The sequence below is a fragment of the Pseudorhodobacter wandonensis genome, from assembly GCF_001202035.1.
Classification (GTDB): Bacteria; Pseudomonadota; Alphaproteobacteria; order Rhodobacterales; family Rhodobacteraceae; genus Pseudorhodobacter; species Pseudorhodobacter wandonensis.
In genome coordinates this window covers 1-87,941 of the sequence record NZ_LGHT01000024.1, presented here as the reverse complement: position 1 = coordinate 87,941, position 87,941 = coordinate 1, and the positions used below count along the sequence as shown (strand labels likewise).

81 protein-coding genes, 1 tRNA gene and 3 pseudogenes are annotated in these 87,941 nt (G+C 59.0%); 46 read left to right on the top strand and 39 right to left on the bottom strand.

The features are described from left to right. Nucleotides 1-613: 613 nt before the first annotated feature. The gene (locus AKU79_RS04020; protein WP_408002830.1) at nt 614-826 is read right to left on the bottom strand and encodes a DUF1127 domain-containing protein; all 213 of its coding nucleotides are present in this window, start codon (nt 824-826) and stop codon (nt 614-616) included. Nucleotides 827-1,083: 257 nt separating this feature from the next. On the opposite strand from AKU79_RS04020, the gene AKU79_RS04015 reads away from it, so the two are divergent. From AKU79_RS04015 to mraY, 8 genes are all read left to right on the top strand, one after another. Beyond that, complete coding sequence (locus AKU79_RS04015; RefSeq protein ID WP_050522290.1) at nt 1,084-2,151, top strand: Mrp/NBP35 family ATP-binding protein; 1,068 nt, start codon at nt 1,084-1,086, stop codon at nt 2,149-2,151. A 783-nt stretch (nt 2,152-2,934) separates the two neighbouring features. Beyond that, a complete protein-coding gene (locus tag AKU79_RS04005) occupies nt 2,935-3,444 on the top strand; it encodes a division/cell wall cluster transcriptional repressor MraZ (protein WP_050522288.1) in 510 nt (169 codons plus the stop codon). A gap of 3 nt (nt 3,445-3,447) precedes the next feature. After that, entirely contained in the window at nt 3,448-4,491 is a 1,044-nt protein-coding gene (rsmH, locus tag AKU79_RS04000; RefSeq protein ID WP_050522287.1) for a 16S rRNA (cytosine(1402)-N(4))-methyltransferase RsmH, read from the top strand. After that, nucleotides 4,491-4,919, top strand: coding sequence for a cell division protein FtsL (ftsL, locus tag AKU79_RS03995; RefSeq protein ID WP_050522286.1), 429 nt, complete (start codon nt 4,491-4,493; stop codon nt 4,917-4,919). Before rsmH ends, ftsL begins: the two co-directional genes overlap by 1 nt. After that, nucleotides 4,916-6,703, top strand: coding sequence for a peptidoglycan D,D-transpeptidase FtsI family protein (locus AKU79_RS03990; protein ID WP_050522285.1), 1,788 nt, complete (start codon nt 4,916-4,918; stop codon nt 6,701-6,703). Before ftsL ends, AKU79_RS03990 begins: the two co-directional genes overlap by 4 nt. A 19-nt stretch (nt 6,704-6,722) precedes the next feature. After that, on the top strand, nt 6,723-8,195 hold the full coding sequence (locus AKU79_RS03985) for a UDP-N-acetylmuramoyl-L-alanyl-D-glutamate--2,6-diaminopimelate ligase (RefSeq protein WP_050522284.1): 1,473 nt from the start codon (nt 6,723-6,725) through the stop codon (nt 8,193-8,195). A 141-nt stretch (nt 8,196-8,336) separates the two neighbouring features. After that, nucleotides 8,337-9,779 carry a UDP-N-acetylmuramoyl-tripeptide--D-alanyl-D-alanine ligase gene (locus AKU79_RS03980; protein WP_050522283.1) on the top strand — a complete coding sequence of 481 codons (1,443 nt, stop codon included), beginning with the start codon at nt 8,337-8,339 and terminating at the stop codon, nt 9,777-9,779. Further along, nucleotides 9,780-10,862 (top strand): phospho-N-acetylmuramoyl-pentapeptide-transferase, encoded by a 1,083-nt coding sequence (gene mraY, locus AKU79_RS03975; protein ID WP_050522282.1) that lies wholly within the window; start codon nt 9,780-9,782, stop codon nt 10,860-10,862. On the opposite strand, the gene AKU79_RS19460 is transcribed toward mraY, so the two are convergent. Then, a complete protein-coding gene (locus AKU79_RS19460) occupies nt 10,848-11,009 on the bottom strand; it encodes a hypothetical protein (protein WP_197087226.1) in 162 nt (53 codons plus the stop codon). The genes mraY and AKU79_RS19460 overlap by 15 nt on opposite strands. A 337-nt stretch (nt 11,010-11,346) precedes the next feature. Here AKU79_RS19460 and murD point away from each other — a divergent pair, with 337 nt between their 5' ends. From murD to recN, 13 genes are all read left to right on the top strand, one after another. Further along, nucleotides 11,347-12,750, top strand: a complete 1,404-nt coding sequence (murD, locus tag AKU79_RS03965) for a UDP-N-acetylmuramoyl-L-alanine--D-glutamate ligase (RefSeq protein ID WP_050522304.1) — start codon at nt 11,347-11,349, stop codon at nt 12,748-12,750. A gap of 219 nt (nt 12,751-12,969) precedes the next feature. Next, nucleotides 12,970-14,136: a peptidoglycan glycosyltransferase FtsW gene (locus tag AKU79_RS03960; RefSeq protein WP_050522280.1), complete on the top strand. Its 1,167-nt coding sequence runs from the start codon at nt 12,970-12,972 to the stop codon at nt 14,134-14,136. After that, the gene (locus AKU79_RS03955; RefSeq protein ID WP_050522279.1) at nt 14,136-15,230 is read left to right on the top strand and encodes a UDP-N-acetylglucosamine--N-acetylmuramyl-(pentapeptide) pyrophosphoryl-undecaprenol N-acetylglucosamine transferase; all 1,095 of its coding nucleotides are present in this window, start codon (nt 14,136-14,138) and stop codon (nt 15,228-15,230) included. Before AKU79_RS03960 ends, AKU79_RS03955 begins: the two co-directional genes overlap by 1 nt. Next, nucleotides 15,227-16,654, top strand: a complete 1,428-nt coding sequence (gene murC, locus AKU79_RS03950; protein WP_050522278.1) for a UDP-N-acetylmuramate--L-alanine ligase — start codon at nt 15,227-15,229, stop codon at nt 16,652-16,654. The genes AKU79_RS03955 and murC overlap by 4 nt, the downstream gene beginning before the upstream one ends. Next, nucleotides 16,651-16,908 carry a DUF2484 family protein gene (locus AKU79_RS03945; RefSeq protein ID WP_050522277.1) on the top strand — a complete coding sequence of 86 codons (258 nt, stop codon included), beginning with the start codon at nt 16,651-16,653 and terminating at the stop codon, nt 16,906-16,908. The genes murC and AKU79_RS03945 overlap by 4 nt, the downstream gene beginning before the upstream one ends. 88 nt (nt 16,909-16,996) lie before the next feature. Then, the gene (gene murB / locus AKU79_RS03940) at nt 16,997-17,944 is read left to right on the top strand and encodes a UDP-N-acetylmuramate dehydrogenase (RefSeq protein ID WP_082223916.1); all 948 of its coding nucleotides are present in this window, start codon (nt 16,997-16,999) and stop codon (nt 17,942-17,944) included. 32 nt (nt 17,945-17,976) lie between these two features. Beyond that, nucleotides 17,977-18,900 carry a D-alanine--D-alanine ligase gene (locus AKU79_RS03935; RefSeq protein WP_197087225.1) on the top strand — a complete coding sequence of 308 codons (924 nt, stop codon included), beginning with the start codon at nt 17,977-17,979 and terminating at the stop codon, nt 18,898-18,900. Continuing rightward, the gene (locus tag AKU79_RS03930) at nt 18,888-19,853 is read left to right on the top strand and encodes a cell division protein FtsQ/DivIB (protein ID WP_050522276.1); all 966 of its coding nucleotides are present in this window, start codon (nt 18,888-18,890) and stop codon (nt 19,851-19,853) included. Before AKU79_RS03935 ends, AKU79_RS03930 begins: the two co-directional genes overlap by 13 nt. Beyond that, the gene (gene ftsA, locus AKU79_RS03925; RefSeq protein WP_050522275.1) at nt 19,850-21,184 is read left to right on the top strand and encodes a cell division protein FtsA; all 1,335 of its coding nucleotides are present in this window, start codon (nt 19,850-19,852) and stop codon (nt 21,182-21,184) included. Before AKU79_RS03930 ends, ftsA begins: the two co-directional genes overlap by 4 nt. Nucleotides 21,185-21,364: 180 nt before the next feature. Beyond that, complete coding sequence (gene ftsZ / locus AKU79_RS03920) at nt 21,365-23,011, top strand: cell division protein FtsZ (protein WP_050522274.1); 1,647 nt, start codon at nt 21,365-21,367, stop codon at nt 23,009-23,011. A gap of 255 nt (nt 23,012-23,266) precedes the next feature. After that, nucleotides 23,267-24,187, top strand: coding sequence for a UDP-3-O-acyl-N-acetylglucosamine deacetylase (gene lpxC, locus AKU79_RS03915; protein WP_050522273.1), 921 nt, complete (start codon nt 23,267-23,269; stop codon nt 24,185-24,187). A gap of 113 nt (nt 24,188-24,300) precedes the next feature. Further along, nucleotides 24,301-25,143, top strand: coding sequence for an outer membrane protein assembly factor BamD (locus AKU79_RS03910; RefSeq protein ID WP_050522272.1), 843 nt, complete (start codon nt 24,301-24,303; stop codon nt 25,141-25,143). 30 nt (nt 25,144-25,173) lie between these two features. Beyond that, the gene (gene recN, locus AKU79_RS03905) at nt 25,174-26,814 is read left to right on the top strand and encodes a DNA repair protein RecN (protein WP_050522271.1); all 1,641 of its coding nucleotides are present in this window, start codon (nt 25,174-25,176) and stop codon (nt 26,812-26,814) included. Nucleotides 26,815-26,837: 23 nt separating this feature from the next. On the opposite strand, the gene AKU79_RS03900 is transcribed toward recN, so the two are convergent. Genes AKU79_RS03900 through AKU79_RS19195 form a run of 4 tightly spaced genes read right to left on the bottom strand, consistent with a single transcriptional unit; the run spans nt 26,838 to nt 29,453 of the window. Continuing rightward, nucleotides 26,838-27,230: an SgcJ/EcaC family oxidoreductase gene (locus AKU79_RS03900; protein ID WP_050522270.1), complete on the bottom strand. Its 393-nt coding sequence runs from the start codon at nt 27,228-27,230 to the stop codon at nt 26,838-26,840. Then, the gene (locus AKU79_RS03895; protein WP_050522269.1) at nt 27,227-28,600 is read right to left on the bottom strand and encodes an FAD-binding oxidoreductase; all 1,374 of its coding nucleotides are present in this window, start codon (nt 28,598-28,600) and stop codon (nt 27,227-27,229) included. Before AKU79_RS03895 ends, AKU79_RS03900 begins: the two co-directional genes overlap by 4 nt. Before the next feature lie 53 nt (nt 28,601-28,653). Then, nucleotides 28,654-29,298, bottom strand: a complete 645-nt coding sequence (locus tag AKU79_RS03890) for a DUF1638 domain-containing protein (protein ID WP_050522268.1) — start codon at nt 29,296-29,298, stop codon at nt 28,654-28,656. Further along, nucleotides 29,295-29,453: a hypothetical protein gene (locus AKU79_RS19195; protein WP_156209463.1), complete on the bottom strand. Its 159-nt coding sequence runs from the start codon at nt 29,451-29,453 to the stop codon at nt 29,295-29,297. The genes AKU79_RS03890 and AKU79_RS19195 overlap by 4 nt, the downstream gene beginning before the upstream one ends. 159 nt (nt 29,454-29,612) lie before the next feature. Between AKU79_RS19195 and yghU the strand changes: the two genes are divergently transcribed. Together yghU and AKU79_RS03880 are read left to right on the top strand one after the other, a co-directional pair. Beyond that, nucleotides 29,613-30,470, top strand: a complete 858-nt coding sequence (gene yghU, locus AKU79_RS03885; protein ID WP_050522267.1) for a glutathione-dependent disulfide-bond oxidoreductase — start codon at nt 29,613-29,615, stop codon at nt 30,468-30,470. Between the two features lie 204 nt (nt 30,471-30,674). Further along, entirely contained in the window at nt 30,675-31,118 is a 444-nt protein-coding gene (locus AKU79_RS03880) for a rhodanese-like domain-containing protein (RefSeq protein ID WP_231580096.1), read from the top strand. A gap of 200 nt (nt 31,119-31,318) precedes the next feature. Here AKU79_RS03880 and AKU79_RS03875 read toward each other — a convergent pair whose 3' ends face one another. Then, complete coding sequence (locus tag AKU79_RS03875) at nt 31,319-32,014, bottom strand: corrinoid protein (RefSeq protein ID WP_050522300.1); 696 nt, start codon at nt 32,012-32,014, stop codon at nt 31,319-31,321. 153 nt (nt 32,015-32,167) lie between these two features. Here AKU79_RS03875 and AKU79_RS03870 point away from each other — a divergent pair, with 153 nt between their 5' ends. Further along, nucleotides 32,168-33,265, top strand: a complete 1,098-nt coding sequence (locus AKU79_RS03870; protein ID WP_050522266.1) for a PA0069 family radical SAM protein — start codon at nt 32,168-32,170, stop codon at nt 33,263-33,265. A gap of 319 nt (nt 33,266-33,584) precedes the next feature. Here the strand turns inward: AKU79_RS03870 and bmt are convergent, their stop codons facing one another. The 3 genes from bmt to AKU79_RS03855 form a co-directional block, all read right to left on the bottom strand. After that, complete coding sequence (gene bmt / locus AKU79_RS03865; protein ID WP_050522265.1) at nt 33,585-34,601, bottom strand: betaine--homocysteine S-methyltransferase; 1,017 nt, start codon at nt 34,599-34,601, stop codon at nt 33,585-33,587. 110 nt (nt 34,602-34,711) lie between these two features. Then, a complete protein-coding gene (locus AKU79_RS03860) occupies nt 34,712-36,547 on the bottom strand; it encodes a phosphatidylglycerol lysyltransferase domain-containing protein (RefSeq protein ID WP_082223915.1) in 1,836 nt (611 codons plus the stop codon). Between the two features lie 133 nt (nt 36,548-36,680). Next, nucleotides 36,681-36,995, bottom strand: coding sequence for a DUF1476 domain-containing protein (locus AKU79_RS03855; protein ID WP_050522263.1), 315 nt, complete (start codon nt 36,993-36,995; stop codon nt 36,681-36,683). Between the two features lie 204 nt (nt 36,996-37,199). Here AKU79_RS03855 and AKU79_RS03850 point away from each other — a divergent pair, with 204 nt between their 5' ends. Both AKU79_RS03850 and purS read left to right on the top strand, forming a co-directional pair. Continuing rightward, entirely contained in the window at nt 37,200-37,961 is a 762-nt protein-coding gene (locus AKU79_RS03850) for a phosphoribosylaminoimidazolesuccinocarboxamide synthase (RefSeq protein WP_050522262.1), read from the top strand. A 12-nt stretch (nt 37,962-37,973) separates the two neighbouring features. Continuing rightward, complete coding sequence (purS, locus tag AKU79_RS03845) at nt 37,974-38,213, top strand: phosphoribosylformylglycinamidine synthase subunit PurS (RefSeq protein ID WP_050522261.1); 240 nt, start codon at nt 37,974-37,976, stop codon at nt 38,211-38,213. A gap of 27 nt (nt 38,214-38,240) precedes the next feature. Here the strand turns inward: purS and AKU79_RS03840 are convergent, their stop codons facing one another. Continuing rightward, a complete protein-coding gene (locus AKU79_RS03840; protein WP_050522260.1) occupies nt 38,241-39,092 on the bottom strand; it encodes a LysR family transcriptional regulator in 852 nt (283 codons plus the stop codon). A gap of 165 nt (nt 39,093-39,257) precedes the next feature. On the opposite strand from AKU79_RS03840, the gene AKU79_RS03835 reads away from it, so the two are divergent. The 5 genes from AKU79_RS03835 (at nt 39,258) to AKU79_RS03815 (ending at nt 48,226) form a co-directional block, all read left to right on the top strand. Next, a complete protein-coding gene (locus tag AKU79_RS03835) occupies nt 39,258-41,696 on the top strand; it encodes a GcvT family protein (protein ID WP_050522299.1) in 2,439 nt (812 codons plus the stop codon). A 125-nt stretch (nt 41,697-41,821) separates the two neighbouring features. Further along, nucleotides 41,822-44,260 (top strand): GcvT family protein, encoded by a 2,439-nt coding sequence (locus AKU79_RS03830; RefSeq protein ID WP_050522259.1) that lies wholly within the window; start codon nt 41,822-41,824, stop codon nt 44,258-44,260. 69 nt (nt 44,261-44,329) lie between these two features. Beyond that, the gene (locus AKU79_RS03825) at nt 44,330-45,889 is read left to right on the top strand and encodes a trimethylamine methyltransferase family protein (protein WP_156209461.1); all 1,560 of its coding nucleotides are present in this window, start codon (nt 44,330-44,332) and stop codon (nt 45,887-45,889) included. A 7-nt stretch (nt 45,890-45,896) separates the two neighbouring features. Continuing rightward, nucleotides 45,897-47,327, top strand: coding sequence for an aldehyde dehydrogenase family protein (locus AKU79_RS03820; protein WP_050522258.1), 1,431 nt, complete (start codon nt 45,897-45,899; stop codon nt 47,325-47,327). After that, on the top strand, nt 47,324-48,226 hold the full coding sequence (locus AKU79_RS03815) for an NAD(P)-dependent oxidoreductase (protein WP_050522257.1): 903 nt from the start codon (nt 47,324-47,326) through the stop codon (nt 48,224-48,226). Before AKU79_RS03820 ends, AKU79_RS03815 begins: the two co-directional genes overlap by 4 nt. 38 nt (nt 48,227-48,264) lie before the next feature. Here AKU79_RS03815 and AKU79_RS03810 read toward each other — a convergent pair whose 3' ends face one another. The 12 genes from AKU79_RS03810 to AKU79_RS03750 all read right to left on the bottom strand — a co-directional run bounded on the left by AKU79_RS03810 (nt 48,265) and on the right by AKU79_RS03750 (nt 62,871). Continuing rightward, nucleotides 48,265-48,918, bottom strand: coding sequence for an SDR family NAD(P)-dependent oxidoreductase (locus AKU79_RS03810; protein ID WP_050522256.1), 654 nt, complete (start codon nt 48,916-48,918; stop codon nt 48,265-48,267). 89 nt (nt 48,919-49,007) lie between these two features. Beyond that, nucleotides 49,008-50,471: an amidophosphoribosyltransferase gene (gene purF / locus AKU79_RS03805; RefSeq protein ID WP_050522255.1), complete on the bottom strand. Its 1,464-nt coding sequence runs from the start codon at nt 50,469-50,471 to the stop codon at nt 49,008-49,010. An 85-nt stretch (nt 50,472-50,556) separates the two neighbouring features. Then, nucleotides 50,557-51,159, bottom strand: a complete 603-nt coding sequence (locus AKU79_RS03800; RefSeq protein WP_050522254.1) for a CvpA family protein — start codon at nt 51,157-51,159, stop codon at nt 50,557-50,559. A gap of 21 nt (nt 51,160-51,180) precedes the next feature. After that, nucleotides 51,181-52,539 (bottom strand): DNA repair protein RadA, encoded by a 1,359-nt coding sequence (gene radA, locus AKU79_RS03795; protein ID WP_050522253.1) that lies wholly within the window; start codon nt 52,537-52,539, stop codon nt 51,181-51,183. Between the two features lie 96 nt (nt 52,540-52,635). Then, on the bottom strand, nt 52,636-53,058 hold the full coding sequence (locus AKU79_RS03790) for a paraquat-inducible protein A (RefSeq protein WP_050522252.1): 423 nt from the start codon (nt 53,056-53,058) through the stop codon (nt 52,636-52,638). A gap of 232 nt (nt 53,059-53,290) precedes the next feature. Further along, nucleotides 53,291-54,346, bottom strand: coding sequence for an alanine racemase (gene alr / locus AKU79_RS03785; RefSeq protein ID WP_050522251.1), 1,056 nt, complete (start codon nt 54,344-54,346; stop codon nt 53,291-53,293). Between the two features lie 221 nt (nt 54,347-54,567). After that, a complete protein-coding gene (locus AKU79_RS03775) occupies nt 54,568-56,058 on the bottom strand; it encodes a replicative DNA helicase (RefSeq protein WP_050522249.1) in 1,491 nt (496 codons plus the stop codon). Between the two features lie 242 nt (nt 56,059-56,300). Next, entirely contained in the window at nt 56,301-56,978 is a 678-nt protein-coding gene (locus tag AKU79_RS03770) for an orotate phosphoribosyltransferase (RefSeq protein ID WP_050522248.1), read from the bottom strand. A gap of 102 nt (nt 56,979-57,080) precedes the next feature. Further along, nucleotides 57,081-58,121, bottom strand: a complete 1,041-nt coding sequence (pyrC, locus tag AKU79_RS03765; protein ID WP_050522247.1) for a dihydroorotase — start codon at nt 58,119-58,121, stop codon at nt 57,081-57,083. A 125-nt stretch (nt 58,122-58,246) separates the two neighbouring features. Next, the gene (locus tag AKU79_RS03760; protein WP_050522246.1) at nt 58,247-59,188 is read right to left on the bottom strand and encodes a hypothetical protein; all 942 of its coding nucleotides are present in this window, start codon (nt 59,186-59,188) and stop codon (nt 58,247-58,249) included. Nucleotides 59,189-59,328: 140 nt separating this feature from the next. Then, the gene (locus tag AKU79_RS03755) at nt 59,329-60,510 is read right to left on the bottom strand and encodes a glycosyltransferase family 2 protein (protein WP_331458370.1); all 1,182 of its coding nucleotides are present in this window, start codon (nt 60,508-60,510) and stop codon (nt 59,329-59,331) included. A 30-nt stretch (nt 60,511-60,540) separates the two neighbouring features. Then, complete coding sequence (locus AKU79_RS03750; protein WP_050522245.1) at nt 60,541-62,871, bottom strand: glycosyltransferase family 2 protein; 2,331 nt, start codon at nt 62,869-62,871, stop codon at nt 60,541-60,543. 179 nt (nt 62,872-63,050) lie between these two features. Here AKU79_RS03750 and AKU79_RS03745 point away from each other — a divergent pair, with 179 nt between their 5' ends. Further along, complete coding sequence (locus AKU79_RS03745; RefSeq protein WP_050522244.1) at nt 63,051-63,908, top strand: hypothetical protein; 858 nt, start codon at nt 63,051-63,053, stop codon at nt 63,906-63,908. After that, nucleotides 63,889-65,361 (top strand): alpha/beta hydrolase, encoded by a 1,473-nt coding sequence (locus AKU79_RS03740; protein WP_050522243.1) that lies wholly within the window; start codon nt 63,889-63,891, stop codon nt 65,359-65,361. The genes AKU79_RS03745 and AKU79_RS03740 overlap by 20 nt, the downstream gene beginning before the upstream one ends. A 96-nt stretch (nt 65,362-65,457) precedes the next feature. Here the strand turns inward: AKU79_RS03740 and AKU79_RS03735 are convergent, their stop codons facing one another. Further along, complete coding sequence (locus AKU79_RS03735; protein ID WP_050522242.1) at nt 65,458-66,675, bottom strand: acyl-CoA dehydrogenase; 1,218 nt, start codon at nt 66,673-66,675, stop codon at nt 65,458-65,460. A 78-nt stretch (nt 66,676-66,753) separates the two neighbouring features. On the opposite strand from AKU79_RS03735, the gene AKU79_RS03730 reads away from it, so the two are divergent. Next, nucleotides 66,754-67,692 (top strand): LysR substrate-binding domain-containing protein, encoded by a 939-nt coding sequence (locus AKU79_RS03730; protein ID WP_231580095.1) that lies wholly within the window; start codon nt 66,754-66,756, stop codon nt 67,690-67,692. Continuing rightward, nucleotides 67,689-68,666 carry an XdhC family protein gene (locus tag AKU79_RS03725; protein WP_050522241.1) on the top strand — a complete coding sequence of 326 codons (978 nt, stop codon included), beginning with the start codon at nt 67,689-67,691 and terminating at the stop codon, nt 68,664-68,666. The genes AKU79_RS03730 and AKU79_RS03725 overlap by 4 nt, the downstream gene beginning before the upstream one ends. A gap of 58 nt (nt 68,667-68,724) precedes the next feature. Here the strand turns inward: AKU79_RS03725 and infC are convergent, their stop codons facing one another. Further along, the gene (infC, locus tag AKU79_RS03720; RefSeq protein WP_231580094.1) at nt 68,725-69,219 is read right to left on the bottom strand and encodes a translation initiation factor IF-3; all 495 of its coding nucleotides are present in this window, start codon (nt 69,217-69,219) and stop codon (nt 68,725-68,727) included. Nucleotides 69,220-69,471: 252 nt separating this feature from the next. Between infC and AKU79_RS03715 the strand changes: the two genes are divergently transcribed. Then, a complete protein-coding gene (locus AKU79_RS03715) occupies nt 69,472-70,044 on the top strand; it encodes a hypothetical protein (protein WP_231580093.1) in 573 nt (190 codons plus the stop codon). Between the two features lie 147 nt (nt 70,045-70,191). Here the strand turns inward: AKU79_RS03715 and AKU79_RS03710 are convergent, their stop codons facing one another. The 5 genes from AKU79_RS03710 to AKU79_RS03690 form a co-directional block, all read right to left on the bottom strand. After that, nucleotides 70,192-71,034, bottom strand: a complete 843-nt coding sequence (locus AKU79_RS03710) for a ferredoxin--NADP reductase (protein ID WP_050522239.1) — start codon at nt 71,032-71,034, stop codon at nt 70,192-70,194. Nucleotides 71,035-71,100: 66 nt separating this feature from the next. Beyond that, complete coding sequence (locus AKU79_RS03705; RefSeq protein ID WP_050522238.1) at nt 71,101-71,511, bottom strand: DUF934 domain-containing protein; 411 nt, start codon at nt 71,509-71,511, stop codon at nt 71,101-71,103. Further along, the gene (locus AKU79_RS03700; RefSeq protein ID WP_050522237.1) at nt 71,508-72,257 is read right to left on the bottom strand and encodes a phosphoadenylyl-sulfate reductase; all 750 of its coding nucleotides are present in this window, start codon (nt 72,255-72,257) and stop codon (nt 71,508-71,510) included. The genes AKU79_RS03705 and AKU79_RS03700 overlap by 4 nt, the downstream gene beginning before the upstream one ends. Further along, nucleotides 72,247-73,917, bottom strand: coding sequence for a nitrite/sulfite reductase (locus AKU79_RS03695; protein WP_050522236.1), 1,671 nt, complete (start codon nt 73,915-73,917; stop codon nt 72,247-72,249). The genes AKU79_RS03700 and AKU79_RS03695 overlap by 11 nt, the downstream gene beginning before the upstream one ends. Next, nucleotides 73,910-74,215: a DUF2849 domain-containing protein gene (locus AKU79_RS03690; RefSeq protein WP_050522235.1), complete on the bottom strand. Its 306-nt coding sequence runs from the start codon at nt 74,213-74,215 to the stop codon at nt 73,910-73,912. The genes AKU79_RS03695 and AKU79_RS03690 overlap by 8 nt, the downstream gene beginning before the upstream one ends. Before the next feature lie 239 nt (nt 74,216-74,454). On the opposite strand from AKU79_RS03690, the gene AKU79_RS03685 reads away from it, so the two are divergent. Next, the gene (locus AKU79_RS03685; RefSeq protein WP_050522234.1) at nt 74,455-74,916 is read left to right on the top strand and encodes an Lrp/AsnC family transcriptional regulator; all 462 of its coding nucleotides are present in this window, start codon (nt 74,455-74,457) and stop codon (nt 74,914-74,916) included. Between the two features lie 75 nt (nt 74,917-74,991). Here AKU79_RS03685 and AKU79_RS03680 read toward each other — a convergent pair whose 3' ends face one another. From AKU79_RS03680 to ssb, 5 genes are all read right to left on the bottom strand, one after another. Continuing rightward, nucleotides 74,992-76,167 (bottom strand): cytochrome P450, encoded by a 1,176-nt coding sequence (locus AKU79_RS03680; protein WP_050522233.1) that lies wholly within the window; start codon nt 76,165-76,167, stop codon nt 74,992-74,994. Then, nucleotides 76,167-76,916 carry a triose-phosphate isomerase gene (tpiA, locus tag AKU79_RS03675; protein WP_082223914.1) on the bottom strand — a complete coding sequence of 250 codons (750 nt, stop codon included), beginning with the start codon at nt 76,914-76,916 and terminating at the stop codon, nt 76,167-76,169. Before tpiA ends, AKU79_RS03680 begins: the two co-directional genes overlap by 1 nt. Nucleotides 76,917-77,057: 141 nt before the next feature. Then, the gene (locus AKU79_RS03670) at nt 77,058-77,408 is read right to left on the bottom strand and encodes a HesB/IscA family protein (RefSeq protein ID WP_050522231.1); all 351 of its coding nucleotides are present in this window, start codon (nt 77,406-77,408) and stop codon (nt 77,058-77,060) included. A 121-nt stretch (nt 77,409-77,529) separates the two neighbouring features. Further along, nucleotides 77,530-77,892 carry an SUF system Fe-S cluster assembly protein gene (locus AKU79_RS03665; protein WP_050522294.1) on the bottom strand — a complete coding sequence of 121 codons (363 nt, stop codon included), beginning with the start codon at nt 77,890-77,892 and terminating at the stop codon, nt 77,530-77,532. Between the two features lie 127 nt (nt 77,893-78,019). Further along, nucleotides 78,020-78,532, bottom strand: a complete 513-nt coding sequence (gene ssb / locus AKU79_RS03660) for a single-stranded DNA-binding protein (RefSeq protein WP_050522293.1) — start codon at nt 78,530-78,532, stop codon at nt 78,020-78,022. Between the two features lie 260 nt (nt 78,533-78,792). On the opposite strand from ssb, the gene AKU79_RS03655 reads away from it, so the two are divergent. Continuing rightward, entirely contained in the window at nt 78,793-79,389 is a 597-nt protein-coding gene (locus AKU79_RS03655) for a lytic transglycosylase domain-containing protein (RefSeq protein ID WP_050522230.1), read from the top strand. Between the two features lie 22 nt (nt 79,390-79,411). On the opposite strand, the gene AKU79_RS03650 is transcribed toward AKU79_RS03655, so the two are convergent. Next, the gene (locus AKU79_RS03650; protein WP_050522229.1) at nt 79,412-80,152 is read right to left on the bottom strand and encodes a FadR/GntR family transcriptional regulator; all 741 of its coding nucleotides are present in this window, start codon (nt 80,150-80,152) and stop codon (nt 79,412-79,414) included. 149 nt (nt 80,153-80,301) lie between these two features. On the opposite strand from AKU79_RS03650, the gene AKU79_RS03645 reads away from it, so the two are divergent. The 4 genes from AKU79_RS03645 to acuI are packed head-to-tail and all read left to right on the top strand — an operon-like array spanning nt 80,302 to nt 83,835. Further along, nucleotides 80,302-81,096 (top strand): DUF2182 domain-containing protein, encoded by a 795-nt coding sequence (locus AKU79_RS03645; RefSeq protein ID WP_082223913.1) that lies wholly within the window; start codon nt 80,302-80,304, stop codon nt 81,094-81,096. An 11-nt stretch (nt 81,097-81,107) separates the two neighbouring features. Next, complete coding sequence (locus tag AKU79_RS03640; RefSeq protein ID WP_050522228.1) at nt 81,108-81,731, top strand: DUF1326 domain-containing protein; 624 nt, start codon at nt 81,108-81,110, stop codon at nt 81,729-81,731. A gap of 1 nt (nt 81,732) precedes the next feature. Beyond that, nucleotides 81,733-82,833: a dimethylsulfoniopropionate demethylase gene (locus AKU79_RS03635; RefSeq protein WP_050522227.1), complete on the top strand. Its 1,101-nt coding sequence runs from the start codon at nt 81,733-81,735 to the stop codon at nt 82,831-82,833. A 12-nt stretch (nt 82,834-82,845) separates the two neighbouring features. After that, entirely contained in the window at nt 82,846-83,835 is a 990-nt protein-coding gene (acuI, locus tag AKU79_RS03630) for an acryloyl-CoA reductase (RefSeq protein ID WP_050522226.1), read from the top strand. Nucleotides 83,836-84,034: 199 nt separating this feature from the next. On the opposite strand, the gene AKU79_RS03625 is transcribed toward acuI, so the two are convergent. After that, complete coding sequence (locus AKU79_RS03625) at nt 84,035-85,012, bottom strand: FliM/FliN family flagellar motor switch protein (protein ID WP_050522225.1); 978 nt, start codon at nt 85,010-85,012, stop codon at nt 84,035-84,037. A 137-nt stretch (nt 85,013-85,149) separates the two neighbouring features. On the opposite strand from AKU79_RS03625, the gene AKU79_RS03620 reads away from it, so the two are divergent. The 3 genes and pseudogenes from AKU79_RS03620 (at nt 85,150) to AKU79_RS03615 (ending at nt 86,603) form a co-directional block, all read left to right on the top strand. Next, nucleotides 85,150-85,226 (top strand) — tRNA-Ile (locus AKU79_RS03620). Between the two features lie 315 nt (nt 85,227-85,541). Further along, nucleotides 85,542-85,622, top strand: a pseudogene (locus tag AKU79_RS19905) (hypothetical protein); the annotation flags it as partial. Further along, nucleotides 85,611-86,603: a tyrosine-type recombinase/integrase gene (locus tag AKU79_RS03615; protein ID WP_050522224.1), complete on the top strand. Its 993-nt coding sequence runs from the start codon at nt 85,611-85,613 to the stop codon at nt 86,601-86,603. The pseudogene AKU79_RS19905 and the gene AKU79_RS03615, both read left to right, overlap by 12 nt. A 217-nt stretch (nt 86,604-86,820) precedes the next feature. Here AKU79_RS03615 and AKU79_RS03610 read toward each other — a convergent pair. Further along, a pseudogene (locus tag AKU79_RS03610) lies at nt 86,821-87,294 on the bottom strand (integrase core domain-containing protein); the annotation flags it as partial. Between the two features lie 53 nt (nt 87,295-87,347). Here AKU79_RS03610 and AKU79_RS03605 point away from each other — a divergent pair. Then, nucleotides 87,348-87,581, top strand: a pseudogene (locus tag AKU79_RS03605) (transposase); the annotation flags it as partial. Nucleotides 87,582-87,654: 73 nt separating this feature from the next. On the opposite strand, the gene AKU79_RS03600 reads toward AKU79_RS03605, so the two are convergent. Beyond that, nucleotides 87,655-87,941: ATP-binding protein (locus AKU79_RS03600; RefSeq protein ID WP_197087223.1), on the bottom strand; the 287-nt coding region annotated here is incomplete at its 5' end.

The following is an 87,941-nucleotide window of genomic DNA, read 5'->3' as shown; positions in this document are numbered from 1 at the left end:
GCCACCCGGCGCAGGGAGGAGGAGAGCGCCGTGTGTCCGCTATGGGGTGATCACATAGACCAACACCCGAAACTTTGTGCAGCGGCCCCCGGGAGGAGGATAGGGACCGCTGCGACTGCCACCCGGCGCAGGGAGGAGGAGAGCGCCGTGTGTCCGCTATGGGGTGATCACATAGACCAACACCCGAAACTTTGTGCAGCGGCCCCCGGGAGGAGGATAGGGACCGCTGCGACTGCCACCCGGCGCAGGGAGGAGGAGAGCGCCGTGTGTCCGCTATGGGGTGATCACATAGACCAACACCCGAAACTTTGTGCAGCGGCCCCCGGGAGGAGGATAGGGACCGCTGCGACTGCCACCCGGCGCAGGGAGGAGGAGAGCGCCGTGTGTCCGCTATGGGGTGATCACAAAGACCAGCACCCGAAACTTTGTGCGGTGACCCCCGGGAGGAGGATAGGGGTCACCGCCTGTCTCATGCGGCGCAGGGAGGAGGAGAGCGCCGGATGAAAGTCTGGAAAACCAAGGCTTTCCGTTGAAAATACGGCGACACGAGGGAGGGAGGAATGTGTCGCCGTTTACGCATCAGGCCCAGGGAGGAGGATAGGGCCGTCGCAGATCAGATATTCTTGCCGTAAGCGGCTTCAAGGGCGATCCGGGTGATCATCGAGCGTGAAATGCCCAAATCGTTCAACTCGCGGGTCGACAAAGCGCGCAGCTCGGATACGGTCTGGTTATAGACCTTGCGGCGGTGCAGCGCCTCTTTTGCCGATTTCATCACGCTGGCAACGCGGTCCATCAGGCCAAAGCTCGCAGCTGTGGATGTGTTCATATATGCCATGTTAAGCCTCGCTTTCAGTTTTCAAAGCGCCTTGTGTTGCGCTGTTGAAACCAAGATGGGGCAAATGCTGCACCTGCACAACCGCCCAATGCTGCAATGCAGCTATGCACCAGCGGAATAACACAAACTCGTGATTTACCTAAGGGAAACAGGCGCTTCGCCTTATTTTTTAGCAATTGGTCAACGCGCTCTTGCCCTTTGCCTGCAAACAGTCACCCTATGCGCAACAATTAGACGGAGAGCGAAGAATGGCTTTAACCAAAGATAATGTAATGGCGGTACTGGGCGGGGTTGCCCTGCCTGATGGCGGCACACTCGTCTCGCGCGATTTGATTCGGGCGCTGGTTGTTGAGGGCGACTCCATCCGCTTTGTGATCGAGGCGGCCAGCCCCGATCAGGCGCGCGCCCTTGCCCCCGTGCAGGCGCAAGCCGAGGCGGCCTTGCGCGCCCAACCCGGCGTTTCAACCGTGCAAGTGGTGATGACAGCCCACGGCCCCGCGGCCAAACCGCCCAGCCTGAAAATCGGTCAGCACCCGACACCGCAGCAGGGCGGCCCGGCACCGATAAGCGGTATTGACCGTATTATCGCCATCGGGTCTGGCAAAGGTGGCGTTGGCAAATCAACCGTTTCGTCCAATCTTGCGGTGGCTTTGGCAAAACAGGGCAGGCGGGTTGGCCTGCTGGATGCCGATATATATGGCCCCAGCCAGCCGCGCATGATGGGCGTCAGCAAGCGCCCCGCCTCGCCCGATGGCAAAACCATCATCCCGCTACAGGCGCATGGCGTTACTGTCATGTCTATGGGGTTGATGCTGCATGACGGCGATGCGGTGGTCTGGCGCGGCCCGATGATCATGGGGGCGTTGCAACAACTGCTGACACAAGTTGAATGGGGCAAGCTTGATGTCCTTATAATAGACCTGCCGCCGGGCACCGGTGATATTCAGCTTACTCTGTGCCAGCGCACGCAGCTAACCGGCGCAATCGTCGTGTCGACCCCGCAAGACGTGGCGATGCTCGATGCCCGCCGCGCGCTGGATATGTTTGCCAAGCTGAAAACCCCGGTGCTGGGCCTGATTGAAAACATGTCTACCTATCATTGCCCCAATTGCGGGCATGAGGCGCATCTGTTCGGCCATGGTGGCGTTGCCGCCGAGGCCGCCAAAATCGGTGTGCCGTTCCTCGGTGAATTGCCACTGGAACTGGAAACCCGTGTCGCAGGCGATGCGGGCACCCCGATCGCACTGGGTGACGGGCCGGCCGCAACCGCCTATGCCCAACTTGCCGCGCGTCTGGTGGCGGGCGGCATGGCCTAAAGCGGCCCCCGCGCGCAGCAACCAAGCCAAATCCGGCCAAAAGGCCGCCCCCAACTGCAATTGGGGGCGGCTTTTTGCGTTTGGCGGGGGGGCGCAATGGGAATTCGTGGCACTGCACATGGGATTTCTTGGGATTGGGCAGATTTTCCAGATGATGAGCGAATCACTTTCACGTAATTCACCGCCGTTTCAGCGGGTTTTTGCTGGAAGATCGCACCCGAGGCACGTAGTTTAGGCAGATCAGGGGCTATCTTCGCAGCGCTGTCCAAAAAAAAATGGGCTTTCTTGGGATCGTCTGGGCGCATAATTTTCTGTCTATATATAGTAGTGATTTTTTAAGCAAACAGCACAATTAGATCCAATGAGGCCATTTTCACCACAAGATGCTGTTTTTCACAGCTGTCAAAAACAACATATGCCCCGATTTACCCAAAAAAAACCATTGTGTCCCACGTAATCCCATGTCAAACATGTTCTACGGAAGCGGAAGACGGGCAAGACAAAATAAAAGGGATAATCAAAGATCCCGAATAAGGCGAAAATGGCAGGCTCATACAGGCAACCGCTCTTTTTGCTTCCGGCGATAAAAACGAGAACCCGGCGCGCGAGCGAGCAGACATCTCCCCCAGGTGGCGCGCGCAGTCGGTAGGACCCGGTAAACGGGACAGGGCGGCGGATTGGGCAGTGGCAGCAGCTCAATCCGCCGCAGTCCGTTTCAGGGGTAAAAACAATCAGGCCCGCAAGGGTGGCACCACAAAAAGGCGCAAAAGGGACGATCAAACCGTGTCGGAAGACTTCAGAGGCGAATACTACCAAAAGGTAGATAGCAAGGCGCGGGTATCTATCCCTGCAGCTTTTCGCCGTGTCCTCGATGCCGGTGACCCCTCCAGCTCTGACACATCCCGCACTCGCATTGTCATGGTTTACGGTGGCCGCAGCCGCCAGTATGTCGAATGCTATACCGTGCAGGCCGCCGATGCGCTGGCCGCAAAGGTGCGCGCGCTTCCCATCGGTTCCAAAGCCCGTCAGATAGCCGAGCGTGACTTGATCACCCGCTCTCTGACCATTGAAATTGACGAAAACGGTCGCATCGTCCTGCCGCAAAAAGTGCGGGACAAAATCGAATTTGCTGACGGCGATGAAACCGCTTTTGCAGGCACGCTTGACCGCTTCCAGATCTGGAAGGGTGCCACCTATGACGCCGTCAACGGCAGCCTTGACGACGAAGAAGACGAGCTGCCCGAGGGCATGGATGTTCTGTCGCTTCTCAGCGGCGTTGCGCCGGGGGTATAGGCCTTGGAACAAAGCGATCCCACGTCAGGTCGCCCGCATATCCCGGTTTTGATCGGCCCGATTCTGGCCGCTGTTGGTCCGGTTTCCGGCCATTGGCTTGATGGTACGTTCGGTGCAGGGGGCTATACCCGCGCCTTGCTGGATGCCGGCGCCGAAACGGTGACGGGCGTCGACCGTGATCCGCTTGCACTGGAAATGGCCGCCGCTTGGGCGCATGACTATGGCAACCGCCTGCGCCTTGTGGCGGGTAATTTTTCCGACCTGGATCAATACGTGGATGCGCCGCTTGACGGCATCGTCCTCGATCTTGGTGTCTCGTCCATGCAGCTTGACCAGGCCGCGCGCGGCTTTTCCTTTGCCAAGGATGGCCCGCTGGATATGCGCATGGCGCAAAGCGGCGAAAGCGCTGCCGATCTGGTCAACACCGCGTCTGAACAAACGCTTGCCGATATTCTGTACCATTACGGCGAAGAGCGCGCCTCGCGCCGCATCGCCCGTGCCATCGTCGCCGCGCGCGAATCCGCCCCCATCACTACAACCCTGCAACTGGCCAGCATCGTGTCGGGTTGCTTGCCGCGCCCGAAACCGGGCCAATCGCACGCCGCCACCCGCAGCTTTCAGGCCATCCGCATCGCGGTGAATACCGAGTTTAATGAGCTGATAGAGGGCCTTATGGCCGCCGAGCGCGCGCTAAAGCCCGGTGGTTTGTTGGCCGTTGTCACCTTTCACAGCCTCGAAGATCGTATCGTCAAGCGCTTCTTTCAAAACCGCTCTGGCAAGGATGCGCAAACCAATCGCTACGCCCCCGAGCGCGCTGAAGATGCCGCCCGTTTTACCCTTGTCACCAAGGGCGCCGTCGCCCCCGATGCCGATGAGATTGCGCAAAATCCGCGCGCGCGCTCGTCCAAACTGCGCGTAGGCCGCCGCACCACGGCCCCCGCAGGCCCGGTTGATCCGGCCGCTTTGGGCGTGCCGATGCTGCCGACGACCCCTTCCTACAAGTCCCGCCCCTCTACGCCCAGGGCTGCCAAAAAAGGACATCGATAATGCGCCCATTCTTGTTTATCCTTTCTGCTATCGTGCTGATGTCGCTTGCATTTTGGGCCTACCGCGAAAACTATGCCACGCAGCGGGCGCTGAAAGACGTGTCAAACCTGAACCGCGAAATCGCAGCCCTGCGTGAGGCCCTGTCACAGCAGAATGCCGAATGGGCTTATCTGAACCGCCCGTCACGCCTGCGCGACCTTGCTGCGCTGAACTTCGACAGCCTCGGCCTCTTGCCGATGGAACCGTCCCAGTTCAACCGCGTCGATCAGGTGGCCTTTCCACAGCCCCCATCGACCGAGCCTACTTTGGCCGATCCTGTTGATACCGTCGGCACGCTTGACGGCACAGACAGCAGCACGGGCAGCAGCACCAATGACGGCGAAGGCCATGTCGAACCGCCCACCACCACCTCGGAGGAGCCGCTATGATCCGCACCCCCCTGCGCCCCTTGGCCCGAATCCTTGCGGCCCGCCAGAACGGTGAAAACCCCGATCATATCGAACGCGAAAACATCCGCCTGCGTGCCGAAGATTCCCGCGCCCGCGCCCAGAACCGTGCCGAAGGGCGGCTTTTGCTGCTTGGCGTGGCGTTCTTCGCGGCGTTTCTGGTTGTCGGCACCCGCATGGGCCAGCTTGCCGCCTCGGTCCCCGAAGAGCCGCGCTCGGCCGGCGCAGGTACCGAAATCAGCGGCCGCCGCGCCGATATTACCGACCGCAATGGCCGCATTCTGGCCACCAATTTTTCGACCTTCGCGCTCTATGCCCATCCAAAGCAGATGGTCGACCCCAAACATGTCGCTGTCGAGCTGGCCAAACTTTTCCCCGATATGAATGCCGCCGATATGGAGCGCCGCTTTACCGATGGCCGCTCGTTCATGTGGCTGCGCAAGAAACTGTCGCCCGAACAAATGCAGGCTGTGCATGATATCGGCGATCCCGGCCTGCTCTTTGGTCCGCGTGACATGCGGCTTTATCCCAACGGCAATCTGGCCGCCCATATCCTTGGCGGCGCGTCCTTTGGCGCCGAAGGCGTCCACTCGGCCGAAGTGATCGGCACCGCAGGGATCGAACGCGCAATGGATGCCCGCCTGCGCGATCCGGCACAGGCGGCAACACCAATGGCCCTTTCCATCGACCTGACCATCCAATCCACGATGGCCGAGGTGCTGGATGCGGGCATGACCATGATGAACGCCAAAGGGGCTGCCGGCGTGTTGATGGATGTTCACACCGGCGAAATCATCTCGATGGTCTCGCTGCCCGATTTTGATCCAAACGACCGCCCCGCACCTTTGCTCAAAGGTGATCCCGGCGACAGTCCGCTGTTCAACCGTTCGCTTCAGGGCGTCTATGAACTTGGCTCGACCGCCAAAATCTTTGCGGTTTCGCAGGCTCTTGAACTGGGCCTCGTGAACCCCGACACCATGGTCGATGCCAATGCCCCCATGCGCTGGGGCAAATTCAAAATCGGCGAGTTTGAGGGGCATAACTACGGCCCGTTGCTTTCCGTTACCGAAGTCATCGAAAAATCCTCGAACGTCGGCACCGCCCATATCGCGCTTATGGTCGGCGCTGATCGGCAACAAGAGTTCCTGAAATCGCTCGGCCTGTTCGATCCGGTCCCGATTGAACTGATCGAGGCGCCCGGCGCCGCTCCGCTGATTCCGAAACGTTGGTCCGATATCGTGACCATCACCACATCCTACGGCCACGGCATGTCGGTTAGCCCGATGCATCTGGCCGTCGCCTATTCGGCCATCGCCAACGGGGGCGTGCTTTTGCCGCCAACCTTGCTCAAACGTGATAAAATCCCCGAAGGCACCCGCATCCTTTCTGCCAAAACCGCGAAAACTGCGGCGGCAATGCTGCGCCGCGTCGTCACCAACGGTACGGCGTCCTTGGGCGAGGTCGAAGGCTATGAGGTCGGTGGCAAAACCGGCACCGCCGATAAGGTAAGACCCGGCGGCGGCTATGACAAAGACAGAAACATCAATACTTTCGCGGCAATGTTCCCGGTTTCCGATCCGCAATACGTGCTGGTTGTAACCCTTGACGAGGCCTCGGAAAACACAGGGCCAAAGCCCCGTCGCACCGCCGGCTGGACCACCGTTCCCGTGGCCGCCGAGGTGATCCGCCGCGTGGCACCCTTGCTCGGGCTCAGACCGCAGATTGAATATACCCCCCTAAACGCGGTATCAGCACCAAAGCCATAACCGACAGCCGAGGGCAGACATGACGCAGGCCAGAAAACTCTCCGATCTTGGCCTGACGGCACGTAGCGGCGAAAACCCTGTGATTACAGGTCTTTGCGTCGATAGCCGTGCCGTTGCGCCGGGCAATCTCTTTGCGGCTTTGCCGGGGGCGGTGATTCACGGGGCGGAATATATCCGCGCCGCAGTGGCCCGTGGGGCCGCAGCCATCCTGACCGATGCCGAAGGTGCTGCCATCGCGCGCGACGCAATTGCCCCCGCCGCGCTGATCGTGGCCCAAGACCCGCGTCAGGCATTGGCCTACACAGCCGCGCTTTGGTTTGGCGCCCAGCCCGAAACCATGGTCGCGGTGACAGGCACCAATGGCAAAACATCTGTGGCGACGTTTACCCGCCAAATCTGGATGGCACTGGATCACGCCGCGATCAATATCGGCACCACCGGCGTCGAAGGCGCATGGCACGCCCCGTCGCCCCATACCACCCCCGAACCGATCACCCTGCACCGCATGCTGTCGCAGGCCGCCGCCGCCGGTATCACCCATGCCGCGATGGAGGCCTCCTCCCACGGCCTCGACCAGCGCCGCCTTGATGGTGTGCGCCTCGCCGCTGCTGGCTTCACCAACTTCACCCAGGATCACCTCGACTATCATCACACGTTCGAGGCCTATTTTGATGCCAAGGCCGGCCTCTTTACCCGTATCCTGCCCGAAGACGGCGTGGCCGTGATCAATATCGACGATCCAAAGGGCCAAACCATGGCCAATCTTGCCGAAGATCGCGGTCAGGATGTGCTGCGCGTGGGCCGCTCGGCGCTGGCCGATCTGCGCATCCTTGGCCAACGCTTTGATGCCACAGGTCAGGATTTGCGGCTGGAATGGTTGGGCGAGGCGCATCAAACCCGCCTGTCGCTGATTGGCGGTTTTCAGGCCGATAACGTGATGCTAGCCGCAGGGCTTGCTATCGGGGCAGGCGATGACCCTGCACAAATCTTCAACATTTTGCCGCAGCTGAACGGCGTGCGCGGCCGGATGCAACTCGCCGCGACCCGCCAGAACGGCGCATGCGTCTTTGTCGATTACGCCCATACCCCCGATGCCATTGCCACTGCGCTGGCGGCGCTGCGCCCGCATGTCATGGGCCGCATCGTGGTGGTCTTCGGGGCAGGGGGCGACCGCGATACCAGCAAACGCCCGCTGATGGGGCAGGCCGCAGCCGAACACGCCGACATCCTGTTTGTCACCGATGACAACCCCCGCTCCGAAGATCCCGCCACCATCCGCGCCGCCATCATGGCCGCTTGCCCGCAGGCAACCGAGGTCGGCGACCGCGCCGAGGCCATCCTGCGCGGCGTCGATGCCCTCGGCCCCGGCGACGCCCTGCTGATCGCCGGCAAAGGCCACGAAACCGGCCAAACCATCAAAGGCCAAACCTATCCCTTCGACGATGCCGAACAGGCCTCCATCGCCGTCGCCGCACTCGACGGGCTGATCTGATGCCAACAATCTCCTCAACTCCCCCCTTCCGCTTTCTTTTCGGCCCGAATATCCCACAGAGAATCCGGGTACGGGTCTGGGGGATGTGAACTCCCCCGGCGCCCGCCAACAGACCGCCGCCAGACCATAAGGACCACTCGCATGACCCCGCTCTGGACCGCCCAAGACGCCATCACCGCCACAGGCGGCACATGCCCCGCAGACTGGCAAGCCACCGGCGTCTCGATCGACACGCGCAGCTTGCAAAAAGGCGATCTCTTCATCGCCCTCACGGATGTACGCGACGGGCATGATTTCGTGGCCACCGCGCTTGAAAAAGGCGCAGCCGCTGCCCTTGTCTCGCGTATCCCGGCAGGCCTGCCCGCCGACGCCCCGCTGCTTCTTGTCCCCGATGTGCTCAAAGGCCTCGAAGCCTTGGGCCGCGCCGCCCGTGCCCGCACCGAGGCGCGCGTGATCGGCGTGACCGGCTCGGTCGGCAAAACCTCGACCAAGGAAATGCTGCGCGCGGCCTTTTCCGGCCAAACCCGCGTTCACGCCGCCGAGGCCAGCTATAACAACCACTGGGGCGTGCCGCTCACACTCGCCCGCATGCCCCGCGAATCCGGCCTCGCTGTGCTCGAAATCGGCATGAACCACCCCGGCGAAATCGCGCCGCTTGCCCGCATGGTCCGCCCGCATGTTGTTATCATCACAACCGTCGCCCCCGCGCATCTTGAGGCCTTTGCCGACCTCGCAGGGATTGCCGCCGAAAAAGCCGCCATTATCGACGGGTTAGAGGAAGGCGGCACCGCCATCCTTCCCGCCGACCTCGACGTCACCCCCATCCTAACCGCCAAAGCCTCGCTTGCCGGCGTCACCACGGTTCTCTTTGGCAGCCATGCCCAGGCCGACTACCGCCTCACAGACGTCCAGATCACCGAGTTCGCCACCATCGCCCGCGCGCGGCAGGCGGGGCAGGACATGCTGTTCAAACTCGCCACCCCCGGCAAACATTTTGCCGCCAATGCGCTGGCAGTACTTGCCGCCTCTGATGCCCTTGGCTTTGACCGCGCAATTACCACCACCGATCTTGGCCGCTGGGCGCCGCCCGCCGGCCGCGGCACCCGTGAAACCATCGTCCTTGATGATGTCGAAGGCCACAGCTTTGGCCTGATCGACGATGCGTTCAACGCCAACCCTGCCTCAACCGGCGCAGCACTTGACCTGCTGGCTGCTTGCAAGCCCACCGACAAGGTGGGGCGCCTCGCCCAAGGCCGCCGCATTGCCATCCTTGGCGACATGCTCGAACTGGGGCCTACCGAAATCGCCCTGCACGCCGCTATCGCCACCCACCCCGCGCTGGCCCAAATCGCACTGGTCCATTGCGTTGGCCCGCGAATGCGCGCGCTCCACAGCGCCTTACCCAAATCCAAACGCGGCCACTGGGTCGAAACAGCGGCCGAGCTTTTGCCAAAAGCACCGCAACTGGTGGATGCAGGCGACATCGTGCTGGTCAAAGGCTCCAAGGGTATCAAAGTCAGTCTGGTGGTTGACGCCCTGCGCAAATTGGGGCAACCGACCCCTGCACATCAAGGAACCGAGTAAATGCTATACTGGCTTACGGAATTTTCAGACGGCGGCGACATCTTTAACCTGTTCCGCTACATCACCTTCCGCGCGGGTATGGCATTTTTCACCGCGCTGATCTTTGGCTTTATCTTTGGCAAGCCGCTCATCAACCTGCTGCGCCGCCGTCAGGGCAAAGGCCAGCCGATCCGCAATGACGGGCCGCAAACCCATTTCGCCAAGGCCGGCACGCCGACAATGGGCGGGCTGCTCATCCTTTCGGCATTGCTGTTTTCCACCTTGCTCTGGGCGCGGCTTGATAGCCCCTATGTCTGGATCGTGCTGGGCGTCACCTTTTCCTTTGGTCTGATCGGTTTTGCCGATGACTATGCCAAAGTTTCCAAGCAAAACACCAAAGGCGTGTCGTCCAAGGTGCGTTTCCTTCTTGGTCTGATTATTGCTGCGGTCGCTTGTACCGCCGCTGCCTGGGCCCACCCCGAGGCGCTGGCATATCGCCTCGCCATGCCGGTGTTCAAAGATACATTGCTCAATCTAGGATGGTTCTTCATTCCCTTCGGGATGATCGTGATTGTCGGTTCTGCCAATGCGGTCAACCTGACAGATGGCCTCGACGGCCTTGCAATCATGCCGGTGATGATCGCGGCAGGCACGCTTGGCGTGATCTCTTATATCGTCGGTAACTACAACTATACCGAATATCTGGGCGTCCATTTTGTTCCGGGCACGGGCGAGCTGCTCATCTTTACAGCCGCCCTGTTCGGCGGCGGCCTCGGGTTCTTGTGGTATAACGCCCCGCCAGCCGCCGTGTTCATGGGCGATACCGGCTCGCTTGCCCTAGGCGGCGCGCTTGGCGCGATTGCCGTCTGCACCAAACACGAAATCGTCCTTGCGATTGTTGGCGGCCTGTTCGTGGTCGAGGCACTTTCGGTCATCATTCAGGTGCTCTACTTCAAACGCACCGGCCGCCGCGTTTTCCTCATGGCCCCGATTCACCACCATTTTGAAAAAAAGGGCTGGGCCGAGCCGCAAATCGTTATCCGGTTCTGGATCATCTCGCTGATCCTCGGGCTGATCGGCCTCGCAACGCTAAAACTCCGCTAACATCGCGGGCCGGGGATCTCTTCGGCCCGACAGCGTTTTACCCTTGGCCAAAAGCATGGCCTTGACCACATCACCAATGCCAAACAGCTGAACACGCATCGCCAGCTGTTTGGCCGTCATCGCCGCGATGGCGCAAGATTGCGACATGGTGCTGAAAGCCTGCACAACGCGGCCCGACACCCGATCGATCAGGCAAAACCACCTCCCATTCTTCTTGCCATCCCCGATAAATGCGCGGCGTCGCAAAATAGGTCCCGCCCCCCGGCTTCATCTTGGCTCAAATACCTAAATCCCATCCCCTCCCCAAACGCGCGGCGCGGGTTAATATAAGGTAAATGAAAACATGAAAAATACGTAAAAACATATACTTGACTAAATGTCCGCGCGCGGTCAACCACCTGCCTGACCGTAGCCAAACCGCACCCCCTTGCAGCCCGCCCCCCATCCCCGCATTCTTCGGTCCAAATTGTTGAAAGGCCGCGCCATGATTCCCGTTACCTGTTTCCAAGGCCAGAAAGTCGCCGTTCTCGGGCTCGGCCGCTCCGGCCTCGCCACCGCCCGCGCCCTGACCGCCGGCGGGGCCACGCCTGTCCTTTGGGATGACAGCCCCGAATCCCGCGCCAAAGCCGAGGCCGAGGGCTTTGCCTGCACCGATCTGACCCGCAACGGCGCCTTTGATGACATCGCAGCCCTTATCGTTTCGCCCGGCATCCCCCATCTTTATCCCAGCCCCAATCGCGTGATCGCGGCGGCCCTTTTGGCCGGCGTTCCGGTCGATAATGATATCGGTCTGTTTTTCCAAAGCTTTGCGACCAAAGATTGGGATGGTTTCGATACCTTGCCCCGCGTCATCGCAATCACCGGATCAAACGGCAAATCAACCACGACGGCCCTCATCCACCATATTCTGTCCGTAGCAGGCCGCCCAACCCAAATGGCCGGAAATATCGGCCGCGGTGTGCTTGATATCGACCCGGGAATTGACGGCGAAGTTATCGTTCTGGAACTCTCCAGCTATCAAACCGATCTTGCCCGGGCACTGACGCCAGACGTGGCGGTTTTCACCAATCTCTCGCCTGACCACCTTGATCGCCACGGCGGCATGGGCGGCTATTTCGCCGCCAAACGCCGCCTGTTTGCCGAAGGCGGCCCTGACCGCGCGGTGATCGGGGTGGATGAGGTTGAAGGTCGCTATCTTGCGAACCAGCTCTCTGAAGGGGCGCAGGATGATCGCGTGATCCGCATTTCATCGGGGCAAAAGCTGGAAAGCTTTGGCTGGGCAGTTTTCGCGCGCAAGGGATTTCTGAGCGAATGGCGCAAAGGGCGGCAAGTGGCCTCGATCGACCTGCGGGCCGTTTCAGGCCTGCCGGGCGCCCATAACCACCAAAATGCTTGCGCGGCCTATGCTGCAACGCGCAGCCTGGGAATCGGACCAAAGGTGATTGAGCAGGCATTGCACAGCTTTGCAGGCCTGCCACATCGCAGCCAGTTGGTTGGCGAAAAAGACGGTGTGCGGTTTATCAATGATAGCAAAGCCACCAATGTAGATAGTGCCGCCAAAGCGTTGCAGGCCTTTCCCCGCATCCGCTGGATCGCAGGCGGGTTGGGCAAGGATGGCGGGATAAGCGGTCTGGTGCCATACTTGGGTTCGGTTTCAAAAGCCTATTTGATTGGCCATAGCGCCCGCGATTTTGCGCTGGAGCTGGGCGAAACCCCGCATGAGATCTGCGAAACCATGGAGCAGGCTGTGGCCCGCGCGGCAGCAGAGGCCGAGGCTGGAGAGGTGGTCTTGCTGGCCCCTGCAGCGGCAAGTTTTGACCAGTATCCGAATTTCGAAAAGCGGGGGGAAGATTTCACTGCGAAGGTACGGGCATTTTTGGGAAGTTAGAAGGCGGGGGCATTCTGCCCCCCTTCGCCTGAAGGCGAATTCCCCCCTGAGGATATTTTTGCCGAAAAGAAAGCGCGAGGCGGTGAAATTCCTGAAAATTGGGCGCTGTTTTTACCCTTTTCCCTAGCCACCGAGCGCGATCGTTGCTACAGTTTGAACCAGATCCGGGGGAACATCCGGGCATTTTGGCAGTAAACAGGCAAATCAGGCGGTAATCCCATGACTGAGATGGTCTATGGTTCCATGCCCGAAAGGGTAGTGGAGCCGGTATTTCCTCGTTGGTGGCGCAGTATTGATCGGTGGTCCTTGGCCGCTGTCTTTGCGTTGTTTGGTGTGGGCATTTTGTTGGGGCTGGCGGCCTCGGTGCCGCTTGCACAGCGCAATGGTCTGGATGCGTTTTATTATGTAAAACGCCAAGCATTTTTCGGCGGCATAGGGCTGGCTGTGATGTTGGGCATCTCGATGATGCCACCTGCGATGGTGCGCCGCCTTGGCGTCATCGGATTTTTGGCGGCTTTTGCAGCAATTGCGATGCTGCCGGTTATTGGCACCGATTTTGGCAAAGGGGCTGTTCGCTGGATCAGTTTCGGTTTTGCCAGTGTGCAGCCATCCGAGTTTTTGAAGCCCGGTTTCATTGTTTTGACAGCTTGGCTGATGGCCGCAGCGCAGGATGTGAACGGACCGCAGGGCAAGTCGATGTCATTTCTGATTACGTTCATCGTCGTGTTGTTGTTGGCGTTGCAGCCTGATTTCGGGCAGGCGGCTTTGGTTATTTTTGGCTGGTCGGTGGTGTACTTCATCGCTGGTGCACCGATGGTTCTGATTGCTTCGGTTTTGGGGTTGGTCGGTGCAGGGGCGATGTTTGCGTATAACGCGTCCGAGCATTTTGCCCGCCGGATCAACGGCTTTTTATCGCCAGAGATCGACCCACGTACCCAGATCGGCTATGCGACCAACGCCATTCAGGAAGGCGGGTTCTTTGGGGTCGGCGTGGGGGAGGGGCAAGTGAAATGGTCGCTGCCCGATGCCCATACCGATTTTATCATTGCTGTTGCCGCCGAGGAATACGGGTTGCTGTTGGTGCTGTGCATCATCGCGCTTTATACCACAATTGTTGTGCGCTCGTTGTTCCGGCTGATGCGCGAACGTGATCCGTTTATCCGGCTGGCGGGGGCAGGGCTTGCCTGCATTTTCGCTGTGCAGGCGATGGTGAACATGGGGGTGGCGGTGCGGCTTTTGCCCTCTAAGGGGATGACCTTACCCTTTGTCAGCTATGGCGGATCTTCGGTGATTGCGGCGGGGATTACGCTGGGCATGTTGCTGGCGCTGACGCGGACGCGCCCGCAGGGGCAAATTGGTGAAATCTTGTTCCGGCGGGGTCGCTGATGGGGCCGTTGTTGCTGATCGCTGCGGGTGGCACCGGGGGGCATATGTTTCCCGCGCAGGCCTTGGCCGAGGCGATGGTGGCGCGCGGCTGGCGGGTCAAGCTGTCAACCGATGCACGCGGTGCGCGCTATGCGGGTGGTTTTCCGCGTGAGGTGGTGATCGAGCAGGTTGCCTCGGCCACCTTTGCGCGCGGTGGGGTGTTGGCCAAGGCATTGGTGCCGTTTCGCATTGCGGGTGGTGTCATTGGCGCGGCTTTGGGGATGTTGCGTGACAAGCCTGCTGTGGTGGTTGGGTTTGGCGGCTATCCGTCGATTCCGGCGCTGACAGCGGCGACTGTGTTGCGCCGCCCGCGGATGATTCATGAACAAAACGGCGTTTTGGGCCGTGTGAACCAGATTTTTGCTGCCCGTGTGATGGCGGTGGCCTGTGGCACTTGGCCGACGAACCTGCCCGAAGGCGTGACCGGCACTTATACTGGCAACCCAGTGCGTGGCGCGGTGCTGGAACGGGCAGGGGCGGGTTATATTCCGCCCGGTGATTACCCGATGTCTTTGGTTGTGATCGGCGGTAGCCAAGGCGCGCGGATTTTGTCAGATGTGGTGCCTGCCGCTGTGGCGGCTTTGCCTGACAGTTTGCGCGCGAATTTGCGGGTGGCGCATCAGGCACGGGCCGAGGATCTGGACCGTGTGATCGCGGCCTATGATGCCGCCGGAATCAACGCCGATGTGCAGCCGTTTTTCACCGATATTCCGCGCCGTCTGTCCGAGGCGCAGCTGGTTATTTCGCGGTCGGGGGCGTCTTCGGTGGCCGATATTTCGGTAATCGGGCGGCCGGCTATCCTTATTCCATATGCTGCCGCGACGGGCGACCATCAAACCGCCAACGCCCGTGGGTTGGTCGATGGTCAAGCCGCCGTGCTGATCCCTGAAAAAGCGTTGGATGCGGAAACGCTGGCCACGCATATGGCCGCCATTTTTGAAAACCCGCAAGCCGCCATGACCATGTCACGCAATGCCGTGGCGCATGGCCGTGCCGATGCGACCGACCGTCTTGTTGAACTTGTCGAAAGCCTGACAGAAAGGGCCCCGCTATGAATTCCGTCACCAAACTTCCCGTTGAACTTGGGCCGATCCATTTTGTCGGCATCGGGGGGATTGGCATGTCTGGTATCGCCGAAGTTTTGATGACTTTGGGTTACCGCGTGCAGGGTTCGGATGCGAAAACGTCAAAAATTACCGACCGTTTGGCCGAGTTGGGGGCCGAGATTTTTGAGGGCCAGCGGGCTGAAAACATCGGTGATGCGGCTGTGGTTGTCGTGTCAACCGCGATCAAAAAGGGCAACCCCGAGTTGGAAGAAGCCCGTCGCAAAGGCCTGCCCGTGGTGCGCCGCGCCGAGATGCTGGCCGAGCTGATGCGGATGCGGTCGAACATTGCGATTGGTGGCACGCATGGCAAAACCACGACGACGACGATGGTTGCAACCTTGATGGACAAAGGCGGATTTGACCCGACCGTCATTAACGGTGGCGTCATCCATGCTTACGGGTCAAACGCCCGCGCCGGTGCGGGTGAGTGGATGGTGGTGGAAGCCGACGAATCCGATGGCTCGTTCAACCGTTTGCCTGCGACTATTGCGATTGTCACCAATATCGACCCCGAGCATATGGAGCATTGGCACAGCTTTGACGCGCTGCGCAAAGGCTTCCTTGATTTCGTGTCGAATATTCCGTTTTACGGTTTGGCCGTGTGCTGCACCGACCACCCCGAGGTGCAAACCTTGGTTGGTAAAATTACCGATCGCCGTGTTGTGACTTTTGGCTTTAACGCGCAGGCCGATGTGCGGGCGATCAACCTGACCTATGAAAACGGCGTGGCGCATTTTGATGTGGCGCTGCAAGGCGAAAGCCCTGATGCCGATGGTAACCCTGTGGTGATTGAGGGCTGCACTTTGCCGATGCCGGGCGATCATAACGTGTCAAACGCGTTGTCGGCAATTGCAGTGTGCCGTTTTCTTGGTATGAAGAAGTCAGAAATCCGCGAGGCGCTGGCCGCATTTGGCGGTGTTAACCGCCGCTTTACCCGCGTGGGTGAGGTGAACGGCGTGACAATTATCGACGATTACGGCCACCACCCTGTTGAGATTGCAGCCGTGTTGAAAGCCGCGCGTCAGGCCACCAAAGGCCGCGTGATAGCGGTGCATCAACCGCACCGTTATTCGCGCCTGTCCAGCCTGATGGATGATTTCTGCACTTGTTTTAATGAGGCTGATGTCGTCGCGATTGCCGAGGTTTATGGCGCGGGCGAAGACCCCATTCCTGGTGCATCGCGCGACGATCTGGTCGCAGGGCTGATCGCCCACGGCCACCGCCACGCCCGCGCGATTATGGATGAAGGCGACCTTGCGCGATTGGTGCGTGAACAGGCGCGGCCCGGCGATATGGTGGTTTGCCTTGGCGCCGGTACAATTTCGGCTTGGGCCAATAATTTGCCAAGTCTGTTGCAGGGGCCTGCGGCATGACGGCGGCGTTGACCGCAGCATTGATCTGGCTGGTTGCGGCCAATGTGACCGGTTTTATACCAAGCCGGGATTACCATTGGCGTGCCGCTTATGCGTTGATCGCTGTGGGCATTCCGATTTTGGGCTGGGTTACTTGGGTCAACGGCCCGATTGTCGGGCTGATCATTTTTGCTATGGGGGCATCGGTTTTGCGCTGGCCCTTGGTGTATTTCTGGCGCTGGATGAAAGCCAAAGTCGCCAATCCGGCCGAGTGACGGCGCCTATCGACAGGTTTTTGCCGATCCTTCAGCCTTTGCGCTTGAAACGCTTGCCGAAATCTAGTGCTGGCGTTACCAAGCGGTCATGACCCAAAATATGCCCAGTTCTATGCCCCCCGTGCGCGGCACGCTTACCCCAAACCGTGCCTTGGCCGATCTGACATGGCTGCGCGTCGGCGGCCCTGCTGATTGGCTGTTCCAACCTGCCGATGCTCAGGATCTGGCCGATTTTCTGGCCGCGCTTGACCCGTCGGTCGCTGTGTTCCCGATGGGCGTTGGCTCTAACCTGATTGTGCGGGATGGCGGGTTGCGGGCTGTTGTTGTGCGGCTTGGCCGTGGCTTTAATGCTATAGAAGTTCAAGAGGGCAGGGTTGTCGCCGGGGCCGCTGCGCTGGATGCCCATGTCGCGCGCAAAGCGGCGGATGCGGGGCTGGATTTGACATTTTTGCGCACCATTCCGGGCGCAGTTGGTGGCGCAGTTCGGATGAACGCGGGGTGCTATGGTCACTACGTTGCCGATGTTTTGCAAGATATTCAGATCGTCACGCGTGATGGACATCTGGAAACCGTTTCTGCGGCAGCGCTAGATCTGCGCTATCGCCAATCGAGCCTGCCTGAAGGCGCCGTCATTATCTCGGCCACATTCCGTGCGCCAAGCGGCGACCCACAAACATTGCACGATAAGATGGCCGAGCAAATCGCCAAGCGTGATGCCAGCCAACCGACACGCGATCGCAGCGCAGGGTCTACCTTTCGCAATCCGGCCGGATTTTCCTCGACCGGCCGCGCCGATGACAGCCATGAGTTAAAGGCGTGGAAAGTGATTGATGATGCCGGTATGCGCGGTGCAACCCGTGGCGGCGCACAGATGAGCCCTATGCATTCCAACTTTATGATCAATATAGGTGGCGCAACTGCCGCAGATTTAGAAGAATTGGGTGAAGAGGTACGAAATAGGGTTTTCGAACACAGTAAGATTACGTTAGAGTGGGAAATCAAGCGGGTCGGCGAAAGGCTTGCTGAAAAACAATAATATGGGCCGCAAAAGGCCTTGAGGCAGTAAATATGGCTGGCATGTCGCGTAAGGCAGCCTCCAGGGTGGTCGTTTTGATGGGTGGCCCTTCCGCAGAGCGGGAGGTGTCGTTATCTTCTGGGCGTGAATGCGCGACGGCTCTGACGGAGGCAGGATTTCAGGTGGTTCCGGTTGATGCCGGGCCAGACCTTGTTGCACGTTTGACCGAAATCAAGCCCGATGTTGTGTTTAATGCCTTGCATGGCCGCTGGGGTGAAGATGGCTGCGTCCAGGGCATGTTGGAATGGTTGCGCATTCCCTATACGCATTCCGGTGTTTTGGCTTCGGCTTTGGCAATGGATAAGGAAAAATCCAAAGCGGCGTTTCGTGCGGCAGGTTTGCCGGTGGTGGCCAGCGTTCTGGCCGCGAAAGCCGATGTTGCCGCCCGCCATGTCCTGCCGCCGCCCTATGTGGTCAAGCCGAATAACGAGGGCTCTTCGGTCGGCGTTTATATTGTGCATGAAGCAGCCAATGCCCCGCCCCAGCTGTCGGCCGAGATGCCGGATGTGGTGATGGTTGAAACCTATGCGCCGGGGCGAGAGTTGACGACAACCGTGTTGGGCGACCGCGCGCTGACGGTCACCGACATTATCGTTGATGGCTGGTACGATTATCATGCCAAGTATTCGGTCGGCGGCTCTCGTCATGTGGTGCCTGCCGATATTCCGGCTGATATTTTCAAGGCGTGTCAGGATTATGCGCTGCGGGCGCATAACGCGTTGGGGTGCCGCGGGTTGTCGCGCACCGATTTCCGTTGGGATGCTGCGCGCGGGCTTGCGGGCCTGATTATTCTGGAAACCAACACCCAGCCCGGCATGACGCCAACGTCGCTGGCGCCTGAACAGGCAGCAGCTATGGGAATGTCCTTTCCCGATCTGTGCCGCTGGATTGTGGAGGATGCGTCATGCAACCGCTAGTCGCGACACGTTATGATGCAAAATATGCGCCCCGCAAAGCATCACATCATTCTGCGCCGCCCCATCACAGTGCAAAGCGCGTTGCCTCGGCCCCGCGCCGCGATCCTGCACCAAGCCGTATCGCATATCGGCTGCAACGCCTTTGGCTGACACCATTCGTGCGTACTGCGTTGCGCGTAGGGCTGCCTGCTTTTGTGGTCACTTTTGGCCTTGGCCTTTATTTGGCCGATCAAGAGCGCCGTGAAAGCATCGCGTCGATCTATACCGACTTGCGCGAAACGGTGAAAAACCGGCCCGAGTTTATCGTAAAGCTGTTGGCGATTGATGGCGCGTCGCCTGATTTGGCCGAGGCCGTGCGCTCGACGCTTGCTTTGCCTTTGCCGCAAAGTTCGCTTGATCTGGATCTAGAGGCGGCGCGCGCGAAAATTGCCCAGCTGACTGCGGTTGCAGATGTGAATGTACAGGTGCAATCGGGCGGCGTTTTGCAGGTTTCCATCCAAGAGCGCGAGCCTGCCTTTGTTTGGCGCAATGGTGCCGGAACCTGGTTGATTGACAAAACCGGCATGCGGGTCGCGGAAATCACGGATCGCAACGATCGTGACGATTTGCCACTTGTCGCGGGCGAGGGGGCCGATAAGGCGATTGCAGAGGCGCAGCAAATATTAACCTCGATCGGGCCACTTTCGCCGCGTTTGCGCGGGTTGGTTCGGATGGGTGACCGCCGCTGGGATGTCGTCTTGGACCGCAATCAACGCATTCTGCTACCAGTCGATCAACCTGTTGTCGCGCTTGAACGTCTTATCGCCCTGGATCAGGCCCAAGATCTTTTGGCCCGGGATGTTGTTGCCGTCGATCTACGCCTGCAGCGCCGACCATCTTTGCGCCTTGCCCCTTATTCATTAGCTGAAATGCGCCGCGCACGTGGCATTATTCCTGCGGAGAGCGACCTATGAAGGATCTCTATCAAACCCAGCGCGCCATGCGCAACATTCGCCGTGCAGCCATGCAGCGCGGTGTTATCGCGATTTTGGATATCGGCTCCAGTAAAGTGGGCTGCCTGATTTTGCGGCTCGAAAACGCCTCGGGCGCGCGTGAGGTTGATGGCGTGGGGTCAATGGCTGGCCAATCCTCGTTCCGGGTGATCGGGGCAGCGACAACCCGGTCGCGAGGCGTGCGGTTGGGTGAAATTGCGGTGATGAACGAGACCGAGAGCGCCATTCGCACCGCGGTGCAGTCGGCGCAGAAAATGGCCGGCGTGCGGGTCGATCATGTAATTGCCTGTTTTTCGGGGGCCGAGCCGCGCAGCTACGGGCTGGCCGGCGATTGGGATTTGCAGGACAGTATAGTAACCGAGCAAGACGTGGCGCAGGTTCTGGCGTCATGCGATGTGCCCGATGTGGGCGAGGGGCGTGAGGTATTGCACGCCCAGCCGGTGAACTTTGCGCTGGACCACCGTTCAGGCTTGGGTGATCCGCGTGGCCAGATTGGCAACCGCCTGTCGTGCGACTTGCATATGATGACGGTTGATGCCGCAGTGGTGCAAAACCTGATCTATTGCCTGAAACGCTGTGATCTTGAAATGGCTGGCATGGCGTCGTCGGCCTATGTTTCCGGCATTTCGTCGCTGGTCGAGGATGAGCAAGAGTTGGGGGCTGCCTGTATCGATTTGGGCGGCGGCTCGACCGGCATTTCCGTGTTTATGAAAAAGCACATGATCTATGCCGACAGCGTGCGCATGGGCGGTGACCATGTAACCTCTGATATTTCCAAAGGGCTTCAGGTGCCTTTGACAACCGCCGAGCGGATCAAGACCAAGTTTGGCGGCGTGCATGCAACAGGCATGGACGACCGTGAGATGATTGAAATTGGTGGCGACAGCGGTGATTGGGAAAAAGACCGCCGTCAAGTCAGCCGCACCGAGGTGATCGGGATCATGCGCCCACGCGTCGAAGAGATTTTGGAAGAGGCCCGCGCCCGGCTGGATGCCGCCGGCTTTGACCATTTGCCAAGCCAGCAAATCGTGCTGACGGGTGGCGCAAGCCAGATTCCGGGGCTTGATGGTTTGGCGGCTCGCATTCTTGGGCAACGGGTCCGGCTTGGTCGGCCTTTGCGGGTGCAGGGCTTGCCGCAAGCTGCAACAGGACCTGCGTTTTCCTCGGCTGTGGGGCTGTGCCTGTTCGCGGCTAACCCGCAAGATGAATGGTGGGATTTCGATATTCCGACCGAACGCTATCCTGCGCGGTCTTTGAAACGTGCCATGAAATGGTTCAAGGAAAACTGGTAACCACAATATCCGGCAATATTAACGAAATCGCGTGAAAACGGCAGAAATTCGCCCATATTTTGTGGTGCGGCGATGTTTTTTTCGTGACCTTTGCCTTGGTAATGTCTAAGATTTGTGAAATAGCGGGACTGAAAGCGCCATCTTAAGGCGCAGGGACACTTTTAGGCAGGCGGATTGGCAATGACACTTAATCTTTTGATGACATCGCAGCGCGAAGAACTGAAACCACGGATTACCGTGTTCGGGGTTGGTGGGGCCGGCGGCAACGCGGTCAACAACATGATCGACCAGCAGCTTGAAGGTGTTGAGTTCGTGGTTGCCAACACCGATGCACAGGCTTTGCAGCAAAGCCGTGCGCCATCGACCATTCAGATGGGTTTGAAAGTGACCGAAGGTTTGGGGGCTGGTGCGCGTCCGTCTGTCGGGGCTGCTGCCGCCGAAGAAACCATCGAGGAAATTGTTGACCATCTTGCGGGTGCACATATGTGCTTTATCACCGCGGGCATGGGGGGCGGTACCGGTACAGGTGCGGCCCCGATCATCGCGCAAGCCGCGCGTGAGCTGGGCGTTCTGACGGTAGGTGTTGTGACCAAGCCGTTCCAGTTCGAAGGCAACAAGCGTATGAAGCAGGCCGAAGAAGGCATTGAGGCGCTGCAAAAAGTTGTCGACACGCTTATCATCATTCCGAACCAGAACCTGTTCCGTCTGGCGAATGAGCGCACGACCTTTACCGAAGCTTTCGCTATGGCCGACGACGTGCTGTATCAGGGCGTAAAAGGCGTGACCGACCTTATGGTTCGTCCGGGCCTTATCAACCTCGACTTTGCTGATGTTCGCGCCGTGATGGACGAAATGGGCAAGGCGATGATGGGCACTGGCGAGGCTGAGGGCGATGATCGCGCAGTTCAGGCCGCTGAAAAGGCTATTGCCAACCCGCTGCTGGATGAAATCAGCCTGCATGGCGCTAAAGGTGTGTTGATCAACATCACCGGCGGCTATGACCTGACGCTGTTTGAATTGGATGAAGCCGCGAATATCATCCGCGAAAAAGTCGATCCGGATGCAAATATTATCGTCGGCTCGACGCTTGATACCTCGATGGAGGGGCGGCTGCGCGTCTCGGTCGTTGCAACTGGTATTGATGCCGCAGTCACAGCGCATGAAAACCCTGTTGCACGTCGGTCAATCGCTGCTCCTTTGCCAACGGCCAGCTTTGTCGCACCTGAACCGGTTGCCGAGGCGCCGCGCGCGCCGTTGAAGGTCTCTTCTGCGACCGTTACCCAACCGGCACCGCAACAGCAGCGCCCTGCACCAGTTCATGCCGAACCTGCGCTGAACCTGTTTGATCGCCCTGCCGCAGCTTCTTACGAAGAAGAAGCGGCGAGCGATGATTTGCCGCCGCCGGCCTATCGTGCACAACCCGCCCCGCAGCCGCGTGCAATGACGGCTGCGTTGGATGCCGATGCGTCCGAATTTGTGGCACCGCGGCCGCGTGCAACAGGCACGCCTTCGCCCGAGGCGCTGGCCCGTTTGCAAGCCGCAGTTTCCAAAACGCCATCGCAGCAGCAACGCCCGATGGGCCAACATGCGCCGCAACCGGCTGCACGTCAGGCTGCCCCGGCCGAGGCTCCGCGCCCTCGGTTTGGTATCGGTTCCCTGATCAACCGGATGGCAGGCCATGGTGAAGGCCATGCCGAACGCCCTGCTGGTCAGCCCCAACTCGCGCGGCAACAGCCGCCCGTTAGCACCTATGACGACGAGCCAGAGATGAATGCCGATCAAGAACGGATTGAGATTCCGGCATTTTTGCGGCGTCAGGCGAATTAACTGTTCAAATATATCTATCGTAAGGCCCGCTTCGGCGGGCCTTTTTGTTAATAAAATCAATAACTTGCGTCTCTATAGGCGGGCTTTTGCAGGCTGATTCCTGATTTGTAACAGAAGGTCACAAAGCGTGAGTTGTTGCTGCTGCAGCATCCGACTATTTAAAATGCACTGAAAGCGCGCATTGGTTTTAGTGGCCTTCGGTCCAAGATGCCCGTGACAGTCAATGACACAAATGAAACGACCTGAGGTAAAATCATGCAACACACACTGAAGTCCAATGCGACCTTCGTGGGCAACGGGCTGCACAGCGGCAAGCCGGTTTGTATGGTGGTAAAGCCAGCCTCGGCCGATTATGGCATTTGGTTTCGTCGCGTTGATGTCGAGGCCGGCGATCCGATGATTGCCGCCCGCTGGGATGCCGTCGTGCCGTCGCGCCTTTGCACCTTGGTCAAGAATGATGCGGGCCACAGCGTTTCAACCATCGAACATATCATGGCTGCACTTGCGGGTTGTGGCATTCACAACGCGCTTATCGAAATTGACGGCCCCGAGGTTCCTATTCTCGACGGCTCTGCGCGGCCCTTCGTCGCGGGGCTGCTGGCCAAGGGCATCCGCACGCAAAGCGTACCAGTTCGCGCGATCCGTATTCTGGAAACCGTTGAAGTGCGTGATGGCGAAGCCGTAGCACGGCTAGAGCCTTCGGATATGCTGGAAATCGATTTTTCTATCGACTTTGAAGATGCGGCCATCGGGCGGCAGGAAAAGTCGCTTAACATGTCAAACGGCGCATTCGTGCGTGAATTGTGCGATAGCCGCACTTTCTGCCGTCAGGCCGATGTTGATGCAATGCGCGCCAACGGCCTTGCGCTGGGTGGCAATCTGGAAAACGCCGTGGTGTTCGAAGGCAATCTGGTTCTTTCGCCGGGCGGCTTGCGCCATGCAGACGAACCGGTGCGCCACAAAATGTTGGACGCTTTGGGTGACCTCGCCTTGGCTGGTGGACCGATTCTTGGCCGCTATACCGGGCAGCGGGCGGGTCATGCGATGACAAACCGGTTGCTGCGTGCCCTATTTGCGCGCCCTGACGCGTGGGAATTCGTAGAATGCGGTTTGCCAACAGGGCAAAAGCTTCCGGGTGTGGGCGTTTTACGCTCAGATATTCCAGTTCATTGCTAAGCTGACCCCAAAAAGGGTGAAAGGCGTTTTGCGCACCAGATTATTCTGTGCTAGGACTTACCAAACCCGTCCCGAAGTGGTCGGAATTTGCAGGAATATGGGGTAGGCGGAAGATGGCAGGCGTTAAGTCACGCGCACGGTTCATATGGGCAGCGCTGGTCATTGCGGGCCTTGCTGGCTGCGGCAACAGCAATCAGGATCAGGTTCCACTGGAAAGTCTGACCGCAGAACAGATTTATAAAAAGGGCGAGCAGTCTCTTGCGTCGGATGCAAAACCGGCGCAGGCGATTCGCTATTTCTCTGAGGTCGAGCGCCTTTACCCCTATTCGGAATGGGCAAAGCGGTCGCTGATCATGCAGGCTTTCAGCCAGCACAAAGCGAAAGCCTATGAAGAAGCGCGTGCCTCGGCGCAGCGCTATCTTGATCTTTATCCGGCCGAGGAAGATGCTGCCTATGCGCAGTATCTGCTGGCCTTGTCCTATTATGATCAAATCGATGAGGTGGGCCGCGATCAGGGCCTTACCTTCCAAGCGCTGCAAGCCATGCGCGAGGTTATCGAGAAATACCCTGACAGCGAGTATGCCCGCTCGGCAATGCTGAAATTTGATCTGGCGTTTGACCATCTGGCCGCCAAGGAAATGGAAATCGGGCGTTACTACCTGAAAAAAGGGCAGTACACCGCTGCCATCAACCGTTTCCGTGTTGTGGTGCAAGATTTCCAGACCACCTCGCATACGCCTGAGGCGCTGCACCGGTTGGTTGAGGCCTATCTTGCGCTTGGCCTGACGGATGAGGCGCAAACGGCTGGCGCAATTCTTGGCCACAACTTCCAGTCTAGCCCGTTCTATGATGACAGCCACCGCCTGCTAACGGGCCGCGGCTTGTCGATGGAGGCGCAGGGCAAAAGCTGGCTCAGCAACGTTTATGCTCAGGTTGTTCAGGGCAAGTGGTTGTAAGGTGCGCATTTTGCGTGTGGGTGGCTGTTGATGCTGCGCTCGTTAGAGATTCGCGATCTGTTAATCATTGACCGGCTGGACCTAGCGTTCCAGCCGGGTCTTAACGTGCTGACCGGCGAAACCGGCGCAGGCAAATCTATTTTGCTGGATGCATTGGGGTTTGTTCTGGGGTGGCGTGGTCGGGCCGAGCTGGTGCGGGCAGGGGCCGAACAAGGCGAAGTAACGGCTGTTTTTGACCTGACCCCAGATCACCCTGCGCGGGCCGTTCTGGCCGAAGCCGGAATTTCGGCGGATGAAGAACTGATTTTGCGCCGGATCAACACCTCGGATGGTCGTAAAACCGCTTGGGTCAATGACCGTCGTGCCAGCGGCGAGGTGCTGCGTGCGCTGTCGGAAACGCTGGTGGAATTGCACGGCCAGCATGATGACCGCGGCTTGCTTAATCCGCGCGGCCATCGCCAGATCCTCGATGCTTTTGCCGGTGTTAACCTGACGCGCGTGCGGGAGGCGTGGACGGCGCTGTCTGCGGCGCGGCGGGCAAAGGCACGGGCCGAAGAGATGCTTGCCGCTGCCCGCGTTGAAGAAGAATACCTGCGCCATGCCGTTGCCGAGCTGGATAAGTTGAACCCAGAGCCGGGCGAAGAGGCCACGCTTGATGCCCGCCGCCGCGCCATGCAAGGGGCGGAAAAAATCCGCGCCGACATTGCCCGCGCCCACGCCGCCTTGTCTGATCAGGGGGCCGAAGGCGTGCTGATCGATGCCCTGCGCTGGCTGGAAGGCGCCGCCGACCGTGCAGATGGGCGCCTTGAACGGGCGATCGCTGCTTTGGGCCGCGTGATGGTCGAGTTGGGCGAGGCGCAATCTGGCGTAGAGGATTGCCTTTCCGCCTTGGATTTCAACCCGTTAGAGCTGGAACAACTGGAAGAACGCCTGTTTGCCATTCGGGCCTTGGCGCGCAAACACAATGTTCTGGCCGATGATCTGGGCAGTTTTGCCGATGATTTGCGGAACCGTTTGGCAGTGATTGATGGCGGTGCAGGCAATCTCGCGGCGCTGGATCAGGCTTTGGCCGAGGCTGAAACCACCTACCGCCGCAATGCCGATGCGCTGACCGTTGCCCGCAAAGCCGCGGCCAAGCGTCTGGATATTGCAATGGCTGCCGAACTTGCCCCGCTTAAGATGGAGCGTGCGGTTTTCTCAACCGCGATTAGCCCTACAGAAGACGGTCCGGAGGGCACGGATGAGGTGGCCTTTACCGTAGCCACCAACCCCGGTGCGCCCGCAGGCCCGCTGAACAAAATTGCCTCGGGGGGCGAGCTTTCGCGCTTTTTACTGGCGCTAAAGGTTTGCTTGACCGGCGACACACCCGGCCTGACGATGATTTTTGATGAGATCGACCGTGGTGTCGGCGGTGCCACTGCCGATGCTGTTGGGCGCAGGTTGGCAGCGCTTGCCAGCACAGCGCAGGTGCTGGTTGTAACCCATTCACCACAGGTTGCGGCGCTTGGGGCGCATCATTGGCGGGTCGAGAAAAAAGTGGCCAAAGGCATGACCACATCAACGGTCACCTCGCTTGGCGCCGAGCACCGGATTGAGGAAATTGCCCGGATGCTGGCCGGCGATACCATCACCCCCGCCGCCCGTGACGCCGCGCGCGCTTTGCTTGGCTAAAATACGTCTGCGCTAAACCTGCATTACCCCTCGACGGTTGAAAACTGCACGGTAATTGCTTGCCAACCGCCTGATCTTGCGACCAAAACAGCGATCAACATGGCCCCCATGCGCCCAAGATCACGGCCCGCCGCGTCGACCAATCCGGATAGAACAAAGCGTTGTTGCAACACAGCTGCACCTGGCCCCAGCGGGCGCAGACGCATTTTTCCAGTCACAAGGCGTGATTGGCTGAACATGCCTGAAAGCTCGTCGCGCAAAAGCGTTTGAACCGCGCGTCGCCCTTCGGCCCATCCGCCGGTCAGGCTCAGCATATCCGCATCCTCGGCCAGCAATGCTGCAATTCCTGCAGCGTCGCGGGCACCCCAAGCTTTGGCGAAAGCGCGTGGGAACTCTTCGGCGGATTCGGGTATCATTTTTGTCGCACCATTTTCCCAGGGTTCATCAGGTTGTCTGGGTCCAGTGCATGTTTCAGCTGCCCCATCACCCCCCACGCTTCGCCGTGTTCGGCGACCATATAGCCCAATTTACCACTTCCGATACCATGTTCGCCCGTGATCGTTCCGCCCAAGCGCAAAGCGCGTTCGATCATCTGCGCCGAAAGGCGTTTGGCTGCGGCCAATTCTTGCGGGTTATCTTTGTCTAACAATAGGATGGCATGAAAATTTCCATCCCCGACATGCCCCAAAATCGGCCCCATGATCGGGCTTAGTTCAATCTCGGCGCGGGTCTCTTCGACGGCTTTGGCCAATTGTGAAATTGGAACGCAGACATCTGTCACCAAGGCGGTCGCCCCGGGCCGCAAGGCCAGAATGGCAGGATAAGCATTGTGGCGCATCCGCCAAAGTTTCGTGCGGTCTTCGGCAGCCTGCGCCCAGGTAAATCCCTTGCAACCCCTTTCCTCCGCGATTTCGGCAAATCTTTCGGTTTGTTCCTGAACGGCGTTGGGCGAGCCATGGAACTCGATCAAAAGCTGTGGTTCGGCGGCCAAAGTGGTGCCCGCATAGGCATTGCACGCGGCAACAGCGGTGGAATCCAGAAATTCAATCCGCGCCATCGGGATGCCGCTTTGGATGGTGGCAATGACGCAATCCACCGCGTCAGTGATGGAAGCAAATCCACAAACGGCGGCTGAAATGGCCTCGGGTTGGCCGTGCAAACGCAAGGTCAGCTCGGTCATCAGGCCCAAGGTGCCTTCGGATCCGACGAAAAGCGCAGTCAAATCATATCCAGCCGATGATTTTGGCGCCGCGCTGCCCGTACGGATCACCCGCCCATCGGCCAGCACGACCTCTAGCCCCAAAACGTTGTCGCGCATTGTGCCATAGCGCACAGTGGTCGTGCCACTGGCCCTTGTGGCCGCCATGCCACCAAGTGTTGCATTCGCGCCGGGATCTACCGGAAAGAACAGACCCGTGGCCCGCAAACCCGCATTCAGGGCCTCGCGCGTGATGCCCGGCTGCACCACGCACAGCATATCCTCGGGGTGAACCGCCAAAATCTGGTTCATTCTGGTAAAATCGATCATCACGCCGCCATTCAGCGCCAAGGCGTGCCCTTCGAGCGAAGTTCCGGCGCCGCGCCCCACCATCGGCACGCCGTTTTCGGCGCAAAGCCGCGCGATCATCGCAACTTCATCACGGGTTTCGGGAAAGACGACAGCATCAGGCAACCCGCCTGAGATATGGGTTTCAGACTGGCCGTAATGCGCCAAAGCAGACGCAGCCTGACTAAAGCGCGGGCCGAGCCTTAGGGCCAATTCGGCAAGGGTGGTTTCAAGGGTCATGCAGCCTCCGGCGATTTCACCCTTTGGTAAACCAAGGCGCAGGGCAGGGAAAGCTAAGGTTTCAACGCGGCCAAAGCGGGGGCCAAATCGCCGTAACCCGTGTACCGCCGCTCATAGGCAAGCCCGAGCCGCGCGGCGCAGGCCTCGGCCTTGGCATCTAGCGCGGGATCATTGGTTTGGGCCTGATAGACCAGCTTGGTATAATTGCCGAAATACATGTCGCGCAGTTCAGGGTGCCGGTCGAGGCCCATGGGCTTCCAGACGAAGGCATCGAACTGGCGCACCAGAAAATCGGTCAGATAAAAGGCCGTAAACTCTTGGTCTGCCTTCGAGGCGAAGGCTTCGTTACCTTCAAAAAACGAATAACAGTGCGGGCCAGAGACCATCTCTACCCCCAATTTCTTGCACATATCGAACAATAACCCGCCTGTGCCGCAGTCGGCATAGACCACAAATATGTCTGCATAATTGCTGCGATGTTCTGTGACGGATTTTTCAACCGCTGCCGGAATACGGTCGGGCCATAGGTGAAGGTTGGCAGGCAGGCATTGCAGATCAAGGTGATCCCAGTTGTTCATAGCTTTGAGTGCAAGAATTTCGTGGGCCAAAGCGCCGCACGCGATCAGCAAAATGCGGCCCTCACCGCGTGGCGACAGACCGGTTTGGGTTAGGGTGATGTCATCGGGTTTTGCGGTCATCTTCGTGTCATCCAAATCTGCAAGGCAAGAGAGGCGGCGGCGAAAACCACGCCGAGCAGGGCAATGGGCAGGCCCAACGTTTGGGCCGCGAGAATTGTCAATCCAGCCGCGACGATGGAAATCAGTATGAGGTAGACAAAAACGCGGGCGGGCATGGGAGCCTCTTTCAATGCGATGGGTTAAACCTAAGTCTGGCCCGCAAGAATGCCAAGCTGTGAACACGGCGGATTGATCGGGAAAAACGGCATCGGCTCTGGTTGACGGATTCAAACTGATGTCTAAGTTCGGGGCAAGTGAATTCAGGAGATAAAGCAATGACGGACTATACCCCCCCAAAGGTTTGGACATGGGACACGCAAAATGGTGGTCAGTTCGCCAGCATTAACCGGCCCATCGCAGGGGCGACCCATGACAAAGAGTTGCCGGTGGGCAAGCATCCTTTGCAGCTTTATTCGCTGGCGACGCCGAACGGGGTCAAAGTGACCGTGATGCTGGAAGAGTTGCTGGCGGCGGGACATAAGGGGGCGGAATATGATGCCTGGCCGATCAGGATTGGTGATGGTGAGCAGTTCGGCTCTGGTTTCGTCAAACTAAACCCGAATTCCAAAATCCCCGCCTTGATGGACCATTCAGGCAGCGCGCCGGTGCGGGTGTTCGAATCCGGTGCGATTTTGCTGCACCTGGCCGAGAAATTCGGGGCCTTCATTCCGCAAGGGGCGGGCAGAGTGGAATGCCTGAACTGGCTGTTCTGGCAGATGGGTTCGGCCCCGTATCTGGGCGGTGGTTTCGGGCATTTCTATGCCTATGCGCCGGAAAAATTCCAGTACCCGATTGATCGCTTCACGATGGAGGCGAAACGGCAGTTTGATGTTTTGGACCGTCAGCTGGTGGAAAATGAATATATTGCCGGTGATAGCTATTCTATCGCGGATATTGCGATTTGGTCCTGGTATGGGCAGGTGGCCCTCGGCTGGGTTTATGATGCCGCGGAATTTCTGGATACGGCCTCTTATAAAAACGTGATGAAATGGGCCGAAAAGATTGCCGCGCGGCCGGCGGTTCAGCGGGGCCGGATGGTAAACCGGACCTTTGGTGCGCCCGAAATGCAGCTGCATGAGCGGCATGATTCGAGCGATTTTGACAACAAAACCCAGGATAAAATCGCAAAATAACGGGCTGTGACCGCGTGCGGACGCTTTTCTAAGCCTTTGATATATAATAGCTATGTTGATTTTGTTTACTCAAAATTAACCGTTGGTCGCGCGACAGTGCAAAGCTGCCGCGCGACCACATGCCACCCGCCGTTGCGATGGGTGCTTTACATATATACATATTTGAATATAAATATCGCCAGATTTTAGCAAAAGGACAGCCGGATGTCGGTTTGGATGTATGTATTGGGTGCTGCGGCGGTTGCGGCTGTGGTGGTCGTAGGGCTTGGCACGTTTGGCGGGGCGAGCGCCGAAAATGTGACGCTTGAGGCGCCTTCGGGCGCGGGCCTTGTGGCAGATAAGACCATGCTTTTGGTTGATATTCGCACGCCTGCCGAGTGGAAGGAAACCGGCGTGGTAGAGGGTGCGCTTTTGGTAACCTATTCCACGCCCGATGCCTTTGTGGCGGCGGTAAAGCCGTATTTGAAGCCGGGGCAGCGGCTGGGGCTGATTTGCCGGTCAGGCAACCGGTCCAGCCGGGCTGCGCAGCAGGTGGCGCCTTTGGTCAAAGGGCAGATCGTGGACATTGCAGGCGGTATGGGCCGCATTCTGGGGCAGGGCTATAGGCCGGTGCGCCCGACCCGCAAACAAGGCTGCGCAAGCTGCTAAGGGCGTTTGCGCCGCGAGATAAAGCGTTTCGACTTAAACCTGAATCACATAACGCTGCCTGAAATCAAAGATTTCAACGCGTTATGCGATGTGATCTGGGTCAAGTTAAAGTCGAAACGCTATAGCAAAACGATGCGCGCCTGATAAACGTAAAAAGCCCCGGCGGGTGCCGGGGCTTTCTATTCGGGATTGGCCGGGTATCAGGCGCGTGCTTGGTTATGCTTGCGCGAGACCAGAGATTTGGCGGTTTCAACGGCCACAGCAGCGTCACGGCAATAGGCATCTGCGCCGATTGCCTTGGCAAATTCTTCGTTCAGCGGTGCGCCGCCAACCATAACGATATAGTCATCGCGCATGCCTTTTTCTTTCAGCGTGTCGATCACGACTTTCATGTAAGGCATGGTGGTGGTGAGCAGCGCCGACATGCCGAGGATGTCAGGGGTTTCGGCCTCTAGCGCCTCAAGATAAGCATCGACCGAGTTGTTGATGCCAAGATCGCGCACCTCAAAACCCGCGCCTTCCATCATCATGCCGACAAGGTTTTTGCCGATATCGTGGATGTCGCCTTTGACGGTGCCGATAACCATTTTGCCCATGCGCGGCGCGCCGGTGGCAATCAGCAGCGGCTTTAGAATGGCCATGCCGCCTTTCATTGCGTTGGCGGCCAGCAGAACCTCGGGCACGAACAGAATGCCATCGCGGAAATCGGCGCCGACGATCGTCATGCCGGCAACAAGCGCCTTGGTCAGGGCGTCATAGGGGGCCCAGCCGCGTTCGATCAGGATGTTAACACCCTCTTCGATTTCTTCGCGCAGGCCATCGTAAAGGTCGTCATGCATCTGCAAGACGAGTTCGTCATCGGAAAGGTCGGATAGGATGATTTCGTCGTCAGACATTTGATGCTCCTGCGCGGTTGTAATTTGTTGAATGATCGCAAAGGGGCGAGGCCACTTTTCGGTTTGCGACACTGGTAAGGTGAAAGCCGACAAGATGCAATTCTGTGTAGCGATTTGCTGGCATTTGTTCGCTATTTGTTCTAATGTGATTTTATGACGCAGTTTCAGGATGAGATCGGGACGGTTGCGCGCGGGGTGCGTGTGCGGGCGCGGGGCGTGGCCTCGAACGCTGTGGGGCGGTTTGAGGCGACGACGCGGGTGGCTGTAGAAGACGGCTGGGCGATTGAGGAAGAGGCGCAGCTGTTGCAAGCCGAGGTGCGGATTGAGCGGGCGCGAACGGCGATCAGCTATAACAAATCGCCGGATTTGCCCTTTGACCGCAGCGTGAACCCGTATCGGGGGTGCGAGCATGGCTGCGCCTATTGCTATGCGCGGCCCAGCCATGCCTATTTGAACCTGTCGCCGGGACTGGATTTTGAGACCAAGCTGATTGCACGGCCGGGAATTGGTGCGGTGCTGGCGGGCGAGTTGCGGGCGCGGCGCTACCGGCCAGAGGTGATTGCGATTGGCACGAACACCGACCCGTACCAGCCGATTGAGCGCGAGCATCGGGTGATGCGTGAGGTGCTGGAGGTGTTGGCGGCGTTTCAGCACCCTGTGGCGATAACCACCAAAGGCGCGTTGATCGAGCGCGATCTGGATATTCTGGGCCCGATGGGGCGGGCGGGATTGGCGCGGGTCGGGGTGTCGATGACCACGCTTGATGCAGGCCTGTCGCGGGCGTTGGAGCCCCGCGCGCCGGCCCCCGCGCGGCGGCTAGAGATGATCCGGCGCTTGTCGGATGCGGGCGTGCCGGTGCGGGTTATGGTGGCGCCGGTAATTCCGGGGCTGACGGACAGCGAGATGGAGCCGATTTTGGCCGCCGCGGCAGAGGCCGGGGCAGTGGCCGCAAGCTGGATTTTGCTGCGGCTGCCGGGCGAGGTGGAGGGGTTGTTTCGCGACTGGCTGGCGGCGCATGCGCCGGGGCGGGCGGATAAGGTTTTGGCGCGATTGGCGGAGCTTCATGCCGGTGCGGTTTATGATGCAGAGTTCGGTACGCGGATGCGGGGCAAAGGGGTTTGGGCGTCCCTGATGGCAAAGCGATTCGAGCTGGCGCTGGGGCGATTGGGGCTGGCGTTGCAATTGGCGCCGTTGCGCTGGGATTTGTTTGCGCCGCCCCCACGGATTGGCGATCAGATGCTCCTGTTCTAGGGGGCGCGGGCAGAGCCTTCGGCGAGGATATTTGGGGATAGATGATGCGGTAGGCGATCAATGGGGGCGGGGTGTTTGAATGCCGCCGCTGTCGGGCAGGTTTTTGGGGAGGGCTGCTTTATGGGGGATTTGGCAGGCTGTGATGGTAAAGTCTGCAGTTTTGGGGAAGGAATGGCTGTGTTTATGCTGCGGGCAGGCGTTTGAAGGTTTGGCCTGCCCGGCCGTTTATGGGTTGCAAGCCGAATGCTGGCTAACCGTGGTGCACCCGCTTTGGGAAAAGCGGATAGCAGGAATATGGCAGTGCGCTGCGGCCCCGGTGTTAGCCGCGACGGCCGCCGCGGCGTTCGCGTTTTGGCGCGTCAGATGTGTCGCCAGTGCCGTCCGAGGCCGAGGAAAACCCGCCCAAGGTTTCCGAGATCTGTTCGAGCGTGGGGCGCGGGCCTTTGGGGCGCGATTCGAGAGCGGCGCGCATGGCTTTCAGGTGCTCGGGCATGGTGCCACAGCAGCCGCCGATGATTTTCACACCGGCATCGCGCGCCAGAACGGCGTATTCGGCCATCAGCTCAGGGGTGCCATCATAGTGGATGTGGCCGTCATGGTATTTCGGGATGCCTGCATTGCCCTTGGCAATGAGCGGGCGTTCGGAACCTTGGGCCGCAAAGCCGAGCATGGTGCGCATCAGATCCGAGGCGCCGACGCCGCAATTGGCGCCGAAGGCGAGGGGGGGATAGTCGAGTTTGTTGACCAATTCGACCATCGCGGCCGAGGTGGTGCCCATCATGGTGCGGCCGGCGGTGTCAAAGCTCATGGTGCCACACCATGGCATGCCTGCAAGCTTGGCGGCCTCGGCGGCGGCACGGTATTCTTCGGGGGCGGAAATGGTTTCGACCCAAAGCACATCTGCGCCGCCGGCTTTGAGCCCTTCGGCCTGTTCGTGGAACATTTCTACGGCGGCGGCGTGGGTGAGCGTGCCCATCGGTTCAAAGATTTCACCGGTTGGGCCCATCGAGCCTGCTACCACAACGGGGCGACCGGCGGTATCGGCCACCTCGCGCGCAATCTCGGCGGCAACGCGGTTCAGTTCCATCACGCGGCCCTGGGCCTGATGCAGTTTCAGACGGCTGGCGTTGCCGCCAAAGCTGTTGGTCAAGAAGATATCCGACCCGGCATCAACCGCGCCTTTGTAGAGTTTACGGATATTGTCGGGCTTGTCCACGTTCCAGAATTCGGGCGGTTCCCCCGATTCGAGACCCATGTTGAACAGGTTGGTTCCCGTCGCGCCATCGGCCAATAGCCAATCGCGGCTGTTCAAAAGCTTTGTCAGTGCATCGGTCATGTTTTTTCCTGCCTTGAGCCAATTGGTGCGGCCGGTCGGGCCGCCACGGGGGGCGGTGGTGGGCGCGCTGGTTAACCTTCATGTGCCACGGCTGACTGGCAGAGGCAATTTTATTCTGGCCAAAACGGGGCCGGGTCGGGCAGAGGCGGGGGATTGTGGATTGCCCGGTAAATCTCGGCGCTGGCGAGGGCGAGGGCCGGCAAGCTAGGCGCGGCGATGTAGAGCGGTTGCCACTGTGGCGCAAAGGCGCTTTTGAACTGGCAGAGGCCATCGCCGGTTCGGGTAAGTCGGCGCAACCACGCGGGCAGGCGCGGCGCCGCAGCGAGAGACAGGCGCGCGATGCCTTGGTCGCGGGCAACGTGCAGGGCGTGGGCGACCAGCGCGTAATTGGTGCCATCGGGCGTTTCGCGGCGGTGGCGCATCAGATCAAGCGCCCATTCGCGCCCGTTATGATGGAAGCTGACAAAAGCCAGCAGCCTGCCGTTGGAATAGGCGCCAAAGATACGTTGGGTGGAGAGGAGCGAATAGCCGAATCGGCCCATGGAAAAGCCACGCTCGCCGCCAGTATCATTGGCCCATTCTTGTGCGATCTCGGTAAGGGTTGGCCAATCGATGGCGGTGATTTCGCAGATGTGAAGGTTGGATTTCTCGACTTTGCGCAGCTTGCGACGCAGGGTTGATTTATCAGGGCCGGATGCGGTGAAGGTAAGTGGATTAAGCCATGCCTCGGCGGCGACGGGTGCGACGCGCCAGCCTGCGCGGCGGGCAGCGCCTGCCAGCCTTGTGCCGCATTTGTACAGGCAGGGCCGCCGGTTACGTGCGCGTGCAACGGCATAAAGTGCTGCCGGAATTCGGGCCATTCGTTTGGGGCCGAAAGCATCAAGTAGTGTTACAGTGAAATGTGAGGTTGTTGCCGTAAGCATCTGGCAATCATCGTGAATGCCAAGAATTGAAAATTGGTTTTGGTGGATGAGGCCCGCCTCGGCCGGGGCATTTTCGGCTGTTCTTTGGGGTGGTTTCGGCCGTGGGTCCGGTCGCGGCGGGACGAGGAGTGCGCAAGCGGAAATTACAGCGGGCAAGGCGTAATAGGCCAAGCGAAAGGCCAAAATGCCTGCAATAAGATCGGCTTCGGGCTGGGTTGGCAGGGCGGCAAGCAAGGCCATCTCAAACGCGCCGACGCCCCCTGGCGTACCCGAAACCAAGCCCGCCCCCAAGGCGAGCAGATAGGCGGGCAGCAGCATGGCAAAAGGCAAGGCGATATCTGGCGGGCAGAGGAGCCAAAGGGCGCAGGCGGCTGCCGTGGTATCAATCAGCGTAAAGATAAGGATTTGCCCGAGGGTGAAGATATTGGGCAAGGCTATCTGGCGCCCGAACAAGCGCAGGCGTGGTTGGAGCAAGCACAGCAGGGCCACAAGGCTGCCCCCCGCGCAGGCGGCAAGGGCGGGCATTTTCAGAGGGGCGTCGGGTAGTGCGAGCAGGGTGACGGCTGTGACCATCGACCAGCCGATCAGAAAGGAGAGGGTGACGGCGGCGGAGAGTTTGGTGGCTTGGATCAGCGACAAAGAGGGCAGCATACGCCAGCGCACCAAGGCGCCGGTGATGATGCCAAGGCCAAGGGTTTGACCGAATGCAATGGCCGCGATGCCCGCGTGACGGGCTTTGCGCGGGGCGACACCTGTGCCGATATGGCGATGAAGGCTGGCATCATACCGCCCGATGGCCCAAAAGCTGACGGCGGTAGCGATGAGGGCGAGGGCCCAGTTTGCCACAGGAACATCGGCAAAGGCCCGAGCAACCTCGGCAGTGTTCAGATGTGCCAGACGCTGGCCAAGAAGCCAGAGAAAACCGAGAGTTGCGCTGAATGCCGCGAGAAGCCGCACTGTATGGCGCGGGATTGCCCACGCCTTTCCCCTGTGCAAAACGCGCCCGATTGCTGAGTGTTTCATCTGAACCCTTTGACCACAAACCCGAAGGTCGAGCGTAACGGGCGCTAGGTTCAGATACTCTTAACAGGTCAAATTGAGCAGAGTTTTAGAGTGCCCGAGGTGCAGGCGCCACGCGGGCGCCTGCACCTGTGGCTTAGAGTTCGGACATCAGTTGTGATTTGGCGATCGGAAGTGTTGCCGCCAATTTGGCGCGAATCTGGTCTGCGCCGACTTTGCCTTCCAGATCGGCGGCAAGTTTGCGCACAACATCTTCGTGGCCGGCCTCTTCGAAATCTGATGCAACAACGGTCATCGCGTAATCGGCGGCGTCCTGGCCGGTCTTGCCCAGAATTTCTGCTGCCCAAAGGCCGACGAGCTTGTTGCAGCGGGCCTCGGCCCGGAATTGCATTTCGGCGTCATGTGCGAATTTTGCCTCAAAAGCCTGTTCGCGATCGTCAAATGTGGACATGTCTGGCCCTTCCCTTTGGTTTGCTTATCTCTGATATGCCTGTCAAAGGCCCTTGCTGCAAGGGGCCAGTACCAAGTAGGGCTGCGCAAAGTGATCGCTGGCTTGCGACTGCGGTTGGCATATACTATAGCGCGAGGGAACAAGGCCGCCATGACCCGAGGGGGTGGCATGTCTATTGTTTTGGGCTGAAATATCGAGGACCGAATGGCGCGCCGCAAAAAAGTATATGAAGGCAAGGCCAAGATCCTTTATGAAGGGCCTGAACCGGGTACCTTGATTCAGTATTTCAAGGATGACGGGCTGGAGGCTGCGACCCCGCCCCAAGCGACCGTTGAGGGCAAGGGTGTGTTGAACAACCGTCTGTCCGAGTTTTTCATGGCCGGTTTGAACAGTATCGGGGTGCCGACGCATTTCATCAAGCGCCTGAACATGCGCGAGCAGATGGTGCGCATGGCCGAGATTTTGCCGCTGGAAATTGTTGTGCGTAATTATGCCGCAGGCGCGATGACCGAACGGTTGGGGATACCACTGGGCACGCCATTGCCGCGGCCGATTGTCGAGTATTATTTCAAAGACGACAAATTGGGCAATCCGATGGTGTCGGAAGAGCATATCGTGGCCTTTGGCTGGGCGAACCAGCAGGATCTGGACGATATTATCGCGCTGGCGCTGCGGGTGAACGACTTTTTGACCGGCGTCATGCTGGGCGCGGGCATCCGGCTTGCCGATTTCCGGCTAGAGGTGGGGCGCGTCTGGGAAGGCGAATTCATGCGGCTGATCGTGGCCGATGAGATTAGCCCCGACAGCTGCCGCCTGTGGGATACGCGCGGCTTTGATATGGCCGAACGTGAAGGCCAGGTGCGGGACCCTATTCCCGTAGCCGATGTCTATACCGAACTTGCGCGGCGTTTGGGGGTTTTGCCCACCAATGTCACGCATACAACCAAGCCGACCCTGATCAACTGAAAGGCCCAAAAGATGAAAGCTCGCGTTCATATCATGCTGAAAGACGGTGTTTTGGACCCGCAAGGCGAGGCCGTGCGCCATGCGTTGGGGACTTTGGGTTTTGACGGTGTGCAAGGCGTTCGCCAAGGCAAAGTGATCGAGTTGGACCTTGCGGGCGACGATAAGGCCGCTGCGGATGCGCAGATCAAGGCGATGTGCGAAAAGCTGTTGGCGAATACAGTGATCGAGAAATACTCGGTTGAGATTCTCTGATCCGGTTTTATCGCTGAGAATCAGATACTAACGGACCAGAAAGGTTTGTTGCACCACGCGCAAGAGCTGGCGGTGCAATTTCGACGTGCGGTTGCGCAAATGGGTTGCGGCATGCACAGGCTGGCGGATGATTGGCGCGTCTGTGACGGCCCTGAATTTGCCTGAGGCGATCAGATCCTCGGCCATCTCTTCGAGCAGATAGGCCGAGCCGCCCAATTTGGTCAGCAGGCCTGCGATTGTGGCGCTTTGACCGGCTGCGATCGGGGTTTCTTGCAATTCGGGCAGCGCCGCGCGGTGATGTGCATCGAAAGCAGGTGCGAAATTGGCGCGAATATAGCTGGCGGGGTGCAGGCCTGCACGACGGTCGGTTTCGGAAGAGACCAAGCGGTAGCGGGTTTCGCCCAGCGACGTAAAGTTCAGATCGGGCGAGGCATGCGGGGTGTAGAGCACCGCAAAGTCGGACGCGCCCGAGGTCAGGTCGCGGCACATCTGGGCCGAAAAATCCGGCTCGATATAAAACGCGCAATCGGGCAGGTGGCGGCGAAAGCCGAGCATCCAGTCACCCAAGTGGTTTGGCGCAAGGTCGGATTGAATGCCGAGCCGGATATTGATGACCGACTCGCCGGTTGGTGTGACAGAATGGCGGGCGGCGGCCCAGGCGTGGCGCAAGGAGCGTGCATGCGGCGCAAACTTTAACCCTTCGGTGGTCAGTTCGGTGCCTGCGCGTGACCGCGAGAACAGCCGCACGTTGAGAGAGTTTTCCAAAGCAGTGATGCGGCCCGAGACAGTGGATTGGGTCAGACCCAAACGATCGGCCGTGCGGCTGAAGCTGCGGGTTTCAACAAGGTCGAGGAAGGTGTCGATCTGGTCGGGTTGCATCGGGGTTTCCTGTTCGGGTGCTAATCGGATTATCCGATTAATAAGGCCGGAATTGTCGAATTGAAAGGCCGACCATTTCAGAGGATAGTTTTGACGAGATGGTCGCTTGTGTCAGGCGTTGGAGCCTCCGGCGGGGATATTTAGAGATAGATGATGGGGTGGGGTATGGCTGAGTTTCCGACAAGCGCGCGGGTGGTGATTATTGGCGGGGGCGCGGTGGGCGCGTCATGTCTGTATCATCTGGCCAAAGCGGGCTGGACTGACTGTGTTTTGTTGGAAAAGAACGAGTTGACCGCAGGCTCGACCTGGCATGCGGCGGGGAATGTGCCAACGTTTTCAAGCTCGTGGGCGATCATGAACATGCAGCGCTATTCGACCGAACTGTATCGCGCGTTGGGGGCCGAAGTCGATTATCCGATGAACTATCATGTCACAGGCTCGGTTCGGTTGGGCCATACTGCGGAGCGGCTGGACGAGTTTCGGCGCGTGGCGGGCATGGGGCGGTATCAGGGGATGGACCTTGAGATTCTGGCGCCCGAGGAAATTCAGGCGCGTTATCCGTTTCTGGAAACACATGATCTGAGCGGGGCGCTGTATGACCCCTATGATGGAGATATCGACCCCGCACAGTTGACCCAGGCGCTGGCCAAAGGCGCGCGGAACATGGGTGCGCGGATCGAGCGGTTTTGCCCTGTGACGGCGGTACGGCGTGAAGGCGACGAGTGGATTATCGTGACCGAGAAGGGCGAGATTCGCTGCGAATATGTGGTGAATGCCGCGGGGTATTACGCGCGCGAAGTGGGCAAGATGTTTGGCCGCGACGTGCCGATGATGGTGATGAGCCATCAGTATATGTTGTTTGATACCGTGCCGGAAGTTGCCGCGCTTTCGGCCGAGACGGGCAAGAAGCTGCCGTTGCTGCGCGATGTGGATAGCAGCTATTATCTGCGGCAGGAAAAGAACGGCTTTAACCTTGGGCCGTATGAGGAAAATTGCCGCGCGCATTGGGTGAGCAAGGATGATCCTTTCCCTGCCGATTTCAGTTTCCAGCTGTTCCCCGATGATTTGGAGCGGTTGGAGTGGCATATCGAGGATGCGATGGCGCGGGTGCCGTTGTTGGGCACGGCGCCGATGACCAAGGTGATTAACGGGCCTATTCCTTACACGCCCGATGGCAACCCGCTGATCGGCCCGATGCCGGGGGTGCCAAAGGCGTTTGAGGCTTGTGTCTTTACCTTTGGGATTTGTCAGGCGGGCGGGGCCGGCAAGGTACTGGCCGAATGGGTTACCGAGGGCGCGACCGAGTGGGATATGTGGGCCTGCGATCCGCGCCGCTTTACCGGCTTTGAGGATGAAAACTACTGCATTGCCAAGGGGATGGAGGTTTACGGCCACGAATATGGCATGCATTTCCCGCATTACGCCTGGCCTGCGGGGCGCGGCAAAAAGCTGTCGCCGCTGCATGACCGCGTGGCGGCGATGGGCGCGCAATTCGGGGCCTATAACGGTTGGGAACGTGCGAACTGGTATGCACGGGCGGGCGATGACACCTCGGACGCAGGGGCGCAGACGTGGAAGCGTGAGGGCGCGTGGTTTGGTGCGGTAAAGGCCGAATGCGAGGCTGTGCGTGATGCGGCGGGGATATTGGATCTGCCGGGATTCTCGCGCTTTGTGATCAAGGGCGCGGGTGTGGCGGATTGGTTGGCGCGTCAGATCACCGGCAAGGTGCCAAAGATCGGGCGGTTGGGCCTTGCCTATTTTGCCGATGACAAGGGCCGGATTGTAACCGAGATGTCGGTGGCGCGTTTGGCCGAGGATATGATCTTGCTGATCACGGCCGCCACCGCGCAGGCGCATGACCGCGAGTGGCTGCTGACGCATCTGGACTATGGGCTTACCCTGTCGGACGAGACGGAAAACTGGTCTTGCCAGATTTTGACCGGCCCGAAATCGCGCGAGGTTTTGGCGGGGATTACGGGCGCAGACCTGAGCAAGGGCTGGCTGACGCATCAGTTTGCCGAGATCGCGGGGCGGCAGGTCTGGCTGGCGCGGGTGTCTTTTGCCGGTGAATTGGGCTGGGAAATCCATACCAAGGTTGGTGATACAGCGGTGGTTTGGGATGCGGTTATGGCGGCGGGTGAGCCGCTGGGCTTGCGGCCTTTCGGGATGTTCGCGCTGAATTCCTTGCGGATCGAAAAGGGCTATCGGGCGTGGAAAGGCGATCTTTCGACCGATTACACGGTGTTGCAGGGTGGTTTGGGCCGGTTTGTCGATTGGAGCCACGAGTTCCGCGGCAAGGCGGCACTGGCGGCGGAGCAGCAGCGCGGCGTGAGCAAGCAGTTCGTGACGCTGAAGATTGACGCGGGCGCCTATGACCCGCCCTATATGTCGACGATCTGGCAGGGCGACACGGTGGTTGGCGAGGTGACCAGCGGGTATTTTGGCCACCGTGTTGGCGCCTGTATCGGGTTGGGGATGCTGCGCAGTGATTTGGGCGCGGCGGGAACCGAGCTGGAGGTGGAAATCTTTGGCACGCGGCATCGCGCCGTGGTGCAGGAAGATGCGCCGATGTGGGACCCGGAAAATGCGCGGATCAGGGCATAAGGCGCGATTGTTGCTGAGCCAGGTCGGGGGGCAGTTTGCCCCCCCGCACCCACGATTGAAGTCGGGGGGCTGTCTGCCCCCCGGACCCCCCGAGGATACTTAGAGATAGATGATAGGGTAGCGGAATGGTTGATGTTCCAAAGACGGCGCGTGCAGTAATTATCGGGGGCGGCGTTTCGGGCTGTTCGGTGGCCTATCATTTGGCCAAGGCGGGCTGGACGGATATTGTTTTGCTGGAGCGCAAGCGGCTGACCTCGGGCACGACATGGCATGCGGCGGGGCTGATCGGGCAGCTGCGCAACTCGGTCAATATGACGCGTTTGGCGAAATATTCGGCGGATCTATATGTGAAGCTGGAGGCGGAAACCGGGGTTTCTACGGGGATGCGGCAGGTCGGGTCGATTTCGGTGGCACTGACCCAAGCGCGCAATGAAGAGCTGTTGCGGCAGGCCACCACGGCGCGGATTTTCGGGGTGGATGTGGCGGAGATTTCGCCTGCCGAGGTGAAGGCGATGTATCCGCATTTGAACGTATCGGATGTGGTGGGGGCGGTGCATTTGCCGCTGGACGGGCAATGCGACCCCGCCAATATCGCGATGGCGCTGGCCAAAGGCGCGCGGATGCGTGGGGCCAAGGTGCTGGAAGGTGTAAAGGTCACTGGGGTGACACGCGCCAATGGCCGTGTGACCGGCGTTGACTATGCGGTTGAAGGCGAACCGGGGCATATTGCGGCGGATGTAGTGATTAACTGCGGTGGCATGTGGGGGCGTGATTTGGCCGAGGACAGCGGCGTGACGCTGCCGCTGCATGCCTGCGAGCATTTCTATCTGATCACCGAGCCGATTGCGGATTTGGGGCATTTGCCGGTGCTGCGGGTGCCGGATGAATGTGCCTATTACAAATCGGACGCGGGCAAGATGATGATTGGCGCGTTTGAACCCAAAGCCAAGCCTTGGGGAATGGGCGGCATTCGTGAGGATTTCGAGTTCGACACGTTGCCCGAGGATTGGGATCATTTTCAGCCCATTCTCGAGGCGGCGATGGACCGGATGCCTTTGTTCCAATCGGCGGGGATTCATACGTTCTTTAACGGGCCGGAAAGTTTTACCCCCGATGACCGCTATTATCTGGGCGAGGCCCCCGAGCTGGGCGGCTATTGGGTGGCGGCGGGGTATAACTCGGTCGGGATTGCCGGATCTGGCGGCGCGGGGATGGCGCTGGCGCATTGGATTACCGAGGGCGAGGCGCCGTTTGACCTGTGGGAGGTGGATATCCGCCGCGCGCAGCCGTTCCAGCGCAACCGCAGCTATTTGAAAGAGCGCGTGTCGGAGACTCTGGGCCTGCTTTATGCCGACCATTTCCCGTATCGCCAGATGGCGACCAGCCGCGGGGTGCGGCGTTCGCCTTTGCATGAGCACCTGAAGGCGCGTGGCGCGGTGTTTGGCGAGGTTGCCGGCTGGGAGCGGGCGAACTGGTTTGCCAATGAAGGCCAGGCGCGGGAATATGAGTATTCCTGGGGGCGGCAGAACTGGTTTGGCAATGCGGCGGTCGAGCATAAGGCCGTGCGCGAGGGTGTCGGGCTGTTTGACATGACCTCATTCGGGAAAATCCGGGTTGAGGGGCGCGACGCCTGTGCATTCTTGCAATCGGTTTGCGCCAATGATGTCGATGTGCCGGCGGGGCGGATTGTTTACACGCAGATGCTGAACGCGCGGGGCGGGATAGAGAGTGACCTGACCGTGACGCGGCTGTCTGAGACGGCGTATTTGCTGGTGGTGCCAGGGGCGACCTTGCAGCGTGATCTGGCGTGGTTGCGGCGGCATCTGGGCGATGCTTTTGCCGTGGTGACGGATGTGACGGCGGGTGAGGCGGTGCTCTGTGTGATGGGGCCGAAAAGCCGTGAGTTGTTGCAGGCGGTATCACCGGCAGACTTTAGCAACGCGGCGCATCCCTTTGGTACAGCGCGGGAAATCGAGATTGGCATGGGGTTGGCGCGAGCGCATCGCGTGACCTATGTGGGCGAGCTGGGGTGGGAGCTATATGTTTCTGCTGACCAAGCGGCGCATGTATTCGAGGCGCTGGAAGGTGCCGATATGGGGATGAAGCTTTGCGGTTTGCATGTGCTGGATTCTTGCCGAATCGAGAAGGGCTATCGCCATTTCGGCCATGATATCACCGATGAGGACCATGTTCTGGAGGCGGGGCTTGGCTTTGCGGTGAAAACGGGCAAGGGCGATTTCATCGGACGCGAGGCGGTGTTGCGCAAGCGCGAGGCGGGGCTGGCGCGGCGGATGGTGCAGTTCAAGCTGCGCGACCCGATGCCCATGCTGTATCATAACGAGGCGATTGTGCGGAATGGGCGGATTGTCGGGCCGATTACCTCGGGCAACTACGGCCATCATTTGGGTGGCGCGATTGGACTTGGCTATGTGCCTTGTGCTGGCGAGAGTGCCGAGCAGGTTTTGGCGTCGAGCTATGAGATCGAAGTAGCGGGCAAGCGCTTTGCGGCGGATGCGTCGCTGGCGCCGATGTATGACCCGAAATCGGAACGTGTGCGGATGTGACGACGTGCTGGGGGTTTCACACCCCCAGACCCCCGTGGGATATTTTTAGATAGATGAGAGGGTGGCGGGATGGATGAGATTGGTGACGTTTGTGAGCCGGCACGCGCGCGTGCAGGGCGGGCTGGTGGGCGGGCGAGCCGCGTGGCATTGCGGGCGGCACCTTTGGCCGAGGATATGCGGCCGGTGCGGGCGGGCATGTCGGGGGGGCAGTATAAGCCGCTGACGGATGCGGCTGTGGCGCAGATCCACGAGAGTGCGTTGCAGGCGCTTGAGCAGATCGGATTGTCGCAGGCGCCGCCTTCGGGGGTGAAGCTGTTGACCGATGCGGGGGCCATTCAGGGCGATGACGGGCGCATCCGCTTTCCGCGGGCTTTGGTTGAGGATATGCTGGCCGTGGCGGCGCGCGGGATAACCTTGCATGCCCGCGACCCCAAGCATGATTTGCATTTGTCAGGCTCGCGCGTGCATTTTGGCACGGCGGGGGCGGCGGTGCATATTGTGGACCCGATCACCCTGGACTATCGCGAGAGCACGGCGCAGGATTTGTATGATGCGGCGCGGTTGGTGGACAACCTTGATAATATTCACTTTTATCAGCGCACGATGGTGTGCCGCGATATTCCTGACAATCTGGAAATGGATCTTAACACGTTGTATGGCTGTTTGTCGGGCACGCGCAAGCATGTGGGGACCTCATTCAGTGATCCGTCGCATGTAGCGCCTTGTTTTGAAATGCTTTATACGATTGCGGGCGGTGAGGAGAAGTGGCTTGAGCGGCCGTTTGTTTCAAACTCGAACTGTTTTGTTGTGCCGCCGATGAAGTTTGCCGAGGAAAGCTGCATCGTGATGGAAGACTGCATTCGGCGCGGGATGCCGATGCTGTTGCTTTCGGCAGGGCAAGCGGGGGCGACCAGCCCCGCGCCGATTGCCTTGACGATTGTGCAGGCGGTGGCGGAATGCCTTGCAGGCGTGGTTTATGCCAATGCGATCAAGCCCGGTGCGCCTTGTGTCTTTGGGACATGGCCGTTTGTGTCGGATTTGCGGACCGGGGCGATGTCGGGTGGGTCGGCCGAGCAAGCCTTGTTGACGGCAGGCTGTGCGCAGATGCATCGGTTTTATGACTTGCCGGGTGGGGCGGCATCGGGGATTTCGGACAGCAAGCTGCCGGATATGCAGGCGGGATGGGAGCAGGGGATTACCAACTCGCTGGCTGGCCTTGCGGGGTTGAACATGTGCTATGAGGCGGTGGGGATGCATGCGTCTTTGCTGGGGTTCTGTTTGGAAAGTCTTGTGCTGGGTGATGACCTTTTGGGGCAAGCGATGCGGCTTGTTCGGGGCATAGATGTGACGCCTGACACCACCAGCATCGACGCGATGAAGGAGGTTTGTCTGGGTGGTTCGGGGCATTATCTGGGGTCGGACCAGACGCTGAAACTGATGCAGACTGAGTATATTTACCCGAATGTTGCCAACCGCATGTCACCTAAAGAATGGAATGAGGCGGGCAAGCCGTTGTTGTTGGACAAGGCGATTGCCCGCAAGAACGCGATTTTGGCCAAGGCAGGGCGCTTGATAGAACCCGAGTTGGACGCCATGATCAGGGCCAAGTACAAAATCTATTTCAAGTGAGGGTCTTATGAATTCTGCGAATAACCTGAAGTTTTACGTCAACGGCAGTTGGGTCGAGCCTTTGGGCACTGCGCGGATGGGTGTTGAAAATCCGGCAACCGAGGAAACCGTGGCCGAAATTGCGCTGGGGTCGGTTGCCGATGCGGATAGGGCCATTGCAGCGGCGCGGGCAGCCTTTGACGGGTTTAGTCGTGTTCCCGTAGCGGAACGGATTGCGCTGTTGGAGCGCCTGCTGGCCGAATATGACGCGCGGGCCGAGGATTTCGCGCAGGCGATGCGGTTGGAAATGGGGGCACCGATCACTTGGGCGCGCGAGGCGCAGGTTTGGGCGGGGCAGGTGCATTTGCAAAGCACGATCGCCGCGGCTAAGGCCTTTGCCTGGGAAGAAAGCCGTGGTGCGACGCGAATTATCCGCGAAGGGATTGGTGTTTGCGCGCTGATCACGCCGTGGAACTGGCCGATGAATCAGATCGTGTGCAAAGTGGCGCCGGCGATTGCGGCGGGCTGTACGATGGTGCTGAAGCCGTCGGAAATCGCGCCTTTGTCGGGGATACTCTGGGCCGAGGTTTGCCATGCGGCGGGGGTGCCTGCGGGGGTGTTTAACCTGATCAACGGTACTGGCCCCGAGGTGGGGGCGCGGCTGTCCAGCCATCCGGATGTGGATATGGTCAGCTTTACCGGTTCAACCCGCGCCGGTGTGCAGGTGGCACAAGCTGCGGCACCGACGGTGAAACGTGTGGCGCAGGAGTTGGGTGGGAAATCGGCCAATATCATTCTGCCTTCGGCCGATATTGCGGCGGCGGTGGCGCAAGGGGTTGAGGCGTGTATGGCCAATACCGGCCAAAGCTGCGACGCGCCGACGCGGATGTTCATTCCGCGCGGGGCCGAGGCAGTGGCGTTCAAAGCGGCACAAGAGGCGGCGACTGCGGCGGTGATTGGTGACACTGCGGATGAGGCTGTGACGATGGGCCCGCTGGTCAGCCGCGCGCAATATGACAAGGTGCAGGCGCTGATTGCGGCGGGGATTGAAGAGGGCGCATCGGTTTTGACAGGTGGCCTCGGGCGGCCTGATGGCATGAACCGCGGGCATTACGCGCAGCCGACGGTCTTTGGCAATGTAATGCCGGGCATGGTGGTCGAGCGTGAGGAAATCTTTGGTCCGGTTCTGGTGATGCTGTCCTATGACGATGTGGATCAGGCGGTCGCGATGGCCAATGACACGGTTTACGGGCTTGCGGCCTATGTGCAGGGCGATCTGGATGAGGCGCGCGCTGTGGCGCGGCGGCTGCGGGCAGGGCAGGTGAATGTGAACGGGCCGGAGTGGGACACGTTCGCGCCCTTTGGCGGATACAAACAATCGGGCAATGGCCGTGAATATGCCGATTGGGGCATTCACGATTTTTGCGAAACCAAGGCTATTGTGGGGTACGGGGAATGACGCATTACGGCTATATCGGGCTGGGCAATCTGGGGGCAAATTGTGCCGCGTGTTTGCTGAAGGCAGGGATGCAGGTTACGGTATTTGACCTGAACCCAAAGCTGGCCGAACGCCTTGTAGCGATGGGGGCCACGCTGGCGCCGAGTGCCGAGGCATTGGCAGGGGCGGTCGATCATGTGATCACCTGTTTACCGTCACCTGCTGTTTCGGAGCGGGTATTGCGGGGCATTTTGCCGGTGATGAAACCGGGCGCAAGCTGGGTTGAGATGTCGACGCTGAGCCGTGAAGATGTGCTGCGGCTGGGGGCTGTTGCGGCCGATGCGGGAGTGCGCATGATGGAGCTGCCGGTGACAGGCGGTGTGCATCTGGCGGCCCAAGGCAAGATTACAATGCTGGCCGGTGGCGACAAGGAATTGTATGAGACCCATCTGCCCGCGATGCAGGCGATGGGCGACCGGATTTTCCATATGGGGCCCTTGGGCGCTGCGTCGATCATCAAGGTTATCACCAATATGTTGGCGTTTATTCACCTGAAAGCCACGAGTGAGGCCTTGATGCTGGCGAAACGCGGCGGTCTTGATCTGGCGCAGTCTCATGCGGCGATTGCTGCGTCTTCGGGGAACAGTTTTGTGCATGAGACCGAAGGCGCGCTGATTTTGAACGGGTCGTATGACGTTGCGTTCAACGTGGATCTGGCGCTCAAAGACTTGGGTTTTGCTTTGGGGTTTGGCAAAGAATTCGGGGTGCCGCTGGACTTGGCGAGCATGACCAACCAGACCTATATCGCGGCGAAAGCGGCCTATGGTGGCGAGGCGCAATCACCGATGATTGCCAAGCTGCTGGAGGATTTGCTGGGCACAGACCTGCGCGCCGAAGGGTTTCCGGCGCGGTTGGAGTGAACTGAAGCGACAGCGATTTTTCGTTGGAAATTTGCGGTTTAGAGGTTTTCCAGAATGCGCTTTGCCTCGGCCTGAGGCAGCGCTAACCGGCTGCGATCCTCGCCGGGGAAAAACCTTCCGCGGGTCGCTGTGGCCATTGGTGCGGGCGTGACAATGCGCACATTGGGGCCGGTTTTTACGGTTTCGGCGGCCCAAGAATGGGCAAGGGCGATCTGGCCGGCTTTGGTTGCACCATAGGCGCCGAAAAAGGTTTGGCCTGCGCGGGGGTCATCAAGAAACAGCGCGGTGCCGCCGGGGCGGGTGCGCAGCAAAGGTTCGACCATCGGGATCAGTGTGCCAGTGGCACGCAAATTGATGGCCACTGATTTGTCCCAGTCTTTGACATCGATATGGCCTGCAGGGGCCATCGGGGCGGCGTGGATGGCCGCATGGACCCAAAGGTCTATCCCGCCCCAGCGATCAAAGATCGAGCGGCAGAGGTGACGCATCGCGTCATCATTGGTGATATCCATCGGCGCCAAAGTGAGGCCGCCACTGGCATTTGCAGCTTTGGCGCGGTCATCGACTTCTTCCAAACCGCCTGTCGTGCGGGCAACGGCGACGACATGCCAGCCTTGCACCGCCAATTGCTCGGCCATGGCGGCGCCTAGGCCACGCGATGCACCTGTGACGAGGGCGATTTTTTGGGTCATGGTCGTTTCCTTGCGGCGCGGTGCCGGTGACTGTTGGCGGAGCCTCCGGCGGGGATATTTAAGGATAGATGATGGGGCCGAAGTCGGGTTTATTCGGCCGTCTTCATTTCAAAGCCCTTTTCGATCATATCGGACGGGGCGACGGGGTACTCGCCCGAGAAGCACGCATCACAATACTGAGGGGATTTGGCATTTCGGCCCTTGGCCTCGCCTGCGGCACGGTAGAGGCCGTCGAGCGAAACAAATTTCAGGCTATCAACGCCGATCCAATCGCGCATCTCTTCCTCGGACATGTTGGCGGCGAGGAGTTTGGAGCGTTCGGGCGTGTCGACGCCGTAAAAGCAGGGCCATGCTGTGGGCGGAGAGGCGATGCGGAAGTGGACCTCGGCGGCGCCTGCATCCAGGATCATGTCTTTGATCTTGCGCGAGGTGGTGCCGCGGACCACGGAATCGTCAACCAAAATCACCCGTTTGCCTTTGATCAGCGCGCGGTTGACGTTGAGTTTCAGGCGCACGCCCATGTTGCGGATTTGCTCGGTCGGTTCAATGAAGGTGCGGCCCATGTATTGGTTGCGGATGATACCCATGGCGTAGGGAATGCCGCTTTCCTGGCTGTAGCCGATGGCTGCGGGAGTGCCGCTATCGGGAACGGGGCAGACGAGATCGGCCTCAACCGGGGCTTCGCGTGCCAGTTCGACGCCGATCTGGCGGCGGGTTTCATAGACCGAGCGGCCGCCGAGAATGCTGTCGGGGCGGCTGAAATAGACATGTTCAAAGATACAGCCGCGCGATTTCAGGCGGCGGAAGGGGAAGTGGCTTTCCACGCCTTTGTCGGCCGAGATGACGACCATTTCGCCGGGTTCGATTTCGCGCACGAATTCGGCGCCGATGATGTCAAGCGCGCAGGTTTCCGACGACAGCGCCCAGCCATCGCCGAGTTTGCCCAAGACCAAGGGACGCACGCCCAGAGCATCGCGCACGCCCATCAGTTTGGTGCGGGTCATTGCCACGACCGAGAACGCGCCTTCAACTTTGCGCAGCGCCTCTTCCATGCGGTCGGGGATGTTGCGGCCCATTGAGCGCGCCATCAGGTGGATGATGCATTCACTGTCAGAGGAGGATTGGAAAATCGAGCCACGCTCGACAAGTTCTTTGCGCAGGGCGACGGCATTGGTGATGTTGCCGTTATGGGCAATCGCCGAGCCGCCCATTGAAAATTCGCCAAAGAAGGGCTGCACGTCGCGGATTGCGGTGGCCCCTTTGGAGCCAGCGGTGGAATAGCGGACATGGCCGATGCCGATGGTGCCCGGCAGGGTTTGCATCACGTCAGCTTTGGTAAAGTTGTCGCGCACATAGCCGAAGCGGCGTTCCGAGCAAAAGCCTGCGCCTTCGGCATAGGTGACGATACCGCCGGCCTCTTGTCCGCGATGCTGCAAGGCGTGCAGGCCCAGGGCGACAAAGCTGGCGGCATCGGCCATACCGATGACACCGAATACTCCACATTCTTCGTGCAGCTTGTCGCTGTCAAATGGGTGGGCGAGGAAGGGGCGCATGGCAGGCTCCGAATCCGAGGGGGAATTTATGGCCCCGTTTAGTCCTTGTGTCGGCGAGTGTCACGCCTTGATGTAAGGCGGCGGCTTAGTTGCCGGCTGCGGGGGCGGGTGTTGTTGGGGTGACAGTTGTTGCAGGGGCGCCGCAATCGCCTGTCAGGGCCTCATAGCGGGCAACGATCCAGCCAGGGGCATCGGAGGGAATCGTCTCATCAATATTGGTTTGGAATGAGGCGAAGACCTTGGCTGAGCGCGAGTTATCGACCATCGGCATGGTGTTGGCGCCGACTGCCTTATCGTAGACGATAAAGGCGACAGCAACCAAAAGCACGCCGCGAATGACGCCGAACAAAAAGCCCAAGCCTTGGTCAAGGCCGCCAAGCACCGAGCGTTGCACCAATGAGGACAACAGCGGCGAGAAGAGGGCGGCAATGACCAGACCGATGGCGAAGACGGCGGCGAATGACGCGATGATCGACAGCTCGCAGCTATCGGCCAGAAACTTGCCGACGACGGGCAATTCCTTGACCAAAGGTTGGGCTTGCGATGCAAAGACATAGGCCAGCACCGCAGCCCCCGCCCAGCCGGCAATCGCCAAGGCTTCGCGGACCACACCGCGCGAATATGCCAGCACCGCCGAGAGTACGATGACGAGTGCAACCACACCGTCGATAAGGGTAAAGCCTTCCATTGCCGTCTCCTTTTGGGGCGATTAGCCGGCCCCGAAAATTTCGCCTACGAACGCCGTCAAATCGGGCATTTGGCGCACTGCCATGCCATCGACCCCGGCCATTTTTGACCGGGACGGCGCGATTGCCTGTGTGAAACCAAGTTTCATCGCCTCTTTCAACCGGTTTTCGGTCTGTGCGACGGGGCGAAGCGCGCCAGACAGGCTGATTTCGCCGAAAAGCACCATATCTGGCGGAATTGCAACATCTTCGCGCGCTGAAAGCAGGGCGGCGGCCACGGCCAAATCGGCGGCGGGTTCGGAAACGCGCATGCCGCCGGCGACGTTCAGGTACACATCGAGGCCGGCAAAGGGGATGCCGCAGCGTGCCTCGAGCACGGCGAGAATCGTTGAAAGTCGCCCTGAGTCGAGCCCGACAACTGTGCGGCGCGGGGTGCCAAGCGGCGAGGGCGACACGAGCGCCTGAATTTCGGTCAGCACGGGGCGGGTGCCTTCGATCCCTGCGAACACCGCCGAGCCGGGGGCGGGTTTGTCGCGGTCGGATAAAAACAGCGCCGAAGGGTTGGTGACCTGCGCCAGCCCGTCGCCGGTCATTTCAAACACGCCGATTTCGGCGGCAGGGCCAAAGCGGTTTTTCACCGCGCGCAAGATGCGGAAATGATGGCCGCGCTCGCCTTCAAAATAGAGCACTGTATCGACCATATGTTCGACCACGCGGGGGCCTGCGATCTGGCCGTCTTTGGTGACGTGGCCGACAAGGATAATCGCCACGCCGCGCTTTTTGGCAAATGTCACCAGCTCATGCGCGGCCGAGCGGACCTGAGACACCGAGCCGGGGGCGCTGTCAACCGTATCAAGCCACATGGTTTGAATAGAATCGATAATGCACAGGCCGGGGCGTTCGGCATCGAGCGTGGTCAGAATATCGCGTAGATTGGTTTCAGCACCGAGAATGACGGGAGAGTCGGCAAGGCCAAGGCGTTGCGCGCGCATCTGGACCTGTGCCGCGGCCTCTTCGCCCGAGATATACATGGATTTCACGCCATTGCGGGCAAAGGCAGCGGTGGCTTGCAGCAAGAGCGTTGACTTGCCGATGCCGGGATCGCCGCCAACCAGAATCGCCGATGCCTCTACCAGACCACCGCCCAGCACGCGGTCAAATTCATCCATGCCGCTGGTGGCACGGGGTGGCGGATCGGATTGGGTGGCAAGATCGGTCAGCGGGATGGTACGGCCTTTGCCGCCCAGCGATTTAGGGCCGGCGGAAAGCGGAGCCTCTTCGATAACCGAATTCCATGCGCCACAAGAGTCGCAGCGCCCGGCCCATTTTTTATGGGCAGCGCCGCAGGAAGTGCAGGTGAAAGCCGAGGATGATTTTGCCATGTGTCTTGATGCAACGATGCGGCGGGCAGTGCAAGCCGTATGCGATGCAGAGGCTTGCGAATTTCCGCCGATTTTTCGGCGGGTTTTCGGTCGGGGTTAGCGCTTTGTGTTGAAAATGGAATCAATAACCGAGGCCAGCACGCAACCTGTGAACAGATAAAGCCCCCAAGCCGTTTCAACCCGCCCGAGCCCGACGCCTTTGGCCAGAATGATATAGAGCGCGATCAGAAACACATCGGCCATTGCGAGCTTGCCCAAAATTTGCAGCGCAGGCGCAAGGCGGGGGCTAAGCAGGCGAAACTGCATCAGGGCAAGCCCGATGGTTTTCAGGTAGGGCACAAAGATCGCAAGCACGGTCACCAGCAGGGCCAAGGAAATATCTTTGCCCCACAGAGCCTGCAGGCCCGTGACGACCGAGATTTCAGACAGATCAAAGAACGGCAGCAAGCCTGCGCGCAACAGGGGCGCGAACCATGACAGCGGAAACAACACGAGCAGCGACAGGTTTATAGCAATCATTCCATATCGCACGTTTCGTCCACCTTGGCCTGTTGGTTTGCGCGGCAACTTGGCGAATGCCGTGAGGGGCGTCAAGCTGCGGGAGTTGATGTGTGGTTGGGGGGCGTGGGGCTTTTGCCTTTTCCTGCCCAGCTGTTGTTTTTGTTTCTATTTTGGAAGCAATGTGGTGGCTGTGACAGGCTTGCTGAAATGTTCGGGGAAAGCGAATTGGTGTTGGCGCGCAAAGATACAGTTAGCTGCGCCCTGTGCCTTCGATATAGCGGCGGGCATAGCGGGCGCCGAGGCCGGTCAGAATTTCGTAGCCGATTGTGCTGCCAGCCTCGGCCAAGTCGTCAACGCTTTGATGCGGGCCGAGAATATCAAGTTTGCGCGGGGCTTGTTCCAGATGCGAGATGTCAACCGTGATCGTATCCATCGACACACGCCCGACCAGAGGGCAGGGCACATCGCCGGCCCAGAGAACAGCGCGGTTGCCAAGCGCGCGCAGCAGACCATCGGCATAGCCGCCGGAAATGGTGGCGATCAGGCTTGGGGCCTCGGCCACCCAAGCGCAGCCATAGCCTACGGTTTCGCCAATCGCCAATTCGCGGATTTGGATAACCGGCAAAGACAGCGCAACCGTCGGCGATGCAGAGTCAAAGGGCATGCCGCCATAAAGGCCAATACCCGGGCGGGTAAGATCGAAATGATATTCGGGGCCAAGCAAGATGCCGCCTGTCGCTGCGAGCGAGCGCGGCACATCAAGACCGTCGGTCATGGCGTGAAACTCGGCCAGTTGGGCGGCGTTCATGCTGTGATCGGGCGCATCCGCGCAGGCAAGATGGCTCATGATCAGTTCGGGGCCTGCATCAAGGACCAGTGGCGCCACGGCTTCCCATTCGCCTTGTTCCATGCCGAGGCGGTTCATACCGGTATCAAGCTGGATGCCAAAGGAATGGCCGGGCAGGGATTCAAGATGACGGGTGATTTGGTCGATCGAATTCAGCATCGGCGTCAGATCCAGATCATGGATCATATCGGTATCGCCTGCCATGTGGCCGGAAAAGATAGAGATTTGCGGGCCTTCGCCTAGTGCTTGCCGCACGGCAGCGCCTTCCTCGGAGCAGGCGACAAAGAACCGGCGGGCACCGGCATGGGCCAAGGCGCGGGCCACACGGGCGGCGCCCAGCCCATAGGCATCGGCTTTGACCACGGCACCGGTCTGGGTGCCGGGGCCGGACAAGCGGTCCAGGGCGCGCCAATTGGCGGCGATTGCGTCGAGGTCGATGGAGAGGGTTGCTGTGGCCATGGCGTTGTTTTGACTGCTTGGGACGTTAGGTCAAGAGGATATTCGAGATTTCAGCGGGATTTGGCAGCGATGGGAAAGGGGGTGCCGCGCTTGGGGCCATTGAGGCCCCTGCGCGCGGCACTGACGTGGTGTGATAAGACGGCGGCGCCAAAACTTGCAACGTTGTGCGGGCGGGCGCGGCCGGTAGGTATTTGGGCCAAGATGAAACCGGTTTTGCGGGATCAATACCCGCCGTCACTGCCCTCTTGCCAGGCTTTGGCGAGGTTGCCGAAACGGGTGAAGCGGCCTTCGAAGCTGAGTTCGACCGAGCCGATGGGGCCGTGGCGTTGTTTGCCGATGATGACTTCGGCTTTGCCATGGACGCTTTCCATAACCGATTGCCATTGCGCCATTTTTTCGAGTTCGTGGTCGCCCGGTTTTTCGCGTTCCTTATAGTATTCGTCGCGGTAGACGAACATGACCACATCGGCGTCTTGTTCAATCGAGCCGGATTCGCGCAAGTCCGAAAGCTGCGGGCGTTTGTCTTCGCGCGATTCCACGTTACGTGACAGCTGCGACAGGGCGATGACGGGGATATGCAATTCCTTGGCGATTGCTTTAAGGCCTTGGGTAATCTCGGACACCTCTTGGACGCGGCTTTCTTTGGACGAGCCTTTGAGCAGTTGCAGGTAGTCGACCATCAGCACATCCAACCCGTGGGTCCGTTTAAGCCGGCGGGCGCGGGCGGCAACCTGCGAGATCGGCAGGGCGGGGGTGTCGTCGATATACAGGGGGCAGGCCTCAAGGCTTTTGGCGGCCTCGACAAAGCGGCGGAATTCTTGTTCGGTCATGTCGCCGCGGCGGATTTGCTCGCTGGGCACTTCGGATGCCTCGGACAGGATACGCGCGGCAAGCTGTTCGGCGCTCATTTCCAGGCTGTAGAAACCGACCACGCCGCCCTCGATGGCGCCTTCGGACCCGTCGGGCAGGCGGCCGCGTTTATACGCCTTGGCCACGTTAAACGCGATATTGGTGGCAAGCGAGGTTTTGCCCATCGACGGGCGCCCTGCAAGAATAAGCAAATCTGACGGGTGCAAGCCGCCCAGCTTTTTATCCAGATCAATAAGGCCGGTTGAAATGCCCGCTAGCCCACCGTCACGCTGATAGGCGGCATTGGCGCTGTTGACGGCCTCGGTGACTGCTTTCAGAAAGCTTTGAAAGCCGCGCTCGGCAACGCCTTGTTCGCCCAGCTTGTAAAGCCGTTGTTCGGCCTCGATGATCTGTTCCTTCGGTTCAGAGGCCACCTCGATCTTGGCGGCTTTGGCGGCGATATCACGGCCCAGGCCGATGAGTTCGCGGCGCACGGCAAGGTCATACAGCATTTGTGCATAGTCGCGCGCGGCAAAGCTGGAAATGGCGGCACCGGCAAGCCGCGCGAGGTAAGGTGGGCCACCCAGTTCCTTGAGCCCTGCGTCATCCTCGAGAAACGCCTTGAGCGTAACCGGCGAGGCGAGGGCGTTTTTCTGGATGCGGGCGGCGGCAATTTCAAAGATGCGGCTGTGGACCGGATCATAGAAATGCTCGGCCTTTACCAGGCTGGAGATGCGGTCATACACATCGTTATTGGTCAGAATTGCACCAAGCAACTGCTGCTCGGCTTCGATATTATGGGGCAGCACATCGGCTTCGGCCTGCGCCGGAAGCGTTTGTTTGATCTGAGCGACCTCGTTCATAGCTGACCTCTTGGCTGTCTTAATTGCCCTGTCTAGCCCAGGTTCGGGTTGGCGGTAACCCCTGCGGACTGGTGGATAACACAGGGGAAAACCTTGTGGAAAACAGCAAGCCCTGTAGGGCGTGCTGCAGATACTACCATATCTTGTAGTATGGTGCAGTTTTTTTGGCCAGACAGACGATTCTGCGGCGGGTTATCCCCAAGTTGCCCGCCAGAAAAAAATCTGGGGATGAAAGGGCCAAATTATCCTTTGCGCGCGTCTTGCCATGCGCGGGGCGCTTTCAGAAAGCTCTCCACTTCGGCCAAGGTTGCGGCGTCAAAGGCACCGCTGTCGCGGGCTTCGGCCAGCACGTCCCACCATGTGCAAAGATGGTGCAGGGTTACGCCGTGATCGCCAAGTTTTTGCGTGGTGTCGGGGAAAATGCCGTAATAGAAAATCACCGCCGTATGCGCGCAGGTGGCACCGGTTTCGCGGATCGCATCCACGAAAGACAGCTTTGAGCCGCCGTCAGTGGTCAGATCCTCAACCAACAACACGCGCTGGCCCTCGGTCATAACGCCTTCGATCCGCGCGTTGCGGCCATAGCCTTTGGGCTTTTTGCGCACATAGGTCATAGGCAGCGCCATGCGTTCGGCAACCAATGCGGCAAAGGGGATGCCTGCGGTTTCACCGCCTGCGATATTGTCGAAAGCTTCAAACCCGGCGTTGCGCATCACGGTTACCGTCAGGAAATCCATCAGCGTGCTGCGGATGCGCGGATAGCTGATCAACTTGCGGCAGTCGATATAGGTCGGGCTGGGCAGTCCGGACGCCAAGGTAAAAGGCTCATCCGCGTTGAAATGCACGGCTTTGATTTCCAAAAGCATCCGCGCGGTCAGGCGGGCGATCTCGTTTGCGGGGGGAAAGTTGGTGGGGATCATAGAACGGTCCTTTGTCTATCATCTATCTTTAAATATCCCCCGCGGAGCGCTGTGTCGCTGGGGGCAGAGCCTCCGGCGGGGATATTTGAGGGATAGATGATCTTAGCCCTCAACATGCCAATGCACGGGAAAGCCGGGGTTGAAAACGGTAACAGGGCCAGCCTCGGTCAGGATTTTATCCGGCCATTTGGCAGGCGCGCCTTTGGTGAGTGTCAGGGTCGTTTCGTTCACGGGCAGGCGGTAAAAAGCCGGACCGTTAAGCGAGGTAAAGGCCTCGAGCTTGTCCAGCGCGCCATCCTCTTCAAACACATGGGCCAGCAGTGGCATGGTGTTTGTTGCCGTAAAGCAGCCTGCACAGCCGCAGGCGTGTTCTTTCAGCGCGTCCACATGTGGTGCAGAATCGGTGCCGAGGAAAAACCGTGCCTCGCCAGAGGTGGCGGCAGCGCGCAGGGCAAGCCGGTGGGTTTCGCGCTTGGCCACGGGCAGGCAGTAGTAATGCGGTTTGATGCCGCCGGCCAGGATGTGGTTGCGGTTGATGATCAGATGATGCGTGGTAATAGTTGCCGCCAGATCATCGCCGCCGGCGCGGGCGTAATCGACGCCTTGGGCCGTGGTGATATGTTCCATGACCACGCGCAGGCCGGGGGTGTTGCGGCGCAGCGGGTCCAGCACGGTGTCGATAAACACGGCTTCACGGTCGAATATATCAACCGTGGCATCCGTCACTTCGCCATGCGCGCACAAAGGCAGGCCGATCTCGGCCATTTTTTCCAGCACGGGGCGCACTTTGTCAAAATCGCGCACGCCGGAATGCGAGTTTGTCGTGGCACCAGCGGGGTAAAGCTTGACCGCTTTGACCAGACCAGAGGCAGCGGCGGCCGCGACGTCGGCCGGGTCTGTACCCTCGGTCAGATACAGCACCATCAGCGGGTCAAACGTCATGCCTTTGGGCAGCGCCGCCATAATCCGGCCGTGATAGGCCTGCGCATCGGCCAGCGTGACCACGGGCGGCACAAGGTTTGGCATGATGATGGCCCGCGCGAAATGACGGGCGGTTTCAGGCAAGACACCTTGCAACATCGCGCCATCGCGCAAATGCAGGTGCCAGTCATCGGGGCGGCGGAGTGTGATGCTTTGTGTCATGGCGCAAAGCGCTAGCCTATCCGCCATGCGTTTTCCAGAGGCAAAAGCGCAGTTGTCAGCTTGTTTTGCGGCAAAGCGCGTACGCCGCCACCGGGAACTGGATTGGCGGGTGGGCCGTGGCGGCTTTATTTATTGCCCAGAACGCCGCTTTCCTCGAGCTTGTCGAGATGTTTGCGAAAGCCGGGTGCGCGCAGCCGGCTGGTGACCGAGCGGCAGATCATGGCTTCGCGTCTGGCGTGGCCCGCCTCGGTGCAGGCACGCAGAATAAGCCGCAGATAGGCCCCAAAGTTGCGCCGCTCGCGCCAGAGCTTGCTATAGCTCTTGGCGGTCAGTTTGCCATCGCAGGCCTCTTTGACCATCTTGGGCAAGATGCCCAGTTCGGCCAGTGAAACGGCAGTGTTTTCGCCCAGAAACCGTGATTTCAGCTTGGTGACAAAGGATTTGTGGAACAGCGCGACATGCATGGCGTCAAGCCGGCAATAGGGGTCATAGACCACAAACATTTGCTCGGCGCCTTCGACCATATCGGGGGCATAGCCGTAGCGGCTGGTGAAATCCAGCCGGCGGGCCTGCGTGTAGCGCGTATCCCAGCCGGCAATTTCAGGAGCAAGTGTTGCGCGGGGTTGCACCGCCAGAACCGTACAGCCGGGGGCCGTAACCGAAAAGGCAGCGGCGGCATAGGCACCCATACCGGCCCCGTAAAACACGATCCGCTCAAAATCGTCAAAGAAAGCGGCATCGACCAGCTTATCAAGATAGGCAAACACTGCAGGATCACGATACCAGGTTTCGCCTTCGCTGATCAGGCTAAGATGTGACCAGCCGTTCTGTGTGGCTTGGCCAAAAACATGCGGCATGTGGCCCGGTTCCAACGCCTGAATATCCTCGAGCCGGTCAAAGCTTATCACGAGTGTGGTGCCGTCTTCGTTCAGCACGGCCCAGTGATGATCGCCCAAAGCCTCGAATGCCCCCGAGCCCTCGCCCATATTGCGAAGCAAGGAAAGCCAGCCGTCACGGTCAAGGGTGGCGGCGGTTGTTTGGGGTTCGGTTTCGTCGATCTGTGGCATAGGCGTTTACTCTCTCGTAACATTAAGAACATCGCAGGCAATGACTTGTTTTGCCAGTGCCGCGTGGCGCAATCACGCAGAGAAGGCGGCAAGAGAAAGGCAAATACGCACAGGTCGGAAACAATGCGCCGACATTGTTTCTAATCGGCGGCGGGTGGCAAAGCGGTGACCGCATGCTGCCAGATCAACCGCGCTTGCTGTGCGGTCAGGCAGCGTGCAGGGCGTGACATCATTAGCCGGCCGAACAAGCTGCGCCAGGCGTCGTCTTGCATGAGGGCTGTAAACCGCTGCTTGCGCCAGTGTACGGCCTTGTCATGCAGCCCATTCAAAATCGGGTCGGATTTATAGGCGGCCAGAATTGGTGCGCTAAGGGGGCTAAGGGCGGAAATAGAGCGGTCCTCGACCTCGCAAAAGTTTCGTTCAACCCAATAGCCCATATCAAAGGTAGATGCGTCGCGATTGGCCCGCCCGCGATCACATTTCACCAGATAGCTTTCCATCGCCCCCAATGCGTAGTGGTTCAACTGCACCAAGCCATAGGTGTCGCGGCCAAGGGGCGAAAAGATGCGGCTGCGGTGGAACTCGGGCGGTAATTCGCGGCCCGAGCCATCGAACCAACGCTGCGCGTCTGTGTTTTGCGGGCTGCGGGGGCGATGGACCCCCAACTTCTGATAGCTTGCGTCATTGCGAAACAGCGTCTTGAACATCAGGGCGCGCCATGGCCAATGCAGCACAGTCGGCGCGGCGCGGGTAAAGCTTTCGGTGACAGGCCGGTCTTTGTAGCCGATAACACCTGCATTGCCGAACAAACGCCATGTCAAAGGGATAGCTGTCGCTTCCGGCAAGGCGGCAAGCAAATCCGGCAAGCTGTGGTTGCCAACGTGGATATTGACGAACTCGTCAATGTCAAAACACAAAACCCAATCGGCGGCCGCCATCAACGGGTGTTTGTCGGCGGCTTTCAGGGCGGCCCATTGCGGGCCCTCAGCATGCGGGCCATCATTGCGCACATGCGTCAACTGCCCCATCGCCTGCAGCCGGTCCAGCATGGCATCGGTGCCGTCAGCGCAATCATTCGAAAACACCAGAAAATCGGTAAAGCCGCAGGCGCGGTGATGCGCCAACCATTCCAGCAAGAATGTCGCCTCGTTGCGAACGGTCAGTATCGCGAGAAAGCGCATGCCATCAGCCTTTCCTTGCCCGCCAAGGCCCAAACGGCCAGCGCAACGCACCTGAAAAAGACGGCCTGTGATTGTCACAACCGCCCCCGATTTCATCTTGGCCCAAATACCTATCTGCTGCTTGCCACCCCAAACGGTCACTTGCCATTGCGCGCATAAAACCGTTCATCGTCAATGTTTCGCCTCACCGCTATGGTCAACGGTGAAAAAGAAATCCGGCGCAAGGTCACGCCTGTGCAGATCATCCGGTATCACGGCCGGTCCAGCGGAAAACACCGCCGCGCCAAAGTGCTGCTGCAGCTTGCAAAGGGTTTCCATGCGCGGCCCTGTCAACTCGGCATAGAAATTCCGGTAGGTCTCGGTTTCCAGCAATTCGGCAATCTTGGCGCGGTGGCAGCGCAGCGCGTGGTCATGCGCGGCCCTGATTTCGGGGTCAGACATCAGCCTTTCATATTCGACCCGCATCAACGGGATCATGCGCTGGATGCTGCGGTCCTGTTCCAGATTGTGGTTCATGCGGAACCAATAGTTCAGCCCTTGGTCGCGGTCGACGTGGTTCACTCGCCCGCGATCGCGTTTGACCAAAAAGCTTTCGGCCGAGCGCACGGCATAATGGTTCAGGCTGACCCAATCATAGCCATAGGTTTCCAGTGTTGACCGCCAGCCATTGCGATACATCGTGCGGGGCAGGGGGTTGCCCGACCCGTTCAGCCATTTCACGCGGTCCCACAGATCGGGGATCAACCCTTTCGGCCGGTGCACGCCCAGTTTTTTGTAAATATCAATGTTGCGGTACAGGGTTTTGAACCCCCAGGCCTGATGCGGTTTGCGGATCACCTCGGGGGCGCAGGCGGTGAATTGCTCCAGCAGGAACCTGTTTTCAAACTGATGCACATCATTATTGCCAAACAGCCGCCAGGTCAGGCTGATCATATTGGCATCGCCCATCGCCTTGTACAGCGCATCGAGCGTGCCGTCGCCGATCTTGATGTTGATGAACTCATCCACATCCATGCAGATGCCCCAGCCGCAGTTTTGCATGACCGGTTCTTGCTCGGCGGCTTGCAGGGCGGCGTGTTGGGGTTTCAACGCGCCGCCCGGAACAAAGGGGTTGAGACGGTGTTGTACAATGCCTTTGGCTTGCAGCAGGTCCAGCATCGTGTCGGTACCATCGGTGCAATCATTGGTATAGATCAGGAAATCATCCACACCGATGGCACGGTGATAGGCCAGCCATTCAAGGATAAACGGCCCTTCATTTTTCATTGTCGTAACAATTGCCGTGCGGCCAGCTTTGATCGCGGCTTTTGGCGCTGCTTTCACCTTGGATACCGGCGCGCGCACCGGTTTGTGGCCAAAAATCGTATCAGCCATCGCCAGCAGCGCATCACTTTCCACCAGCGAGGTTTTGGGGGCCAGTTCGGACGCGTTGCGCCCCGGCACCTTGATCGCCATTGCGCGGTAAAACGGTACGGCATTCTGCGGGTTAGGGTTGGCATAGGCCACGCGCAGCATCCGCCATGTATTTTCCAAACCGGCCTTTTGCGGGGCCACGCCCCAACGCGCCATTGGTTTGCCAATGTCGAACGGTGCGCAGATATGGTCGCCAAACCGCGCCTCTTGGTTATTGCGCACGCGCCACGGATAAATGCGGCGGCCTGCCAGCAAAATCACGCCTTTGGGCGCGGCCAAGCATTGGTCAAACGCATTTGGCGTGTCTTGGGCAACAGGGGCCAGAATATCGGGGATATCCAGCGATAGCACTGCGCGGGCGTCAGTGAGAAACCGCCATTTCATCGCCTCATAAATCGCACCTTCGCCCAAAGGTGCGCGCCACGGATCGGGGGCGGGCAGGTCCATGCGGTCTTTGCCGGGGGCATCGGGGGCAAGGTAGGGGTGGTTTTCCGGGCCAAGTTTGGGTTTGCCCAAAGGGATAGGGCAGTCAACCAGAACCACTGTGATTTGGCGGTCTTTGACCAGCTTGCGAATGGCTTTTGTCAGCGTTTTGGCCCAGACCTCGGGTTCGGCGCTGGGTATGCGGTTCAGGATCAGTGCCCCTGTGGCCCCGTGGTGTTGTGCATGATAGGCCAGCCATTCGGCAATTTGGGCGGGGCTTTCCTCGGTCCGGAAGGCAAAGAGGCAATTGCGCCCTGCCAAAAGTTGCGGTTCGGCCGGCGTCGGGGTCAGTGGCAGACGGGTGCCATCGGCAAGGGCCAAGGCCAAAGGCTGTGACGGGTCGGTTTGCGCCACCACCATCGCGGCACCCGACACATCGCGCAAATCAAGCGGCAGTGCGCAGCCGTCAAGCGGATCGGGGGCAAAACTGCTGACTGCGGTGCCATTGCCAAAGAATGCCATGACGCGCGGGGCCGCATTATCTGGGGCAAGGCTGACCACCTCTAACACGCTGCGAATACCGCTGTGCCCAACGGCATAGGCGCCCAGTTTGCGCTGAGCCACGGTAATACTCGGGGTGGCGTGTTTTGCTGTTTTGCCTGTCATGCCTGCTGAATCCACCCGCTTTTCCGCGCCTGATGGCGGGGTCTTTACGCTTGGGGCTTTAGCACAATCATGTCACAACCTCCAAGGTTTTCGGCAGCTAAACATCGATAGTGATTGGCAAAGAGCCAAAGCCTTGCCAAGTTGCGGGGCAGATATGGCGGCCAGGCCAAAGGAGTGTAATGAGCACGGAATACCAAATCGGAGCGCTTTGGATTGGCGGCACGCTGAGCTATCTGGAACAGCTTTGCCTGAAATCGTTTCTGGATGCGGGGCAGCATGTCAAGCTTTACACCTATGATGGGGTGACCAACCCGCCCGAGGGGGTAGAGCTGGCCGATGCTGCCGAGGTTTTGCCGCTGACAGGGTTTTTGCGGCACGAACGCACGGGCAGCCCGGCGCTGCATTCAGATCTGTTTCGCTATCACATGCTGGCCAAGGGCGACCGGATTATCTGGGCCGATACCGATGCCTATTGCGTAAAACCCTTTACCACGCCGAACGGGCATTTTTATGCGTGGGAATCTGCGCATGGGTTGAATGGCGGTGTTTTGGGCCTGCCGCGTGATAGCGACACGCTGGCCGGATTGCTGGAATTTACCGCCGACGAATTTGCCCTGCCGCTGTGGTATGATGCCAAGTACCGCGATGAATGTGCGGCGGCATTGGCGGCAGGCAATCCGGTTCACGCGTCAGAAATGCCGTGGGGCGTGTGGGGGCCGCATGCGATTACGCATTTTCTGAAAGCCACGGGCGAGGTGCGGTTTGCGCTGCCGCAGGTGGCGCTTTACCCCGTGCCCTATAAGAACCGTAACCTGATGCTGCGGCCGTCTTGGGATGAAAACACCTGCCTGACCGAGGATACGCTGTCGATCCATTTCTATGGCCGCCGGATGCGCGCGCGGATTTTGGCGGCAGAATCCGAGGGCATACCGCGGCCAAACAGCCTGATCGGGCGGCTGTTGAAAAAGCACGGCATTGACCCGGCGGCGGCACCCTTGCGACGGCATATGCCGGTGGATGAAGCAGATGATGGGTGAGGGGGCGGGCAAAATGATGATCGGTGATGTTCCCGAAACCGACGCTGCGGGCTATTCGCTGGCCTCGGCCGAAAAGCTGTTGGAAGAGCTGAAGCTGCCGCCGATTAAGCGGTTTTCCGAAGTGTCGGGTACGGCGACCCATCTGGCGATTGCGGTGCATCGGCGCTGGGGGGCAATGATCGACCTTGTGTCTGTTGACAAAAACGGTGGTTTTTCGGGGCAGGCGGCAGAGTGGGTTGCGCCTTATATATCGATGCTGGAGCAGGCAGGTATATCACCTGCCTTTATTCGGGTTGTCACGCAGAAACAAGATCTTGGACCATCGCAGTTGATTGCAAACCTGTGCGGGTTTGGCGATGTGCAGCGCATCAAGGGGCTTGCGCCAGTGCTGCGGGCTTGCCTTGTGCCGGATGGGGCCTTGTTGTCGGATATCCGCAAGAAATCAGGGGCCTATCCGTTTTATAAACCGTATGGCGAAACCACGCAAATCGGCACGCGGGATGAGGCGGACGAGCAGGTGCACCGGGTTGTGCTGCGGGTAGGCGCGGCTGAACCTGCCAAACTGGCCGCAACGGATGTGGCAGAGACCCCGACGCAAGATTGGGCCGAAATTGCCACCGAATTGGCGGGCAAAGATGGCTTTTACCGCGAGGGGGATGAGCATGCGATGCTGTTTGTCAAACGCGCGGACACGCTGGTTGTGACCTTTGACAACCTTGATATCGCTATGGAAAAACGCGAAGACAAGCGGCCTTGGGGGTTTGCTTTTATCGAAAAGCAGGGCTGGTCGATGCTGGGCGTTACAGCCGCGGGTTGGACGTGGTTTCGTGACCCTTGGGTGTATGACCAGTTTGATGCGCTGAAAGAACAAGGGTTTTTCAAGCGGTTCAAACGGGTAGTGTTTTATGGTGCGTCGATGGGCGGCTATGGCGCTTGCGCCTTTGCTGCGGCTTGCCCCGGGGCCGACGTGGTGGCAATTTCGCCGCAATCGACGCTGGACAAGGCACTGGTGCCGTTTGAAACGCGCTATAAAACCGCGTGGGGTCGTGATTTTTCGGGCAAATATGGCGATGCGGCACAGGTTTCCGGCAAGGCCGGGCGCGTCACATTGGTTTATGACCCCTATGAACCACTGGATCGGGGTCATGTTGACCGGTTTTCAGCCGAAAACGTGGTGAAACTGCGCGCGCCGCTGCTGGGGCATCGGCTTGGGTCGAGTTTGCAGCAGATGGGGATTTTATCGCCGATTGTGCTGACGGCCCTGAATGGCACGCTGACCGAGGCAGAGTTTTACCAAATGCTGCGCAAGCGCAAAACTTTCGGGCGCTATCAGAAAGAGTTGTTCAAACGGGCGATAGACAAGGGCCATCCCGAGCTGGCGCGGCGGATGGGGCGCTGGGTGCTGACCCGCGGCGACAACCGGCATATTCGCAAGGCGATGGAGCGGCTGTAAGGGGCCACTCCCGCCATTCGTTGCTTTTGCCAAGGCAAAAGCGCCTCAAGGTTGGGCCGGGCCGCGCCCCGATGGGCGCGGCGATAGTGCTTTGAATTAAAAGAACGCCTGAAGGCCAGTGATCGCACGGCCCAAGATCAGGGCGTGCACATCATGCGTGCCTTCATAGGTGTTCACGGTTTCAAGGTTCACCATGTGGCGCATGATCTGGTAATCTTCCTGAATGCCATTGCCGCCATGCATGTCGCGGCTGTGGCGGGCAATTTCCAGCGCCTTGCCGCAGTTGTTGCGCTTGACGATCGAGATCATCTCGGGCGCGGCATTTGCATTGTCCATCAAGCGGCCGACTTGCAGGCTGGCCTGCATGCCCAAGGCGATATCGGTCATCATGTTCGCGAGTTTCAACTGGAAAATCTGGGTCTGGGCCAGCGGTTTGTTGAATTGCTTGCGGTCCAGCCCGTATTGGCGAGCGGCGTGCATGCAAAACTCGGCCGCGCCCAAAACGCCCCAGGAAATGCCATAGCGCGCGCGGTTAAGGCAGCCGAACGGGCCTTTCAAACCTTCGACATGCGGCAGAAGGGCATCCTCGCCGACCTCGACATCCTTCATCACGATTTCACCGGTGATCGACGCGCGAAGGGACAGCTTGCCCGCGATTTTCGGGGCGGTCAGGCCTTTGGTGCCTTTGTCCAGAATAAAGCCACGGATTTTGCCGCCATGTGCTTCGGATTTCGCCCAGACCACAAACACATCGGCAATCGGCGCGTTAGAGATCCACATTTTCGCGCCATTCAGCACATAGCCATTCGCGGTTTTCTTGGCGGTGGTTTTCATGCCGGCAGGGTCTGAACCGGCGTCAGGCTCGGTCAGGCCAAAGCAGCCGATATATTCGCCCGAGGACAGTTTCGGCAGGTATTTCTGGCGCTGTGCCTCGGAGCCATAGGCATAAATCGGGTACATCACCAAGGAAGATTGCACCGACATCATCGAGCGATAGCCGGAATCCACGCGCTCTACCTCGCGCGCGATCAGGCCGTAGGCCACATAAGATGCGCCGATGCCGCCGTATTCCTCGGGGATGGTGACGCCCAGCAGGCCCATTTCACCCATTTCGCGGAAAATTGCAGGGTCGGTTGCCTCATCGCGGTAAGCCTGCGTGATGCGTGGTTGCAGCTTTTCCTGCGCATAGGCGCGGGCGCCATCACGCAGCATCCGTTCTTCTTCGGTCAGCTGGTCATCGAGGCGAAAGGGGTCTTGCCAGTCGAAACGGCCCAGATCGGGGGCATCTTTGGCTTTTAGCGTTGGCTTGTCCATCGGGCGTCTCCATTTATGCGTTGTGCAAGGAATAGCGTTTCAGATGCGATTTTTCAAATGAATAAGCTTTGCAAGTTTATGAGCAATGCGCATAAACTGGCGATCATGCGCCACGCCTATACCCCCAGTTTGCCCGAACTACAGGCCTTTGTTCAAGCGGCCCGTACAGGCACGGCCACGCGGGCAGGGGCGGCGCTGGGCCTGACGCAGAGCGCGATCAGCAGGGCGCTGACATCGCTTGAGGCGCGGTTAGGGGTGGCGCTGTTTCACCGTATCCGCCAACGGCTTGTGCTGTCGGATGCGGGCCGCGCGTTGTTGCCCGAGGCCGAGCGATTGCTGGCCGATCTGGACCGGGCGGCGCTGACCGTGATGTCATTCGGCGGGCACCGAGATGTGTTGCGGCTGGCGGCTTTTCCTACGTTTTCAGCGCTTTGGCTGATCCCGCGGCTGGCCGGGTTTGCACGGTTGGCGCCAGAGGTGACGGTTGACATGACGGCCACTTTGGCCCCTTTGGATTTTGAGCGTGACCCGCGCGATATGGCGATTATTCGCGCGCAACCGCCACTGAACGGGGCACCATTGCGGGGTGCGCGGCTGGATGTATTGGCAGTCGAGCGGCTGGTGGTGGTGGCCGCCCCTGACCTGCTGCCCGATGCGGGAATGCTGGAGGATGACGCCTTGGCCAAACTGCCGCTATTGCAGCAGGCAACGCGGCCCAACCTGTGGCTGGATTGGTTTTTAAATGCGGGGTTGGACCCGATTACTATTTTGCGCGGCGCACGGTTTGAACAGTTTGGCATGGTGTTGGCAGCGGCACGTGCAGGCTTGGGCCTTGCCTTGGTGCCAGAGGTGTTTGCCGCGCCGGATATTGCGGCAGGCGGGTTAAGGTTGGCTTCGGCACGAGTGATGACAACGGACACGCCTTATGTGCTAACATACCCCGAACGCAGCCTAGAGATTGCGGCATTTCGACGATTTCGTGATTGGATTCTAGCGGATGAAGGGGAAGGCATATGAATGATATTCCTGAAATAGCATTGGCTTGGCATCAGTCTGGTCGCAGGGCGGTGCTGACGACGGTGATCGAAACCTGGGGGTCGGCGCCAAGGCCCGTGGGCAGCCAGTTGGTCATTGCGGGCGATGGCGCGATGATGGGGTCGGTTTCGGGCGGCTGCGTCGAAGGGGCGGTGGTTGATGCGGCGCTGGCCTGTTTGGAAAGTGGCACACCAAAGCTGCTGAGTTTTGGCGTGGCGGATGAGGATGCTTTTGCCGTGGGGCTGGCCTGCGGTGGAACCATTCGGGTAAGGGTGGAACCGGTGGGTGATACAGCCGGGGCGCTGCCGCCTGCGCTGTTGGCCGATCTGGTGGCGGCGCGGGCGGCCAAGCGGCCTGTGGCCCTGCTAACGCATCTTGAAACCCATGCCCACCGTTTGACGGGCGGCCCGGGCGATGCGCTGGCGACGGAAATTGCCACGCGGATGCGCAGTGACCAATCGGGGCTGGAAGGCGACTGGTTTGTCGGCATCCACAACCCGCCTTTGCGGATGGTTATTGTCGGTGCGGTGCATATTGCGCAGGCGCTGGTGCCGATGGCGCGGGCCTGCGGCTATGACCCGGTGCTGATCGACCCGCGCGGCGCCTTTGGTTCGGCGGCGCGCTTTCCCGGTGAAAGTATCGTCGAGGATTGGCCGGATGACGCACTGGCGGCGCTGGCGCTTGATGCGCGCTGCGCAGTGGTCACGCTGACCCATGACAACAAGCTGGACGATCCGGCGCTGATGTCCGCTTTGGCGTCGAAGGCTTTTTATATCGGTAGCCTCGGTTCAAAACGCACCCATGCCAAACGGCTAGAGCGTTTACAGGCCGCGGGTGTAAGTGCCGACCAGATTGCCCGCATTCATGCGCCTGTCGGGCTGGCAATCGGGGCAAAATCGCCTGCCGAAATTGCGGTGTCGATCATGGCGCAGGTTACGCAGCGGTTGCGGATGTAAGGGGGCAATGAAAAAGGGGCCGCGATGCGACCCCTTTTGAACGGCAGTGATAGGGCGCTTATTTTGGCCCGATCATCATAACCATTTGGCGGCCTTCCAGCTTTGGAAAGCTTTCCAACTTGCCGGCCTCTTCCGCGATCACATCATCGGCCACGCGGTTCAGTAATTCCAAACCAAGCTGCTGGTGCGCCATTTCGCGGCCACGAAACCGCAAGGTCACCTTGACCTTGTCACCTTCGCCCAGGAACTTCAGCACCGACCGCATCTTGACGTCATAGTCATGCTTATCCGTGCCGGGGCGGAACTTGATTTCCTTGATTTCAATGATGTGCTGCTTTTTGCGGGCCTCGGCCTCACGTTTTTGCTGCTCATACTTGAATTTACCGAAGTCCATGATCTTGCAGACCGGTGGCTCCGCGTTAGGCGAGATTTCGACCAAGTCGAGACCGGCCTCTTCGGCCATGGCCATCGCGCGGGCAGGCGTAACAACGCCCACGTTTTCACCGTCCGCACCAATCAGGCGGATTTCGGGGCTGCGGATGCGGTCATTCACACGGGGGCCCGTATCGCGTTGCGGCGGGGCGTTGTGGGGTCTGCGGGCTATGGTTTACTTCCTTCTTTAATTGATATCATTGCAGGGCAGTGCCCTACGCGAGGCAAAATAGACTTCTGGCACGGGTTGTTCAACACCTTTCGGTCAAAACCCGCAGGAAAGAGTGCTGCAGGGCGGCAGAGTCTTTTCAAATCCGCGAATTTCTGTCAGTTACGGCCGCAGCCGTCAGGTAGACGGGCATTGGGAGACTAAATGATGAACAAGAATGTAATTCTGGGCGCCGCGGTGATCGTTGCAGCTGGCCTTGGCTATTATCAATTCAGCTATGTGCCCGCACAAAAAGCGGCGCAAGAGGCAGCTGTTGCAGCAGCAGATGCTGCGGCCAAAGCCGCAAGCGAAGCCAAAGCAGCCGAAGAAGCTGCCGCCAAAGCAGCCGAAGAGGCCGCGGCCAAAGCTGCCGAAGAGTTGAAAGCCGCAGAAGAAGCCGCCCAAAAGGCAGCTGACGAGGCCGCCGCAGTTGCTGCCGAAGCCGCAGCCAAAGTCGAAGCCGAAGCAAAAGCCGCGGCCGACGCTGCCGCTGCCTCCGCGACCAATGCAGCAACGGCCGCGACCGAGGCTGTGACGGGCGCAGCTGATGCCATGGACCCATCCAAACTGCTGGATGCGACAAGCTTCGATGCAGCAAAGGTGACCGCGCTGATTGATGGCTCTTCCTTGGACGCTTCAACCAAGACCACTTTGAAATCGGCCGTTGAATCTGCTGCCAGCAACCCGTTGCTGTTGCAGGGTGTGCTGGATCAAGTGAAGTCTGCGCTGGGTCTCTGATCCAAACCGGCTAAAAATAGCAAAAGCCGCGCATTGCGTTGCGCGGCTTTTCTACATTCTGGCATTGCTTTCTTTTCGGCAAAAATATCCTGGGGGGAATGCGCCGTAAGGCGCAGGGGGGCAACGCCCCCGCCCGGCATCTACGCGTCAGATACCATCGCCGACAAAGGCTTTTTCAACCACATACTCTTTCGGCTCGGAATTGGCGCCTTCGCGCAGGCCAAAGCTTTCCAAGACCGCCTTTACATCGATGTTGAAATCAAGCGAGCCACATACCATCGCACGGTCTTCCTCTGGGTTCATGCGTGGCAGGCCTAAATCTTCAAACACTTTGCCCGAGGACAGGTTGTCAGTGATCCGGCCCATATGTGCCGTTTCTTCACGGGTCGTAGTCGGGTAATAGCGCAGCTTGCCTTCAACCATTTCGCCGATCAGCTCGTCATTTTGCAGGTCTTCGACCAATTGGCGGCCATATTCCAGCTCATCTGCTGTGCGGCAGGTGTGCATCATGATCACCTGATCATATTTTTCATAGGTTTCAGGGTCGCGCATCAGGCTGGCAAAGGGTGCGATTCCTGTGCCTGTGGCCAGAAACCACACGCGTTTGCCCGGCAATAGGGCGTCATGCACCAAAGTGCCCACCGGCTTGGGGCGCAGGATAATCTCGTCGCCGACATTGATATGCTGCAACTTGCTGGTCAGCGGGCCATCCGGCACTTTGATCGAATAAAACTCCAGCTCTTCATCCCAATTGGGCGAGGCGATGGAATAGGCCCGCAGCAAGGGTTTGCCGTTGTCGCCCATCAAGCCGATCATCACAAACTCGCCCGAGCGGAACCGCAGGCTTTGCGGGCGGGTCACGCGGAACGAAAACAGCCGGTCCGTCCAATGTTTGACGGTTGTTACCATTTGGGCATCCGGCAGATGCGGCTTGGCGGGTTTGGGGGCAGGTTTTGTGGCGGGTGCGGTCACGGTCAGGCTTTCGGTCATGTTTCTTTGTTCCGGCTGTAAACCGGTATCCTTTTTGTAGCTTTGATCTATGTCAGAGGGAAGCGTTCAACCGGCGCGCAAACGCGTCTGATGGTCATGGGCCTGCCAATCGGCGCGGGCCAGCCAATCGGCCTCGGGTTGGCGGGCGGCGAGGTCATCGCTGATTTCCACCTCGTCAAAGCCAACGCGCCGCGCCATCGCGTATTGATCGGCCAGCACATGGCCACGTGCGCGCAGGCGGCCCTTGAACCCCATCATCCGCAGACGCCGGGCCAGCGTAAACCCGCGGCCATCGGCAAAGCTGGGAAAATCGATGCGGATCAGGCGCAGATCATCCAGATAGGGTGTAAGCGCTGAGGGATTATCCGTGTTGGCAAGGTCAATCGCGCCTTCGTGAAAGGGCAGTTGCGCGATTGAGGTAAAGGCGGGGATCGGGTTTTCGTTGGAAAAGCCAGTGTCGGTGACGATAACGCTCATGTGGCGCCCTCCTGTGATTTCCGGACCATTTTGCCATTGATAAAATGGATGCCGCATTCGGTTTTTTCCGTGCCGCGCCAACGCCCTGCGCGAGGGTCTTCGCCCGGTTTTACGGGGCTGGTGCAAGGGGCGCAGCCGATGCTGGGATAGCCTTGGGCCACAAGCGGGTGGCGCGGCAGGCGGTTGTTGATGATGTAGTCTTGCAGATCGTCGCGGGTCCAATGGGCCAGCGGGTTGATTTTCAGGCGCGCATCGCCATCGGCCTCAAAAAACTCGACCTCGGCGCGGGTGCCGGATTGATAGCGCTTGCGGCCCGTGATCCAGGCATCGAACCCCGACAGCGCGCCTTCCAGAACCTCGGTCTTGCGCAGCCCGCAGCAAGCATCGGTGTTGAATTGGTGCAGCGTGCCATCGGGGTCATCCATCGCCAAACGAGCGGGAGCAGGTTGGAGGCGACGGATATCCGTAAGATACAGTTTCTCGGCCAGGGTTTGCTGATAGGCCAAGGTTTCGGCAAACAGCATCTGCGTGTCGATGAACAACACCGGCGTATGCGGCGAAATGACCGATAGCAAATGCAGCAACACCACCGATTCTGCGCCAAAGCTGGACACCAGTGCTACGCGGCCAACCTCGCGGTCGCGCAGCGCATGTTCCAGCACTGCCGTTGCCCCGTGATGGCGGTAGCGGGCATTCAGCCCCGCAATCCGTTCCGCCATCGGGGCAAAGCGACCATCAAGCGGCATTGCGTTTGCCCTCATCGGGGTAAAGCGCTGCTTTGAATGGTGCAAGACCAAGGCGGCGGTATGCCTGCAGGAAGGTTTCCGAGGCGTCAACGCGGTGTTCCAGATAGGCCGCAACGATACGCTCAATCGCGGGAACGATTTCGTCATAGGCAAAACCGGGGCCTGCGCGTTCGCCGATGACAGCGGTTTCCGTGCCGTCACCGCCCAGCGTGATCTGGTAGTTTTCGACGCCTGCGCGGTCCAACCCCAAAATCCCGATATGGCCAACATGGTGATGCCCGCAAGCGTTGATGCAGCCCGAGATTTTGATTTTCAGGGGGCCGATGTCATGCTCTAGCTTCAATTCGTCAAAGCGGTTGGCAATTTCTTGCGCCACAGGAATAGAGCGTGCGGTTGCCAGCGCGCAATAATCCATACCGGGGCAGGCGATGATATCCGAGATCAGCCCGACATTGGCGGTTTCCAACCCCGAGCCGCGCAGGGCGGCATGCAGCGTCGGCAGGTCGGACAGATGGACATGCGGCAGAATGACGTTTTGTTCATGGCTGATCCGAATTTCGGAATGGCCGTAACGTTCGGCCAGATCGGCGATCAGGCGCATTTGCTCGGACGTGGCATCGCCGGGGGTTTCACCGTGCTTTTTAAGGCTGATGGTGACGATGCGGTAATCGGCATTCTTATGCGCCGAAAGGTTGGTATCGGCCCATGACCGGAAAACCGGGTCAGCCTTGTAGAACGCGTGATAGGCACCGGTGTCAGCCTGCCGAAGGGTCGGCGTGCTGAAGGCGGCAGTGATTTCGGCCAGCAAGGCCTGGTCGTTGCCGCCAAATTGCAGGCGCAACTCGTCAAAGCGTTCTTCGATCAGGCGCGACAGCTCTTCTTTGCCGGTTTCATGCAGGGTGATCTTGATGCGGGCTTTGTACTTGTTATCGCGGCGGCCCAGCATGTTATAGACGGACAGAACCGCCTCGACATAGGGCAGCAGGTCAGCCTTGGGCAGGAAATCGCGGACAATTGTGCCGACAATCGGTGTGCGGCCAAGGCCGCCGCCAACGATTACCTCAAACCCCGGTTCGCCCGCGTCATTGCGCACCATGCGCAGACCGATGTCATGCGCGCGGGTCACGGCGCGGTCGGTGGAAGAGCCGGTGATTGCGATTTTGAACTTGCGTGGCAGGAACTGAAATTCAGGATGATCGGTGGACCATTGGCGCAAGAGCTCGGCCACGGGGCGGGGGTCTTCGATCTCATCCGCGGCAGCACCGGCGAAATGGTCGGCGGTCACGTTGCGGATGGTGTTGCCGCTGGTCTGAATGGCATGCATGCCGACATCTGCCAGATCGGACAGGATTTTCGGAATGTCGGTCAGCTTTGGCCAGTTGAACTGGATGTTCTGGCGCGTGGTGAAATGGCCGTAACCTTTGTCATAGGTATCGGCGATATGCGCAAGCTGGCGCATTTGATGCGGGTTGATCGTGCCATAAGGAATGGCGACGCGCAGCATATAGGCGTGCAGTTGCAGATAGACGCCGTTCATCAGGCGCAGGGGCCGAAACTCGTCCTCGGTCAGCGCCCCAGAGATGCGGCGATCAACCTGAGCGGCGAATTGGGCGGTGCGGGCGCGGACGAAGGTTTCGTCGAAATCGGTGTAATTATACATGGTTACGCTCTGTCTGTTTGCCATGGGCATAGTTGGAAGGGCCACGGGTGCGGAAGGCTTCGCGGAAATGCACCGGTTCGGGGCCCTGTGCGCCGCGCTTGGCATCGGCAAGATAGGCACCTACAGCGAATTTGTTGCGCTGTGCGTCCAGCAGACGAAGCTGGCTGTGGGCCTCATCTTCGATCAGCTCGGCCTGGGCGTGGTGGCGCGACCATTGGTCATCAGCTGTCAGGTAGATTACATCGCCGGCCAACAGGTCATTGGCTGTGATGACTTTGGGGGTGAAGGCGCGGCTCATGCTGTGAACTCCTGCAAAGAGAAATGGGGCGAGCGGGCGGCACGCTGGCCGGAAAGGCGCATCGTTTGGCACAAAGAGTGGTTTTGCGGGTGGCCTAGCATGGCTGATCCTTTCTCGGGTTTGGCTGTAATATAGAACATTATCCCCATAATTGCCCATATACCCTTGCCAATAAGGAAGTATGTTCTGATAATCGGGGCGATGGGAACATGTGTTCCGAAAAAGCAGAGGAAAGTGGAATGGCGGCCCGATTGGATGAGATAGACCGGAAAATCCTTGCAGAGCTGCAAGCGGATGCAGCGCAGAGTTTGGATGAAATCGCACGCAAAACAGGGTCTTCCAAGACGCCAGTGTGGAATCGCATCAAGCGGATGAAGGAAGACGGCGTGATCACGCGGCAGACGGTTTTGCTCGATGCCGAGGCTTTGGGGTTGGAGGCGTGTTTCTTTGTATTGATCCGCACGTCCGAGCATGAAGCGGATTGGCAGGCCAAATTTCTGCGCACCTTGAACGAACGGCCGGAAGTGCTGGAGGCGCATCGGTTGGCGGGGGATATCGACTATATTTTGAAAGTGCGGGTCAAGAATGCACGGGCCTATGACACGTTTTATCAGGCGTTGATTTCCGAGGTGCGGATTTTCAACGTGACGGCATTGCTGTCGATGGAAGAGATTAAATCGACGACGGTTTTGCCGGTTTGACGGAGGTATTGGTGACCCGGCTGGGGGCATTCTGCCCCCAGACCCCCGGAAGGTATTTGGGCCAAGATGAAAGGCTTAGGTGGGGCTGACCATCAGACGTGTGAGGCCGTGGAAATGGTAAAGGTCGGCGTATTGAGGCGGAGCGGCGAGGCGTAGTTTTGGCAGACGTTCGAACAGGATGGGCAGGGCGACCTGTAATTCCAGCCGTGCCAATGGGGCGCCGATGCAAAAATGCAGGCCTGCCCCAAAACTTAGGTTGGCCTTGGTGGGGCGGGCGGGGTTGAACTGCTGGGGGGCGTCAAAGGCCGAGGGGTCATGGTTGGCTGCGGCCAGAAGCAGAGCAACCTCGGACCCTTTGGGGATAATATGGCCCATGACCTCTACGTCCTGATAGGCGTAGCGGGTAAACATATGGAGCGGCGGGTCGAAGCGGATGATTTCTTCGACTATCGCGTCAATCGGGGCGGCGTTGATCGGGGTTTGGGTTTCTAGCAGGGTTTTCATGCCATTGCCGATTGCATGAACCGTCGCCTCATGCCCCGCGTTCAAGAGCAGGATGCAGGTGGTTATCAGCTCATCCGTTGACAGCTTTTCCCCGGCCTCTTCAGCCGCGATCAGGTGGGTGATCAGATCATCTGCCGGATGGGCACGGCGGGTTTCGACATAGGCGCGCAAGAAATCGCAGAAATCCTGACTGGCCTGTGCGGCGGCATCCTCGATCGCGCGGCTGCGGCCGGGAATGTACATTTTTACCATGGCGTTTGACCAGCGCAGCAGGTCAGCCCCCATTTCCTCAGGCACGCCCAAAAGGCGGGCGATGATGGTGACGGGCAGGCGTTGGCCAAAGTTTTGCAGCAGGTCAAAGGGCTCGTTCGGGAAGGCGTCAATCAGGTCATGCGACAATTGCGCAATTTCGGGTGCGAGCGCATTGATGCGGCGCGAGGTAAACGCCCGCATAACCAATCCGCGCAGGCGGGTGTGGCGCGGGGGCTCTAATTCCAGCATGGAATGCGCCTCGACGGCATAAAAGGGCGCTGTGTGCGGCGCGATTTCTGGGCGCTGGTCGGCGGGAATTTCACGGCCAAAACGTCGATCACGCAGGATGGCGTTTACTGCGGCATAAGCGGTGGCGCAGGTTTTGCCATAGTCTTGCCAGTGAAAAAACGGGCCTGCCGCACGCGCCCGATTGTAAAACGCATAAGGGTTTTGAACGAATGCGGGGTCATTGGGCGATTGCGACAGGCTTTGCATCAGGATGCGGCCAAGGCTGTGACGATTGGCGCAAAATCGGCGCATTTCAGGCTGGCGCCGCCGACAAGCGCGCCGTTCACATGCGGCAAGGCAAAAATCGCAGCCGCGTTAGAGGCCTTGACCGAACCGCCGTAGAGCAACCGCATTTCCTGCGCGGCCGCGCCATAGCGTTTGACCAGAGTGTCGCGGATAAAGCTGTGAACCTCGGCGATTTCATCCAGCGTTGGCGTCCTTCCGGTGCCGATGGCCCAGACCGGCTCATACGCCACAACCAAAGCGTCGGGGACGGTGGCAAGGGTTGCTGGCAAAGAACCTGCAAGCTGGCTGCCGATCACAGCCAAGGTTGTGCCTGCATCGCGCTGGGCCTCGGTTTCGCCAACGCACACGATAGCAACCAAACCAATGGCTTGCGCGGCAGCTGCCTTGGCCTGAACCGAAGCATCGGTTTCGCCGTGATCAGCGCGGCGTTCGGAGTGGCCCAAAATAACATGCGAGGCGCCCGCGTCTTTCAGCATGGCAGGCGATATGTCGCCGGTATGCGCACCATTGCCAGCCGCATGGCAATCTTGCCCGCCGATTTGCAGCGCCGAGCCTGCTGCACGCTCGGCCATACGTGACAGCAAGGTCGTCGGAGGGCAGATCAGCATGTCGCAGTCTGGCGCGGGATGGGCATCGATTAACTTGGCAATCTCTGCCAGATCCACAGACATTCCATTCATTTTCCAATTACCGGCGGCCAGTTTACGCATGCTTATCCCTCCAAAATGCTGGCATAAGAGCTAAGGGATTTTTTTCGCTTTGCAAATGGGCAAAACCAAGCATTTCATCTTGGTTCAAATACCTCCGCCGGAGGCTGGATTTTCATCTGAAAATCCAATTTCAGGGTCGCGTCACGCGTCTTTGAATTTTATCGACTCGCCGCAACCGCATGCTTCGGCAACATTGGGGTTGCGAAATTTGAATCCGGCCTCCAGCAATGTGGTCTCATAATCAATCTCGGTACCGATCAGAAACATCTGAGCCATCGGGGCAATCATCACCCGCGCGCCGTCTTGCTCTACGGTTTCGTCCATCGGATTTACTTCGGACACATAGTCCATGGTATATTCCATGCCCGCGCATCCGCCCTTTTTCACGCCGATCCGCAGGCCGGTTGAAGACTGCTTTTCCATCAACCGCGCAATTTGCTTGGCGGCGGCAGGGGTTAGCGTAACGGCGGCTTTTCCGGGTATACCGAACATTTTTGGGCGTCCTTTATGTCTCTATTTTCAATATAGGATTTCAGGCTGCAACCATCAAGTAGGAGTCGGGCAAGTAGGAGACGGGCAAGTGGGCCTCGGGCACGTGGACCCCAAGGCCAGCTTACATGAAGCCGAGTTCGAGGCGCGCTTCGTCTGACATCATTTCCATGCCCCAAGGTGGCTCAAACGTCATGCCGACATTGACTGATTTCACACCGGCCAAGGGCTCAATCGCATCTGCAACCCAGCCGGGCATCTCGCCTGCGACGGGGCAGCCGGGCGCTGTCAGGGACATCAAAATCTCGACATCATTTTCATCAGAAATTTCAATGGTGTAAATCAGGCCAAGGTCATGAATATTGACCGGGATTTCGGGGTCGAAGACCGTGCGGCATGCTTCGACGACCTGCTCATAAAGCGGGTGTTCGGTGGTGGATGGCTTTATCAAAGGGGTGCCTTCGATCTGGTCCTGCTGCTGGTTCATCATGGCCTCACAGATTATTCTGACTGAATATATAGGGAATTATGGGGCAAAGGTCCAGAGGTTGCGGAAAATGAAAATGCCCCAGCCGTTTAGGCAGGGGCACGAAAAGGCGTGTCTTTTATAGCCTTCAGAACGGGATTTCGTCATCCATATCTGACCGGCCGCCGCCGCCACCCGAAGAGGCGCCGCCACCGCTGCGGCCATAACCGCCTGAGCTGCCAGAGCCGCCAGATGCTCCGCCATCATAGCCGCCACGGTCTTCATAGCCGCCGCCCGAACCGCCCTCATTTCGCCCACCTAGCAGCGTCAATTCGCCGCGGAAGGGGCGCAAAACGATCTCGGTCGTATATTTCTCGGCGCCGGATTGATCTTGCCATTTGCGCGTTTCCAGCTGGCCTTCGATATAAACGGTTGACCCTTTGCGCAGGTATTGCTCGGCGATCTTGCCCAAGGCCTCGTTCAGAATAGAGACGCGGTGCCATTCAGTGCGCTCTTTGCGTTCGCCACTGGCTTTGTCGCGCCATGATTCCGAGGTGGCGATGTTCAGGTTGACGACTTTGCCGCCGTTGCCAAATGTCCGAACTTCGGGGTCGCGGCCCAGGTTTCCGACGATGATAACTTTGTTTACCGATCCAGCCATCCGGCCCCCCATGGTTGTTGCATCGCTTTTGATGCCTGATTCTCTGGCCTGTTTCGGCAGCTTTGCTGAAACCGGTTAACAATCCCTATACCGCCGCTGCCCCCGCGCCGCAACACGATGGCCACCATGTGCCAGGGGAAAACAGCGCGAAAGCAGGCATTCCGACTGGCCAATCGGGCGTTTGCACCTGTCGAAGGGCTGGTATTTATGCGGCAATTCCGTATAGTCCGGCAATTGCTGGGTTAAATCGGGACGAGCGGATGCTTCGGACAATTTTTTTGATCGGGATGGTGGGCGCAGTATCTGCGGGCCCGGCCATAGCAGAAGGACTGGTTTTTTCTGGCGGCAATGGATCGCGCAAAGCGGTGTTCAAATCGCAGACGCGCCTGCTGGACAATCGACTTGCCAAGCAATACTCGGCCTCGGTCCGGCTGCAGCCCAACCCGGTTGCTGTGGCCAAAGACGGGGCAATTCCGCGGTTTAGCGGCAAGTACAAAGGGCAATATCTGAATGTTGCCAAAGCGGCGGCGCGCAAACATGCAGTGCCGGAAGACCTGTTCTTGCGTCTGGTCGAACAAGAGTCGGGTTGGGACCCTTCGGCAGAATCACATGCCGGTGCCAAGGGGCTTGCGCAGCTGATGCCGGGAACAGCGGAAAAGCTGGGGGTGAATATTCATGACCCCAATGAAAACCTCGACGGCGGCGCGCGGTATTTGCGCATGATGTATGATCGTTTTGGCAGCTGGCGTCTGGCGCTTGCGGCCTATAATGCGGGGCCGGGTGCGGTTGAAAAACACTCGGGCATCCCGCCATTTGAAGAAACCCAGAACTATGTTCTGGTTATATTGGGCGGCTAGGCAACGCTTTCGCGCCCTGCAGTCAGGCCTTTTTGTCTTTGCGGCGCGCGCGGACATTCGCTGCAAGGTCAATGGTATAGCTTGCCAGTGCCCCAAGCGTTTCCTCTGCGGTACCGCTGTTGCGTTGTTCGATTGCGTCGGCAATCGCTGCGTGAAAGGCAATAATCTTTTCGCGCGAACGGGCCGAAAAGGTGATCATGTTCATCAAAGGCTGCATCGCCTCGACCGCGCCAGCCAACTGGTAGGACAGCACAGGATTGCACGCGCCATCAACCAGGGCGCGATGAAAGGCTACATCGGATGCGCAAAAGCTTTCATCGCTAAGTCCGGGCTGCGATTGACGGTGAATTTCGGCGCGCATGGTGGCCAGATGGTCGGCGCTGCGGCGTTGGGCTGCAAGCGGCACGCAGGCGCGCTCGAGCGCATATCGCGCCTCGCAAGCCGTTTCAAAATCAATTTCGTTCATCGACAGCAGCAGCGTCGAGGTTGTGATCTGTTGGCTGTAGGCCTCCTCAAACGAGAGGCGATTCACAAAGGCACCTCCCGTTGCCCCGCGCTGTGTGCGGATCAGGTTTTGCGCGGCCAGCCGTTTCAGGGCCTCACGTACCGTGGGCCGCGAAACACCGAATTGTTCAGCCAGTTCCTGTTCGGACGGCAGGCGTTGATCGACCAAAAGGCGGCCTTCAACAATGGCATCGCGCAGGGATGAGGCAATGCGCAGGGGCAGTTCGCCATCGGAGGAAAGAATGTAGGTTTGGGTCATGTGGCCAATATACTTAGAGAGCTTTCGTAATTTTTTAATTGTCAGACAATTAAATGTTTGACAATTGATCGCGTTATGAGAAACCTATGGCCAAGCGGCGGCTACGTCTAGTGGTTTGCAGGTGAGTCTTTGCAACAAGAGAACGTCGAATGGCCTTTGAAGCCCAAAACCCAAAGCGGATATTGCCGGATTGGAACCGGGCGGCGCTGGCATGGATCGGGTTTTACGCGGTTGTTCTGATGGCATGGCTGGCTGTGTTTGCCATGGCACGGCAAAACCCGGCCGCAGATATGCCGGCCGATTTCTGGGCCAGTCTGTGCATTGCGGCAGGGCAAGCGCAATTTGGCCCCTTGGTCGGCATGTGGGCGCTGATGGCTTTGGCGATGATGCTGCCGACTTTTGTACCGGCGTTGCGCTGTTTTCTGGATTTGTCGCAAACCGGCGCCACGAATGCGCTGGGGGCTGTGGCGCTGATTTTGGGCTATGTCGTGATTTGGCTTACGGCAGCGTTTGTTGGCGCAGGGGCGCAATACGGGCTTTCACAGGCGGGGCTTGTCGGGCTGAACGGCGCCAGCCTTTCGGGATGGTTGACGGCGGCGCTGCTTTTGGGGGCAGGGGCCTACCAGTTCAGCGGCGTCAAAGAGGCCTGCCTTGCGAAATGCCGCATGCCCCTTTCGTTTTTTATGGAGCGCTGGGCGCCAGGAACGCCCCGCGCGCTGCGGATGGGGCTGGAACTGGGCGCGCTTTGCCTTGGGTGCTGCTGGGCGCAGATGGCGCTTGGCTTTATCGGAGGCACGATGAATTTGTTGTGGATGGGGGCTGCGACCCTGTTCATGACACTGGAAAAACTGCCCGACATCGGGCGGTGGCTGACCCGTCCTGTCGGGTTTGTCTTGATCGCCGCAGGCGTGTTCACCGCCCTGCAAACACTACTAACCCCTTGAAAGGAAAGCCGATGGCCGACGTATTGCCTGAATGGAGCATCAAAGGAGAGTTGATCCTTAACTGCAATTGCACTGTGTTTTGCCCCTGCGTGGTCAGCCTTGGCAAACACCCGCCAACCGAAGGCTATTGTCAGGCATGGGTAGGCGTGCGCATCGATGAAGGGCATTATGACGGCGAAAGCCTGTCGGGCCTGAACATCGGACTGATTATGGATATCCCCGGAAATATGGGGCGCGGCAATTGGAAGGCGGCGGCCTATATTGACGAGCGCGCAAGCGACAAGGCCTTTGATGGCTTGGTCAATATTTTCTCGGGCAAGGCGCGGGGCACCACAGGGCTGTTTAGCATCATGGTTTCCGAGTTTCTGGGCGCCGAACGCTCGCCCGTCAGCTATGAAACCGAAGGCAAGACGCGGCATCTGGTCGTGGGCAAAAAGATCAACGGTGCTGTGACGCCGATTTCGGGCAAAGACCCCGATAGCGAAGTGGTTGTTACAAATACCGAATACTGGATGGGCCCCGATATTACCATTGCGTCGGCCGACAAGGGCCGCGTGCGTGCCTTTGGCCGCGTGTGGGATTTTGATGGCCGCTCGGCCGAGATTTGCCAGATTGATTGGAAAGGTCCCCGCTAAAATGGCCACGATTGCCCCTTCGCGCCGCGTGCGCCGTACGCCCTTTTCCGCCGGAGTCGAGGCTGCGGGAGTAAAGGGTTATACTGTCTACAACCGCATGCTGCTGCCTACGGTGTTTGACAGCATCACGTCAGATTACAAGCATCTGAAAGAGCATGTGCAGGTTTGGGATGTCGCCTGCGAACGACAGGTAGAGCTGCGCGGGCCTGACGCAGGCCGTTTGATGCAGATGCTAACCCCGCGCGATTTGCGCGGTATGTTGGCGGGACAATGCTATTACGTGCCGATGGTTGATGAAACCGGCGGCATGCTGAACGACCCCGTGGCCGTGAAACTGGCTGAAGACCGCTATTGGATTTCGATTGCTGACAGCGATCTGTTGCTCTGGGTCAAAGCGGTTGCGTTGGGGTATCGCTTGGATGTGCTGGTCGATGAACCCGACGTGTCGCCGCTGGCAATTCAGGGGCCAAAGGCCGATGCACTGATGGCGCGGGTGTTTGGCGGTGCGGTTCTGGCAGTAAAATTCTTTCGCTTTGGTTGGTTTGATTTTCAGGGCCGCAGCCTTGCCATTGCGCGCTCGGGCTATTCCAAGCAGGGCGGGTATGAGATCTATGTTGAAGGCGGTGATATCGGTATGCCGCTGTGGGATGCACTTTTTGCGGCGGGCGAGGATTTGCAAGTGCGCGCCGGTTGCCCCAATCTGATCGAGCGGATTGAGGGCGGGTTGCTTTCTTATGGCAATGATATGACCCGCGATAACACCCCGCATGAATGCGGTTTGGGCAAGTTTTGCAACACGCATACCGCAATCGGCTGCATTGGCCGTGATGCGCTGCTGCGGGTGGCCAAAGAGGGCCCGATCCAGCAAATTCGACCCATCGCTATTGAGGGCGAAATTCCCCCCTGCGATCGGGTCTGGCCGCTGATGGCAGGCGGGAAACGGGTGGGGCAGGTGACCTCGGCAGCTGCCAGCCCCGATTTTGGCGCCAATGTTGCGATCGGCATGGTGCGGATGACGCATTGGGATGCGGGCACAAAGCTGGAGGTGAAAACACCAGCGGGTATGCGCCATGCGACTGTGCAAAATAAATTCTGGATTTAACGGAGAGTGAACATGTTCAACGCTTTGATCGTCGAAAAAGATGCCGAGGGCAAAACATCGGCCTCGGTTCAGCAGATCGGTTTGGATCGTTTGCCCGAAGCCGAGGTGACTGTTGCTGTCGAATACTCGACCGTAAACTACAAAGACGGGCTGTGCATCGGTCCAGGTGGCGGCCTTGTGCGCAATTATCCGCATATTCCCGGAATCGACTTTGCCGGTACGGTCGAGGCGTCGTCTGATCCGCGATACAAGGCAGGCGACAAGGTTGTGCTAACCGGTTGGCGCGTGGGCGAGGCGCATTGGGGCGGCTATACGCAGAAAGCGCGGGTGCGGGCCGATTGGCTGGTGCCGCTGCCCGTCGGGCTGACCACGCGGCAGGCAATGGCCGTTGGTACGGCGGGATTCACCGCAATGCTGGCGGTGATGGCGTTGGAAGATCACGGGCTGAAACCCGGCCAAGGCCCGGTTCTGGTGACAGGTGCTGCGGGGGGCGTGGGTTCGGTTGCTACGGCGATACTGGCGCATTTGGGCTATGAGGTCGCCGCTGTTACAGGCCGACCCGAAACGGCAGACTATTTGACCTCGCTTGGCGCGACGCGGATTGTCGCCCGCGAAGAACTGGCCGAAACGGTCAAGCGCCCGCTGGAAGGCGAAGTTTGGGCGGGCTGCGTCGATGCGGTTGGTGGGGCAATGCTGGCGCGGCTTTTGGGGCAGATGAAATACGGCGCGTCCGTTGCTGCCGTTGGCCTTGCTGGGGGGGCAAGCCTGCCCGCGACCGTGATCCCGTTTCTGCTGCGTGGCGTGAATCTGTTGGGAATTGATAGCGTGATGCGACCCTATGCAGACCGCACCCGCGCTTGGGACCGGATTGCCAAAGATCTTCCAATGGCCAAGCTGGAAGCCATGATCACCCCAGCAGTTTTGGCCGACTTGCCAAAACTGGGCGCAGATATTTTGCAAGGTCATGTTAAAGGGCGTGTCGTGGTCGATGTGAACGGCTGATATTTACATGCGAGACAGCGTTTCGAGGTGATTTCTGCCAATCCTGTGCTGTTAGTCCCGCTGCATTGGCGCCTCTGCGGTGGATTGCTACTGTGGCGGGCTTACATTGGCCTGCAGTACCAAAGGCTGCGCGGGATTGGCGCATGAACAAAAGCCTCCCACGCGCCACGATTCAGCATACTGCTGCGTAGCAATGGGGCTAACCCGCTTTCTTGATTTCAGCCTGTGGTGCTGGGGCCTTTATTTGCGCGGGCTGGCTTGGGGCGTGCATACCGGGCGCAAGCGAGGTAGAGGTTTTTGCGCCGTGCTCGATGATGCGGATCGCGCGCATGCCTGCGTTTTGCCCGAGTTTTCCGTTGGCGATGCGCAGGCCATCGCGTCCTTCAAGGCAGATTTGGTCGAGCGCGGCCTCGTTTAACGAAACTTGCTCACCAACCTTCAAGTCCAAAAGCCTATCCAATGGCAGGTTTACCCGAGAAAGGACGGCGATGATCTCGGCTTGTGAGCCCATGATTTGCTCGCCCAAAGCGGCGCCAAACACCATTTCGGCTGCGCGACTTGGCGGCGGCTCGACCAGTTTTGGCGGGGCACCACGCCCATCGGCAGGCAACGCGAGCAAGATCTGGCCGTTTCTCGCGCCATCGGCCAGGGACACTTCGGCAAACAAAACCTGATAAGCTGTATCTTCGAGCAAAAGCCCAAGCGGGCGCGCGTCTTCAAGAAATGATGCATAGCTAAAGCCGCTGGTCCACGTTAGATCATTCGATTGTGCGAGGCCGAGCTGCAACGATTTCAACGCTTTGTCGATCATCGCGGAAACCATTGCGGCATCGGTTCGGGTAGGCCGTCGTGCAATTGCCGCGGTTGCGTTGACGCGCCCGACCATTTGTATTTCAACGATACCGGCCAGAATTTCGGGCGAGATCACCAAAAGGCCAAGCCCTTCCTTTGGGCCCTCAAGCATAGCAATCAAGGCGCGTTCCGGTGGCAGTTCCAGCAATTCGGCAAGTGAAGATCTTGTCTGGCGCAGCTCGGGGATCGTCATTTCCAGCCCGATTGCATCGCGCGCTGATCGAGCAAGTGCCAGCTTCCACGCTTTTGCGGCACCCTGCACGTCGCTGCGTGCAGTGGTTTTGCGCGCGTGGTCAATTTTAAGTTTTATGCCGATATGTTCCAACACTATCCCCTTCACCGTTCTTTTTGATTGCCAGAAAAAGACTACCAATGCGTTAACAGCGGCAAACTGTTCTTGACCACCCGAACTGATCCAGCTAGCAAACTGCCATAGACAAGTGGTCAAGAGTCCGCTGTTCTGGGCCTGTAGCTCAACTGGTTAGAGCAGGGCGCTCATAACGCCTTGGTTGGGGGTTCGAGTCCCTCCGGGCCTACCAAAATTTCGTCTCCATACGTATCAGATTGAAGGTAATACACTTAAAAACAGTGGGTTATCTCCTTTTTGGTGTTTCATACGTCTCCATACGTTTCACCTTTTGTTGGTATAATTTGTTGGTGTCATCACTGCGATACCAACAAAATGAGTCGTCGCTATGCCTTTGACAGATGCCCAATGCCGCGCAGCCAAACCCGCCGAGAAGGTGAAGAAGCTATCGGACGCGCGCGGGTTGTTCCTGCAAATTTCGCCAATCGGTTCAAAGCTATGACGTATGAACTATTGGTTCGGCGGTAAGTAGCGAACAGCTTCCTTCGGCTCTTACCCCGATGTATCTCTTGCATCGGCGCGAATGCGAGCAGCCGAGTTGAAAGACAAGCTAGCCATGGGGGATGACCCGGCATTGAAGGAAGGGGCAGCGGCAACGCCTGAAAAAACCTTCAAGGATGCGGCCCGTGCTTGGTTCAACGCCAGAGAAGCGCAATGGGTATCAGGCTATGCCGCCCGCATATGGTCGCGCCTCGATGCGGATGTGTTTCCCAAGATCGGCGGCAAGGATGTGTCGACCATCACCTCCGTCGAAATCTTAGCGCTGTTGCGTGTGATTGAGGATCGCAACGGCTTGGAAATGGCAAAGCGCGTCCGTCAAACGATTAGTCTGGTGTTCCGCTATGCCGTGGCAAATGGCTGGGCGCTGCAAGACCCCGCCGCCCCAATTGCTGTCGCTATGAAGTCTGCGCCCCGACAACAGCACCGCGAGGCATTGAAAGAAGATCAACTGCATGACTTCTTTGCTGCCATGGCCAACAATAGCGGTGATCGTGCTACTGCGCTGGGCTTAAAGATCATCGCGCATACCTTCGTGAGAACTTCCGAACTCCGGTTGGCAACATGGGCAGAAATCGACGGCGACACTTGGCGCATCGAAGCGAGTAAAATGAAAATACGAAAGGAACACATCGTTCCCTTGTCGCCGCAGGTCCGGGCCATGTTTGATGGATTGAAAGACTTGGCTGGTACTTCCCCTTTCATTCTGCCCGGTCAATCGGGTCACAAACCCACCTCCGAGAACACGCTGATTTATGGCTTGTATCGGTTGGGCTATCATAGCCGCGCATCGGTTCACGAGTTTCGCAGCACTGCGTTGACTATACTGAATGAGTCGGGCTTGTGGCGCGCGGACGCAATCGAAAGACAGCTTGCCCATTTCCCTGCTAATGAGGTTCGAAGCGCATTTAACGCGGCGCTCTATCTTGATGAGCGGCGGAAGATGATGATGTGGTATTCTGACCTTTTGGATAGGCACGAAAAGAAGAAGTCAAAAAGCCAGCCAGTGAAGAAAAAGTCAGATACAGACTTAACCGATTTGCTGTCCTAGAGTTTCACAATCAATGTGAAATTACTGGTTTAATTTCAAAAACTTGACCGGAATATTGGTCGTCGCTATGTTGCGGCTGTGACCTCATTCCATTTTCCGCGTTGTGCGAAATTTAGAAAAAGTCACCGGGGCACAACCCGATGACCTTTGTTGGAGTATTCACACATCGCATCTACTGATAACTAAACCAGTGACCTGCCCCCCGGTCGTCCCTCGTTCATAATGAGAGTCCTCGGGTTTGATAATCGTCGGTTTCGGGTTCGGCAAGCGCGCCGGGCGCGATGCCATCAAATAGCTCAAGCGCCCGGCGCGCTTCTGCGGGGGGTTTGTTTCCCAGCGATGAATGCGGCCTGACTTTGTTGTAGTCGTATTGCCATAGCGCCAGCCTTCGGCGGGCGTCGGCTAGGCTATCGAAGATTTCCTCGTTGAGACATTCATCCCGCAAGCTGCCGTTGAATGACTCGACGTAACCATTCTCCTGCGGCTTACCGGGGTCAATGTAATGCCATTCGACCTTGTTGTCGTTTGCCCATTTCAGGATGGCCTTGCTGGTGAATTCAGTTCCATCGTCACGGACTATGCTGGCGGGTTTTCCGTAAATCCGGACCAATGCGTCCAGTTCGCGTGCAACCCGGGCTCCCGAGATGCTGGTGTCAGGAACTAAACATAGGTTTTCGCGGCCGGTCTTGTCGCGGTTTAGTTCCGGTCTCTTTCGAGCAATGTTTGCTATGAAGGAGATTGAGAATGGCAACGAGATACATAGACGAGTTTCGCCGTGATGCCGTGCGCATCGCGACGACCAGTGGACTGACACGACCACAAGCGGCCTCTGATTTGGGGGTTGGGCTTTCGACGCTGAACAAGTGGGTCCAAAAGCATCAGCATGATGACCTGATGTCGGGTCCTCACGAAGACGTCGAGAAAGAGAACGAACGCCTTCGCAAGGAAGTCCGGCTGCTTCGCGAGGAGAGGGAAGTGTGTTGATTGTCATTGAGAACTGACCCGGCATTTTCATCGAGATCTGACCCACCCAGCCGTTATGATCTGCTGGTTATGATGGCGTCAATGCTGTTGCCTCCTTTCGCTTTTTCTTCGCTGTTTCGGAGCTGGCCTTGAAGCGGTAGCTGTCATTGCCGGTCTCGAGGATGTGGCAGCGATGTGTGAGACGATCGAGCAGTGCTGTGGTCATTTTGGCATCGCCAAAGACGCTGGCCCATTCACTGAAGCTCAGGTTGGTGGTGATGATGACGCTGGTGCGTTCATACAGCTTGCTCAGAAGATGGAAGAGCAACGCGCCGCCGGAGGCGCTGAACGGCAGATATCCCAGCTCATCCAGGA

Coding starts and splice junctions, on each gene's coding strand:
- AKU79_RS04020 (WP_408002830.1), bottom strand. CDS start 826: ATGAACACATCCACAGCTGCGAGCTTTGGCCTGATGGACCGCGTTGCC.
- AKU79_RS04015 (WP_050522290.1), top strand. CDS start 1,084: ATGGCTTTAACCAAAGATAATGTAATGGCGGTACTGGGCGGGGTTGCC.
- ftsL (WP_050522286.1), top strand. CDS start 4,491: ATGCGCCCATTCTTGTTTATCCTTTCTGCTATCGTGCTGATGTCGCTT.
- AKU79_RS03990 (WP_050522285.1), top strand. CDS start 4,916: ATGATCCGCACCCCCCTGCGCCCCTTGGCCCGAATCCTTGCGGCCCGC.
- AKU79_RS03985 (WP_050522284.1), top strand. CDS start 6,723: ATGACGCAGGCCAGAAAACTCTCCGATCTTGGCCTGACGGCACGTAGC.
- AKU79_RS03980 (WP_050522283.1), top strand. CDS start 8,337: ATGACCCCGCTCTGGACCGCCCAAGACGCCATCACCGCCACAGGCGGC.
- mraY (WP_050522282.1), top strand. CDS start 9,780: ATGCTATACTGGCTTACGGAATTTTCAGACGGCGGCGACATCTTTAAC.
- AKU79_RS19460 (WP_197087226.1), bottom strand. CDS start 11,009: ATGTCGCAATCTTGCGCCATCGCGGCGATGACGGCCAAACAGCTGGCG.
- murD (WP_050522304.1), top strand. CDS start 11,347: ATGATTCCCGTTACCTGTTTCCAAGGCCAGAAAGTCGCCGTTCTCGGG.
- AKU79_RS03960 (WP_050522280.1), top strand. CDS start 12,970: ATGACTGAGATGGTCTATGGTTCCATGCCCGAAAGGGTAGTGGAGCCG.
- AKU79_RS03955 (WP_050522279.1), top strand. CDS start 14,136: ATGGGGCCGTTGTTGCTGATCGCTGCGGGTGGCACCGGGGGGCATATG.
- murC (WP_050522278.1), top strand. CDS start 15,227: ATGAATTCCGTCACCAAACTTCCCGTTGAACTTGGGCCGATCCATTTT.
- AKU79_RS03945 (WP_050522277.1), top strand. CDS start 16,651: ATGACGGCGGCGTTGACCGCAGCATTGATCTGGCTGGTTGCGGCCAAT.
- murB (WP_082223916.1), top strand. CDS start 16,997: ATGACCCAAAATATGCCCAGTTCTATGCCCCCCGTGCGCGGCACGCTT.
- AKU79_RS03935 (WP_197087225.1), top strand. CDS start 17,977: ATGGCTGGCATGTCGCGTAAGGCAGCCTCCAGGGTGGTCGTTTTGATG.
- AKU79_RS03930 (WP_050522276.1), top strand. CDS start 18,888: ATGCAACCGCTAGTCGCGACACGTTATGATGCAAAATATGCGCCCCGC.
- ftsA (WP_050522275.1), top strand. CDS start 19,850: ATGAAGGATCTCTATCAAACCCAGCGCGCCATGCGCAACATTCGCCGT.
- ftsZ (WP_050522274.1), top strand. CDS start 21,365: ATGACACTTAATCTTTTGATGACATCGCAGCGCGAAGAACTGAAACCA.
- lpxC (WP_050522273.1), top strand. CDS start 23,267: ATGCAACACACACTGAAGTCCAATGCGACCTTCGTGGGCAACGGGCTG.
- AKU79_RS03910 (WP_050522272.1), top strand. CDS start 24,301: ATGGCAGGCGTTAAGTCACGCGCACGGTTCATATGGGCAGCGCTGGTC.
- recN (WP_050522271.1), top strand. CDS start 25,174: ATGCTGCGCTCGTTAGAGATTCGCGATCTGTTAATCATTGACCGGCTG.
- AKU79_RS03900 (WP_050522270.1), bottom strand. CDS start 27,230: ATGATACCCGAATCCGCCGAAGAGTTCCCACGCGCTTTCGCCAAAGCT.
- AKU79_RS03895 (WP_050522269.1), bottom strand. CDS start 28,600: ATGACCCTTGAAACCACCCTTGCCGAATTGGCCCTAAGGCTCGGCCCG.
- AKU79_RS03890 (WP_050522268.1), bottom strand. CDS start 29,298: ATGACCGCAAAACCCGATGACATCACCCTAACCCAAACCGGTCTGTCG.
- AKU79_RS19195 (WP_156209463.1), bottom strand. CDS start 29,453: ATGCCCGCCCGCGTTTTTGTCTACCTCATACTGATTTCCATCGTCGCG.
- yghU (WP_050522267.1), top strand. CDS start 29,613: ATGACGGACTATACCCCCCCAAAGGTTTGGACATGGGACACGCAAAAT.
- AKU79_RS03880 (WP_231580096.1), top strand. CDS start 30,675: ATGTCGGTTTGGATGTATGTATTGGGTGCTGCGGCGGTTGCGGCTGTG.
- AKU79_RS03875 (WP_050522300.1), bottom strand. CDS start 32,014: ATGTCTGACGACGAAATCATCCTATCCGACCTTTCCGATGACGAACTC.
- AKU79_RS03870 (WP_050522266.1), top strand. CDS start 32,168: ATGACGCAGTTTCAGGATGAGATCGGGACGGTTGCGCGCGGGGTGCGT.
- bmt (WP_050522265.1), bottom strand. CDS start 34,601: ATGACCGATGCACTGACAAAGCTTTTGAACAGCCGCGATTGGCTATTG.
- AKU79_RS03860 (WP_082223915.1), bottom strand. CDS start 36,547: ATGAAACACTCAGCAATCGGGCGCGTTTTGCACAGGGGAAAGGCGTGG.
- AKU79_RS03855 (WP_050522263.1), bottom strand. CDS start 36,995: ATGTCCACATTTGACGATCGCGAACAGGCTTTTGAGGCAAAATTCGCA.
- AKU79_RS03850 (WP_050522262.1), top strand. CDS start 37,200: ATGGCGCGCCGCAAAAAAGTATATGAAGGCAAGGCCAAGATCCTTTAT.
- purS (WP_050522261.1), top strand. CDS start 37,974: ATGAAAGCTCGCGTTCATATCATGCTGAAAGACGGTGTTTTGGACCCG.
- AKU79_RS03840 (WP_050522260.1), bottom strand. CDS start 39,092: ATGCAACCCGACCAGATCGACACCTTCCTCGACCTTGTTGAAACCCGC.
- AKU79_RS03835 (WP_050522299.1), top strand. CDS start 39,258: ATGGCTGAGTTTCCGACAAGCGCGCGGGTGGTGATTATTGGCGGGGGC.
- AKU79_RS03830 (WP_050522259.1), top strand. CDS start 41,822: ATGGTTGATGTTCCAAAGACGGCGCGTGCAGTAATTATCGGGGGCGGC.
- AKU79_RS03825 (WP_156209461.1), top strand. CDS start 44,330: ATGGATGAGATTGGTGACGTTTGTGAGCCGGCACGCGCGCGTGCAGGG.
- AKU79_RS03820 (WP_050522258.1), top strand. CDS start 45,897: ATGAATTCTGCGAATAACCTGAAGTTTTACGTCAACGGCAGTTGGGTC.
- AKU79_RS03815 (WP_050522257.1), top strand. CDS start 47,324: ATGACGCATTACGGCTATATCGGGCTGGGCAATCTGGGGGCAAATTGT.
- AKU79_RS03810 (WP_050522256.1), bottom strand. CDS start 48,918: ATGACCCAAAAAATCGCCCTCGTCACAGGTGCATCGCGTGGCCTAGGC.
- purF (WP_050522255.1), bottom strand. CDS start 50,471: ATGCGCCCCTTCCTCGCCCACCCATTTGACAGCGACAAGCTGCACGAA.
- AKU79_RS03800 (WP_050522254.1), bottom strand. CDS start 51,159: ATGGAAGGCTTTACCCTTATCGACGGTGTGGTTGCACTCGTCATCGTA.
- radA (WP_050522253.1), bottom strand. CDS start 52,539: ATGGCAAAATCATCCTCGGCTTTCACCTGCACTTCCTGCGGCGCTGCC.
- AKU79_RS03790 (WP_050522252.1), bottom strand. CDS start 53,058: ATGATTGCTATAAACCTGTCGCTGCTCGTGTTGTTTCCGCTGTCATGG.
- alr (WP_050522251.1), bottom strand. CDS start 54,346: ATGGCCACAGCAACCCTCTCCATCGACCTCGACGCAATCGCCGCCAAT.
- AKU79_RS03775 (WP_050522249.1), bottom strand. CDS start 56,058: ATGAACGAGGTCGCTCAGATCAAACAAACGCTTCCGGCGCAGGCCGAA.
- AKU79_RS03770 (WP_050522248.1), bottom strand. CDS start 56,978: ATGATCCCCACCAACTTTCCCCCCGCAAACGAGATCGCCCGCCTGACC.
- pyrC (WP_050522247.1), bottom strand. CDS start 58,121: ATGACACAAAGCATCACACTCCGCCGCCCCGATGACTGGCACCTGCAT.
- AKU79_RS03760 (WP_050522246.1), bottom strand. CDS start 59,188: ATGCCACAGATCGACGAAACCGAACCCCAAACAACCGCCGCCACCCTT.
- AKU79_RS03750 (WP_050522245.1), bottom strand. CDS start 62,871: ATGACAGGCAAAACAGCAAAACACGCCACCCCGAGTATTACCGTGGCT.
- AKU79_RS03745 (WP_050522244.1), top strand. CDS start 63,051: ATGAGCACGGAATACCAAATCGGAGCGCTTTGGATTGGCGGCACGCTG.
- AKU79_RS03740 (WP_050522243.1), top strand. CDS start 63,889: ATGAAGCAGATGATGGGTGAGGGGGCGGGCAAAATGATGATCGGTGAT.
- AKU79_RS03735 (WP_050522242.1), bottom strand. CDS start 66,675: ATGGACAAGCCAACGCTAAAAGCCAAAGATGCCCCCGATCTGGGCCGT.
- AKU79_RS03730 (WP_231580095.1), top strand. CDS start 66,754: ATGAGCAATGCGCATAAACTGGCGATCATGCGCCACGCCTATACCCCC.
- AKU79_RS03725 (WP_050522241.1), top strand. CDS start 67,689: ATGAATGATATTCCTGAAATAGCATTGGCTTGGCATCAGTCTGGTCGC.
- AKU79_RS03715 (WP_231580093.1), top strand. CDS start 69,472: ATGATGAACAAGAATGTAATTCTGGGCGCCGCGGTGATCGTTGCAGCT.
- AKU79_RS03710 (WP_050522239.1), bottom strand. CDS start 71,034: ATGACCGAAAGCCTGACCGTGACCGCACCCGCCACAAAACCTGCCCCC.
- AKU79_RS03705 (WP_050522238.1), bottom strand. CDS start 71,511: ATGAGCGTTATCGTCACCGACACTGGCTTTTCCAACGAAAACCCGATC.
- AKU79_RS03700 (WP_050522237.1), bottom strand. CDS start 72,257: ATGCCGCTTGATGGTCGCTTTGCCCCGATGGCGGAACGGATTGCGGGG.
- AKU79_RS03695 (WP_050522236.1), bottom strand. CDS start 73,917: ATGTATAATTACACCGATTTCGACGAAACCTTCGTCCGCGCCCGCACC.
- AKU79_RS03690 (WP_050522235.1), bottom strand. CDS start 74,215: ATGAGCCGCGCCTTCACCCCCAAAGTCATCACAGCCAATGACCTGTTG.
- AKU79_RS03685 (WP_050522234.1), top strand. CDS start 74,455: ATGGCGGCCCGATTGGATGAGATAGACCGGAAAATCCTTGCAGAGCTG.
- AKU79_RS03680 (WP_050522233.1), bottom strand. CDS start 76,167: ATGCAAAGCCTGTCGCAATCGCCCAATGACCCCGCATTCGTTCAAAAC.
- tpiA (WP_082223914.1), bottom strand. CDS start 76,916: ATGCGTAAACTGGCCGCCGGTAATTGGAAAATGAATGGAATGTCTGTG.
- AKU79_RS03670 (WP_050522231.1), bottom strand. CDS start 77,408: ATGTTCGGTATACCCGGAAAAGCCGCCGTTACGCTAACCCCTGCCGCC.
- AKU79_RS03665 (WP_050522294.1), bottom strand. CDS start 77,892: ATGAACCAGCAGCAGGACCAGATCGAAGGCACCCCTTTGATAAAGCCA.
- ssb (WP_050522293.1), bottom strand. CDS start 78,532: ATGGCTGGATCGGTAAACAAAGTTATCATCGTCGGAAACCTGGGCCGC.
- AKU79_RS03655 (WP_050522230.1), top strand. CDS start 78,793: ATGCTTCGGACAATTTTTTTGATCGGGATGGTGGGCGCAGTATCTGCG.
- AKU79_RS03650 (WP_050522229.1), bottom strand. CDS start 80,152: ATGACCCAAACCTACATTCTTTCCTCCGATGGCGAACTGCCCCTGCGC.
- AKU79_RS03645 (WP_082223913.1), top strand. CDS start 80,302: ATGGCCTTTGAAGCCCAAAACCCAAAGCGGATATTGCCGGATTGGAAC.
- AKU79_RS03640 (WP_050522228.1), top strand. CDS start 81,108: ATGGCCGACGTATTGCCTGAATGGAGCATCAAAGGAGAGTTGATCCTT.
- AKU79_RS03635 (WP_050522227.1), top strand. CDS start 81,733: ATGGCCACGATTGCCCCTTCGCGCCGCGTGCGCCGTACGCCCTTTTCC.
- acuI (WP_050522226.1), top strand. CDS start 82,846: ATGTTCAACGCTTTGATCGTCGAAAAAGATGCCGAGGGCAAAACATCG.
- AKU79_RS03615 (WP_050522224.1), top strand. CDS start 85,611: ATGGGGGATGACCCGGCATTGAAGGAAGGGGCAGCGGCAACGCCTGAA.